The organism is Variovorax boronicumulans (assembly GCF_040544675.1).
Taxonomy (GTDB): domain Bacteria; phylum Pseudomonadota; class Gammaproteobacteria; order Burkholderiales; family Burkholderiaceae_C; genus Variovorax; species Variovorax boronicumulans_D.
Genome location: NZ_JBEPKK010000014.1, coordinates 1 through 113,394 on the forward strand (window position 1 = coordinate 1; position 113,394 = coordinate 113,394).

At 67.7% G+C, this 113,394-nt stretch carries 98 protein-coding genes and 1 pseudogene (1 of these 99 only partly in view); 44 read left to right on the forward strand and 55 right to left on the reverse strand.

Features of this window, described 5'->3' with window-relative positions:
• Positions 1-249: 249 nt before the first annotated feature.
• Both pyk and ABIC90_RS21625 read left to right on the forward strand, forming a co-directional pair.
• On the forward strand, positions 250-1,671 hold the full coding sequence (gene pyk / locus ABIC90_RS21620; protein ID WP_354357707.1) for a pyruvate kinase: 1,422 nt from the start codon (positions 250-252) through the stop codon (positions 1,669-1,671).
• Between the two features lie 103 nt (positions 1,672-1,774).
• Complete coding sequence (locus tag ABIC90_RS21625; RefSeq protein WP_354357709.1) at positions 1,775-2,722, forward strand: LysR family transcriptional regulator; 948 nt, start codon at positions 1,775-1,777, stop codon at positions 2,720-2,722.
• A 62-nt stretch (positions 2,723-2,784) separates the two neighbouring features.
• Here the strand turns inward: ABIC90_RS21625 and ABIC90_RS21630 are convergent, their stop codons facing one another.
• The gene (locus ABIC90_RS21630) at positions 2,785-2,958 is read right to left on the reverse strand and encodes a hypothetical protein (RefSeq protein ID WP_354357711.1); all 174 of its coding nucleotides are present in this window, start codon (positions 2,956-2,958) and stop codon (positions 2,785-2,787) included.
• Between the two features lie 616 nt (positions 2,959-3,574).
• Between ABIC90_RS21630 and oxlT the strand changes: the two genes are divergently transcribed.
• The 6 genes from oxlT (at position 3,575) to ABIC90_RS21660 (ending at position 11,676) form a co-directional block, all read left to right on the forward strand.
• Positions 3,575-4,921, forward strand: a complete 1,347-nt coding sequence (gene oxlT / locus ABIC90_RS21635; RefSeq protein ID WP_354357713.1) for an oxalate/formate MFS antiporter — start codon at positions 3,575-3,577, stop codon at positions 4,919-4,921.
• A 244-nt stretch (positions 4,922-5,165) separates the two neighbouring features.
• On the forward strand, positions 5,166-5,666 hold the full coding sequence (locus tag ABIC90_RS21640; protein WP_436318234.1) for a formate dehydrogenase subunit gamma: 501 nt from the start codon (positions 5,166-5,168) through the stop codon (positions 5,664-5,666).
• Entirely contained in the window at positions 5,663-7,222 is a 1,560-nt protein-coding gene (locus tag ABIC90_RS21645) for a formate dehydrogenase beta subunit (protein WP_354357715.1), read from the forward strand. Before ABIC90_RS21640 ends, ABIC90_RS21645 begins: the two co-directional genes overlap by 4 nt.
• 360 nt (positions 7,223-7,582) lie before the next feature.
• Complete coding sequence (gene fdhF / locus ABIC90_RS21650) at positions 7,583-10,462, forward strand: formate dehydrogenase subunit alpha (protein ID WP_354357717.1); 2,880 nt, start codon at positions 7,583-7,585, stop codon at positions 10,460-10,462.
• 7 nt (positions 10,463-10,469) lie between these two features.
• Positions 10,470-11,327 carry a formate dehydrogenase accessory sulfurtransferase FdhD gene (gene fdhD, locus ABIC90_RS21655; protein ID WP_354357719.1) on the forward strand — a complete coding sequence of 286 codons (858 nt, stop codon included), beginning with the start codon at positions 10,470-10,472 and terminating at the stop codon, positions 11,325-11,327.
• 40 nt (positions 11,328-11,367) lie between these two features.
• Complete coding sequence (locus tag ABIC90_RS21660) at positions 11,368-11,676, forward strand: formate dehydrogenase subunit delta (RefSeq protein WP_354357721.1); 309 nt, start codon at positions 11,368-11,370, stop codon at positions 11,674-11,676.
• On the opposite strand, the gene ABIC90_RS21665 is transcribed toward ABIC90_RS21660, so the two are convergent.
• From ABIC90_RS21665 to ABIC90_RS21695, 7 genes are all read right to left on the reverse strand, one after another.
• Positions 11,673-11,975, reverse strand: coding sequence for a hypothetical protein (locus ABIC90_RS21665; protein ID WP_354357723.1), 303 nt, complete (start codon positions 11,973-11,975; stop codon positions 11,673-11,675). The genes ABIC90_RS21660 and ABIC90_RS21665 overlap by 4 nt on opposite strands.
• 91 nt (positions 11,976-12,066) lie before the next feature.
• Positions 12,067-16,146 carry a translocation/assembly module TamB domain-containing protein gene (locus tag ABIC90_RS21670; protein WP_354357725.1) on the reverse strand — a complete coding sequence of 1,360 codons (4,080 nt, stop codon included), beginning with the start codon at positions 16,144-16,146 and terminating at the stop codon, positions 12,067-12,069.
• A 14-nt stretch (positions 16,147-16,160) separates the two neighbouring features.
• Entirely contained in the window at positions 16,161-18,101 is a 1,941-nt protein-coding gene (locus tag ABIC90_RS21675; protein WP_354357727.1) for an autotransporter assembly complex protein TamA, read from the reverse strand.
• Between the two features lie 87 nt (positions 18,102-18,188).
• Entirely contained in the window at positions 18,189-19,376 is a 1,188-nt protein-coding gene (locus ABIC90_RS21680; protein ID WP_354357729.1) for a vWA domain-containing protein, read from the reverse strand.
• Between the two features lie 29 nt (positions 19,377-19,405).
• The gene (locus ABIC90_RS21685) at positions 19,406-19,993 is read right to left on the reverse strand and encodes a GNAT family N-acetyltransferase (protein ID WP_354357731.1); all 588 of its coding nucleotides are present in this window, start codon (positions 19,991-19,993) and stop codon (positions 19,406-19,408) included.
• A gap of 26 nt (positions 19,994-20,019) precedes the next feature.
• Entirely contained in the window at positions 20,020-20,271 is a 252-nt protein-coding gene (locus ABIC90_RS21690) for a hypothetical protein (RefSeq protein ID WP_354357733.1), read from the reverse strand.
• Positions 20,268-21,122: an AAA family ATPase gene (locus ABIC90_RS21695; protein WP_354357735.1), complete on the reverse strand. Its 855-nt coding sequence runs from the start codon at positions 21,120-21,122 to the stop codon at positions 20,268-20,270. The genes ABIC90_RS21690 and ABIC90_RS21695 overlap by 4 nt, the downstream gene beginning before the upstream one ends.
• A 164-nt stretch (positions 21,123-21,286) precedes the next feature.
• Here ABIC90_RS21695 and ABIC90_RS21700 point away from each other — a divergent pair, with 164 nt between their 5' ends.
• Positions 21,287-21,982 (forward strand): c-type cytochrome, encoded by a 696-nt coding sequence (locus ABIC90_RS21700; RefSeq protein WP_354357737.1) that lies wholly within the window; start codon positions 21,287-21,289, stop codon positions 21,980-21,982.
• 67 nt (positions 21,983-22,049) lie between these two features.
• Here the strand turns inward: ABIC90_RS21700 and pcaG are convergent, their stop codons facing one another.
• Complete coding sequence (gene pcaG / locus ABIC90_RS21705; protein WP_354357739.1) at positions 22,050-22,655, reverse strand: protocatechuate 3,4-dioxygenase subunit alpha; 606 nt, start codon at positions 22,653-22,655, stop codon at positions 22,050-22,052.
• A gap of 12 nt (positions 22,656-22,667) precedes the next feature.
• Positions 22,668-23,393: a protocatechuate 3,4-dioxygenase subunit beta gene (gene pcaH / locus ABIC90_RS21710; protein WP_354357741.1), complete on the reverse strand. Its 726-nt coding sequence runs from the start codon at positions 23,391-23,393 to the stop codon at positions 22,668-22,670.
• Between the two features lie 104 nt (positions 23,394-23,497).
• Between pcaH and ABIC90_RS21715 the strand changes: the two genes are divergently transcribed.
• Positions 23,498-24,493 (forward strand): LysR substrate-binding domain-containing protein, encoded by a 996-nt coding sequence (locus tag ABIC90_RS21715; RefSeq protein WP_354357743.1) that lies wholly within the window; start codon positions 23,498-23,500, stop codon positions 24,491-24,493.
• A 92-nt stretch (positions 24,494-24,585) separates the two neighbouring features.
• Here ABIC90_RS21715 and ABIC90_RS21720 read toward each other — a convergent pair whose 3' ends face one another.
• On the reverse strand, positions 24,586-25,020 hold the full coding sequence (locus tag ABIC90_RS21720) for a DUF1841 family protein (protein WP_013543530.1): 435 nt from the start codon (positions 25,018-25,020) through the stop codon (positions 24,586-24,588).
• Positions 25,021-25,340: 320 nt separating this feature from the next.
• Between ABIC90_RS21720 and ABIC90_RS21730 the strand changes: the two genes are divergently transcribed.
• From ABIC90_RS21730 to ABIC90_RS21760, 7 genes are all read left to right on the forward strand, one after another.
• Positions 25,341-30,239, forward strand: a complete 4,899-nt coding sequence (locus ABIC90_RS21730) for a hypothetical protein (RefSeq protein ID WP_436318235.1) — start codon at positions 25,341-25,343, stop codon at positions 30,237-30,239.
• Between the two features lie 86 nt (positions 30,240-30,325).
• Positions 30,326-30,832, forward strand: a complete 507-nt coding sequence (gene pal, locus ABIC90_RS21735; protein WP_354357749.1) for a peptidoglycan-associated lipoprotein Pal — start codon at positions 30,326-30,328, stop codon at positions 30,830-30,832.
• 110 nt (positions 30,833-30,942) lie between these two features.
• Complete coding sequence (locus tag ABIC90_RS21740; RefSeq protein ID WP_354357751.1) at positions 30,943-34,032, forward strand: glutamate ligase domain-containing protein; 3,090 nt, start codon at positions 30,943-30,945, stop codon at positions 34,030-34,032.
• Positions 34,029-34,307 (forward strand): hypothetical protein, encoded by a 279-nt coding sequence (locus ABIC90_RS21745; protein WP_354357753.1) that lies wholly within the window; start codon positions 34,029-34,031, stop codon positions 34,305-34,307. Before ABIC90_RS21740 ends, ABIC90_RS21745 begins: the two co-directional genes overlap by 4 nt.
• Positions 34,308-34,397: 90 nt before the next feature.
• Entirely contained in the window at positions 34,398-36,212 is a 1,815-nt protein-coding gene (locus ABIC90_RS21750) for a peptidase domain-containing ABC transporter (RefSeq protein ID WP_354357755.1), read from the forward strand.
• A 35-nt stretch (positions 36,213-36,247) separates the two neighbouring features.
• Positions 36,248-37,570 (forward strand): HlyD family type I secretion periplasmic adaptor subunit, encoded by a 1,323-nt coding sequence (locus tag ABIC90_RS21755; protein WP_354357757.1) that lies wholly within the window; start codon positions 36,248-36,250, stop codon positions 37,568-37,570.
• On the forward strand, positions 37,567-39,129 hold the full coding sequence (locus ABIC90_RS21760; RefSeq protein ID WP_354357759.1) for a TolC family protein: 1,563 nt from the start codon (positions 37,567-37,569) through the stop codon (positions 39,127-39,129). The genes ABIC90_RS21755 and ABIC90_RS21760 overlap by 4 nt, the downstream gene beginning before the upstream one ends.
• A 39-nt stretch (positions 39,130-39,168) precedes the next feature.
• Here the strand turns inward: ABIC90_RS21760 and ABIC90_RS21765 are convergent, their stop codons facing one another.
• From ABIC90_RS21765 to ABIC90_RS21845, 17 genes are all read right to left on the reverse strand, one after another.
• Positions 39,169-40,611, reverse strand: a complete 1,443-nt coding sequence (locus ABIC90_RS21765; RefSeq protein WP_354357761.1) for a sigma 54-interacting transcriptional regulator — start codon at positions 40,609-40,611, stop codon at positions 39,169-39,171.
• 47 nt (positions 40,612-40,658) lie between these two features.
• Entirely contained in the window at positions 40,659-42,692 is a 2,034-nt protein-coding gene (locus ABIC90_RS21770; protein ID WP_354357763.1) for a TadG family pilus assembly protein, read from the reverse strand.
• A gap of 15 nt (positions 42,693-42,707) precedes the next feature.
• Entirely contained in the window at positions 42,708-43,226 is a 519-nt protein-coding gene (locus tag ABIC90_RS21775) for a TadE/TadG family type IV pilus assembly protein (protein WP_354357765.1), read from the reverse strand.
• Entirely contained in the window at positions 43,223-43,696 is a 474-nt protein-coding gene (locus ABIC90_RS21780; RefSeq protein WP_354357767.1) for a TadE/TadG family type IV pilus assembly protein, read from the reverse strand. The genes ABIC90_RS21775 and ABIC90_RS21780 overlap by 4 nt, the downstream gene beginning before the upstream one ends.
• A 33-nt stretch (positions 43,697-43,729) precedes the next feature.
• Positions 43,730-44,161 (reverse strand): DUF3613 domain-containing protein, encoded by a 432-nt coding sequence (locus ABIC90_RS21785; protein WP_354357769.1) that lies wholly within the window; start codon positions 44,159-44,161, stop codon positions 43,730-43,732.
• Positions 44,158-45,162 (reverse strand): tetratricopeptide repeat protein, encoded by a 1,005-nt coding sequence (locus ABIC90_RS21790; protein WP_354357771.1) that lies wholly within the window; start codon positions 45,160-45,162, stop codon positions 44,158-44,160. The genes ABIC90_RS21785 and ABIC90_RS21790 overlap by 4 nt, the downstream gene beginning before the upstream one ends.
• Positions 45,159-46,157 carry a type II secretion system F family protein gene (locus ABIC90_RS21795; RefSeq protein ID WP_354357773.1) on the reverse strand — a complete coding sequence of 333 codons (999 nt, stop codon included), beginning with the start codon at positions 46,155-46,157 and terminating at the stop codon, positions 45,159-45,161. Before ABIC90_RS21795 ends, ABIC90_RS21790 begins: the two co-directional genes overlap by 4 nt.
• Complete coding sequence (locus ABIC90_RS21800; RefSeq protein ID WP_354357775.1) at positions 46,154-47,146, reverse strand: type II secretion system F family protein; 993 nt, start codon at positions 47,144-47,146, stop codon at positions 46,154-46,156. The genes ABIC90_RS21795 and ABIC90_RS21800 overlap by 4 nt, the downstream gene beginning before the upstream one ends.
• Positions 47,139-48,455 carry a CpaF family protein gene (locus tag ABIC90_RS21805; protein ID WP_354357777.1) on the reverse strand — a complete coding sequence of 439 codons (1,317 nt, stop codon included), beginning with the start codon at positions 48,453-48,455 and terminating at the stop codon, positions 47,139-47,141. The genes ABIC90_RS21800 and ABIC90_RS21805 overlap by 8 nt, the downstream gene beginning before the upstream one ends.
• Positions 48,456-48,460: 5 nt before the next feature.
• Complete coding sequence (locus ABIC90_RS21810; protein ID WP_354357779.1) at positions 48,461-49,753, reverse strand: AAA family ATPase; 1,293 nt, start codon at positions 49,751-49,753, stop codon at positions 48,461-48,463.
• 32 nt (positions 49,754-49,785) lie between these two features.
• Positions 49,786-51,219: a type II and III secretion system protein family protein gene (locus ABIC90_RS21815; protein WP_354357781.1), complete on the reverse strand. Its 1,434-nt coding sequence runs from the start codon at positions 51,217-51,219 to the stop codon at positions 49,786-49,788.
• A gap of 60 nt (positions 51,220-51,279) precedes the next feature.
• Complete coding sequence (cpaB, locus tag ABIC90_RS21820; protein WP_354357783.1) at positions 51,280-52,275, reverse strand: Flp pilus assembly protein CpaB; 996 nt, start codon at positions 52,273-52,275, stop codon at positions 51,280-51,282.
• Between the two features lie 81 nt (positions 52,276-52,356).
• Complete coding sequence (locus ABIC90_RS21825; RefSeq protein WP_354357785.1) at positions 52,357-52,857, reverse strand: A24 family peptidase; 501 nt, start codon at positions 52,855-52,857, stop codon at positions 52,357-52,359.
• Positions 52,858-52,878: 21 nt separating this feature from the next.
• On the reverse strand, positions 52,879-53,058 hold the full coding sequence (locus tag ABIC90_RS21830) for a Flp family type IVb pilin (RefSeq protein ID WP_354357787.1): 180 nt from the start codon (positions 53,056-53,058) through the stop codon (positions 52,879-52,881).
• Between the two features lie 412 nt (positions 53,059-53,470).
• Positions 53,471-55,003, reverse strand: a complete 1,533-nt coding sequence (locus ABIC90_RS21835; protein WP_436318236.1) for a L,D-transpeptidase family protein — start codon at positions 55,001-55,003, stop codon at positions 53,471-53,473.
• On the reverse strand, positions 55,003-56,127 hold the full coding sequence (locus ABIC90_RS21840; RefSeq protein WP_354357791.1) for a tetratricopeptide repeat protein: 1,125 nt from the start codon (positions 56,125-56,127) through the stop codon (positions 55,003-55,005). The genes ABIC90_RS21835 and ABIC90_RS21840 overlap by 1 nt, the downstream gene beginning before the upstream one ends.
• Positions 56,128-56,301: 174 nt before the next feature.
• A complete protein-coding gene (locus ABIC90_RS21845; protein WP_354357793.1) occupies positions 56,302-57,105 on the reverse strand; it encodes an IclR family transcriptional regulator domain-containing protein in 804 nt (267 codons plus the stop codon).
• A gap of 116 nt (positions 57,106-57,221) precedes the next feature.
• Here ABIC90_RS21845 and ABIC90_RS21850 point away from each other — a divergent pair, with 116 nt between their 5' ends.
• From ABIC90_RS21850 to ABIC90_RS21895, 10 genes are all read left to right on the forward strand, one after another.
• Positions 57,222-57,923: a 3-oxoacid CoA-transferase subunit A gene (locus tag ABIC90_RS21850; RefSeq protein ID WP_354357795.1), complete on the forward strand. Its 702-nt coding sequence runs from the start codon at positions 57,222-57,224 to the stop codon at positions 57,921-57,923.
• Positions 57,920-58,573, forward strand: a complete 654-nt coding sequence (locus tag ABIC90_RS21855) for a 3-oxoacid CoA-transferase subunit B (protein ID WP_354357797.1) — start codon at positions 57,920-57,922, stop codon at positions 58,571-58,573. The genes ABIC90_RS21850 and ABIC90_RS21855 overlap by 4 nt, the downstream gene beginning before the upstream one ends.
• A gap of 30 nt (positions 58,574-58,603) precedes the next feature.
• Complete coding sequence (gene pcaF, locus ABIC90_RS21860; protein ID WP_354357799.1) at positions 58,604-59,809, forward strand: 3-oxoadipyl-CoA thiolase; 1,206 nt, start codon at positions 58,604-58,606, stop codon at positions 59,807-59,809.
• A 115-nt stretch (positions 59,810-59,924) separates the two neighbouring features.
• A complete protein-coding gene (locus tag ABIC90_RS21865) occupies positions 59,925-60,953 on the forward strand; it encodes a Bug family tripartite tricarboxylate transporter substrate binding protein (protein WP_354357801.1) in 1,029 nt (342 codons plus the stop codon).
• A 74-nt stretch (positions 60,954-61,027) separates the two neighbouring features.
• Positions 61,028-61,822, forward strand: a complete 795-nt coding sequence (locus ABIC90_RS21870; protein ID WP_354357803.1) for a TIGR04255 family protein — start codon at positions 61,028-61,030, stop codon at positions 61,820-61,822.
• Positions 61,823-61,834: 12 nt separating this feature from the next.
• The gene (locus ABIC90_RS21875; RefSeq protein ID WP_354357805.1) at positions 61,835-62,473 is read left to right on the forward strand and encodes a hypothetical protein; all 639 of its coding nucleotides are present in this window, start codon (positions 61,835-61,837) and stop codon (positions 62,471-62,473) included.
• A gap of 9 nt (positions 62,474-62,482) precedes the next feature.
• Entirely contained in the window at positions 62,483-63,322 is an 840-nt protein-coding gene (locus ABIC90_RS21880) for a hypothetical protein (protein WP_354357806.1), read from the forward strand.
• A 472-nt stretch (positions 63,323-63,794) separates the two neighbouring features.
• Complete coding sequence (locus tag ABIC90_RS21885; protein ID WP_354357808.1) at positions 63,795-64,571, forward strand: hypothetical protein; 777 nt, start codon at positions 63,795-63,797, stop codon at positions 64,569-64,571.
• Between the two features lie 201 nt (positions 64,572-64,772).
• The gene (locus ABIC90_RS21890; protein ID WP_354357810.1) at positions 64,773-66,032 is read left to right on the forward strand and encodes an SH3 domain-containing protein; all 1,260 of its coding nucleotides are present in this window, start codon (positions 64,773-64,775) and stop codon (positions 66,030-66,032) included.
• Between the two features lie 588 nt (positions 66,033-66,620).
• Complete coding sequence (locus ABIC90_RS21895) at positions 66,621-69,689, forward strand: autotransporter outer membrane beta-barrel domain-containing protein (RefSeq protein ID WP_354357812.1); 3,069 nt, start codon at positions 66,621-66,623, stop codon at positions 69,687-69,689.
• A 47-nt stretch (positions 69,690-69,736) separates the two neighbouring features.
• On the opposite strand, the gene ABIC90_RS21900 is transcribed toward ABIC90_RS21895, so the two are convergent.
• The 3 genes from ABIC90_RS21900 to ABIC90_RS21910 all read right to left on the reverse strand — a co-directional run bounded on the left by ABIC90_RS21900 (position 69,737) and on the right by ABIC90_RS21910 (position 72,718).
• Entirely contained in the window at positions 69,737-71,587 is a 1,851-nt protein-coding gene (locus ABIC90_RS21900) for an ATP-binding response regulator (protein ID WP_354357814.1), read from the reverse strand.
• Positions 71,584-72,192, reverse strand: coding sequence for a response regulator transcription factor (locus ABIC90_RS21905; protein ID WP_354357816.1), 609 nt, complete (start codon positions 72,190-72,192; stop codon positions 71,584-71,586). The genes ABIC90_RS21900 and ABIC90_RS21905 overlap by 4 nt, the downstream gene beginning before the upstream one ends.
• 118 nt (positions 72,193-72,310) lie before the next feature.
• Positions 72,311-72,718, reverse strand: coding sequence for a hypothetical protein (locus tag ABIC90_RS21910; protein ID WP_354357818.1), 408 nt, complete (start codon positions 72,716-72,718; stop codon positions 72,311-72,313).
• A gap of 208 nt (positions 72,719-72,926) precedes the next feature.
• Here ABIC90_RS21910 and ABIC90_RS21915 point away from each other — a divergent pair, with 208 nt between their 5' ends.
• The 3 genes from ABIC90_RS21915 to ABIC90_RS21925 all read left to right on the forward strand — a co-directional run bounded on the left by ABIC90_RS21915 (position 72,927) and on the right by ABIC90_RS21925 (position 76,526).
• Complete coding sequence (locus tag ABIC90_RS21915) at positions 72,927-74,603, forward strand: InlB B-repeat-containing protein (RefSeq protein WP_354357820.1); 1,677 nt, start codon at positions 72,927-72,929, stop codon at positions 74,601-74,603.
• A gap of 116 nt (positions 74,604-74,719) precedes the next feature.
• Positions 74,720-75,769: an RNA methyltransferase gene (locus ABIC90_RS21920; protein ID WP_354357822.1), complete on the forward strand. Its 1,050-nt coding sequence runs from the start codon at positions 74,720-74,722 to the stop codon at positions 75,767-75,769.
• Between the two features lie 28 nt (positions 75,770-75,797).
• Positions 75,798-76,526, forward strand: a complete 729-nt coding sequence (locus ABIC90_RS21925) for a class I SAM-dependent methyltransferase (protein ID WP_354357824.1) — start codon at positions 75,798-75,800, stop codon at positions 76,524-76,526.
• A gap of 28 nt (positions 76,527-76,554) precedes the next feature.
• On the opposite strand, the gene ABIC90_RS21930 is transcribed toward ABIC90_RS21925, so the two are convergent.
• From ABIC90_RS21930 to rtcR, 8 genes are all read right to left on the reverse strand, one after another.
• A complete protein-coding gene (locus ABIC90_RS21930; protein ID WP_354357826.1) occupies positions 76,555-76,824 on the reverse strand; it encodes a hypothetical protein in 270 nt (89 codons plus the stop codon).
• Positions 76,825-77,094: 270 nt separating this feature from the next.
• Complete coding sequence (locus tag ABIC90_RS21935; RefSeq protein ID WP_354357828.1) at positions 77,095-77,340, reverse strand: hypothetical protein; 246 nt, start codon at positions 77,338-77,340, stop codon at positions 77,095-77,097.
• A gap of 97 nt (positions 77,341-77,437) precedes the next feature.
• A complete protein-coding gene (locus ABIC90_RS21940; RefSeq protein ID WP_354357829.1) occupies positions 77,438-78,376 on the reverse strand; it encodes an ornithine cyclodeaminase family protein in 939 nt (312 codons plus the stop codon).
• Positions 78,373-79,236 (reverse strand): alpha/beta hydrolase, encoded by an 864-nt coding sequence (locus ABIC90_RS21945; RefSeq protein ID WP_354357831.1) that lies wholly within the window; start codon positions 79,234-79,236, stop codon positions 78,373-78,375. Before ABIC90_RS21945 ends, ABIC90_RS21940 begins: the two co-directional genes overlap by 4 nt.
• A complete protein-coding gene (locus ABIC90_RS21950) occupies positions 79,233-79,799 on the reverse strand; it encodes an exonuclease (RefSeq protein WP_354357833.1) in 567 nt (188 codons plus the stop codon). Before ABIC90_RS21950 ends, ABIC90_RS21945 begins: the two co-directional genes overlap by 4 nt.
• Before the next feature lie 4 nt (positions 79,800-79,803).
• Positions 79,804-80,133, reverse strand: a complete 330-nt coding sequence (locus ABIC90_RS21955) for a low molecular weight protein tyrosine phosphatase family protein (protein ID WP_354357835.1) — start codon at positions 80,131-80,133, stop codon at positions 79,804-79,806.
• A gap of 2 nt (positions 80,134-80,135) precedes the next feature.
• Positions 80,136-80,663, reverse strand: coding sequence for a 2'-5' RNA ligase family protein (locus ABIC90_RS21960; protein ID WP_354357837.1), 528 nt, complete (start codon positions 80,661-80,663; stop codon positions 80,136-80,138).
• A gap of 16 nt (positions 80,664-80,679) precedes the next feature.
• Positions 80,680-82,284, reverse strand: coding sequence for an RNA repair transcriptional activator RtcR (gene rtcR / locus ABIC90_RS21965; protein ID WP_354357839.1), 1,605 nt, complete (start codon positions 82,282-82,284; stop codon positions 80,680-80,682).
• 702 nt (positions 82,285-82,986) lie between these two features.
• Between rtcR and ABIC90_RS21970 the strand changes: the two genes are divergently transcribed.
• From ABIC90_RS21970 to ABIC90_RS22010, 9 genes and pseudogenes are all read left to right on the forward strand, one after another.
• Positions 82,987-84,138, forward strand: coding sequence for a slipin family protein (locus tag ABIC90_RS21970; protein ID WP_354357841.1), 1,152 nt, complete (start codon positions 82,987-82,989; stop codon positions 84,136-84,138).
• A gap of 83 nt (positions 84,139-84,221) precedes the next feature.
• Positions 84,222-85,238, forward strand: a complete 1,017-nt coding sequence (locus ABIC90_RS21975; protein WP_354357843.1) for an SDH family Clp fold serine proteinase — start codon at positions 84,222-84,224, stop codon at positions 85,236-85,238.
• A 31-nt stretch (positions 85,239-85,269) separates the two neighbouring features.
• A complete protein-coding gene (locus ABIC90_RS21980) occupies positions 85,270-86,496 on the forward strand; it encodes an RtcB family protein (protein WP_354357845.1) in 1,227 nt (408 codons plus the stop codon).
• Positions 86,481-86,786, forward strand: coding sequence for a hypothetical protein (locus ABIC90_RS21985; protein ID WP_354357847.1), 306 nt, complete (start codon positions 86,481-86,483; stop codon positions 86,784-86,786). The genes ABIC90_RS21980 and ABIC90_RS21985 overlap by 16 nt, the downstream gene beginning before the upstream one ends.
• 63 nt (positions 86,787-86,849) lie before the next feature.
• Positions 86,850-87,485, forward strand: a complete 636-nt coding sequence (locus ABIC90_RS21990) for a zinc-ribbon domain containing protein (RefSeq protein ID WP_354357849.1) — start codon at positions 86,850-86,852, stop codon at positions 87,483-87,485.
• Between the two features lie 11 nt (positions 87,486-87,496).
• Positions 87,497-88,450, forward strand: coding sequence for a ribonuclease Z (locus tag ABIC90_RS21995; RefSeq protein ID WP_354357851.1), 954 nt, complete (start codon positions 87,497-87,499; stop codon positions 88,448-88,450).
• Between the two features lie 36 nt (positions 88,451-88,486).
• Entirely contained in the window at positions 88,487-89,359 is an 873-nt protein-coding gene (locus tag ABIC90_RS22000) for a nucleotidyltransferase domain-containing protein (RefSeq protein WP_354357853.1), read from the forward strand.
• A pseudogene (rtcA, locus tag ABIC90_RS22005) lies at positions 89,356-90,238 on the forward strand (RNA 3'-terminal phosphate cyclase). The gene ABIC90_RS22000 and the pseudogene rtcA overlap by 4 nt, the downstream one beginning before the upstream one ends.
• A gap of 124 nt (positions 90,239-90,362) precedes the next feature.
• The gene (locus tag ABIC90_RS22010; RefSeq protein WP_354357855.1) at positions 90,363-91,424 is read left to right on the forward strand and encodes a maleylacetate reductase; all 1,062 of its coding nucleotides are present in this window, start codon (positions 90,363-90,365) and stop codon (positions 91,422-91,424) included.
• A gap of 28 nt (positions 91,425-91,452) precedes the next feature.
• On the opposite strand, the gene ABIC90_RS22015 is transcribed toward ABIC90_RS22010, so the two are convergent.
• Complete coding sequence (locus tag ABIC90_RS22015; protein ID WP_354357857.1) at positions 91,453-91,812, reverse strand: alpha/beta hydrolase; 360 nt, start codon at positions 91,810-91,812, stop codon at positions 91,453-91,455.
• Positions 91,813-91,922: 110 nt separating this feature from the next.
• Positions 91,923-93,587 carry an adenylate/guanylate cyclase domain-containing protein gene (locus ABIC90_RS22020; RefSeq protein WP_354357859.1) on the reverse strand — a complete coding sequence of 555 codons (1,665 nt, stop codon included), beginning with the start codon at positions 93,585-93,587 and terminating at the stop codon, positions 91,923-91,925.
• A gap of 62 nt (positions 93,588-93,649) precedes the next feature.
• On the opposite strand from ABIC90_RS22020, the gene ABIC90_RS22025 reads away from it, so the two are divergent.
• Positions 93,650-94,369, forward strand: a complete 720-nt coding sequence (locus tag ABIC90_RS22025) for a Crp/Fnr family transcriptional regulator (RefSeq protein ID WP_354357861.1) — start codon at positions 93,650-93,652, stop codon at positions 94,367-94,369.
• A gap of 9 nt (positions 94,370-94,378) precedes the next feature.
• Here ABIC90_RS22025 and ABIC90_RS22030 read toward each other — a convergent pair whose 3' ends face one another.
• The 3 genes from ABIC90_RS22030 to ABIC90_RS22040 all read right to left on the reverse strand — a co-directional run bounded on the left by ABIC90_RS22030 (position 94,379) and on the right by ABIC90_RS22040 (position 99,196).
• Entirely contained in the window at positions 94,379-94,852 is a 474-nt protein-coding gene (locus tag ABIC90_RS22030; RefSeq protein WP_354357863.1) for a DoxX family protein, read from the reverse strand.
• 308 nt (positions 94,853-95,160) lie between these two features.
• Positions 95,161-96,090, reverse strand: a complete 930-nt coding sequence (locus ABIC90_RS22035; protein ID WP_354357865.1) for a LysR family transcriptional regulator — start codon at positions 96,088-96,090, stop codon at positions 95,161-95,163.
• A gap of 196 nt (positions 96,091-96,286) precedes the next feature.
• Complete coding sequence (locus tag ABIC90_RS22040) at positions 96,287-99,196, reverse strand: hypothetical protein (RefSeq protein WP_354357867.1); 2,910 nt, start codon at positions 99,194-99,196, stop codon at positions 96,287-96,289.
• A gap of 403 nt (positions 99,197-99,599) precedes the next feature.
• On the opposite strand from ABIC90_RS22040, the gene ABIC90_RS22045 reads away from it, so the two are divergent.
• Both ABIC90_RS22045 and ABIC90_RS22050 read left to right on the forward strand, forming a co-directional pair.
• Positions 99,600-100,439 (forward strand): intradiol ring-cleavage dioxygenase, encoded by an 840-nt coding sequence (locus ABIC90_RS22045; RefSeq protein WP_354357869.1) that lies wholly within the window; start codon positions 99,600-99,602, stop codon positions 100,437-100,439.
• 103 nt (positions 100,440-100,542) lie between these two features.
• Positions 100,543-101,301: a sulfite exporter TauE/SafE family protein gene (locus tag ABIC90_RS22050; RefSeq protein ID WP_354357871.1), complete on the forward strand. Its 759-nt coding sequence runs from the start codon at positions 100,543-100,545 to the stop codon at positions 101,299-101,301.
• 122 nt (positions 101,302-101,423) lie between these two features.
• On the opposite strand, the gene ABIC90_RS22055 is transcribed toward ABIC90_RS22050, so the two are convergent.
• The 4 genes from ABIC90_RS22055 to ABIC90_RS22070 all read right to left on the reverse strand — a co-directional run bounded on the left by ABIC90_RS22055 (position 101,424) and on the right by ABIC90_RS22070 (position 104,313).
• Positions 101,424-101,783 carry a DUF1428 domain-containing protein gene (locus ABIC90_RS22055; RefSeq protein WP_354357873.1) on the reverse strand — a complete coding sequence of 120 codons (360 nt, stop codon included), beginning with the start codon at positions 101,781-101,783 and terminating at the stop codon, positions 101,424-101,426.
• 70 nt (positions 101,784-101,853) lie between these two features.
• Entirely contained in the window at positions 101,854-103,323 is a 1,470-nt protein-coding gene (locus ABIC90_RS22060; protein WP_354357875.1) for a DHA2 family efflux MFS transporter permease subunit, read from the reverse strand.
• A gap of 47 nt (positions 103,324-103,370) precedes the next feature.
• On the reverse strand, positions 103,371-103,790 hold the full coding sequence (locus tag ABIC90_RS22065; protein WP_354357877.1) for a VOC family protein: 420 nt from the start codon (positions 103,788-103,790) through the stop codon (positions 103,371-103,373).
• 85 nt (positions 103,791-103,875) lie between these two features.
• Positions 103,876-104,313, reverse strand: a complete 438-nt coding sequence (locus tag ABIC90_RS22070) for a VOC family protein (protein WP_354357879.1) — start codon at positions 104,311-104,313, stop codon at positions 103,876-103,878.
• 132 nt (positions 104,314-104,445) lie between these two features.
• On the opposite strand from ABIC90_RS22070, the gene ABIC90_RS22075 reads away from it, so the two are divergent.
• Positions 104,446-105,099 carry a TetR/AcrR family transcriptional regulator gene (locus tag ABIC90_RS22075; RefSeq protein ID WP_354357881.1) on the forward strand — a complete coding sequence of 218 codons (654 nt, stop codon included), beginning with the start codon at positions 104,446-104,448 and terminating at the stop codon, positions 105,097-105,099.
• A gap of 108 nt (positions 105,100-105,207) precedes the next feature.
• Here ABIC90_RS22075 and ABIC90_RS22080 read toward each other — a convergent pair whose 3' ends face one another.
• From ABIC90_RS22080 to ABIC90_RS22105, 6 genes are all read right to left on the reverse strand, one after another.
• Entirely contained in the window at positions 105,208-105,699 is a 492-nt protein-coding gene (locus ABIC90_RS22080; RefSeq protein WP_354357883.1) for a MarR family winged helix-turn-helix transcriptional regulator, read from the reverse strand.
• 5 nt (positions 105,700-105,704) lie between these two features.
• Positions 105,705-107,498: an acyl-CoA dehydrogenase family protein gene (locus ABIC90_RS22085; RefSeq protein ID WP_354357885.1), complete on the reverse strand. Its 1,794-nt coding sequence runs from the start codon at positions 107,496-107,498 to the stop codon at positions 105,705-105,707.
• 8 nt (positions 107,499-107,506) lie between these two features.
• Entirely contained in the window at positions 107,507-108,499 is a 993-nt protein-coding gene (locus ABIC90_RS22090) for a Bug family tripartite tricarboxylate transporter substrate binding protein (protein WP_354357887.1), read from the reverse strand.
• Between the two features lie 138 nt (positions 108,500-108,637).
• Positions 108,638-109,402 (reverse strand): SDR family NAD(P)-dependent oxidoreductase, encoded by a 765-nt coding sequence (locus ABIC90_RS22095; protein WP_354357889.1) that lies wholly within the window; start codon positions 109,400-109,402, stop codon positions 108,638-108,640.
• Positions 109,403-109,433: 31 nt separating this feature from the next.
• Positions 109,434-111,290, reverse strand: a complete 1,857-nt coding sequence (locus tag ABIC90_RS22100) for a feruloyl-CoA synthase (RefSeq protein WP_354357891.1) — start codon at positions 111,288-111,290, stop codon at positions 109,434-109,436.
• Positions 111,291-111,330: 40 nt separating this feature from the next.
• Complete coding sequence (locus ABIC90_RS22105; protein WP_354357893.1) at positions 111,331-112,104, reverse strand: crotonase/enoyl-CoA hydratase family protein; 774 nt, start codon at positions 112,102-112,104, stop codon at positions 111,331-111,333.
• 104 nt (positions 112,105-112,208) lie between these two features.
• On the opposite strand from ABIC90_RS22105, the gene ABIC90_RS22110 reads away from it, so the two are divergent.
• On the forward strand, positions 112,209-113,075 hold the full coding sequence (locus tag ABIC90_RS22110; RefSeq protein WP_280810959.1) for an amidohydrolase family protein: 867 nt from the start codon (positions 112,209-112,211) through the stop codon (positions 113,073-113,075).
• A 21-nt stretch (positions 113,076-113,096) separates the two neighbouring features.
• Here ABIC90_RS22110 and kefC read toward each other — a convergent pair whose 3' ends face one another.
• Positions 113,097-113,394 carry the 3' portion of a glutathione-regulated potassium-efflux system protein KefC gene (gene kefC / locus ABIC90_RS22115; protein ID WP_354357895.1) on the reverse strand. The gene runs 1,553 nt beyond the window's last position, so 298 of the gene's 1,851 nt are visible here — the last part of the coding sequence; its start codon lies beyond the right edge, outside the window; the stop codon is at positions 113,097-113,099.

Consider the following 113,394-nt stretch of genomic DNA (forward strand, 5'->3'; position numbering starts at 1 on the left):
CCCCGCCCTGGATCCTCCTGGGCACTTCCCCGCCTCGCACTCTCCCCGCGCCCCCCCCCCCCCCCCCCCCCCCACACCCCCCACCCCCCACCCCCCCCCCCCCCCCCCCCCCCCCCCGCGGGGGGGGGCCCCCCCCCCCCCCCCCCCCCGGGCCTTTCCATCGCTGAGACCGTATCCACCGCCCCGTGCCCCCACCCCAACCCTCCCCCAGCGGGGGAGGGAGCAACTGCCGGATTCGGAGGCCAACCCATGAGACGCACACGCAGCGCCAAGATCGTCGCCACGCTCGGCCCGGCCTCGCCAGACGAGCAAGCCATTCGCGCGCTGTTCGAGTGCGGCGTGGATGTGTTCCGGCTGAACTTCAGCCACGGTTCGCAGCATGACCATGCGCGCCGGCTGGAGGCGATCCGGCGGCTTGAAAAGGAGTTCGGCCGGCCCATCGGCGTGCTGCTCGACCTGCAGGGCCCGAAGCTTCGGCTGGGCACTTTCGAGGGCGGGCGCGCGCAGCTGGAGGCGGGCCGGCGCTTTCGCCTCGACATGGACACCAAGACCCACGGCGACTACCGCCGCGCGCCGCTGCCGCACCCCGAGATCTTCGCGGCGCTGCAGGCCGGTACCGACCTGCTGCTGGATGACGGCAAGCTGCGCTTGCGCGTGGAGAGCCACGGCGCCGACTTTGCCGAAACCACCGTCGTCGTCGGCGGGCCGATCTCCGACCGCAAGGGTGTGAACGTGCCGAGCGTGCTGCTGCCGATTTCGCCGCTCACGCCCAAGGACCGCGACGACCTGGACTTCGGGCTCTCGATGGGCGTGGACTGGGTCGCGCTCTCGTTCGTGCAAAGGCCCGAAGACATCACCGAGGCGCGCGAAATCATCGGCAAGCGCGCATGGATCATGGCCAAGCTGGAGAAGCCCGCGGCCATCGAGCACCTGGACGGCATCGTCGCGCTTGCCGACGGCGTGATGGTCGCGCGCGGCGACCTGGGCGTGGAGCTGCCGCCCGAGCAGGTGCCCGAGCTGCAGCGCCGCATCGTGCGCGCCTGCCGCCAGCACGGCAAGCCCGTGGTGGTGGCCACGCAGATGCTCGAGTCGATGATCGCCGCGCCGGTGCCCACGCGCGCCGAAGTGTCCGACGTGGCGACCGCCATCTACGACGGCGTGGACGCGGTGATGCTCTCGGCCGAATCGGCCTCGGGCAAATACCCGCTCGAAGCGGTCGGCATGATGGACCGCATCGTCGCCCGCGTGGAGGCCGACCCGTCCTATCGCACCGGCATCGATGCGACGCACGATGCCGCGCTGTCGACCACGGCCGACGCGGTGTGTGCGTCGATGCGGCAGGTGGCTGCGCTGCTCGCGCCGGCCGCGACCGTCACTTACACCTCGTCGGGCTTCACCAGCTTGCGCGCCGCGCGGGAGCGGCCTGCGGTGCCGATCCTGAGCCTCACGCCCGACATCGCCGCCGCGCGCCGCATGGCGATGGTCTGGGGCGTGCACGCGGCGCTGGTGGACGATGTGCACGACGTGGCCGAGATGATCGAGTGCGCCCTTCGCACCGCGCAGGCCGAGGGCTTTGCGAAGGCGGGAGACGATGTGGTCGTGGTCGCGGGGCTGCCGTTCGGGTTGTCGGGGACGACGAACCTGTTGCATGTGGCGCGGATACCGAACTGATGTCGATCAGGTGGAAGCCCCACCGACCGTTCACGCTGAGCCTGTCGAAGCGCCGCGCAAGGCTTCGACAAGCTCAGCCCGAACGGCTTTTTGAACCAACCCCATGAAGCACGCCACCCTGCGCCAGTTGAAGGTCTTCGAAGCCGTCGCGCGGCTCCTGAGTTTTTCGCGCGCGGCCGAGGAGCTTCACCTCACGCAACCCGCCGTCTCCATCCAGATCGCCAAGCTCGAGGAGCATGCCGGCAACGTGCTCTTCGAGCAGTTCGGCAAGAAGATCTTTCTCACGCCCGCGGGCGCCGAGCTGCTGCAGATCAGCCGCGCGATCATCCAGCAGTTCGAGGCCGCCGAGAACGCGATGATGCAGTTCAAGGGCGTCTCGGGCGGCAAATTGAATGTGGGTGTGATCAGCGCGGGCGATTACTTCTTTCCGCGCCTCCTGGTGGAGTTCGCAAGCCGCCATCGCGGCGTGACGCTGAACTTCACCGTGCACAACCGCGAAGGCCTGCTCACCCACATCGCCGACAACCTCACCGACCTCGCGATCATGGTGCGCCCGCCGACCGACCTGGACACCGCGAACCAGGCCTTTGCGCCGCACCCTTATGTGATCGTCGTGGCGCCCACGCATCCGCTCGTCGGTGTGCCGGGCATTCCGCTCAAGCGCCTGATGCGCGAGCCCTTCGTGGTGCGCGAGAAGGCATCCGACACCTGGCACTCGATGGAAGACGGCTTCGGCCGCGAGCTGGAACACATCAACATCGCGATGGAGATCCGCAGCACCGAGACCATCAAGCAGGCCGTCATCGCGGGCATGGGCGTGAGCTTTGTGTCGGCCCACACCATCAGCCAGGAGCTGAAGGCCGGCAGCTTGTGCGTGCTCGATGTGGAGGGCTTTCCGCTGATGCTCAACTGGTACGTGGTGCACCGCCGCACCAAGCGCCTGCCGCCGGTGGCGCAGGCCTTCAAGGACTTTCTGCTGAGCGACGGCGCATCGCTGATCTCGCAGATCGTGCCGTTCAAACCACTTGCAGCGCCGGCATCGCACCCCTGAAAAACAAAAGAGCGCATGAAGCGCTCCTTGTTGCGTGGGCCGGGGCCACCGGCGATTGGCGATCAGCGGGTCAGTGCGCTGCGAATGCTCTTGCGGTGCTGCACGAGCGCCGCGCGCGCTGCCTTGTACATGATGACGATCGGCATGGCGGCGGCCAGCTCTTGCAGTGCGCTGTCGTGGGCGGTGGAAGGGGTTGCGTTGCGGATTGCGGGGGCATCGAGTGCGGTGTTGCTCATGGGTGTGCTCCGAATGGTTTGAATCAAAAAGACTGAGGGGAATACCCGCAATTTTCGGGTTAACCCTAGCTCGATGCAAACACTGATTTCCGGTTTCTTGACCTGGGTCAATTTTTTCTTTTGGTCGATGTGGGTTTTTGCGTGTGTGGAGATGCTGCTGTTCAGGGCGGGTGCACAGATCACCGGGTACTCCCCTCCGCGAATGTCCCCCGGGCTTCGCCCTCCTCCTTGATTTCGCTGCGAGGAGCACCCTGTGCTCTGTGCACTTGGACACGCTGCGAGTGCATCGCTGATCAATGACCGCTCTGAAAACGACCGCGCCGATGGTGTGCTCCCCGCAGCGAAATCAAGGAGGAGGCCCGCAGGGCCGGGGGACATTCGCGGAGGGGAGTACACCGTCGGCGCGGTCGTCACCTCGAACAACAGCAGCGCCAAACCCCAACACCGCAAGCAACCCGCTATTCGTGTGAACTTGACTGCGGTCAAGAGTTTTTGAGTCGTGCCGTCCGACAGTCATCGTCGCGCAAAAACAAGTGATCGATCTCCGGGTCTTCGCTTGGCTGACTGCGTCGTTTCCCCGAGACCGTCTGCTCATCAAAACATTAAGGACAACGCCATGACTCGGCCTACTCACACCATTGCGGGCTCCAGCCCAGCGATGTATCCCCCCACGGATTCCAGCTACGGCACCACCACCCCCGCCGCCGCCACAGTCAAACGATCCGAGGCCTACCGATGGGGCCAGCTGCTCATCGGCATCGTCTGCATGGCGATGATCGCCAACCTCCAGTACGGTTGGACCCTCTTCGTCAATCCCATCGCCGAAAAACACGGTTGGAGCCGCGCCGCGATCCAGGTCGCCTTCACCATCTTCGTGCTCACCGAAACCTGGCTCGTGCCCATCGAAGGCTATCTGGTCGACCGCTTCGGCCCGCGCCCCGTGGTGCTCGTGGGCGGCGTGCTCTGCGGCCTGGGCTGGGTGATGAACTCTTTTGCCGCGTCGCTGCCGATGCTCTACCTGGCAGCGGCGGTCGGCGGCATCGGCGCGGGCGCGGTGTACGGCACCTGCGTGGGCAATGCGCTCAAGTGGTTCCCCGACCGGCGGGGCCTGGCGGCGGGCATGACCGCCGCGGGCTTCGGCGCGGGCTCGGCGCTCACGATCATCCCCATCTCCGTGATGATCAAGAACAGCGGCTACGAGTCGGCCTTTCTGTATTTCGGCATCGGCCAGGGCGTGATCGTCTTCGCCCTGGCCTGGCTGCTCACGCGCGCGCCCGACCATGCGAAGGCCTCGAACAGCCGCAACGTGCAGCAGTCGCAGCGCGACTACGCGCCTTCCGAGGTGTTGCGATCGCCGATCTTCTGGGTGATGTACGCGATGTTCGTCATGGTGGCCGCGGGCGGCCTCATGGCCACCGCGCAGCTCGCGCCCATTGCACAGGACTTCAAGATCATGGACGTGCCGGTCAACATCATGGGCCTGGTGCTGCCCGCGCTGACCTTCGCGCTGGCCATCGACCGTGTGCTCAACGGATTGACGCGGCCGTTCTTCGGCTGGGTGTCGGACAAGATCGGCCGCGAACAGACGATGTTCATCGCCTTCGCGATCGAGTCGGTCGGCATCCTGGCGCTGTACCACTACGGCCAGAACCCCGTGCTCTTCGTGGTGCTGACCGGCATGGTGTTCTTTGCCTGGGGCGAGATCTACAGCCTCTTCCCTTCGACTTGCGCCGACACCTTCGGCTCCAGGTTCGCCGCGTCCAACGCCGGCATGCTCTACACCGCCAAGGGCACGGCGTCGCTGCTGGTGCCGCTGTCCAGCGTGCTCGCCGCATCCACCGGCAGCTGGCACGCGGTGTTCATCGTTGCGAGCGCGGTCAATGCCATCGCGGCGCTGATGGCCTGGTTCGTGTTGCGGCCGATGCGCCGCAAGCACATCGAGCGGAGCCGGCTGGCGCAGTGATTCCGGCGCGCTCCCGCCGCGCGGTGGAGGGCGAAGCGGATGGCCGCCGCGACAGGCCTTCGTTTCCCGGAAATTGACCTGCGTCAAGGCCGCGCGCGCCGTATTCCCCGACAGTGCTTCCAGGGCGCGAGCAGCCCTGTTTCCTAGGGCAATCGGCAGTGTCTGCGAGCGTGTTTCGGTCGTAGGATGAAAAAGCCGGGAGAACAGAACCCACGATGAATGACAACCCGGTAAGGAGCGCCGCATGAACGAAGTGGGATTACACGCCACGATGAGCGAATCCGATGAACTGGCCGCAGTGCGGCAAGTGCTGCTGCAGCGCGCCGAAGAACCGGGTGCGTTGCTCCCGATCCTTCACGACGTGCAGGACGCGCTGGGCTATATCCCGCCGCACACCGTGACCACGATCGCCGAGGGCGTGAACCTCTCGCGCGCCGAGGTGCACGGCGTCATCACCTACTACCACCACTTTCGCTCCGCGCCCGCAGCGCGCCACGTGATCCAGATCTGCCGGGCCGAGGCTTGCCAGGCCATGGGTGCCGATGCACTGCTGGCCCACGCGGAACTGCGCCTGGGCTGCAGCGCGCACGGCCACTCGAAAGACGGCAACTTCACGCTGGAGCCCGCCTTCTGCCTGGGTCTCTGCGCCTCGTCGCCCGCGATGACGATCAACGAAGAACCGCACGCGCGCATGACGCCGCGTTCGTTCGATGCGCTGGTGGCGCACTACGGAGACTGCGCATGAGCATCACGATTTACGTGCCGCGCGATTCGGCCGCACTCGCGGTCGGCGCAGAACGCGTGGCCGAACGCATCGCGCAGGAAGCTGCGGTGCGGGGCATCTCGTTCGGCATGGTGCGCAACGGCTCGCGCGGCCTGTTCTGGCTGGAACCGATGGTCGAGGTGAGCACACCCGCAGGCCGCGTGGCCTACGGCCCGGTGACCATCGACGATGTGGCCGACCTGTTCGATGCCCGCTTCGCCGAAGGCGCGCAGACGCATCCGCTGTCGCTCGGCCTCGTCGAAGAAATTCCCTACCTGAAGAAGCAGGAGCGCCTGACCTTCGCGCGCATGGGCATCACCGACCCGGTGTCCGTCGCCGACTACGAAGCGCACGAAGGCTATGCGGGCCTGCGCCGCGCGCTGGGCCTCAAGCCCGAGGAAGTGGTGCAGCAGGTGCTCGACTCGGGCCTGCGCGGCCGCGGCGGCGCGGCCTTCCCGGCCGGCATCAAGTGGAAGACCGTGATGGCCACGCCGGCCGCGCAGAAGTACATCGTCTGCAATGCCGACGAAGGCGACTCGGGCACCTTCTCCGACCGCATGACGATGGAGGGCGATCCGCTCATGCTGATCGAAGGCATGACCATTGCGGGCATCGCCACCGGCGCGACCAAGGGCTACGTCTACATCCGTTCCGAATATCCGCACGCCATCGCGACGATGAACGAGGCGATCCGCGCGGCCGAAGCCGCGGGCTTCCTGGGCGAGAACATCCTCGGGTCGGGCCAGACCTTCTGGCTCGAAGTGCGCAAGGGCGCCGGCTCGTACGTGTGCGGTGAAGAAACCGCGCTGCTCGAAAGCCTGGAAGGCAAGCGCGGCATCGTGCGCGCCAAGCCGCCGCTGCCGGCCATCACCGGTCTCTTCGGGCAGCCGACGCTGATCAACAACGTGATCACGCTGGCGAGCGTGCCGCTGATCCTCGCGCGCGGCGCCGAGTTCTATCGCGACTTCGGCGTCGGTCGTTCGCGCGGCACGCTGCCGATGCAGCTGGCCGGCAACATCAAGCACGGCGGCCTGGTCGAGAAGGCCTTCGGCGTCACGCTGCGCGAGTTGCTGTACGACTACGGCGGCGGCTCCGCCTCGGGCCGGCCGATCAAGGCGGTGCAGGTCGGCGGGCCGCTGGGCGCCTACCTGCCCGAATCGCAATGGGACCTGCCGCTGGACTACGAGGCCTACGCGGCCGTGGGCGGCACGGTGGGCCACGGCGGGATCGTGGTGCACGACGACACGGCCGATTTGTCGAAGCTCGCGCGCTATGCGATGGAGTTCTGCGCCATCGAGTCGTGCGGCAAGTGCACGCCGTGCCGCATCGGCTCGACCCGCGGCGTGGAGGTGATCGACAAGATCCGCGCGGACAACAAGCGCGTGGAACACGTCATCCTGCTGCGCGACCTGTGCAACACCATGGTCCACGGCTCGCTGTGCGCCATGGGCGGCATGACGCCGTTCCCGGTGCTGTCCGCACTCGACCACTTTCCGGAGGATTTCGGTCTTGTGGTGCCCGATCGCAAGGCTGCCTGAAATGCTTGCCTGCTTTCTGGTTTCACGCAGCTGGGGGCATTCAGGGCGCGATCACGCCGACGGGGTGCATTGCTCCGCGAATGTCCCCCGGCCAGCGGCCTCCTCCTTGATTTCGCTGCGCAAGGCACCCCATCGGCGTGATCGTTGTGCGGAGCGGTTGCGGCTCAGCGAAGCACCCGCAGCGTGCCCAGGTGCACAGAGCACTGGGTGCTCCCCGCAGCGAAATCAAGGAGGAGGGCGAAGCCCGGGGGACATTCGCGGAGGGGAGTACCCGGTGATCTGTGCACGCGCCCTGAACTGCAACGGCAACCGCAACGGAAGCAAGCACACGCCCAGCCGCAACGAGAGAAAGAACGAGACATGTTGAACCATCTGAAAGAACTCGACTACGGCACCCCCAAGCGCGAATCCACGCGCGAAGTGACGCTGGAGATCGACGGCAACGAAGTCACCGTGCCCGCGGGCACCTCGCTGATGCGCGCGGCCGTGGACGCCGGCATCAACGTGCCCAAGCTCTGCGCCACCGACAGCCTGGAGCCTTTCGGCTCGTGCCGCCTGTGCCTCGTCGAGATCGAGGGCCGCAAAGGCTTTCCGGCCTCGTGCACCACGCCGGCCGAAGCCGGCATGAAGGTGCGCACGCAAACGCCCAAGCTGCAGGACCTGCGCAAGGGCGTGATGGAGATCTACATCTCCGACCATCCGCTCGATTGCCTCACCTGCTCGGCCAACGGCAACTGCGAACTTCAGGACATGGCGGGCGTCACCGGCCTGCGCAACGTGCGCTACGGCTTCGACGGCGCCAACCACCTGAAGGACCAGAAGGACGAGTCGAACCCGTACTTCAGCTACGACCCGTCGAAGTGCATCGTCTGCAATCGCTGCGTGCGTGCCTGCGAGGAAACGCAGGGCACCTTCGCGCTGACCATCAGCGGCCGCGGCTTCGAGTCGCGCGTGTCGCCGGGGCAGGACGAAGCCTTCATGGAATCGGAATGCGTGAGCTGCGGCGCCTGCGTCGATGCCTGCCCCACCGCCACGCTGCAAGAAAAATCGGTGATCTGGCTCGGCCAGCCGGAGCACAGCGTCATCACCACCTGCGCCTACTGCGGCGTGGGTTGCGCCTTCAAGGCCGAGATGAAGGGCAACGAGGTCGTGCGCATGACGCCGTGGAAAGACGGCAAGGCCAACGAAGGCCATTCGTGCGTGAAGGGCCGCTTCGCCTGGGGCTATGCCACGCACCAGGACCGCATGCTCAAGCCGATGATCCGAAAGAGCATTACCGACCCGTGGCAGGAGGTGAGCTGGGACACCGCGCTCAACTACGCCGCCGGCGAGTTCAAGCGCCTGCAGGCCAAGTACGGCAAGGACTCCATCGGCGGCATCACCTCCTCGCGTTGCACCAACGAGGAAACCTACCTCGTGCAGAAGCTGGTGCGCGCGGCCTTCGGCAACAACAACGTCGATACCTGCGCCCGCGTGTGCCACTCGCCCACGGGCTACGGCCTGAAGCAGACGCTGGGCGAATCGGCCGGCACGCAGACCTTCAAGTCGGTGGAAAAGGCCGACGTGATCATGGTGATCGGCGCCAACCCGACCGACGGCCACCCGGTGTTCGCCTCGCGCATGAAGAAGCGCCTGCGCCAGGGCGCCCAGCTGATCGTGGTCGACCCGCGCCGCATCGACATCGTGAAGTCGCCGCACGTGAAGGCGGCGCACCACTTGCAGTTGAAGCCCGGCACCAACGTGGCAGTGGTCACGGCGCTCGCGCACGTCATCGTGACCGAAGGGCTCACGGCCGACGCCTTCATCGCCGAGCGTTGCGATACCGCCTCGTTCGCCGCATGGAAGGACTTCGTGGCGCAGCCCGAGCAATCGCCCGAGGCCACCGAAAAAGCCACCGGCGTGCCGGCCGCCGAGATGCGTGCCGCCGCACGCCTGTTCGCGAGCGCCGCCAACGGCGCGATCTTCTACGGCCTGGGCGTGACCGAGCACAGCCAGGGCTCGACCGCCGTGATGGGCATCGCCAATCTCGCGATGGCCACCGGCAACGTCGGCCGCGAAGGCGTGGGTGTGAACCCGCTGCGCGGCCAGAACAACGTGCAGGGCGCCTGCGACATGGGCTCGTTCCCGCACGAGCTGCCGGGCTACCGCCATGTGTCGGACAGCACGACGCGCGCTTCCTTCGAAGCCGCATGGGGCGTGACCATCGATCCGGAGCCGGGCCTGCGCATTCCCAACATGTTCGAGGCGGCCATCGGCGGCGGCTTCAAGGGCCTGTATTGCGAGGGCGAGGACATCGTGCAGTCCGACCCCAACACGCAGCACGTGGCGGCGGCCATGATGGCGATGGAATGCGTGGTGGTGCAGGACATGTTCCTCAACGAAACCGCCAAGTACGCCCACGTGTTCCTGCCGGGCTCGTCGTTCCTCGAGAAGGACGGCACCTTCACCAACGCCGAGCGCCGCATCTCGCGCGTTCGCAAGGTGATGCCGCCGAAGGCGGGCCTGGCCGACTGGGAGATCACGGTGAAGCTCGCGCAGGCGCTGGGCTATCCGATGGACTACAAGAGCCCCGAGGACATCATGGCCGAGATCGCCTCGCTCACGCCGACCTTCAGCGGCGTGAGCTACAAGCGCCTGGCCGAACTCGGCAGCATCCAGTGGCCCTGCAACGACGGTGCGCCCGAGGGCACGCCGACGATGCACATCGACACCTTCGTGCGCGGCAAGGGCCGCTTCATCGTCACGCAGTACGTGGCGACCGACGAGAAGGTCACGCGCAAGTTCCCGCTGCTCTTGACCACCGGGCGCATCCTCTCGCAGTACAACGTGGGCGCGCAGACGCGCCGCACCGACAACAACCAGTGGCACGGCGAAGACCGGCTGGAGATCCATCCGCACGACGCCGAGGAACGCGGCGTGAAGGACGACGACTGGGTGGGCATCCAGAGCCGCGCGGGCGAGACGGTGCTGCGCGCCACGGTGTCCGAGCGCATGCAGCCGGGCGTGGTCTACACCACCTTCCACTTCCCCGAGTCGGGCGCCAACGTCATCACCACCGACAACTCCGACTGGGCCACCAACTGCCCCGAGTACAAGGTGACGGCCGTGCAGGTGATGCCGGTGATGCAGCCCTCGACCTGGCAGCAGGAGTACAGCCGCTTCAACAAGACGCAGATCGACCTGGCGACCGCCGGCGCGCTGCCACAGGAAAAGCGGCACGACACGGTGCCGGCCAAGTAGGCCATCCATGCACATCGCCACCTTGCCGGCCGCCGATGGCGCCGACACCTTCTGCGAAGGCGCGCTGCTGCTGCCGGTGCACGGCGTGCGCGACGGCCAGGCCTACGCGGTGCAGGACTGGGTGGCCGAGGAAGTGCCGGTGTCGCTGGAGTTCAACGGCGTCTCGCATGCGGTGATGCTCGCGACGCCGCTGGACCTGGAAGACCTCGCGCTCGGCTTTGCGCTGGGCGAAGGCATCCTGGACGCGGCGCACGAGCTCTATTCGGTGCAGACGGTGCCGTCCGGGCGCGGCATCACGGTTCGGATGGAGGTAGCGAGCGCTGCCTTTGCGCGGCTCGAGCACCGGCGCCGCACGCTCTCGGGCCGCACCGAAAGCCTGGCGCAGGTGTCGCGCGAACTGCCGGTGCTGGCCGACCCCGCGCCCTTCGATTGCCAGGCCATTGCGCGTGGCATGTTGCAACTGCAATCGCTGCAGACCTTGCAGCAGGCCACCGGCGCGGTGCATGCGGCCGCATGGTGCTCGGCCCAGGGCGAGGCGATGTGGCTGCGCGAGGACGTGGGCCGCCACAACGCGCTCGACAAACTCATCGGTGCGCTTGCGAACAACGAAGTCGATGCATCGACGGGCTTCATCGCCGTCACCGGCCGCGCGAGTTTCGAGATGGTGCACAAGGCCGCGATGGCGGGCGTGCCGCTGTTGGCCACGATGTCGGCGCCGACCTCGTTCGCGGTGGCCACGGCCGAGCGCGCGCGGCTCACGCTGGTGGGCCTTGCGCGCAAGGACGACCTGGCGGCCTACAGCCATCCGGAGCGCGTGGAAGCGGATGGACAGCCGCTCACGACAACGGCTCGCCGCACGCATTGATGCGGGCGACCGGCATTTACCCCTACCTCAAAGGCAGTGCATGCAAGACCACGATCCGACGGCGCAACTGGTGAAGATGGCCAACCAGATCGGCACCTTCTTCCAGGCCCAGTCGCCCGACAACGCGACGCTGGCGACCGATGCGATCGCGGCGCATCTCAAATCGTTCTGGGCGCCGAGCATGCGCGTGCAGCTGATCCGCGCGCTGGAAGGCGGCACCGCAACGCATCTGTTGCCCATCGTCGCGTCGGCGGTGCGCAGCCATCGCGCGAACCTGCTGCCGGGCGGGCCGCGCGAGCCTGCCGACAGGAAGGAGCAGTTTCCGCAGGGCGGGGGAGACGCGGGTTAGGTGGGGCTGGTGCGCCTCATTTGCTGCTGCTCTGTGTATGACTTCAGCAGCGCCTCGTAGCAAAGGCACAGCGGCATCGCGATGAACACCATGCCCGCGACGTAGATCACCAGGCTCAGAACGGGGAAGTTGTCGCTGCCCCAATGCGGGATCGAGGTGGCCAGCGCGGCGAGGGCGATGACCGCGATCACCGCATGCAGCGCGCTGCGCACGAGGGTGATCCGTGGCGATGCCGGCGCGTCATGCGTCTGACGGTCGTGCACGGGGCTGTGGTCGCCCTTGTCTCCATCATTTGTCATCGTCACTCCTCGGTGAAGGCGTTGACGATTGTTAACTCCGGGTTCGGCCCGGTCAAGATCGAAGTCCCTTGGTTTTCAGCGCGCGGCCGGCTCAGTCGTACTTCACCGTGTAGATCAGATCGAGGCCGCTGGTCTGCCCCGCCTGTCCGCGCAGCGTGAGCCGCTGCGTGAGGTCGTAGAAGATGAAGAGGGTGCCGAGGGTGCCGCCCAGGCTGCGCTCGTAGGTGACGTAGAAATCCTTGGACAGCCGCTTGCCCAGCGTGACCGCCGATTCGCGCACGTCGCCGCCGCTGCCCGGGCCCTTGAAGCCGAGTTCGTCCAGGCCGAAGCGGCCGGCCAGGCCGCCACCGCTGCCGCTCTTGCCGATCTTGCCCAGCACCGCGAGCGCGGCCTGCTGCAGCAGCGCCGATTCGCCGCCGCTGGTGGCCGAGGCGCGGCCCAGGATCACCCACGACAGCGTCTCCGCATCGGACAGCGCGGGCTCCGAGTAGAGCTTGACGCGCGGCGACTGCGCGCTGCCGGTGATCTGCACGCCCGCGCGCTGCGAGATGTTGGGCCGCAGCGCGAGGATGTCCAGTTGCGGGTTGTCGAAGGGCCCGTTGAAGCGCGCCACGCCGGTTTCCACGTCCATCTGCTGGCCGTAGGCGCGGTACTGGCCCTTGACGGTCTTCACCTCGCCGGTGATGCGCGGCGGCGCGTTGAGCTTGGTGCTGCGGATCTCGAGCTCGCCTTCGAGCCGGGTGGTGATGCCGCGGCCCTGCACGGCGAAGTCGTCGCCCAGGTCGAAGGTCACGACGATGTCGGGCGGCTTGGCGGTCTGCGGCCTGGCGGCCTGCGCGTCGGTGCGGGCCGATTCGCGCTGCGCCGCTTCGGCGGCCTCGCGGTCCTTGGCGGCCGAGCGCACGACCACGTCGCTGCCCAGGCTGGGCGCGGTTTCGTCGGGCAGGATGATGACGGCGCGGTCGGTCTTGAGCTTGCCGCGCACGCTGAACTGGCCGTTGTCCAGCCGTGCCTGCAGGTCGCCCGAGAGCGTGACCTGGCGGTCGGTGCGCACGAGCACTCGCAGCGCGCGCAGCTCGCCCTGCATGGCCATGCGGATGGCGGGACCCTGCGCACCGGCTGCACCCCAGCTCATCTCGCCGCGTGCCGACAGCGATCCGCCGTCGTTGTTGGCCTCGCTCGCCGCGGTGCTGCGGTTGCCGCTCTGGCCGCCGATGCGGGCCGAACTGCCGGCGCCGCCCTTGAGCGAGAACTCGTTGATCTCGATGCGTTCGCCGGTGAGCGTGGCGCGCAGGCGGCCGTCGCGCAGGTCCAGGCCTTCGACCGGGGCGCGCAGCGCGAGCTTGTCGGCGCCCAGCGTGCCGTTCCAGCGCGGCGCGGCGCGGTTGCCCGAGAGCGCGGCGTTGGCGTCCAGCGTGCCGGCGATGCGCCAGCCCGGCGGCGCGAGCATCGACCACACGCCCAGGTTGGGCAGCGCGGCCCTGATGCTGCCGCCCAGCGGCGCATCGGGCGCCCACTGCCAGCCGCCGGCGCGTTGCGTCACGCGGGTGTTGATGTCGGCGTCGATCTTGCCGGCGCGCTCGCTGTCCCAGACAAGAAAGGCGCGCACCGCATCGCCTTCGGCATCGAGCCGCAGCTCGGCCTGGCGCAGGCCCGCGGGGGTGCTGGGGGCTTGCACGCCGGCGGTGGCGGTGGACGAGGCGGAGTTCATCGTGCGCTCGCTCGCGGTGCCGGTTCCGGTGCTGGTGATGCGGGTGACCAGCGCGGCCTCGCCGGCCTGCACGCGGATGTCGCCGCTCTGGCGCGCGATGCGGGCCTTGGCGCGCAGCGTGTCACCGGCGTCGATGTCCCAGTCGCCGTCGAACATCAGGTCGCCGCTGATGCCCAGGTCGCTCAGCGTCGAACTCGCACCGAAGGCGCCGGCCCAGGCCATCGGCAGGCCCTGCATGCGGCCCTTGGACTGCAGGCGGAACACCTTGTTGGGCGCGGCACCGCTCTGGCTGAAGCGCAGCGGCTGCCAGTCGATGCGCACGGTGCCGGGCACGGGGCCGCGCAGCGTGGCGGCGGCGGCGGAGGCTTCGACCTCGACCGTGCCGGCCTTGCCGCCGGCGCGGATCGTGGCGGTGACTTCGCGGCTCAGCTCCACCAGCCACGGGTTGCCGGGGCGGGCGCTGTCCTGCGCCTGCAGGCGCAGGCTGGCGAGGGCCGCGCGCCATTGGTTGGTGCCCGAGATGCCGCCGCTGGCGCGGGTGTCCAGCGTGAGCTTCTGGGTGCCGGTGGCGGCTTCGCCCTTGAGGGTGAGCGTGGCCTGCGCGAGGCTGCCGGCCAGGTCGGCCTGCAGGTCGCGCAGTTGCACCGCGGTGGCGGTGCCGCCCGGCTGCGCGGCGGGCATCGTGAGGTCGAGGCGGGGCGCGGCGAGCTGGGCCTTGAGCGTGGGCTCGGCGATGCCGCGCTGCGCGGGGGCGTTGGCGTTTTCGATGCGGCGCTGGATGGTGCGCCAACCGCCTTGCCAGCTCGCATCGAGCCGCACCGCACCCTTGGCGCTGGTGCCCGCGAACACGCCCGAGAGGCCCGGCAGGCCCTCGACCCAGCGCTGCAGCGTGTCGGCGTCGTCGATGCGCGCCTTGATGTCGCCGGCGCCCGCGTCGGGTGCGATGCGGCCTTCGAGGGTCGCGCCGCCGCCGGGCAGCACGAGGTTCAGCTTGCCGCTCGCGGCCTGCTCGGCCACGCGCACCTGCAGCTTGCCGTCGACGCTGGCGCGCTGGGCTTCGATGCGCAGCGTGCGCAGGTCGAGCACCTGGTCTTTCCACTGGCCCTGGGCCAGCGCGCGGTCCAGCGCGAAGCCGGGCAGGGCCTTGCTGCTTGCACCGCCTTCGGCCTTGAGCGCGGCGTCGAAGCTGATGGTGTCTTCGCGCTGCTGTGCGGTGAGCTGGCCGCTGACGGGCGCGCCCGCAAGTTCGCTGTGCAGCGCACCGGGCCGCACGCTGCGCACCGTCGCGCGAATCTGCCAGGGCGCGGGCGCGGGGCTCCAGCGGCCTTCGGCGTCGATGCGGCCGCCGCCAGCGCGCACCGTGGCTTCGGGAATGGTCCAGTTCGTGCCGTCGAAGCCCACGCGGCCCTGCACCTGTTCGACCGGCAGCCTGGCCTTGTCCCACGGGCCGGGCACGGCGTTGCGGATGTCGGCCGAGGCCTTCCAGGCGGACGGGCCCGCGTCCGCATCGGGCTCGACGGCGACGCTGCCGGTGAGCTGCGTCTCGGGCGCGCCCGGCCACAGGCTGGCGGCGTCGACGTTGCGAAGGTCTGCCTTGGCGTCGATCACCGGCTGCGGGAGCCAGGGCGCGATCTGCGCCTGCAGCTTGGCTTCCATCGGCGCTTCGGTGTTCTCCTCGGCCGGCTTGAGTTCGGCGGCGACCTGCAGCCGCGCCGCCGTGCCCGCGAGCGTGCCCTTGATCGTGGCCTGCGCCAGCACGTCGATGCTGCGGCCTTCGGCCAGCGGCGCCTTCACGCGGCCGTCCAGCGCGGCGTCGATGGCCATCGGCGCGGGGCCTTGCAGCTTGACGCGCGCGCTGTAGTGGCCGTCGGCAATGTCGACGCCCTTCACCTCCAGCGCATGCTCCGCATTCTTGTAGACGTAGCTGCCGTTGAGATTCAGGGCCTGCAGCGCGGGCGGGCCGGCCCAGCGCAGTTCGTCGATGCGAAAGGGCACGTCGACGTCAACGGGCAGCACCAGCTTTTCGAGCGGCTCGGCGGGCTTGTCGCTGGGCGCTCCGCGCTTCTCGATCAGCACCTGCTTCGCATGCACCTCGCCCAGCTGCACCTTGCGCTGGAAGAGGGGCGCAAACTGCCAGCCGATGGTGGCGTCGTTCACCTCGACGGCGATGCTCTCGCTCTGGTACTTGAGCCAGCCGATGTGCCCGCCGGTGCGCAGCGAACCGCTCACGTCGCGGCTCTCCAGCGTCTGGCCCGCGGGCAGCCGCTGCGCCGCCTGCGCGAGCGCGAAGGCCAGCGAGGTGTTCGAGCCCAGCCACCACCACGCGCCTGCGACCAGCAGCGCCACGACCAGGAAGAAGCCCGCCACCGTCCAGGCCAGCGCGCGCAACGCTCGGCGCGCACGCGAGCGCTTCACGGCCGGCGGCGTGGGGACAGGTGCGTTGGCGGCATCGTTCGACATCGAAAAAGGCAGGGTCAGAAGTTGAAGCCGAGGCGAAAGTGCAGGCGGAATTTTTTCGTGTCCACGCCGTAGGCCAGATCGGCCTGCACCGGCCCGACCGGGCTGCGCCAGCGCGCGCCCACGCCCACGCCCACCTTGGGCTTGAGCTCGCCCGGCTTGTCCGCCACGGCGCCGGCGTCCACGAACACCACGCTTTCCCATTCGGTGAGCTTGTCGTTGTAGACAAAGGGCCGTTGCCACTCGACGCTGGCCACGCCCAGGTAGCGCCCGGCAACGATCTGGCCGTCGGCGCGCACGGTGCCGATCTGCTTGTAGCTGTAGCCGCGCACGGTGGTGTCGCCGCCGGTCAGGAACATCAGCGTGGACGGGATCTGCGCAATGTCCTTGGCCGCGACCGCACCGGCCTCCACGCGCAGTTGCAGGCGGCTGCGGCGCGCGCGGGTTTCGGTGTCTTCCGCAAAGCCCACAGGCACCACGCCGAGCCAGCGCGCATAGGTGCGGGTAAAGGGCAGTTGCTGGCCGGTGAGCGTGTAGCCCGCCGCCACTTCGAGTGCCAGGCCGTAGCCGCGCGTGGGGGCCGCGTTGTTGTCGAAGTAGCGCCCGGTCCAGCCCCAGTTGGCGGTCACGGCGGAGGCCGAGGGCGGCGCATCGATGCCGCGGTTCTGCGTGTAGTCGTACTGCAGGAAATAGCTGCGGTCGATGTGGTCGCCGGCCTTGTTGCGGCCGCCGCGCAGGCGCCCGCTGTCCACGATGTAGCTGCCCGATTCCTCGCGCTTGAGTTCGCCGCCGGCGAACCAGCGCCAGCCGCGGTCGTCGGGGATGGCGTTCCACTCGGTGCCCAGCGACTGGATGTCGTTGTCCACCGACAGCCGCGAGACCGCGCGCCAGCCGAGCAGCGGAATCTGGTTGTGGATGTGGTCTATCGACAGGCGCGGGCCGTTGTCGGTGGTGAAGCCGGCGCCCAGCACCACCTTCTGCAGCGGTGCCTCGCGCAGCTGCGCGATGACGGGCGCGGCCAGCGGGTTGCCGCTGTCGGTGTCCAGCGTGAGGAACACCGAGTCGTAGTAGCCGCTGCTGGCCAGGCGCTGCTGGGCGTCGAGCAGCTTCTGCTGGTCGTAGTCGGTGCCCGAAGGCAGGCGCGCGATGCGGCGTGCGCCGTCGGGGTCGTAGCGCTGCATGCCGCGCAGCACGAGCGGGCCGAACTTGTACGCCGGACCCGACTGGTAGGTGACGCTCAGGCGGGCTTCGCTGCGGTCGGCGTCCACTTCGGCGCGGCTCACTTCGATGTTGCCGGTGGGAAAACGCTTGGCGGTCAGGTTGCGCAGCGCGGTGGTCTTGGCATCGTCCCAGGCCTGCTGGGTGAAGGGCAGGCCGGCGCGCAGGGCCCAGCCGGTGCGTATCGAATCGCGCTGCGACTCGGCGGCGATGTCGTCGGCGATGGGGCCGGCATAGCTGATCTGCACGTTGCTCACCTTGGTGGCTTCGCCGGGCGAGACATTGATGACGATCTCGCGCGGGGCCTTGGTGCTCGCCGGTGTTTCGTTGAGCTCCAGCGTCAGCGTGGGGGTGAAGTAGCCGAGGGTGCCCAGCAGTTCGCGCGCATTGGTTTCGGCGGCCACCATGAGGCGGGAGATTTCGGTGGCACCGAGGTCGTCGAGCTCGCGGTAGCGCTGGATTTCCAGGTGCAGCGCCAGGTAGTCGCGCACCGCAGTGGGCCCGCGCACGTCGACGGTGAAGGCATCGCGCTTGTCGGCTTTTTTCTCGTCCTTGCCGTCCTTGTCCGGCGTGCCGCCGGTGTCGGTGTCGGCATTGCCGCTGCGCACCAGGCCCGCCACGGGCTTGCCTTCGGTCGCTTCTTTTTTAGGCAGCAGGCTGCAGCCTTGCAAAAGCAGGACGCCAGAAAAAAGCAATGCCGGCCACCACGCCGGCGAAGAAACGGAAACCACCCTGAGCATGGGCGAATTCTGACAGCAAGACCCGCGGCTTCCTGAAGCTTCCGGATACAGGTGGCGCCGTCCTACTTGGGCGCGGGCTTGGGCTCCCTACTTGGAGAGCATGCGCATCGCGTCTTCCAGGCCGCGCAGCGTGAGCGGGTACATGCGGTTGGACATCAGCTGCTGCATCACCGCGATGCTCTGGCGGTATTGCCACACGCCCTGGGGCTCGGGGTTGATCCACGCGAACTTGGGGAAGGTGTGCGTCAGGCGCTGAATCCACTCGGCGCCGGCTTCTTCGTTGTTGTATTCGACACTGCCGCCGGGTTGCAATATTTCGTAAGGGCTCATGGTCGCGTCGCCGACGAAGATGAGCTTGTAGTCCTTGTTGTACTTGCGCAGGATGTCCCAGGTGGCGAACTTCTCGGAGAAGCGGCGCTTGTTGTTCTTCCACATGAAGTCGTAGACGCAGTTGTGGAAGTAATAGAACTCCAGGTGCTTGAACTCGGTCTTGACGGCCGAGAACAGTTCTTCGACGCGCTGGATGTGCTCGTCCATCGTGCCGCCCACGTCCATGAGCAGCAGCACCTTGACGTTGTTGTGGCGCTCGGGCCGCATCTTGATGTCCAGGTAGCCGGCATTGGCCGCGGTCGAGTGGATGGTGTGGTCCAGGTCCAGCTCTTCCTCGTGGCCTTCGCGCGCGAACTTGCGAAGGCGCCGCAGCGCCACCTTGATGTTGCGCGTGCCCAGCTCCTGGGTGTCGTCGTAGTCCTTGTAGGCGCGCTGGTCCCAGACCTTCACCGCGCTCTTGTTCTTGCCCGCGCCGCCGATGCGGATGCCCTGCGGGTTGTAGCCGCCGTTGCCGAACGGCGAGGTGCCGCCGGTGCCGATCCACTTGCTGCCGCCCTCGTGGCGCTCCTTCTGCTCCTCGAAGCGCTTCTTGAGCGTTTCCATGAGCTCGTCCCAGCCCATCTTCTCGATCTTGGCTTTTTCCTCGGCGGTGAACTCGCGCTCGAGCGTCTTCTTGAGCCAGTCGAGCGGCACTTCCTTGGTGAAGTCGGTGAGCATCTCCACGCCCTTGAAATAGGCGGCGAAGGCGCGGTCGAACTTGTCGTAGTGCTTCTCGTCCTTCACGAGCGCGGTGCGCGAGAGGTAGTAGAAGTCGTCGATCCCGTAGGCGCCGTCGGAGTTGGGCCCCACCACGTCGGCCTTCAGGGCTTCGAGCAGCGTGAGGTATTCCTTGACGGACACCGGCAGCTTGGCCGAGCGCAGGGTGTAGAAGAAGTCGATGAGCATGGCGTGCTCCTTGTTGGGCCCGGCGGTTGTCAGCCGCGCGGCTTGTCGAGCAGGTAGAGCAGCTGCGCCTTGACTTCAGGCCACTCGCCCGCGCGCAGGCTGTACATGACGGTGTCGCGGATGGTGCCGTCGCGGCGCATCACGTGGCCGCGAATGACGCCGTCTTTCTTGGCGCCCAGCCGCTCGATGGCGCGCTGCGAGGCAAAGTTGAAGTTGTCGGTGCGCCAGCCCACCACGTTGCAGCCCAGCGCATCGAACGCGTGCCCGAGCATCAGCAGCTTGCAGGTGGTGTTGACGTGGGTGCGCTGGCAGCGCGCGGCGTACCAGGTGTAGCCAATTTCCACACGCTTCACGCCCGGCAGGATGTCGTGAAAGCTGGTGCTGCCCAGCACGGTACCGGTTGCGGCTTCGGTCACCGCGAAGGCGAAGCGGTCGGGCATCTTGAGCGCGGTCTCGATGTAGGCGCGGGTGTCCTGCGGCTCGGGCACCGAGGTGACGCGCAGCTTCCAGAGTTCGCCGTCGGCGGCCGCGGCACGCAGGCCCTCTTCGTGGTCCAGCGACAGCGGCACCAGGGCCAGGTCGCGGGCCCTCAACGTGACAGGTTCGACGAACGCCATTTCAAAACACTCCGTGAATATCGATGTCAGCTTCTGGGGTTGCCGTACTTGCGCACGTACCAAGCGCGTGCAATCTGCAGGCCGCCGCCGCCGCCCAGGCCGATCAGCAGGATGCCGAAGATCTCCTTGTTGCCGTAGCCTCCGGGGCCGAAGGCGTCCAGGCCCAGCATCAGCCCGATCCAGCGGCCGAGCAGCGCGCCCAGCACGAACAGAACGGCCTGGGCAATGCCCAGCTTGAGCAGCTGCCGCGTGGGGTGCGGCCGGGGTGATTCGCTCATCGGTTGTTGCGCTGCATGAAGACCAGCTTCTCGAAGAGCGTCACGTCCTGTTCGTTCTTGAGCAGCGCGCCCACCAGCGGCGGCACGGCGACCTTGTCTTCCTTGCTCTGCAGCGCTTCGAGCGGAATGTCTTCGGCCACCAGCAGCTTGAGCCAGTCGAGCAATTCGGAGGTGGAGGGCTTCTTCTTCAGGCCCGGCAGGTTGCGCACGTCATAGAAGGTCTTCATCGCGGCGGTGAGCAGCTCCTGCTTCAAGCCCGGGAAGTGCACGGCCACGATGTGCTTCATCGTCTCGGCATCGGGGAACTTGATGTAGTGGAAGAAGCAGCGGCGAAGGAAGGCGTCGGGCAGCTCCTTCTCGTTGTTGGAGGTGATGAACACCACCGGCCGGTGCTTGGCGCGGATGAGCTCGCGCGTTTCGTAGCAGTAGAACTCCATGCGGTCGATTTCGCGCAGCAGGTCGTTCGGGAATTCGATGTCGGCCTTGTCGATCTCGTCGATGAGCAGCGCCACCGGCTGGTCGGCGGTGAAGGCCTGCCAGAGCACGCCCTTCACGATGTAGTTGTTGATGTCCTTGACGCGCTCCCCGCCCTCCACGCCCGAGAGCTGCGAGTCGCGCAGGCGGCTCACCGCGTCGTATTCGTACAGCCCCTGCTGCGCCTTGGTGGTCGACTTGATATGCCACTGCAGGAGCGGCAGCTCGAGCGCCTCGGCCACTTCCTCGGCCAGCATGGTCTTGCCCGTGCCGGGTTCGCCCTTGACGAGCAGCGGACGCTTGAGCGTGATGGCGGCGTTGACCGCCAGCATCAGGTCCTGAGTGGCGACGTAGTTGTCTGAGCCCTTGAATTTCATGAGTGACGCGAGCGAGGTGGTGAAGAAGGCGGGGTGGAGAAAAGAACACACTCGATTCGCATTGGCGGCCTCTTGGGCGGCCTCCGCGGGGTTCCCGCGGGACCCCTGCATATAATCGAATGTTGATTCGAAAAACTGTATCTCCACGAGATTGTGCGCGCAAAATGAACAAGCTGTTGACCACGATGTTTGCCCTTGCTGTCGCTTGCGTGACGCTCTCGGCACAAGCCCAGCAGGTGACGGGCAAGCCCCTGGACGGAGCCAAGAAGGTTCAGATGTGCGTGGGCTGCCACGGCATCATCGGCTACCAGGCCAGCTTTCCCGAGATCCACAAGGTACCGATGATCGCTGGCCAGAGCGCCACCTACATCGCCGCTGCGCTCACGCAGTACAAGGGCGGCGATCGCAAGCACCCCACCATGCGCGCCATTGCCGATTCGCTCTCCGAGCAGGACATCGCCGACATCTCCGCCTACTACAGCCAGCTGGGCGTGAAGCAGGGCGATGCACCGGCGGCGGCCCCCGCCAAGGCCATGCCCGACAACATCACCGCGCTGGTCGGCCGCAACGGTCCCGACAACAGCTGCACCAAGTGCCACGGCGCCAACTTCAACACCCCGAACGACGGCACCGTGCCCAAGCTGGCTGGCCAGCATGCCGACTACCTCTTCGTGGCGCTCAAGTCGTACCGCATCAAGAACAACAGCCATCTGGGCCGCTCCAACGCGGTGATGGTCGGCCAGGTCGAACCCAAGAAGTTCACCAACGCCGAACTCAAGACGCTGGCCAACTACATCGCCTCGGTGCCCGGCGAACTCAAGACGGTGCCCGAGTCGCGCATTCATCACGCGGCGCAGTAAGCGCTCCGAGCTCCCATAAAAAAACCCGCGCGATGCGGGTTTTTTTATGTCCGGGATTTCCCTGAGGTCAGACGTCGAAGAAGGCCGTCTCGTCCGCGCCCTGCATGCGGATGTCGAAGCGGTAGCTCACCGCGCCGCCTTGCACCACGCGCTCGGCAATCAGCGTGTGGCGGCGTTCGGCGGGCACGCTCTGCAGCACCGCGTCCTTGGCGTTGGCTTCGGCCTCGTCGCTGAAGTACACGCGCGTGAACGCATGCAGCAGCAGGCCGCGCATCAGCACGATCACGTTGATGTGCGGTGCCTCGCCGGGCGATTGCGCGCCGGGCTTGACGGTGTGGAACACGAAGCGGTTCTGCGCATCCGTGCCCACGCGGCCGAAGGCGCGAAAGCCCAGTGCGCGCGCTTCTTCGGGCGTCTGCGGATAGCGGCCCTCGCCGTCGGGCTGGCTGATCTCGACCATGGCATCGCCGATGGCGTTGCCGTCGCCGTCGATCACCCGGCCTTCGAGGCGGATGCGCTCGCCGGCGGCGTTGTCCAGCGCCACCACGGCGTCGAAGGGCTGGTCGAAGTCGTAGCCGTACTGCGTGGCGGTGAGGCCGTAGGCGAAGTAGGGGCCCACGGTTTGCGAGGGGGTCTGGCCGAAGTCGGCGTCCTGTGCGGTCATCAATGGCATGGGGAATTCCTTTCAGCGGTTCTCGAACGGCGTCTCGTCCGCACCGCGCAACACGATGTCGAACTGGTAGCCCAGCGCGTAGCCCTCTTCGGTGATGTCCAGGCTGAAGTCGGCGATCAGCCGGTTGCGGTAGCGCTCGGGCGTGCCGGTGACCATCGGGTCGTACTGCAGCAGCGGGTCGCCGGGGAAATACATCTGCGTGACCAGGCGGCTCGCGAAGCTCTGGCCGAACAGCGACAGGTGGATGTGCTGGGGGCGCCAGGCGTTCGGATGATTGCCCCACGGATAGGCCCCGGGCTTGATGGTCAGGAAGCGATAGCGGCCTTCGCTGTCGGTCAGGCAACGGCCCGCGCCCAGGAAGTTCGGGTCCAGCGGCGCGTCGTGCTGGTCGACCTTGTGCACATAGCGGCCCGAGGCGTTGGCCTGCCACAGCTCGACCAGCGTGTTGGCCACCGGGCGGCGGCGCTCGTCCAGCACCTGGCCGGTGAGGATCATGCGTTCGCCCAGCGGCTCGCCGTTGCGGCGCGCGTTGCGCGTGAGGTCGTGGTCGAGCGCGCCGATGCTGTCGTGGCCGTACACCGGCTGCTGCAGCTCGCCCAGCGAAGCCTTCAGCGGGATCAGCGGCTTCTGCGGGCCGCGCTTGGCGGTGGACTTGTAGCCGGGGTAGATGTAGCTGGGGTGGGCTTCCCAGTCGCGCGGCGTGAGGGTGGGCTGGGGCCCTGGGGTCTTGGTCAACATGTGCGTTGTCTCCTGTCGTGGGACGAATCCGGAACCCGCCACTGTAGAAGCGCCGTTCAATGATGTAAATTGAAGATTGATCCAGTTTTCATAACCATCAGTCATTGAAAAATCCCGCCGACCTTCGCCAGGATTTCTTGCGCAACGTGCAGTTGCGGCACCTGCGCACCTTCGTGGCCGTGGCGCAGGAACGCCATCTGGCGCGCGCTGCGGCGCGCCTGGCATTGAGCCAGCCGGCGGTGTCCAAGACGCTCTCCGAGCTGGAAGCCATCGTGGGCACGCGGCTGGTCGATCGCAGCCAGGCCGGCCGCCGCGGCGTGCAGGGGCTCACCGCGGCCGGCGAGCAACTGCTGGCGCATGCGCTGCGCGTGCTCGAGGCCCTCGAAGCCAGCGCCGAGGCGGTGGCGCCGACGGCCGGCGGACGCATCGAGCGCCTGCGCATCGGCGCGCTGCCCAGCGTGGCGCCCGCGTTGCTGCCGCTGGCGCTCGCGGGCCTTCGCGACCACTGGCCATCCGCTCAGATCACGGTCAAGAGCGCCGCCAACGCGGTGCTGCTCGACGAGCTGCGTGCCGGCGAGCTCGACCTCGCGGTCGGCCGCATGAGCGATCCGCGCCTGATGGGCGGGCTGAGCTTCGAGCTGCTCTACACCGAGCCGCTGGTGTTCGCGGTGCGCGCCGGGCATCCGCTCGCGCTCAAGGCCGCGCCGGTGCAGGCGGTGCTCGGCTACCCGCTGGTCGTGTACGGCGAGGGCACCATCCCGCGCCACAACACCGAAAGCTTCCTGTCGGCGCGCGGCCTTGCGCTGCCGGCCCACACGCTGCAGACGCTCGACGTGGCGGTGGCGTGCGCGCTGGTGGCGGTGTCCGATGCGGTCTGGATCACGCCGCTGGGTGCCGCGCGCGGCGCGCTGGCCGCCGGCCGCCTCGTGCGCCTGCGCATCGACACCGCGGGGACGGAAGAGCCGGTCGGGTTGCTGTTGCGCAGCGATGCCGAGGCTTCGGCGTTGCGCGGCGCCATGGCCGCGCTGCTGCGCGAAGGCGCCAAGCAGCAAGGGGCGTTGCCCCGACGGGCTGCAAAAAAAACCCGTCTTCCTTCGTGAAACACCGCGGAACCGGCTTCGCCGGGCCGCTGGTGTTGCCCCCTGTAGGGGGAAGGAGAAGCGACACGAAGTGCGCGAAGCCTGGGGGCGAGCTAATCCTTCGTCGCGCGGCGCTGCACGCAAGCCACATAGCCGTCGCCATCGGGCGGCCGCCCCGCGCGCTGGCTCTCCCACATCATCTGGCCGAGGCAATCCATCGCCTCGTGATGCGCATGCAGCAGCGAGCCGCGGCGCGCTGCCAGCAACTCCACGGCCTGGCGGATGCCGCGCGGCTGGTCGATGGAGCACTGCTCGCTGATCGACAGATGCATCGACAGATGAAGGAACGGGTTCTCGCGGCCGTTCGATCCGTCGTACACCCGCGCCACCGCCGCATCGGCGTCGGCCAGGTCCTCGTGGTACTCGGGGTGTTCGTCGATCCAGCCGGCGGCGATGGTCTCGAGCGCTTCCATCGGAAGGCCCTGCCGATGCTTGGCGTACACGTCGCAGAAGAAGCGGCGCACGTCTTCCTGGGAGGGGTTGAACATATATAGAGACAGAAAGAGAAGCAGAAGAAAAAACAAGAGAGCGAATGGCTTGAACAGCGTTTCAGGCCACCCGCGACCGGCCCCCGAAGCACCCGGGAACACGCGCGGCGTTCCGGGTACAGGGCGTTACATCGTTACGTAACGAATCGCGAAATGGCCTCCTTACGCGCTGTTTCCATGGCGGTCGCCGCAAGCGGTTTTCAGAAAAATATTCATACAAATCAATGGCTTGGGCCGTTGGCGGAGGGTCATTGGCACGCCGGCAAAAAACCGGCACGCATGTTGCCCCTGTAGATGCATCTTTTGTCACAGAGGCTGCCATGACCGCTCAACAAGCATCGACCCAATCGTCCGACGGATCTGCCGCTAGCGGCATGGCTCCCGTTGTCCTCGCGCAAGCCACCGTCACCCCGCTAGGCGTCCCCGCCAGCATGGGATCGGAGGCGCCCGCTGTCCCCTCGGGGCCTGCAAGCATCGGCACATTGTCCAATGCTACGCCCGGCACTGCCGTGATGCGCGACGGTGTCCGCATTCCGGTGGACGGCAATCAGACGCTGATCGCCGGTGACCGCGTGCTCGTTCCGCAGGACGGCAGCGCCAACGTGCTCTTCCCCGGTTCCGCCAGCAACAAGGCGCCGCTGTCCGGCGTCTTCACCGGCGGCACCGACGCCACCATCGGCTCGACCAAGCTGCCCGGCGGCCTCGAACAAGTGAATGTGGATGTCGCCTCGGGCGACCTGCAAGTGACCCCGCCAGACAGCGATGCAGACGCAGCCGCCCTGGCCGTGACCAAGAAGCTCGCCGCCGGCAGCGGCATCGGCCTGGGCGAATTCGCCCTGGGCGCGCTGGGTGCCGCGGTCCTGGGCGCAGCGCTCAGCGGCGGTGGCGGCGGCGGAAGCAGCGGCTTCCCGTTGTTCGTGGGCGGCGTTGGCGAGACCGATGCGGATGCCGATGCGGACGCTGATGCGGATGCAGACGCCGACGGTGACGCCGATGCTGACGCCGATGCCGATGCCGATGCCGATGCTGACGCCGATGCCGATGCCGATGCTGACGCCGATGCCGATGCCGATGCTGACGCCGATGCCGATGCCGATGCTGACGCCGATGCCGATGCCGATGCCGATGCTGACGCCGATGCCGATGCCGATGCCGATGCCGATGCTGACGCCGATGCTGATGCCGATGCCGATGCCGATGCCGATGCCGACGCCGACGCCGATGCCGATGCCGACGCTGACGCTGACGCCGATGCCGATGCCGATGCCGATGCTGATGCTGATGCCGACGCTGATGCCGACGCTGATGCTGATGCTGATGCTGATGCTGATGCTGATGCTGATGCTGATGCTGATGCCGATGCCGATGCCGATGCCGATGCCGACGCAGATGCAGATGCAGACGCAGACGCAGACGCCGACGCCGATGCAGACGCAGATGCCGATGCAGACGCAGATGCCGATGCAGACGCAGATGCCGATGCCGATGCCGACGCCGACGCCGACGCCGATGCCGATGCCGATGCGGACGCTGATGCCGACGCCGATGCGGACGCTGATGCCGACGCCGACGCCGATGCGGACGCTGATGCAGACGCCGACCAGCTCCTCGACCCCAGCGACAACCTCGTGCACGGCGTCGTCGATGCCCTCGACGACACCCTCGGCCTGGGCGGCGTGCTCGCTCCCGTGGTCCCGCTGGTCGATGGCGTCACCGACATCGTCGACGGCGCGCTGGCTCCGCTGCTCGGTTCCGAATTCACGCCGAACGACCCCAACGCGTTCGACCCGGTCGACGACCTCGTCGGCAACGTGCTCGACCCGGTGGGCGATACGCTCAGCCCCGTCGTGGACGGCCTGCTCGGCGACGGCGTGACCGACGCGCTGCTGGGTTCACTGCTCGGCCAGGTCGACTACGTGACCGACGGCCTGAACAACCTGCTCGCCGGTGAAGGCCCGCTCGGCGGCCTGACCGCCGGCCTCGGCCTGGACGGCTTGCTGGGTGAAGACGGCATCATCGGCGGCCTGCTCGACGGCGTGCTGGGTGAAGACGGCATCGTCGGCGGCCTGCTCGGCGACGACGGACTCGTGGGCGGCCTGCTCGGCGACGACAGCCTGCTGGGCGGCCTCCTGGGTGACGACGGCGCGCTCGGCGGCCTGCTCGGCAACCTGCTGGGTGACGACGGCGCCCTGGGCGGCCTGCTCGGTGAAGACGGTGCCCTCGGTGGCGTGCTCGGCGGCCTGCTCGGCGCCGACGGCCTCCTGGGCGGCCTGATCGGCGAAGGCAGCGCCCTCGGTGGCCTGCTGGGTGAAGACGGCGCCCTGGGCAGCCTGCTCGGCGAAGACGGCGTGCTCGGCGGCCTCCTGGGTGAAGACGGCCTGACCGGCGGCCTGCTCGGCGGCGATGGCCTCCTGGGCGGACTGCTCGGCGAAGACGGCATCGTCGGCGGCCTCTTGGGTGACGACGGCCTGCTGGGCGGCGTCCTCGGCGGCGAAGGCGGCCTCCTGGGTGGCGTGCTGGGTGAAGACGGCCTCGTCGGCGGCTTGCTCGGCGACGACGGTCTGGTGGGTGGCCTGCTCGGTGAAGACGGTCTGGTCGGCGGCCTGCTGGGCGACGACGGCATCGTCGGCGGCCTCCTTGGCGGCGACGGCCTGGTGGGTGGCCTGCTCGGCGACGACGGCCTCCTGGGCGGCGTGCTGGGTGACGACGGCATCGTCGGCGGTCTGCTCGGCAACGACGGCCTGGTCGGCGGCCTCCTGGGCGATGACGGCCTTGTCGGCGGTCTGCTCGGCGGCGACGGCCTGGTCGGTGGCCTGCTGGGCGACGACGGTCTCGTCGGCGGCTTGCTCGGCGACGACGGCCTGGTCGGCGGCCTCCTGGGCGAAGACGGCATCGTCGGCGGCCTGGTCGGTCCGGACGGTCTGGTGGGCGGCCTGCTCTCCGAAGACGGCGTGGTCGGCGGCCTGCTGGGTGAAGACGGCCTCGTGGGCGGTCTGCTCGGTGGCGTGCTCGGCGGCATCGGCGGTGGCGGCACCACGCCGCCCACCGGCGCGGCCCTGCTCGATCCGGTCGACAGCATCGTCGGCGGCCTGACGACCAGCCTGGACAGCGGCCTGCTCGGCGAACTCGGCGTGGGCGACCTGCTCGCCCCGGTGGCCGGCATCGCGGACGACCTGACCGACACGGTCGACGGCCTCCTCGGCCCGGTGCTCGGCACCACCTTCACCCCGAACAACCCCAACGCCCTCGACCCGGTCGACGGCCTGGTGGACCAGGTGACGGACGGCGCGGGCAGCCTGCTCAGCCCGATCGCCGATCAACTGCTCGGCGCCGGCACGACGAACGCGCTGCTCGATGCGGTCGACACGCAAGTGGACTACCTCACCGATGGCGTGGCGAATCTCCTGAACGGCGATCTGCTCGGCGGCGTGCTGGGTGAAGACGGCCTTGTCGGCGGCTTGCTCGGCGGGGATCTGCTGGGTGGCGATCTGCTCGGCGGTGTCCTCGGTGAAGACGGCATCGTTGGCGGCTTGCTGGGTGGTGATCTGCTCGGCGGCGTCCTCGGAGAAGACGGCATCGTCGGCGGCTTGCTGGGTGGTGATCTGCTCGGCGGCGTCCTCGGAGAAGACGGCATCGTCGGCGGCCTGCTTGGCGGTGATCTGCTCGGCGGCGTCCTCGGAGAAGACGGCATCGTCGGCGGCCTGCTTGGCGGTGATCTGCTGGGTGGCGTCCTCGGAGAAGACGGCATCGTCGGCGGCCTGCTTGGCGGTGATCTGCTGGGTGGCGTCCTCGGAGAAGACGGCATCGTCGGTGGCCTGCTGGGTGGTGATCTGCTGGGTGGCGTCCTCGGTGAAGACGGCATCGTCGGCGGCTTGCTCGGTGGCGATCTGCTCGGCGGCGTGCTCGGCGAAGACGGCATCGTCGGCGGCCTGCTCGGTGGCGATCTGCTCGGCGGCGTCCTCGGCGAAGACGGCATCGTTGGCGGCTTGCTCGGTGGCGATCTGCTCGGCGGCGTGCTCGGCGAAGACGGCATCGTTGGCGGCTTGCTCGGCGGCGATTTGCTCGGCGGCGTGCTGGGTGAAGACGGCATCGTTGGCGGCCTGCTCGGTGGTGATCTGCTGGGTGGCGTGCTGGGCGAAGACGGCCTCGTTGGCGGCTTGCTCGGCGGTGATCTGCTCGGCGGCGTGCTGGGTGAAGACGGCATCGTCGGCGGCCTGCTGGGCGGTGATCTGCTCGGCGGCGTGCTGGGCGAAGACGGCATCGTCGGCGGCCTGCTCGGCGGCGACCTGCTCGGCGGTGTCCTGGGTGACAACGGCCTCGTAGGCGGCTTGCTCGGCGGAGATCTCCTTGGCGGCGTCCTCGGTGAAGACGGCATCGTCGGTGGCTTGCTCGGTGGCGATCTGCTCGGCGGCGTGCTGGGCGAAGACGGCATCGTTGGTGGCCTGCTCGGCGGTGATCTGCTCGGCGGCGTCCTCGGTGAAGACGGCATCGTCGGTGGCCTGCTCGGCGGTGATCTGCTCGGTGGCGTCCTCGGTGAAGACGGCATCGTCGGTGGCCTGCTCGGTGGCGATCTGCTCGGCGGCGTCCTCGGTGAAGACGGCATCGTGGGCGGCCTGCTGGGCGGTGATCTGCTCGGCGGCGTGCTGGGCGAAGACGGCATCGTCGGTGGCCTGCTCGGTGGTGATCTGCTCGGCGGTGTCCTCGGCGAAGACGGCATCGTCGGCGGCTTGCTCGGCGGCGATCTGCTGGGTGGCGTCCTCGGCGAAGACGGCATCGTCGGTGGCCTGCTCGGTGGTGATCTGCTCGGCGGTGTCCTCGGCGAAGACGGCATCGTTGGCGGCCTGCTGGGCGACGACGGCCTCGTCGGCAGCCTGCTCGGCCAGGACGGCCTGGTGGGCAGCCTGCTCGGCGGCGTGCTCGGCAGCGACGGTCCGGTCGCCAACATCCTGGAGCCGGTCTCCGGCCTGGCTGGCGGCCTGACGGACACCATCGCCCCGATCGTCGAGACCGTGGCAGGTGCCGCCTCCGGCGCACTGGAACCGGTGACCGACATCCTGGCCGGCGCGGCGACAACGGTGGCTCCGGTGGTCGACACGGTGGTGAACACCGTCGAGAACGCCGTCACCCCGCTGGTGACCGAGATCGTGACCCCGATCACCAGCGTGGTCGAGCACACGCTCACGCCGGTGACCAACATCCTGCATGGCCTGCTGGGTTGAGGAACACAAAAGAACGACAGAGGAGAAGAGGAAACCGCAGCACCAGGGACAGGCCGGCCTCCGGCCTGTCCCGCGAAAGGATCGATATGAAAAAGAACTTCCGGATACTGGCCATCGTGGCACTCGGGGCCAGCCTCGTTGCCTGCGGTACGGGGCCGAAAAGCGGGCGCGACGACGCGACCTACTACTACTCGAACAAGGACGCCACCGCCGTCGCCAGGGTGCAGCCTGCACCCCCGGCACCGGTGCAGAACGGCCCGGCCGGCGTGCCGAAGATCGTCTACTTCGACTACGACAAATACAACATCCGCCCGCAGGACCGCAACATCGTGGAAGCGCATGCGAGCTTCCTGAAGAACCGGCCGGCCAGCCGTGTGGTCATCGAAGGCCACACCGACTCGCGCGGCGGCCGCGAATACAACCTGGCACTGGGGCAACGGCGTGCGGAATCGGTGCAGCGCGCGCTCGCGCAGCTGGGTGTGCCGGCCGAACGCGTGGAAGCCATCAGCTGGGGCATCGAGAAGCCCGCGTCCATGGAAACCACCGAGGAGGGCTACCAGCTCAATCGCCGCGCCGAGTTCAGCTACCGCTGACACGAGGAACCCAGCGATGACGTCCAGGGCAGTTTCCGGTTCGCAGCAAACCCGTCGAAGCGAGAGCAGATGACGGGCGCGACCGGTTTCCCGCCTTCGTCCGGGGCCGAATGATGTCCTTCCCAGACCAGCTCCACGCCTGCCACGAACGCCTTGCGTCGGTGTGCGCGGCGCTGCCCGCGCCGTACCCGGCCTTCACGCTGTTCTTCTCGGTGAGCGACGGTTCCCAGCGTGCGCATGTGGTGCATGCGCGGGCCGCCGAATTCGAGACCGCATGGCGCGAAGGCAGCGAGCTGGTCGAGCGCTGGGTGCAGGCGCACGGCGTGGTCTCGCCCTGGCTGCGCATCGACTGGGTCGAGGGCGCGAGCCCGATGGACTGGGTGCAGTTCAAGACCCAGCTCACGGCCGTCAAGCGCAACTACTTCAGGCTCGGCCTGGCCTTCGACCAGGGCTTCGAGATCGCCTTCACCGAGCAGGAGCTCAACGCCAACGCCATGCTGAGCGGCGACTCGACCATTGCGCACTCGGTGGTGAACCCGCGCAACTTCGAGGTCTACGGCCAGGCGCGTTTCTCGCGAAAGCTCGCGCTGGACATTCCCACCGACCAGCCGGTGTACCTGCTGGCCACCGTGGGCGTGTTCTGCCAGCCCGACGGCGTGGTGCACAAGATCGTCGGCACGGGGCTCGACGCCGGACGCCGGCAGCTGCCGGCGCTCAACCCGCAATCCACGCTGGACCTGGTGCGCAGCGGCTCGGCCTACCTGGCGCGCCAGGTGCAGAGCGACGGCCTCTTCGTGTACGGCTACTTCCCGTGCTTCGACCGCCGCATTCCGACCTACGACGCCATGCGCCATGCGAGCGCGCTCTTCGCGATGCTCGAAGCCTGGGAGCTCACGCGCGACGAAACCCTGCGCGCGGCCATCGACCGCGCGCTCGACCACCTGGTGAACTGGCTGATCCGCGACTACAAGCTCGCCGACGGCAGCGAGGTGGCATTCCTGGTGGACACCGGCGGCGAGATCAAGCTGGGCGGCAACGCGGCCTGCGTGCTCGCGCTGGTGAAGTACTGCGAGCTCATGGATTCGCGCCGCTGGCTGCCGCTCCTGGAGAAGCTCGCGCTGGGCATCGTGTCGCTGCAGGATGCGGCCACCGGCCGCTTCAACCATGTGCTGCATGCCGCCGACCTCACGCTCAAGCAGGCCTCGCGCATCATCTACTACGACGGCGAGGCCGCCTTCGGGCTCATGCGGCTGTACGGCCTCACGCGCGACGCGCGCTGGCTGGCCGCGGTCGAGAAAGCCTTCGACCATTTCATTGCCAGCCAGCACTGGCAGGCGCACGACCACTGGTTGAGCTGCTGCGTCAACGAGCTCACGCACTGGAGCCCGCAGGAGAAGTACTTCCGCTTCGGGCTGCAGAACGTGGCCGGCTACCTGGACTTCGTGCTCGACCGCAAGACCACCTTTCCGACCCTGCTCGAACTCATGCTGGCCGCCCAGCAGATGCTGCAGCGCCTCGAAGGCATGCCCGCCATGCGGCACCTGCTGGACGAGCTGGACACCGAGAAGTTCTACCGCGCGCTCGACTACCGCGCCCACTACCTGCTCAACGGCTTCTTCTGGCCCGAGATGGCGATGTACTTCCGGCGCCCCTCCACCGTGGTCGGCGCCTTCTTCATTCGCCATCACTCGTTCCGCGTGCGCATCGACGACGTGGAGCAGTACGTCTCGGGCTTCGCGGGCTACCACCGCTACCTGCTGGAGCGCCGCGTTCCGCAGGCGGTGAGCAACGTGCTGGGCGCCGCCGGTGCGCGCGACGACGGCGCCGCGTGGACATCGACCGAGATGGCCCGCGTGACCGGCGGCGAATGGGTGGTGCGGCCCGAAGACGGCTGGCGCGCCAGCGGCGTGACGCAGCGCTCCTTCATGCGCAAGGGCCGCGTGGTGTTCGAGAACCAGACGCGGCCGTCGAAGACACCGCTGGCGGCCGTCACGCTCAAGGGCGTGCTGCAACCGGCCGCCGCCGTGCTGTGCACCGACCCCAAGCCGCACCTGGACAAGCGCGTGCCCGTGCTCAAGGTGCCCAACGTGCTGCAGGCCGTGCTGCAGCTGGGCGAGCATGCGCGCACCGAGTTTTCCGGGCGCGTCTGCGCCGTGCTGGGCAGCGGCCCCGCCTCCAGCGCGGTGACCGCCATGCTGGCCGGCGCCCTCACCGTGTGGGGCGAGGTCGCCCAGCCCGAAGGCAACATCAGCCTGCCGTCGGGCATTGCCTGGAACCTCACCTGCATGCCGCGGCACGCCGCCTACTGGGTGCTGGAGATGGGCACCTCGCACATGCCGGCGTCCTCGCAACTGGTGCGGCCTTCGCTGGTGGTGATCACCGGGCTGTCGGCCGCCTCGCAAAAGCACCGCGGCCCGCCCGAAGCGGCGGCGCGCATGGACGCCCGCATCTTCGAAGGCATGGCCGCCGGCGACAGCGTGGTGCTGAACCGCGACATGCCCGAGTTCCCGACCTTCGCCGAAGCGGCGGCGGCGCACCAGCTGCAGGTGGTGACCTACGGCGAGCATGAAGACGCCGACGTGCGCCTGCTCGCCTTCGACCACGGCGAGGTGCAGGCGCAGGTGGCGGGCGAGCCCTTCCAGTTGCGGCTCAATGCGCCGGGGCGCCACATGGGCGCGAGCGCCGTCGGCGCGCTGGGCGCGTTGCAGGCGCTGCGCCTGCCGCTGGCCGCGGCGGTCGAGCCTTTCGCGCACTTCGAGCCGCCGGGCGGACGCGGTGCGCTGCACACCATTCACATCGGCGGCGGAAGCTTCAAGCTGATCGATGAAACCTATGACGCCAACCCGAGTTCGATGCGGGCGGCGCTTGAGTTGCTGTCACAAGCCCCATGCGAGCCTGCACGTCGCGTGGCCATCCTCGGCGACATGCAGGAGTTGGGCCCTGCCGCGCAACGTCATCACCTCGACCTGGAGACCGAGTTGCTGGCGTCGCAACCAGATCGCGTGCTGTTGTGCGGTCCCTTGATGCGGGCGCTGCATGCGCGCATCCGCACCAAGGTGCGATCGCACTGGTTCGTCGATGTATCGGATCTCTCGACCGCGCTGGGCGGTCTGCTGCAACCGGGCGACTGGGTGCTGGCGAAGAGCTCCGCGGGTGTCGGTCTGTCCCGGCTTGCCCGGGTTTTGAAAGCACTGCCATGAGATGGAACGCCTTGATTCACATGCCCTACGAACGCGAGCCGGAGGCGCCGCGACGATGGTGGCTGGGCTGGCTGCAGTTGCTCTTTGCATGGGTGGTCTGCATGCTGTTGTGCGCCAACATCGCATTGGTGCTGGCCGAGGGTTTGCCCGCGGTCAAAGGGGCGCCCACGGTCGATCGGCAGGCCGGCTGCACGGCCGCCGAAAGCACCTGGAAGCGCGACGCAAGGAACGACCGCCAGGCCGATGCGGCAAAGGCGCGAAACCCCCGATGCTGAGGTGCGCGGACCGCGATTTTTTGCTTTGTAATCTTGGGTAACAGTCGATAATGATTCGAGCGTCATTGCTCGACGGATCGGCCCTTTCTCATGATCAAGTTCCTCTTGCCCAGCCAGCTGGTGGCAGATACGCCGGACGTGCCGGGTGCCAGTCCTTTTGCGGGGGCGCTGAACAAGGCGTTCCGCGATGCCTACCCGCTGGTCAAGAGCGCGGCCTGGCGCTCGCTCCCCATCAGCCTGTTCGGGCTGCTGCCTTCCATCTTTTTGTTGCAGGTGTACGACCGCGTGCTCTCGCGCAGCGGCACCTCCACGCTGGCCGCGCTGGTCAGCGGCATCTTCTTTTTCCTGTGCATCGAGTTCTGGCTGCGCACGCGGCGCTCGCGCATGCTGCGCAATGCGGGCGCGATCATCGACCATGGCGTCTCGGGCGCGTTGCTGCAATCTATGCTGGCCCGCCCGCTGCGCGCGCTCGAAGCGCGGCCGGCGTCGGTGTGGCAGCAGTACTTTCGCGACGTGGGCTCGGTGCGCGGCACCGTCACCGGCGGCCTGGCGCAATCCATCTTCGATCTGCCCATGGCGGTGTTCGCGCTGGTGGTGATCGGCATCGTCGCCTTGCCGGTGCTGCCGGTGGTGGCCGCGTTCCTGGCGATCATGTCCTTCCTGGCGTGGTGGTGGGCCGACGAAGTGCGCGCCGGCCGGGTCGAGGAAGTGCAGCGCGGCCGGGGCCTGGACCGCATGACCTCCGAGATCTGCCATGCGCGCGAAACGTTGAAGACGCAGGCCAACGACGGCCCCATCGCCGACATGTGGCGCCAGACCTACAACGCCTGGCTCAGCGAGAGCTTCAGCAAGAACGGCCAGATCGAGACCGCGCGCGACGGCACCACGGTGCTGCTCACCGTCTTCTCGGTCATCGTGGTGTCGGTGGGCGCGGTGTCGGTCATGGAGCAGTGGATGACGGTGGGCGGCCTGGTCGCCTCCAACATGCTGGCGCTCAAGGCGCTGCAGCCGGTGGCCGGGCTGGTGTCCAACTGGCGCGCGCTGGCCACCGCCAAGGAAGCCGCCAAGCGCCTGGAGACCGTGCTGCGCGAGCCGGTCGAAAAGCCGCCCACCGGCATGACGCTGCCCCAGCCGCTGGGCCGCATCACGCTCAAGGACGTGAGCTTCAGCTTCACCGAGAACTCGCAGCAGCCGGTGCTGGAAAACGTCGACCTGGACATCGGCCCCGGCGGCCTGCATGTGATCGTCGGGCGCAACGGCGCGGGCAAGTCGACCATGGTCAAGCTGATCTCGGGGCTCTATGCGCCCACGCGCGGGATCATCAGCATCGGCGAGTACGACCTGTCGCAGTTCGGCCGCGAAGAGCTCTCGCGCTGGATCAGCTACCTCTCGCAAGAGGTCTACTGGTTCGGCGGCACGCTCATCGACACCATGCGCCGCGCGGCGCCGGGCCAGAGCGACGAGCAGATCGTCGCGGCCTGCAAGCTCTCGGGCGCGCACGACTTCATCTCGCGCACGCCCGACGGCTACCGCACCATGGTGGGCGAGGGCGGCACCGGCGTGTCGGTGGGCGAGCGCCGCAAGCTCGCGCTGGCCATGAGCTTCCTGCGCAAGCCCTCGGTGCTGGTGCTCGACGAGCCCAGCAACGACCTCGATTTCCAGAGCGAGCGCACATTGCTCGCCACGCTGCTGGCGGTGGCCAAGGTGCGCACCGTGGTGGTGGTCACGCATTCGCTGCGCATCGTCTCGGCCGCCACGGCGGTCTACCACGTGACGGGGCAGGGCGACGTCGAAGTGGGCACCGCCGCGGTCATGGTGCCCAAGCTCTTCGGCGTGAAGAAGCCGCTGGTGGCGGTGGGCGACGAAGACGGCGCGGCGGCCACGGCCTCGCGCTCCATGGCGTGATGCTGCCTGTGACCCTTGACGAGTGATTGGGGACCGTGAACTTGAAATCAGATTTGCCGCAGATTCTTCAGGACGAAGACCAGCAGCGCGCGGCGCGGACCTCGCCCCAGGGGCGTCGACGCCAGTGGATCATCGGCGGCGCCGTCGCGGTGCTGGCCGTGGTCGGCCTGGGCTTTCCGATGGAAACGGTGGTCGTCGCGCCGGGCCGGGTGATCCCGTCGGACCGCGTCAAGTCCATCCAGCATCTGGAAGGCGGCATCGTCAGCGCCGTGCTGGTGAAGGACGGCGAAAGGGTCAAGCAGGGCCAGTCGCTGGTCGAGATCGACCTGGGCGGCAGCGGCCTCAACCTCGAAGAGCTCTCGGCCCGCTATGCGGCCACGCAGGCCACCCGCGTGCGCCTCCTGGCCGAAAGCCGCGGCCAGCCGCTCAGCCGCCAGTCCTTTGCCGCCGACATCGACGAGAGCGTGTTCGAAGGCGAGCTGGGCGCCTACCAGGCGCGCGCGCTGGAGCAGCGCGGCGTCATGGCCGGTGCCGTCTCGGGACTGGAGCAGGCGCGCAGCAAGCAGCTGGAGCAGCAGGCCAAGGTCAAGGGCCTGGGCGACCGCTTCGCGCTGATGCAGAAGGAGCTTGAAATCTCCGAGCAGCTGCTCTCCGAAAAACTGGTCGGCCAGGTCGAGGTGCTCGAGAAGCGCCGGCAGGCCGAAGGCGTGCGCAGCGAACTCGCGATCGCGCGCCAGGGCGTCATTTCGGCCAACGCCGCCATCACCGAGGCGCAGGCCAAGATGGCCGAGGCCGAAGGCCGCTACCGCCGCCGCGCATCGGACGAGCTGGCCACCGTGGAGCGCCAGTTCGCCAGCCTGAGCGAAGACCTGGCGCGCGCCCGCACCCAGCGTTCGCGCACCGAAGTGAAGGCGCCCTCGGACGGCATCGTCAAGGGCCTGCGCAACTCCAGCCCCGGCTGGGTGGTCAAGCCCGGCGAAGCCATCCTCGAAGTGGTGCCCGACAAGGACGAGATCGTGGTCGAGGCCCGGCTCAACCCCAACGACCGCGGCTTCGTGGAAATCGGGCAGTCCGCGCGCGTGAAGATCACCGCCTACGACTACCTGCGCTACGGCGCCGTCGAAGGCCAGGTGATGCTGGTGGCGGCCGACGCCGACCGCGACGCGGCCATTGCCCAGGGCGCGCCTTACTACCGGCTGCTCATCAGCATGTCGCAGTCGCACGTGGGCCGCGTCGAGAACCGCGTCACCGCCGGCATGGAGGCCGAAGTGGACCTGCGCGTGGGCACCGATCCGTTCATCTGGTACATCCTGCGCCCGGTGCTCAAGTTGCGGCGCGAAGCCTTCCGCGAGCCATGAAGGCCCCCACCTTTGCAGGACGGCGCCGCAGCCCGGGCACCGCGGTGCTTTGCGCGGCGCTGTGCGCCAGCTTTGCGCTGCCGCCCGTCGCCTTTGCGCAGGAAGAACCTGCCGCCCCGTCGCTCTCGCTCGCCCGCCGCCTCACCGCTCCGTCGCTGGGCGCCGCGAGCTACGCGCAGCGCGTGAAGCAATCGCTCATCACTCTCTCTACCGACTACCCCGAAGTGCAGTCGGCCCAGGCGGCCGCCAACACCAGCAGCTTCGGCGTGGACCAGGCGCGCAAGGCCCGCTATCCGCGCTTCAGGGTCGGTACGTCTTCGGGCACCTACAACAGCGGCGCGGACAACGCGAAAAGCCAGAACTACACCGTGCTCACCGCCGAAGCGCGCATGAGCCTGATCGACGGCGGCGCCATTGACGCCTCGGTGCGGGCCGCCGAGGCCGGCAACATGGCCGACGACGAAGCCGTGGTCACCACTTCGCAGAAGGTGGTGCTGGATGCGCTCACCGCCTACCTGCAGGTGCAGCGCTTCGACCTGAAGAAGCAGATCGCGCGCAAGGCCACCGAGGTGGTGGCCGAGCTCTCCAAGGCCGAGGCCCGCCGTGTGGCGCTGGGCGTCTCGGGCGACAACGACCTGAACATGGCCGCGTCCCGCCGCGCGCTGGTGGCGGCCCGCGAATCCGATTTCGAAGCGCAGCGCGACGAGGCGCTCGCCAAGTTCCGCAACTACTTCAAGTTCACGCCCAACACCGAGGCGCTGCCCGTGCTGGCCGCGCCGCTGCAGTGGCGCATCGGCACGCAGGAAGAAGCGCTGCGCCGCGCCGAGGCCCGCAGCACCGAGATCGCCGAAGCCCAGGGCCGCGTCGACCGCGCCCGCGCGCTGGTCGACCAGCAGGAAGCCAGCCTCTACCCCACGCTGGATGCCGTGGTCGTCAAGAGCAAGGACCCGCGCGGCGTGTCGCCGCAAGACCCGACGCGCGCGGCCTTCGAACTCAACTGGAATTTCGGCAACGGCTTCGACCGGCAACTGCGCCTGCGCACCGCGCTGGCCGAAGTCGCCAACCAGGAGGCCAAGCTCGAAGGCGTGAAGAACAACCTGTTCGAACTCACCTCGGCCTCGTGGGCGCGCACCGTCTCGGGCCGCGAGCGTGAGCGGCAACTGATGGAAGCCGTCAGCACCTCGGGCCAGGCCTTTCGCGGCCGGCGCCGCTTGATGGAGTTCGGGCGCGAGACCTTGCCCAAGGTGCTCGATGCGCAGCTGGACTACTACACGCTGCTGTTCGACTATGTCGACGGCGTCTTCGACCTGCGCATTTCGGAACTGCGCCTCGCACGCACCACGGGCGAATTGCGCATCGACCCCGCGGCGCCCAACAACTGGCTGGACAGCCTCTTCGGTCCGCCGAACCGCTCGGTGATCACCGAAGACGGTTTGCTGTCGGCGCTTTGCCTGTCGAGCAACACCGCGTGCCCGAGCGAGCCGATCGTGGAGCGCTCGCCGGCGGCGGCGCTGTCGAACCCGCCGCTGCGGCGCACGCCGCGCCTGTCCAACCCCTGACAACAAGAAGGCCCGCTGAGCGGGCCTTCTTGTTCTTGTTCAGGCGTCTTCGGGAATGCCCGGTTCGCCGTCGAGGATCTGGTATTTGCGCATCTTTTCCCACAGCACCTTGCGGCTGATGCCCAGGTGCTGCGCGGTGTCCTGGCGCTTCCAGTCGTTGATCTCCAGCGCCGCGATGATGCGGTTGCGCTCGCCGCTGTTCCAGCCCTTGCGGTCGCCGTTGCTGTCGAGCGCGACACCACCACCACCGCCGCCGCCACCCCCACCAGAACCGTTGCGGTCCGCCGTCACCGCCGGCGCCGGCGTGCCGCGCGTGAGTGCAATGGCGCGCTGGATCAGGTTCTGGTCCCAGCCGTGCAGTTGCCGTGCGATCACGCCCACGCGTTCGGCCAGGTTGCGCAACTGCCGCACATTGCCCGGAAAGTAGGTCTCGGCCACCGCGTCGCTGAGCCAGTGAGGCGTCTCGCCCAGCGTCTCGAGTTCGTCGCCGAGCACGTTCGCCAGCAGCGCCTTGAAGATCGCGATCTTGTCGACCTCGCCGCGCTCCTCCAGGCTGGGCACATGCAGCTCGATCACCGCGAGCCGGTAGAACAGGTCGGCGCGAAACTCGCCGCTCGCCACCATCTCGCGCAGGTTGCGGTTGGTGGCCGCCACCAGCCGGAAGTCCACCCGCACCGGCGCCGTGGCACCCAGCCGCGTGACCGTGTTGTCTTCGAGCACCCGCAAGAGCTTGACCTGCTGGTAGCGCGGCAGGTCGCCGATTTCGTCCAGGAACAGCGTGCCCCCCGTGGCCTGCTCGAAGTAGCCGCGGTGCGCATGCACGGCGCCGGTGAACGAGCCCTTGGTGTGGCCGAAGAACAGCGATTCGAACAGTCCGTCGGGAATGGCGCCGCAGTTCACCGCCACGAACGCACCCTTGCCGTACGACTGGTGCCCCAGGTGCAACTGCTGCGCGATGCGTTCCTTGCCCACGCCGGTTTCGCCGCGCACCAGCACCGGATGGTTGCAGTCGGCAAATGCGCCCACTTCGGCCAGCAGCGCCTTCATGGCGTCGGAGTGCGCCACCAGCACATCGGGCGCCTGCGGCGCGACATCGCGCGCGCGCAACTGCCGCACCAGCTTGGCGACCATCGTGCGCAACTCGGCGCAGGTGAAGTCGTAGGGCAGCACATGCAGGTACTCGGGCGGATAGGTGCGCGAGTCGCGCTCGCGCGAACCCGCCGCCACCCAGATCACCGGCATGCCCTGCAAAAACTCGGTGGCGTGCGCCAGGCCGCCGCTGTCGATGACCGTGACGCTGATGATCGCCACCGAAGGCCGCAACGCGGCGCCGCGCTCCTGCTGCGGCGGCGGCAACCCGTCGGCCCGCGTGACCTCCACGTCGAAGCTCGCCATGCACCGCGCGATGCGGTCGAGGATGTCGGCTTTGCCTTCCCAGACAAAGAGGTCGAGTTCGTCGAAATTGGCTGCGGGGGAATTCATCTATGTTTGCAGTCTCTGTGCGCCGGGTTTCGTGCGGGCACCTTGTCTCAGTACACCAGCATGGGCAGGGCCTTGCAGTCGAGCGACCTCAGGTTCACGTCGACTTGGCCGAGGTTGATGCCGAGGACGTTTTGCAACAGGGGCGTGAGGACCGACGAGCCGATGGCGTCGAGAAGGGGTTTGAGCAGGCCGGTCAGTACGGACAGCGCGTTGGAGACGGCGCCGCCGGAACTGTTGCTGGTGCTAGATAGCGTGTCCTTAATCATGTTCTTGCACCCTTGCTCGCCGATGCTGAACAAGCCGGTGCATTGATTCAGAAGACCACCAACGAGACCGAGTACTCCATCGAGAATTCCCGTCAGCAGGCCACTCTGGCCCGCATTCTGGCGGATGGTGTTGATTGCGCTGTTGTAGCGCTGTCCCCAACAAAACGTATTGCTGGCCGTGCAAATGCTCGCGGTGTCATCCCACAGTTTCGTGGTCAGGTCGTTGAGTTGCTGCCCCGTAGGCGGCGTTCCTGGGGGCTGTGCACCGAACAGCAAGTTGGTCAACTGCCCCACCAAGTCCGACACCAGCGTCCCCAGTTGCAGGTTGTTGACCGGTGTCGTGCCGGTCTCCCCTGCTGCAAGTGTCAGTGACGCGGGCGGACCGCTCAGGGCTCCGAGGTCCAGGTGGCTGGTCGTCTTCAACAGTCCCAGCACGTTGACCAGTTCCATGTCTTTCAGCGTCGAGGGGTAGTCGCAGACATCGAATTTCGAAAACAGATCCGCCGTCGCAATTTGTCCCACGCACACATTTGCGATGGTGCTGGTCACGTCAAACCTCGCGCGGTCCTTGCCGGTCACTGGGTCCTGAAGCTCAGGCGTGCACATTTCGACCACCGTGCCGACGCCCGTCACGGCATCGACCACGATGGGCAGATCCAGCTTGATCAGCGGTGCGAGCAGCGCACCGAGCAGGCCCGCATCCGTCGTCACGTGAATGAAGGTGCGCACCTGCGCGTTGTAGGCCTTGGCACCGACGCCGCCGATGGCAATCGATGGTGGCTCTATCACCGTGACCTTGGTCGTCACCTTGGCCAGCGACAGCAGGTTGATGTTGAGCCCCGCGTCCACCGCGTGTTTTGATGTGGCCACGCCGATGGAGGTGTAGAGCAGGTCCAGCGCCCCCACGTCCACGTTGAGCGCGCCGCCGCCGCTGCCCCCGGGCGCGATGATCTCCGCGAACAGGCCGCGTGCCCCTCCGGCGACGGAGCCCAACTGCACCATGAGGTTTTCGATTCCGAGCTTGGTCTGGATGGCCTGCAGCAGCGCGATGTTGCTGGCGAGCAGGCTGTTTTGGCCCGCCACTGTCACGATGGCATCCAGCAGATCGCCCAGCGCCACCGATCGCCCGGCCAGCAGCGTGTTGAGTTCGCCGACGCCGATGTCGGCGGCGACCGGAATGCCCAGTTCCGCCAGCAGCCCGCCCGGGGTGATCTTGGCTTGGGCCAATCCGTCGTACGTGACCAGCGAGGTGCCGGCCAGATCGAGCCCGATGCCTTTGAGCAGCCGGCCGAGGGTGGAGTCGCCGCTGACGGTGATCAGCTTGCTGCCCACTGAGAATTCGGCGAGCGGTGCGCTCAGCGCCGCCACGGCGGTGACGCTGATGTTGCGGTTGCCCGCGAAGAATGCGAGCAGCGTCGGTGAAGGCCGCTGGAAGCTCACGCGCACCGCGTTGATGGCGCCGGTCACTGCGGGAAACTGGAAGCTTGTGGTCCGGTCCCAGTAGCCGCACTGGATTTCACCAGCCGCACCCAGCGGCAGCGCGCTGGCGGGCATGTTGCGGCCTTCGCCGCCGGCTGCGCCGTTGGCGTTCAACTGCGCGGCCGCCGTCGCCGCGGGGCAGCCGCCGCGCACCTGTTGCGCGCCGGCGAGGGCGGCAAGGTCGGCGGTCTTCTGGAATTCACGCTTCATGAAGTACATGAAGCCGATCTCGGTGCCGATCAGCGTGATAACGACCAGGCTCAATGCAATGGCGGTGTTGATGATGATCGACCCGCGTTGGCGTCGGTGCATCGTTGTCTGTCGTGTTTGGTTCATGGCACTGGCCCTTCGTCAGGACGAACGAAGCGCGGCGGTCGTCCGGCTTCGAAGTTCGTCGGGCATCCACCGGCTGGCGTCCAGAAACGGCATCGTGGGCAGCAGGCGGTTCGCGCTGTACGGATAGGTCACGGTGACGACGTAGTTGATGTAGGCGCCCGGCGCGCTGGGAGTGCTTTTGTCCACCTGCACGTTCACGTTCGTGACGATCCAGCTGCGCCGGGTCGCGACGCTGGCATTGGCCGACACCGGAACCACCAGCGAATTGGCCAACGCGTCGTACACCGCGTTTTTGACCTCGGGATCGTTCGCCGTCGGCTCGGAATCGAGCAAGCCCACAGCCCGTGCCCCTTCTTCGGACGCGCGTGTCACGGTTTGCTGGATGTAGAGCACGGCACCGAAGGTTGCGAGCGCGTACAGCACGCCGAAAAGCAAGACGAAGACAAGCGCAAACTCGATGGCCGCGACGCCGCGCTGCCGGGCCGGGCTGGGTTGAAGTCCTGCGTGGCTGGCGTGGGCAAGCGCCTTGCTCATGGCGCTCTCCCGTCCAGCAGCATGCTGGCCTTGCCAACGATTTGGTTCGGCATTGCGAAGCTTGGCAGCGGCGGCAGCAGGCGTTGCATATCGCTCGCGGTCACGGTCACCACCACCTGGCAGCGCTCCTCCCACTTGGGGCTGCAGATGGGCGCATCGCAAACGTTGCCTGCCACGCCACAGACCGTGGCGGTCGCGTTGCGTGTCACCACAGCTGGCAGCCAACTGATGCGCTGGGTGGCGGTCGCCTGCGCCAGAGTCGTTCTGGCCGCAAGCGTCGGCTGATACCGCAGCGCCGCACGCGCCCCGTCTTCCGCCGCGTTCTGCACCCCAAGGCGAAATGCGAACAGCAGCCCGTAGCAAATGATTCCGTAGAGCACCGCAAAGAAGATCAGAAACACAAACGCAAACTCGATCGCGTACGCGCCGCGTTGGCGGCGTGCTGCGGGTCGGGTGTCTTGCGTTTTCATGGCGATGCGCGTTCGTGTCTGCTTGGGCGCTGGCTACTTGGCGGCGGTGGCGCCCGAGCCCGACGACGACTTGACCGACGAACTCATCCGCTCCGGAATCGGAAACTCGAAGCTCTTGAGGTACCGCTCGTAGCTGCGGTTGGCGACATTGCCGGCAATGGGGCGCGGCGTGGGCGAGGCGAGTTCGCCGCTGCGCTGCCAGGCGAGCAGGCCCTGCGTGGCGTCGCCCACTTGCAGGGGTTCGTACGCGATCTCTTCTTCTTCGGCCTCGGCCATCTCCGCGGTGTCCGGCGCCATGGTGTCGGGGTTCGGCGCCGCGGCCTGTGCCGGCTGAGCCGGTTGAGCCGCAGCCGCAGGCTGAACCACCTGCTGCGCCAGCACCGCAGGCGCGCCGAACATCAGCGCAGCCCCCATGCCGAATGCGGACCACAGGGCGGCGAGGCGAAGAGCGTGTTCTTTTGTCATGGGGTCACTCGTGCGGTGGTCGGGTTGGGTGAGCTTGCGGCGTCCGCGGTGGACGGGTTCAGCTGGCTGGCGGTGCGCACGCCGCCCATGCCGGCCCAGCGCGATGCCTTCAGCGCCAGGGGCGGGGGCGCGATGTTGTCGTCCCGCGCCAGCGTCGTGCCGCTGCTCAGCGGGCGAACGGCCAAGGGGGCAACGCCGGCCGCGCCCAGCGGGGCTGCGTCGGTTGCCGCCAGCGGCGCGCCGCCGGTGCGCAACTGCTGCGCGGCATCCCGCACGGCGGCGCGGGTGGCCGCTGGCATGCGGTTGGCGTCCATCAGCTTGTTGGCCTGCTCGCTCTGGCCGGTGGCTTCGAAGTAGAGCGCCAGGTTGGCCTGGGCCTGTGTGTTGTCCGGCCGCAGTTGCAGCGCCTGCATCAGCGGCAGTCGGGCTTCGGCGATCTGCCCCGCGCGCAGGCTCGCGTAGCCCAGGTCGCTGAGCAGCAAGGCATCGGTCGGGGTCTGGCGCTGGGCCTGCTTGAGCAGCTGCACCGCTTCGGGGTAGTTGCCGCGCGCACCGGCCACCAGGCCCAGGCCGCGATAGCCGGCGCTTTCCAGCGGCGTGCCCATCAGGCGCTTGTAGGCGGCTTCGCTCAATGCGGCCTGGCCGGTCTGGCGCAGGGCATCGGCGCGCGCGCGCGTGGATTCGGGCGACACGCCCCAACGCTGCTCCAGCGCGTCGATGTGCGCCAGCGATGCGAACCACAGGCCTTCGGTCTGCATCTGCTCGACCAGCCGCAGATAGGTGGCCTTGGTGTCGATGGCGGCGCCGGCGCGCGTGTCGGCCGATGCTTCGGCGGTGGCGCGCTGCTGCGCGTCGGCGCTGGCCGCGTACTGGTCCTTGACGGTGCCGCAGCCGCTCAGTGAAAGGACCACCAGCACCGCCAGCGTCGCAAGTGCGGTGGCGGTGCAGGCCCGCATGCGGTCGGCATGGCGATGCCGCATGGCAATGGCGAGGGTTTTCATTTGGTGACGGCTCCCAGTGAACGGAATATCGCGATGAACCCCGGCCCCGCGGTCACGATGACCAGGGCCGGCAGCAGCGTGGTCACCATCACCCCGGTCATCTTCACGGTGATCTTGCCGATGCGCTCCTTCATCTCCGAGCGCCGGTGCTCGCGCAGCCGGTCGCTGAAGATGCGCAGCGGCTCCTGCACCGCGCCGCCGTGCCGGTCGACCTGCACCAGCAGCGACACCAGGCCGCGCAGGTTTTCGTTCTTGTGCAGGGTGGCCAGGCGCTGCAGCGAATGCTCGCGGGTGCGGCCGCGGCTGTACTGGTTGTTGGCCAGCGTGAGCTCGTGGCCCAGCACCTTCAGCACATGCTGGAAGTCGCTGGCCATGATCTGCAGGCTCTGGTCCAGGCTCAGGCCCACGCCCTGCAGCAGCCGCAACAGGTCGATGAACAGCGGCAGCTCCTGCGCCGCGCGCTCGCGCCGTCCGGCGGCGATGCGGCCCAGCACCCACTTGGGCGCCATGAAGCCGACGACGAAGCTGGCCGCCAGCACGAAGACCACCGTGCGCTGCTGCGGATGCCCTTCGCCCCAGACCACATAGGCCATGAACGGGAGCAGCAGCGCCAGCAGGATGCGCGTGACCAGAAACACCAGCTGCGTGCGCTTGGAGGGCAGGCCGCACTGGTCGATGAGGTTCCTGTCCTCGTCGGCCACCAGCGCGCGGCCCAGCCGCGAATCGAGCCAGTGAAAGGGCAGCTCGACGTCGGCTTGCGCGGGGGTGGCGGCGTCGGGCACGGTTTCGGGACCGGCCCTGTCGTCTGCATCGCTCCTGGCGCTGCCCCTGGCATCCGGCGGCACGGTGCCGGCCTGGCGAATGGCCCGGCCGATGACCTGCCCGCTGCGCGTGCGCCGCAGCTCGGCCGCCAGCAGCGCGCCAGCGCCCACCATCAGGCCCACGGCCAGCAGCACCAGGGCAAAGACGGCCAGCTGATTGGGCGTGAACGTCATGCCAGCCTCGCCAGGCGGTAGAGCAGCGCCGCGCCCGTCAACTGCAGTCCCAGCGCCGAAAAGATGAGGATGCGGCCCGTGCCGTCGGCCCACATGCCCATGAAGTAGCCGGGGTTCGTCATGATGAGGAAGGCGCCCACGCCCACCGGCAGCAGGCCCAGAATCCACGCCGACAGCCGCGTCTCGGCGGACATCGCGACGAGCTCATGCTCGGCCTGTTCGCGGTCGCGCATGAAGTTGGCCACGCGCTCCAGCAGCAGGTCGGCGCGGCCGCCGTAGCGCACGCCCAGGCCCAGGATGGAGGCCAGCAGAAACAGCTCTTCCACGCGCACGTTCGAGGCGGTCTGGTGCAGCGCGCGGTCCAGGTCCACGCCCGCGCGCACCAGCGCGGCCGAGCGTTCCAGGTGCCCGCGCAGCGGTGCTTCGGTGGTCGAAATCGCCAGCTGAAAAGCCGCCTGCGTCGAGTTGCCGATGGTGATCAGCCGCACCATCGCGTCGATGTAGGCGGGCAACTGGCTCACCAGCTTGCGGCGAAACTTCTGCACCTGGAGCCACAGCACGAAGGTGGCCACCAGCAGCAGCAACAGCAGCACGCCAATGGCCGCCAGCCAGCCGCCGATGGCGCCGGCCAGCGCGCAGAGCAGCGCAATGCCGGCCATGCCCAGCACCACGGTGCGCGGCTTCACCACGCCCACCAGCCAGCCGGGCAAGAGCTTGTCGAAGAGGCCGGTGGGCACCGGGGCCTTGGCCGTTGTCTCGGTTTCCAGCCAGGGGTCGGTGGTCAGGCCCGAGGGCAGTTCGCTCGCGGGCATGTCCCGCGTCGGCATGGGCACCGGCATGGCGGGCGCGTTGCTCGCAAGAATCTGCTGGCGCAGATGCCGCTCCGCCGCCTGCCGCACCTGGCGCCTCTTGGCCCACTGCCACAGCAGCAGCCCCGCGGCCGCCGCGAGCAGCGCGATGACAGCCACGATGACCAGGCCTTTAGGCACGCGTGTCTCCTTGCGCCGCGCGCTGCATCGACTGGCGGAAGCGCGTGATCTTCGGCGAATGCGGCGCAATGCCCAGCGACACCCAGCGGTCGCGCTCCTCGCCGTCGGGCGAGACGATGGGCTCGTAGCGGTACAGCTCCTGCATCGCGACGATGTTGTCGTTGACGCCGGTGACCTCGCTCAGCGAAATGATGCGCCGCTGCCCGCCCGAGAGCCTGCCGATCTGCACGATGAAATCGATGGCGTTGGCAATCTGCCGGCGCAGGCTCACTTCGCTGCCCTGGTAGCCGGCGAAGCCCGCGAGCATCTCCAGCCGGTAGAGGCATTCGCGCGGCGAGCTCGCGTGGATGGTGCCCATCGAGCCTTCGTGGCCGGTGTTCATGGCCTGCATCATCTCGATGACTTCGGCGCCGCGCACCTCGCCCACGATGATCCGGTCGGGCCGCATGCGCAGGCTGTTGCGCAGCAGGTCGCGGATGGAAATGACGCCCGTGCCGTCGAAGCCGCCCGGCCGGCTTTCGAGCCGCACCACGTGGCTGGTGCCCAGCGAGAGTTCGGCCGTGTCCTCGATGGTGATCACGCGCTCGCGCGCCGGAATGTAGCTGGCCAGCGCATTGAGCAGCGAGGTCTTGCCAGAGCTGGTGCCGCCGCTCACCAGGATGTTGCAGCGCGCGCGCACCGCGATTTCCAGCAGCTGCGCCATGCCCGCATCGAAGGTGCCCAGCTTCACCAGGTCGGCCGGCGTGAGGGGTTCCTTGCGGAACTTGCGGATCGACACCGAGAGCCCGTCGATGGCCAGCGGCTCGATGATCACGTTGATGCGTCCGCCGTCCGGCAGGCGCGCATCGACCATGGGGTTGGATTCGTCCAGCCGCCGGCCCAGCGGCGCGAGGATGCGGCGCACGATGCGCATCACATGCTCGGCGTCGGCAAAGCGCACCGTCTCGCGCTCCAGCATGCCGTGGCGCGACACATACACGTTCTGGTAGCCGTTGATCAGGATGTCTTCCACCGCCGGGTCGTTCAGCAGGTCTTCCAGCGGACCGAAGCCCGCGAGTTCCTTGGTCAGCGCATCGGAGATGAGCTGCATCTCGCGGTCGTTGATGGGCACGCGGCGAAGGCGCACGAAGCTGTCCACCTCCAGCTCCACGAACTGCTGGATGGAAGCGCGCGACCAGCGGCCGAACTCCGCGCCCAGCTCTTCGATGCGGCTCAACAGGTGATCGTGCGTCCAGCTCTTGATGTCCTGGAACTGCTGGGAGCTGATGAACGCCTGGTCGTCGTCGGCAAATTCAATATCGTTGGACATGGGGCTCAACCTTCACTTGGGCTCTTGCGAAAGCGCGAAAGCAACGCGCTCCAGCGAGGATCTTTGGCCGGCGGCTGGCCCGTTGGAGATGCGAATTCCTGGTGCAGGCCGCGGGCCAGCCCCGCGATCGCCTGCGAATAGGGGTCGTTGCGCGCGGTGCGGACCAGCATCTCGCCACGGCTGGCAGCCGACAGCAGCGGTGCGCTGCGCGCGGGAATGACGTGATGCAACGGCAGCTCCAGGCGCTCGGCGATGTCCTTGGCGGTCAGGTCCACATGGTTGTCGAACCTGTTGACCACCAGCGAGAGGTGCGACATGTCCACCTCGCGGGTGCGCAGCTCCTTGAGCAGGTTGGCGGTGGACACGATGCCGCCGATGCTCTGGTCGCACACCACCCAGGTGCGCTGCGATTCCCGCACCGTCTGCGCCACGAAGTCGACGGTGGAAAAACCGCCCAGGTCGGCAATCTGGAAATCGAAGAAGTCGGTCAGCCGCTTGATGAGCGCCACCGAGTCGGCATGCGAGATCTCGCGCACCTGCGCCAGGCTCGCCGGCAGCGGCAACACCGCCACGCCGCTGCCGTGGTGCGCCAACGCGGTGTGCAGCAGGGTCTGGTCGAGCCGGCGCAGATTGCGCACGCCGTCCACGAAGCTGAAGCCGCTTTGGGTGTCCAGGTAGAGCAGGCCGTCGCGTGCCGGCAGCCCCAGGTCGAGCAGCGCCACGCCCTGGCGCGGCGCGCGCGCGGGGGCGCGCCCCGCCGCCTGTGCCTGCGCATGGGCCTGTGCGATGAGGTCGTTCAGCGTCAGCGCCAGGCTGGTGGCCAGCGTGGTCACGCCCAGGCCCGCGCGGGCACCCAGCAGCGCCAGCGTGCGGCCGCGTGCGCCCACCTGCTGCGCGCCGCGCCGTTCGATCAGCGTGCGCAGCGTGCTCACGGCATCCGTGGGGGCGGCCGACATGTCGATGAAGTCGTCCACGCCCGCGCGCAGCGCGGCGAGCATGGCGGCGGGCTCGGTCGACACGCCGGTGGCCAGCACCGGCAGCGCGGGCCAGTCGCGCTTCAGGCGCTGGTGCAGCGGGCCGGCCACCTCGCTCTGGTCGAGCGAGAAATCGATGAACACCGCCACCGGGCCGAGCAGCGCGATGCGCTCGTCCAGCGACTTGGTGTCCGGCCCGAGCACCACCACCGAACCCAGCCGCGCGAGCGCATCGGTCAGCCAGGTCACATGGCCCGGGTTGGCCGATGCGAACAGATAGGTCTCTGCGCCCACTTCAGGAATGTTGTCGCGAGGAGCGTTCATGGTGCTGGTCGACGGGGCATGGTCCGCCGTGGTCAACGCGAGAAACCGGGAGCGGGCGCCGTGCCGGCCGCATCGCCGAGGAAGTACGAGCGCCACACCGCGCCGTTGCGCTGCTCCGACGAGCCGGGCAGGTAGGGCGCGAGGTCGGTGCCGCGCGCAATGGGCTTGACCAGGTGCGGCGTGACCATGATCACCAGCTCCTTCTCGTTCATCTGGTACTTGTTCTGCTTGAAGAAGGCGCCCAGGATCGGCAGGTCGCCCAGGAGCGGCACCTTGTCGGCGTTGGAGGTGGTGGTGCGGCTTACCAGGCCGCCGATGATGAAGCTCTCGCCGTCGCCCAGCTCCACCGTGGTGTCCGCGCGGCGCGTGCTGATGGCCGGCACGGCAACGCCGTTGATGCTCAGCGAGTTGGTGTAGTCCAGGTCGCTGGCTTCGGGCGCCACCTTGAGCACGATGCGGTCGTTGGACAGCACCGTGGGCGTCAGCGTGAGGCCGATGCCGAAGGGCTTGTATTCGATGCTCGTGGTGCCCAGGCCCTGCGGCACCGGCACCGGCAGTTCGCCGCCCGACAGGAAGCTCGCGCTCTGGCCCGACATGGCCACCAGCGTGGGCTCGGCCAGCACGCGCGCCATGCCGTTGCCTTCGAGAAAACCGACGTTCAGCCCGATGCCCGCCTTGCTGAAGTTGAACAGCAGGCTGAAGGCCTCGGCCAGCGGATTGTTCTGCGTGGCGGCGATGGTGCCGTTCGATGCGAAGGTGGCCGATTGCAGCGACGCAGGCGTGAACACGCCGAAGCTGAAGCCGTTCGAATTGGTGCGGGTGCTGAAGATGTTCAGGCCCGCCTGCTTGAGCACGCTGCGGTTGAACTCCACCACCTTCACTTCGACCTGCACGGTGTTGCTGCGCACGTTGACCACCGAGCGGTCGACCAGCTCGGTCTTGTCGGCGGCGCTGGCCAGCGCGGTGTCGCGCGCCTGCTGGTGCGCCGGCATGCTGTCCATGCTGCCGGCCAGGGTGGAGACGCGGCGGCGCACTTCCAGCGTGTAGGTGGAGGCGGCGCTCTGGCCTTTTTCCCAGACCATGAGCGTGGTGCGGCCGGCGGCCTTGCCGGTCACGATGAGCCGCGCGGCCGGCGAGTTGGGCGTCTTGCGGGTGATGGTGACGGCGGCCACGGCTTCGTCGCCGATCGCCATGCGGTCGATGCCTTTTTCGATCAGCAGCTCCTGCTGCGTGCCGGCGCTGAGGACGAGCGTGCGTGGCAGTTGCTGTTGCTGTTGTTGCTGCAGCGGTTGCAGCGGCTGCTGGGGCGCCTTCATCGGGCGCTCCGCCTGCGCGCCGGCGGCCAGCGGCCACAGGGCTTGCGCCGTCGCGCACAGGGCGACCAGGGACGGCCGCAGGCGCCGCGATGAAACTTCCCCGGGGCTGCGAGTGGCGCTGGTCGACGGCTCGCTGGGCGTGTGGTGCATTTGTTGTTCCTGGATGGCGGGGTGTCGGCGTTGCACTGGCGGGCTCGGGCTGTCTTTTTGTCAGTAGTTCACGGTTTCGCTGCGCTCGCCGCGAATGACCTCGACCTGCAGGCCGGTGCGGGCAGGGCCTCCGGTGGCTGCCGTGCGCGGGGCGCCGCCGGTGGCGCGCACCGCGGCCACGGGCTGAACGGCGGGACCCCTGCCGCCGGTCACCAGGTCGACGGCGGTCAGGCCGGCCTGGGCGCGGTCCAGGCCTTCGAGCGGCGCGCGGCGCGGCTCGCCCGCCCTGGCCGGCGGCTGCAGGGCCGTCGGCAACTGCGCGAAGAGTTCGGGGTCGGGTTCCGACAGATCGGTCGGGTTGCGCAGGGCCAGCAGCAGCCGGCCGCTGGCATCGCCGATGGTCAGACGGTTGACTTCATCGACCGGCACCGCGAGCACCGCGGTGCGTGCGGGCTCGGCGCGCTGGGCCTGCTGCGAGGCCTTGTCCGCCGACTTGGACGCCATGCCGTCGACCGACGCGTTGCCGTAGGCCAGCACCCGCTTGCGCGACAGCAGCAGGCGGGCCTGGCTGCGGTCCACGTCCTTGCCGTCGGACTTGAGCGTGATGAACACGTCCACGTAGTCGCCCGGCTGCAGCTTGTTGCCCACGCCCATCACCTCGTCGGCCTTGACCGCGATGGCGCGCTCGCCCTCGCCGATGCGCAGGGCCAGGCCCGAGACCAGCTGGTTTTCCATGACCGGCGTGCCTTCGGCCAGGTCCAGCACGGGGACGCGGCCGGCGGCCACGGCGACGTCCTGGAAGGCGCCGGCGGGGTTGATGGTCAGCCGTTCCACGCGCAGCGCATCGGCCGGAATCGCCAGGCCCGCGGGCAGCGGCTTGGCCGCCACCACCACCGGATAAACCAGCGCCTGCTGCGCCTTCGCCGACGCGACGGTGGGGCCGGTGGCCGCGGCGGCCGGCGGGGGCGCCTGCCGGCTCAGCATCCAGGCGTAGCCGCCCAGTGCGATGGCCAGGAGCACCAGGATGGCTGCGAGGATTTTGGTGAGATTGATCATGTGCGGCGGGCTGGAAAGGAGGGGCAAGCAATCATGGAAAGTGAGGAATGAAAGGCCTGCGGTGACAGAGGCAGGAAACTGCTAACTCTGTCGCCCCCAGACCATCCAGGCCGCCGTGGCCATGGCCAGATAGGCCGCGTAGGGAATGAAGCGAGCCCGGCGCGGCGTGGCGCTGCTGCCGTTGGCTGCGGAGGTCGGGCCCGACAGGATGAGCGCGAGCCGCGGAGAGAGGGGCCAGCGTTGCAGCAAGTACCACAACGCGCCGTGTGCGCCGGCCAGGAGGCTGGCGACGATCCAGATGGGGGCCAGGGCGCCAAGGCCGACCCAGAGTCCGAGGGCGCCTGCGAATTTCACGTCGCCTGCTCCCATGAGCCCGAAGGCATAGAAAACCAGCAGAAAACCGAAGCCGACGCCTGCGCCGAGGAGCGCCTGGGTCCAGCCGAATCCGAACGGCTGCATCCCGAGGCCGAGTGCGGCGAGAGCCACAGCGGCTCCGGCGAGCACCAGCCAATTCGGGACGCGGCGTTGGCGGAAGTCATAAATGGTGACAAGGAGTAGCCACAGCAGGAATCCCAATGCCACAGCGCGCTCTTTGTGCAGATCTCAGATATCTTCGAGAGCGCCGGTAATTTGGGTAAAGACTGCTGCGAGTCTGCCGCCCAAACCATCGTCTCCTTGCAGAACAGCCACGATCGCAATGGAAATAAGCCCCGCAATAATTCCATATTCAATTGCGGTTGCGCCTTCTTCGTCGCGCAGAAAACGAGTAATTGACTTGAGCATGATTTACCCCTTGAGGTGAGTTGAACAACGACTGGCGAAGTGAATGTTATACAGAGTAACTCCCTGTATCAACACCGGAAACCCGAGGAACTGAGGTCCTTGGTGTGCTATTGCGAATGCGTTAGCAGGATCGCGGCCAGCGTTCCGGGGCCGGATCGGGGGTTTTTCGGTCAGGTCACGTTAACAATCCGGTGACCTATCTTTCCCTCTGTAAACGCGGTTGCACCTCCCATGAAGATGGGAGGGAACGTTACGGTACCGGGAGCGCGCGAACGGGGCGTGTTACGGGAACAAAGCCGTTACGCGTTACGTAGCAAAGGGTGTTGGGGAGCGACTTGTAACGGCCAAAATAGCCGTAACGCGTGGGCAAAAAATCACGAAACGAGGGGGTGACCCCGTCGCCGACAGGGCCTCAACCCAGGATTTCTTCGTGAAAAAGCTTCCACTCGCTGCCTTGGCGCAGCCAGTACTGGCGCCGGGTGCGCCCGCTCTTCTCGCCTTCGAAAACTTCTCCGAAGGTGGCGACCATGGTGTCGTCGCCGTCGCGCCAGTGCAGGTACGACATGTCCTTGAACTGCACGCGCTTGCCTTGCGCGTATTCCACTTCGTCGTGGGGCGCGGTCATTCCGTTCACCGGCTTTTTGCTGTTGCGCTGGAAATCGGGCAAATAGAATTTCTTCAATTGCGCTTCATTTCCGCTGGCCCGTATATCTTTCCAGGCATTGATTGCGCTGGTAAATGTCTGGGCTTCTTTTTCAGCTTGCGGCGGTGAAATCCATTGCAGGCTGCGCGCGGTGACCACCGGCGTGGCGCCGATCTGCACCTTGCGCAGCAACTGCTTCAGGTCGGGGTTGGCCATGACGACGCAGCCGTCGCTGGCCAGCGGCGCCCGCGCAAACTGCTGGGGCGGCGTGCCGTGCAGCCAGATGCCGCTGCCCGTCTTGCCGCGCCGCACGTCGTACGGGTTGGGGTAGTTGATGGGCAGGGCGCCCGCCCCGTAGAAGTCTTTGAGCGACTTCGGGTCCAGGCTGCTGGTGATGTAGTACACGCCCAGCGGCGTGCGCGCATCGCCTTCCACCACCTTGTCGGTGCCCGACTTGCCCACCGAGATGTAGTAGTCGGCCACCAGCTTCAGGCCCTTGTCGGAGTTCTCCAGCAGGTACAGGCGCGAACGCGAGGCGTCCACCGCAATGGCGTAGCGGCTTTTGGTGGAGAGCGAAAGAAACTGCGATGGCACGGTGCCCGGCGGCGGCCGGTCGCGCAGGGCCTGCAGGCGCCGGCGCGATTCCTCGTGCAGTTCGGTCATGGCCGGGTTGCCGCGCAGCCGCGCGATGCCGGCCGAGTCGGGCATGGCGTTGGTGGGCGGCACCTGCGCGGCGAGCAGGTCGCCGTACACCAGTTGCGCGAGCTGGAAGTTCGGGTAGTCGCGCACCAGCTCGCGAGCCTTGGCCAGCGCGGGGCGGGCCTGTCCGCGGCCGAAGAGTTCGTAGACGGCAATCAGCCGCGCTTCGGCGCCGTTGGCCTCCTGGAGGGCGGCGGACTTGCGCGAAGGCTTGGAGGCGGCTGATGTCTTTGCTGCTGCTGCTGCTGCTGCTGCGGTCGCGATTCGGGCGGTGCTCGCCGGCTGCGCCTTGCGGCCCTTGGCCTGAAGCTGCTGCGACTTGCTGCCCTTGCCGTCCTTGAGGTCCCGGCGAGCGGCGCTCCCCTTGGCTTCCTTGGCGGACGACCTGCTGCTGGCGTTGGCGGCCTTGGCCCCCTTGGCCGTCTTGCCCGTGCCCTTGGCGCCGGCCGACTTGCTGCTGTTGTTGTTGCTGTTGCCCGAAGCGAAGGCCGCGCCCGGTGCCGCCAGCACCAGCGCCGATGCGGTCACCAGTGCTGCAAGCAAGTGACCGCTCCGGCGGAACGGAGGATTCTGGAGCCGGCCGGGCCGGACGATGTCTGTCACTAGCCGCCGACGCTTTCCTTGCGAATGTGCCACTGGTTGCCCGAGCGCTGCAGCTCCAGCGTCTTGCGGCTCGAAATGTTGAGGCTGTCCGCGCGGTAGATCTGGCGGAACCGGGCCGTGGCGTTCTGGCCGTCGACCTTGATCACCAGGTTCTCGATGTTCACGCTGATGCTGGACTTGCCCACGATGCGCGCGCGGCGGTCTTCTTCCCAGGACTTGCGGCTCTGGCCGCCGCCCGGTGTGAAGTCGGGGCCGTAGGCGGCCAGGTAGCGGTCCATGTCCTGCCCGGCCCAGGCCGCGGCCCAGCCGCGCACGGCGGATTCGATCTCGGCGGTGGAGGCCGACGTCGCCGCGGCGGGCGCTGCGGCTTCCGCCGATTTGGCCGGCGCGGCTTCAGCCGGCTTGGCCGGTGCCGCGGGAGCGGGTGCCGGCGCGGCGGCCACCTTGGGTGCCGGCGCAGGCGCGGGAGTTGGAGCAGGCGCGGGTACAGGTGCAGGCGCTGGCGCCGCCTTGGCCACAGGCGCCGGCCGCTCCGGCGCGGCGGACGCCACCAGCGCCGTCGGCTTGGCGCCCGGTGCCGTCGGCGTGAAGAGCGTGCGGATCACCGCCAGCTTGGGCTGCACCGCGGTGTTGTTCTGGTCCAGCTGCAGTGCCTTGCTGTAGGCCTGGCTGGCCAGCCGCGCATACACGTCGCCCAGGTTTTCCTGGGCGGTGGCGTAGCTGGGGTTGGTGCGAATGGCGCTTTCGAGCGCGCCGCGCGCCTTGTCGAACTGGTTCTGGCTGGCGTAGATCACGGCCAGGTTGTTGTACGGCTCGGGCAGCTCGGGTGTGTCTTGCGTGAGCTGCGTGAACGCGGCGATGGCCTCGGCGCGCTTGCCGGTGTCCAGCTGGATCACGCCCTTCAAGAAGCGCATCTGCGGATCGCGCGGCTTGTCCTTGAGGAAGGCGTCGGCCCGCGTCAGGGCCTCGTCCAGCTTGCCGGCCTGCATCAGGCGGTCGACCTCGTCGTGCTCGGGGGCTGCCAGTGCGGGCAGAGCCGCGCCGCAGGCCGCAACGGCCAGGACGAGGGCGCGCACGGCAGGAGAAAAACTGAAGCGGGCGCGAGGCAGGGGGCTCTTGGGCATTGCGGACAAGACCTCGTAGGGGTGAGAAAACACAGCTGGCAGCGGGGCAGGGATGGCGGCAGGCATTGTAAGTGGGCCGATTAACCTTCGGACACAGTGATGACGGCTTTCGTCGCGCCCGCAACGGCGCCTGAACGGCGGCCCTGAAACATCGAGCGCCCGCCGCTTCTGCCCTTAAAGCAAGCGCGACACCTGCCTGGCCGCATCGATCAGCGCCGGCAGCATCGTCTCCTGCATCACCTTGGCGCTGGTGCGATTGGCCTGCCCGCTGATATTGAGCGCCGCCACCATGCGCCCCTGCCGGTTGACGATGGGCGCTGCCACCGAGATGAGCCCCTCTTCGAGCTCCTGGTTCACCAGGCACCACTGCTGCTTGCGCGCCTGCGCCACCTTGGCCATGAGCGCGTCGATGTCGGTCACCGTGTGCTTGGTGAGCGGCTCGATGCTCGAGGCTTCGAGCCGGGCGCGCACCTCGTCGTCTTCCAGGTCGGCCAGCAGCAGCCGGCCGAGCGAGGTGCAATAAGCCGGCAGCCGCGAGCCCACGCCCAGGCTGATGTGCATGATCTTCTTGGTCGGCACGCGCAGCACATAGACGATGTCGGTTGCATCCAGCACCGCCGCGGAGCACGACTCCTGCACCTGCTGCACCAGCGCTTCCATCACCGGCTCGGCGCGGTTCCAGATGGGCATGGACGACAGGTACGCAAAGCCCAGGTCGAGGATGCGCGGCGTGAGCGTGAAGAGCTTGCCGTCGGTCACCACATAGCCCAGCGCCTGCAGTGTGAGCAGGATGCGCCGCGCCCCCGCCCGCGTGAGGCCGCTGCCCGCGGCCACTTCGCTCAGCGTCTGGCGCGGGGCGCTCTCGCTGAACGAACGGATCACCTGCAGGCCGCGCGCGAAGGACTGCACGTAGGTGTCGCCGGGGGCGGGTGTCTCAGGTGGGGTGGGTTTCGCGGGCCGGGTGGTCTGGGTTGCCATGGTGAGCGATCCTCTCTAAAATTCATTATACGAACATATGTTCTTTAGACGAACATTTTGTCTCGTTGTATTCAGCGTCGTTGGAACCCTTCTTCCTCACCCCGGAGACAAGCTTCATGATCAACAAGATCGCGCGCTCGGTCGCGGATGCCCTGGCAGGCATTCAAGACGGCGCCACGGTTCTCATCGGCGGCTTCGGCACCGCCGGCATTCCCGGCGAACTCATCGACGGCCTCGTCGAGCAGGGCGCCAAGGACCTCACCGTCGTCAACAACAACGCAGGCAACGGCGAGACCGGTCTGGCCGCGCTGCTCAAGGCCGGCCGCGTGCGCAAGATCATCTGCAGCTTTCCGCGCCAGGCCGACAGCCAGGTGTTCGACGGCCTCTACCGCAGCGGCAAGCTGGAGCTCGAACTCGTGCCCCAGGGCAACCTGGCCGAGCGCATTCGCGCCGCGGGCGCGGGCATCGGCGCCTTCTTCTGCCCCACCGGCTACGGCACCCAGCTGGCCGGCGACCGCGAAACCCGCGAGATCGACGGCAAGCAGTACGTGCTGGAGTACCCCATTCACGGCGACGTGGCGCTCATCAAGGCCGAGCGCGGCGACCGCTGGGGCAACCTGGTCTACCGCAAGGCTGCGCGCAACTTCGGCCCGGTGATGGCCATGGCCTCGAAGAAAACCATCGCCACCGTGCACGACATCGCAGAGCTCGGCACCCTGGACCCCGAGACCATCGTGACCCCGGGCATCTTCGTGCACCAGGTGGTGCGCATCGAACGCGTGGCCACCCAGGCCGGCGGTTTCAAGAAGGCAGCATGACCATGAGCACCACTTACCAACGCCGCACCAAGGACCAGCTCGCCGCCCGCGTGGCGCAGGACATCTTCGACGGCGCCGTCGTCAACCTGGGCATCGGCCAGCCCACGCTGGTGGCCAACCACCTGCCCAAGGGCCGCGAAGTCATCCTGCAGAGTGAGAACGGCATCCTCGGCATGGGCCCCGCGCCCGAGGCCGGCGAAGAAGACTACGACCTCATCAACGCCGGCAAGCAGCCCGTGACGCTGCTGGCGGGCGGCTCGTTCTTTCACCACGCCGACAGCTTCGCGATGATGCGCGGCGGCCACCTCGACATCTGCGTGCTCGGCGCGTTCCAGGTGTCGGCCACCGGCGACCTGGCCAACTGGCACACCGGCGAGAAAGACGCCATTCCCGCCGTCGGCGGCGCGATGGACCTGGCCATCGGCGCCAAGCAGACCTGGGTGATGATGGATCTGCTCACCAAGCAGGGCGCGAGCAAGCTGGTCAAAGAGTGCAGCTATCCGCTCACCGGCATCGGCTGCGTCAAGCGCGTGTACGCCGATCTCGCCACGCTCGAATGCACGCCGCAAGGCCTGAAGCTCGTCGACCTGGTCGAGGGCCTCAGCCGCGAAGAACTCGAGAAGCTGGTCGGCCTGCCGATCGCTGCGTAAAACCACCCAAGCAATCAAGAGACAAAGCACATGACCAACCAAGCCTTCATCTGCGACGCCGTTCGCACCCCCTTCGGCCGCTACGGCGGTTCACTCAGCAGCGTGCGCACCGACGACCTGGGCGCAGTGCCGCTCAAGGCGCTGATGGAACGCAACAAGAACGTCGACTGGCAGGCCGTGGGCGACGTGCTCTACGGCTGCGCCAACCAGGCCGGCGAAGACAACCGCAACGTCGCGCGCATGTCGTCGCTGCTCGCGGGCCTGCCGCTGGAACTGGGCGGCGCCACCATCAACCGCCTGTGCGGTTCGGGCCTCGATGCCGTGGGCACCGCAGCCCGCGCCATCCGCGCCGGTGAAGCCGGCTTGATGATTGCCGGCGGCGTGGAGAGCATGAGCCGCGCCCCCTTCGTCATGCCCAAGGCCGAGAGCGCCTTCAGCCGCAACAACGCGGTGTACGACACCACCATCGGCTGGCGCTTCGTCAACAAGCTCATGAAGGCGCAGTACGGCGTCGACTCGATGCCCGAGACGGCCGAGAACGTGGCCACCGACTACAAGATCGGCCGCGAAGCGCAAGACCTGATGGCGCTCAACTCGCAGCTGCGCGCCGTGGCCTCGCAGAAGTCCGGCTTCTTCGACGCCGAGATCGTGCCCGTGACCGTGCCGCAGAAAAAAGGCGACGCGATCATCGTCAACAAGGACGAGCATCCGCGCGAGACCAGCATCGAGTCGCTCGCCAAGCTCAAGGGCGTGGTGCGCCCCGACGGCACCGTGACCGCGGGCAATGCCAGCGGCGTGAACGACGGCGCCTGCGCGCTGCTGCTGGCCGACGAAGCCAGCGCCGCCAAGCATGGCCTGACGCCGCGCGCCCGCATCGTCGGCATGGCGACCGCCGGCGTGGCGCCGCGCGTCATGGGCATCGGCCCCGCGCCCGCCACGCAGAAGGTGCTGGCGCTCACGGGCCTGACCATCGACCAGATCGACGTCATCGAACTCAACGAAGCCTTTGCGGCGCAAGGCCTCGCTGTGCTGCGCCTCTTGGGCCTGCAGGACGACGACGCGCGCGTGAACATCAACGGCGGCGCCATCGCGCTCGGCCATCCGCTCGGCGCCAGCGGCGCACGCCTGGCCACCACCGCCGTCAACCAGCTGCACAAGGGCGGCGGCCGCTATGCGCTGTGCACCATGTGCATCGGCGTAGGGCAGGGCATTGCCGTGATCCTCGAACGCGTCTGACCGCGACACCGCACAGCTCAGCACAACAACCAATCAGAAGCAGAACCCAAGCCATCGGAAGCCGCGCACACAGCGGCCCGATGGCATTTTTTCAACCAAGAGGATCAGAAGAGAAATGAAGAGCACGAAAAAGACGACGACCACCACCAAGGCCGCGCGCCGCAGCATCGCACTGGCAGCACTCGCCGCGGTTTCGCTGGCCACCGCCGGCCTGCTGCCCGCCACCGCATCCGCGCAGGCAGCCTTTCCCACCAAGCCCGTGCGCATCATCACGCCGTTTCCGGTGGGTGGCGGCCCCGACGGCGTGGCCCGCCTGGTGGCCGACAAGCTCTCGCGTGCGTGGGGCCAGCCGGTGGTGGTCGAGAACCGCCCGGGCGGCAACGGCTTCATTGCCATCGACGCCTTCAAGCGCGGCGCGAAAGACGGCCACGACATCATCGTGCTCGACAACGTGCACCTGGCCGCGTACCCCGCGCTCTTCAAGAAGCTGCCCTACGACAGCGCCAAGGACTTCGACACGCTGCTGCCGCTGTTCAAGACGTATTTCTTCTTCACCGTTGCCACCAACAGCAAATACAAGACCGTGGGCGACCTGATTGCCGACGCCAAGGCCAACCCCGGCAAGCTCGACTACGGCTCGTGGTCCATCGGCAACCCGGTGCACCTGGGCTCCGAACTTTTCGAGTCGGCCACCGGCACGCAGATGGAGCACATCGTCTACAAGGAGACGACGCAGCTCTACACCTCGGTAGCCACCGGCGAACTCGCCTTTGCCCTGGGCAGCAGCGCCACCGCCGGCCCGCTGCAACGCGCGAACAAGCTGCGCTTCCTGGCCGTGGCCGCGCCTCAGCGCAACGCCGGCTTCCCCGACGTGCCCACCGTGGCCGAATCGGGCGGACCCAAGGGCTTCGAGGTGATCGGCTGGAACGCGATCGCCGTGCCCAAGGGCCTGCCCGCGTCGGTGACGGAAAAGATCAAGCGCGACATCGAGAAGGGGCTTGCGGAACCCGATGTGCTGGAGAAGTTCAAGAGCTTTGGCTACGAGCCCTTCCCCACGACGCGGCCGCAGTTCGATCAGTTTGTGGCGAGTGAGACGCAGCGGTTTGGGGATGTGATCAAGAAGGCGAATGTGTCGTTGGATTGATCGAGCCCGTCAGGGCTGTCAACCGTGGTGTAAAGTGTCAACCCGCCTGTCAAGTTATGGTCGAGGAGAAACACATGGGTAAAAAGCTGACCAACGCCCCGGTCTACTACACGGTTGCCCAGGTCCGATTCAACCCGGTCCTGGACTTGGATGGCTACATCGCGGCCATCCAGTCCAAGATGCGTGAGGCGCATTTCCCCGATTACAAGAAGGAAGTCTTTCAGCAGCTGGTGTTGCCCTTCGGTGGGGGAGAACAAGGGCAGATGGCCGCGCCCACGGTGACGCCGCAGGCGCGCTATCAATTCGGCGACATTGCCGGGCGCACTCTGTTCCTGCTGGAGACGAATGCGCTTTCGCTCCAGACCACGAACTACGAAACCTTCGAAACCTTCTCGGAGATCCTCCTGAAGGGGCTGAGCATGCTGCACGACGCCCTGCGCCTCGACTTTGTCGAGCGCATCGGCCTGCGGTACCTGGACGCGGTTCAGCCGTCGAAGGACGGCGAAACGCTGCGGGAATTCCTCGTGCCTGAAGTGCTGGGGCTTGCGCTGCGAGGAGAGGGGCAACTTCAGCACTCGGTCAGCGAGACTGTCGTGTCGATGGCCGCCGGGCAGCTTGTGTCGCGTGTTCTCATCCGCCATGGGCATGTTGGCCTTCCCCTGGAACTGGGCGGCTTTGCCCCCGCCATCGACCCTCGCTTTACCCAACGCGAGAGCCTGCATGCCATCGTCGACACAGACGCGTCCATCGGCCAGCGGGAGGCGTTCGACCTGTCCAAGGTGGAGGCACGCCTGACCGCGCTCCATGACGAAATCGTCAAGTCCTTCAACGCCACGGTGACCGACCATGCCCGGGCCTCCTGGGCCTAAGGGGGAAGCACCATGAACGCAGCAACGACCTACGGCGGCTGGGTTACCGACCGGCCGGCCGCAACCGGCGTCTCTTCCACCCTCGTTCGCTGGGTGGGGTGGATGACCGCTACCGCAGGTGCCGCATTGACCGGCATCGGCACCGGCGGCGAGCTTTCGCTGGAGCACCTGCAACGCAGTGCACAGCAGGCGCAGCACAGGGTGTCCGGGTTCGAGATTGCGCCGGTCGATCCAACGCGCACGCCTGCCGAAGACCTGTCGCGCATCCGCGAGGTGCTGAAGCCCGCCATCTCCGATCTTGCGACGACGTTCGGTGTGTCGCGGCAGTCTGTCTACAACTGGCTCAATGGCGAACCCGTTGCCAACGAGAACGCCGCGAAACTGCAGGACCTCGCCCTGGCCGCTGACGTGCTGGCGCACGGAGGCGCAAGCATCAATTCAACCTTGCTCAAGCGCAAGTTCGCCAACGGCCGCACTTTGATGCAGGTTGCGCAGGCGGGTGAGTCCGCCAGGGAGGCCGCCCTGATGCTGCTCCAGATTCAAAGGCGCGAGGCGGCGCAACGCGAACGCATGAATGCGCGGTTCGCGCATCGGGCGAAGACGCCGGCCAGCGCCGACTTCGACCTTCCCGCAGCCAACGACCTTACCTGAAGGTAAGACGTGGCGGAGTGGAATCGCGACACCCCATGGCGTCAGGGGCATCTGCTGGGCGAAGACGCGATCGAAGCCTTGGGGCTTCGACACGCTGCGGCGCCCGAGCAGACGCTCTTCATCGTCGCCACCCACGACTGCGACCTCGCCCAAGCCCCTGAAGGGGAGCCTGTCATCGAGGTGGTCGCCGGTCGTCCGGTCGCGGACAAAGACGGCAACTGCACCCACGCCAAAAATGCCCGCAAGCTCAATGTCGAATTTGGGGGCGCTGCGGTTTTCTGGGCCGAGTTCGAGGCGACCACCAAGGTCGGCATCGACAAGCTCGCATTGAACGAATTTGCGCCTCGCCCCGAAGCGCAGCTGACGCCGGAGAACCTCGCCGTCTTTCAGATGTGGCTGGCCAGCCGTTATCGCCGCTCGGCATTCCCCGATGAATTCGAGCGTCGACTGTCCGCGAAGGACTTCAAGCTGAACGAGAAAATTGCCAAGGCTGTGAAACCCCATGGGGAACTGATTGTTGGCGTCTTCTTCGATGTGGACGAAGGTGCCGAACTCACGCGCGAAGGCGCTGACGACACCTATACCCTCGACATCACCATCCTGCATTCGGCCGACCCCGACTTCGAAGCGGCAGAGAAGGCGGCGGAAGCGGCAGCCAAGGCCATCGAGAAGGCATTCAGGGACAAGCTGTTCGACCCGACCAAGAAGTGGCAGCACATCGAACTGCGCTCCTGCGAGCTGGTGTCGGAGTCGGTCCTGACCTACCAGCAGTTCAAGCAATTGAAGCGCTGGCGGCTGGAGCACATCAGCTTGGGAGCGGAGCCGCCGCAGGCTGTGCTGGCCGAATAAGGCTGCTGCCCAAGCGCGGCCCTGGACTCGCCGACGTGCCGAACGTGGCCGAATTGGGCGGACCGAAGGGCTTCGAGGTAATCGGCTGAAACGCGATTGCCGTGCCCAAGGACCAGCCCGCGTCGGTGACGGAAAGATCAAGCGCGACATCGAAAAGGGGCTGGCGGAACCCGATTTGCTGGAGAATTTCGAGAGCTTTGGGTACGAGCCCTTCCGGACGACGCGGCCGCAGTTTGATCAGTTTGTGGCGCGTGAGACGCAGTGGTTTGGGGTTGTGATCAAGAAGGCGAATGTTCGTTGGATTGATTGATTGGGTTGCGGGGTAGCCCGCGTCGATTGCCATGTGGCCCCACTTAAGTGCTGAGGCCGATTTTCTTGAGAAATCAGTTTCAAGAAATGAGCCTCAACGCACTTGGGTAGCGTTTGCGGTCGATGTTTCAGGCGCAACATCTGGTGGCTTCCGGATGAATCCTTGGAGAAGAAGTTGAGGAAAAAACTAAATATCGACACCGTGGGAAAACTAGTTGGACCCGTGGGGTTGCCGTTGGCGGTGCTCTATACATACTGCATGTTCGTTCACCCCTGGCTAGCGCGGCAAGGCAGTTGGGAATACGTCCAGAACGTCTGGGACCGGTGGCAGACTTTCAACGCAGCGGCACTCGCCTTCGCTGCCAGCGTGATTGTTTTGCAGGTTGCCCGCTACAAGGATGAGAAACAGCGGGGGCGCGATTTCAGAGCGACCAAGGCTTTTCTGCCTGCGGCCTTGAGCGAGCTGAGCGCCTACTTTAAGGGCAGCGCACAAACGCTTCACGAAGCGTGGTCCTTGCAAGGTCAATCCCAACATATCAAAGCACCCGCGGCGCCCATCCTTTACAAGGACGCTTTCAACGAGTGCATCAGACACGCCACGCCGCAGATCGGCGACTATTTCGCCAACGTGCTCGCAGATCTTCAGGTTCACGAAGCGCGCATTGGAGAACTCCACCAGGGAAACTACAGCAAGGACACTCTGCTCTACTATCTGCGCAGCTTGGGCCATCTTCAGGTTCGACTGAACAAGCAATTCGACTTCGCAAGAGGCGAGAAAGAATTCGACAACACGTCGCTTGAATGGGGTGATTTCAAAAACGCATATTCAACGTTTGGAATTGGATCGGCCAGCATTGGGAACTTCCATGACGACTTAGGAAATTCACTAGAGAGTGTGACGAAGAAGTTGATCAAAAAGCTGAATCATCAGGCCCAATGAGTTTGTCTGTCTAGGCACCCAAGCACTCGTAAACTCAGACCAAGAGCAGCAATAGTGATATGAAGATTCAATGCATTGAGCGCGACGTTCGCCAGATGTTGGAGTTAAGGGGTTACCTGATCCCTTGCTTGCAACGCCCCTACTCGTGGGACGCTTGCGAATTCGACCCGGTCATTAGATAGGCCGCGGCTGGAGATTTTGGTGAGCCTGAACCTTGATCAATTCGAAGCGGCCTCAGTTGGTAGCACCTTTGCGCGCGAAGTGGCCAGAATGGAGCAGGAGCGGGCTTCCTTGCGCGAAGCTTTTGCCCATAGTGTCGATGCCACCCAGCAGTTCAAAGAGCTTGCACGGGCAGGTTCTGTCTACTCGCAGATCGCCAAGGAACTCACCGAGTCTCGTTCAACTGCGGCCCTGACTGGACAGCGGTACAAGGACCTCTTGGCGGGTACATCACCCGCATCCAAGGCCGTCAAGGCCTGGCAAGAGTCCCAGCGCGATCAGCAAGAGCACATCCGGAAGATGCTCGAACCTCTGGCCGATATCCGCAAAAGCTTCATGCGCGATGAAGCCACCGGGCGGCTCATCAAGGAAGCCGCCTTGGGCACCACGATTCGCGATCAGTTCAAGGACGTGTTCTCTGGCCTTTCAGGTGTTGGGTCGGTGGCCAAGATGTGGGCCCAGCAGATGGAAGAAGCGCGCATTCAGACCCGCAGCGCCTTTGAGGGCGTGCGGCTTGGCAGTGCCATAGGCCCATACTTCAAAGACTTCGAGCAGATCAACAAGCAGTGGAGGGTGCCCTCTGAGCTGTTGGACGTTGTGGCCTCTCTCAAAGTGCTTCGAGGTCAGATCGGCAAGGTGGCCTTGCCCACCATCGATTGGAGCTCTGCTGCGGCTTTGGCAAAGCTCATGGGAGAAGAGGGCCTAGAAGAGCAACTGGCCCATCTTGGCATTAAGCCTGATGGCTCCCTGCAGGAGCAACGCGACGCGCCAGAAAAGGGACTGTTAAGCCGCAAGCAGTCTGATGCGGTGGCCCTAGTGGGCTTGCTGCTGGCAATCATTGGCATTTGGATGACGATCCAAATTTTCTTCTATCAAGAGAACGCCGGAAAAGCACAGCAGGCCACGCACGAGGAGCAAGCGGCCAAGCAACTGCGCCAACTAGAAAGCCTCAATCGCCTTGTTGAGAAGGCCCTCGAGCAAGCTGCCAAAGCGCAGGAAGAGCGCTTTGTCGTGCGCGAGCGCACAGCCACCATTCGCTCAAAACCTGAGCATGGATCGGCTGTAGAGGGGAAGCTCATGCCTAATGAAGTGGCGCGAGCCGTCGACCGCAAAGGCCGCTGGGTAGAGGTCGAGTATTACCACTGGCTGCACGAGGAGTACCGTACGGGGTGGGTCTTGAAACGCTACTTGGAGCGGGTGCCCTCCAACTATTCCAAGCCCAAGCCCAAGCCCAAGCTGTAAGCCCGATCGAGCCGTGGGACACCGCGATTGCACGAGGTTCATAACCACCAGCCACACCGTGTGATGAGCACTGCCGTCGCAACGCTCTTGGATTGGACTTGCCACGTCGTATTCAGGCGTCATCCACCCGCCGTCGCGTGAACGTGACCTTGAGTTCTTTGAAGTAAGCCATCTGCGGCTCCTCCCTTCTCGCGGAGCCCGAGTATTTATAGCTTGCAGGATGGTGATGTTCGCAACTTGCAGCCGACGCGCGCTGCTGCGTCGATATCGCTAAGCGCTCGCGTCCGCCTCCTCCCCGTTTTCGGGCAGCCTCCCCGCCCACCGAAGCATCTGTTACTTCCTGACATCCGCCAGGGGTACCCCATTTGCCCTTCGCAGCGCCCGACGCACAGGGCCCGCTTACACCCCTTACCCGGCCCATCCAGAGTACCCCCGCTGGGGTATAGGCGTAACCGCAACGCGTACTTACATTTTTAACTCGCGATCCGAAATCAACGTTGTGCGCAAAAGCAGTCAGTCAATGGCTGCTCTTGGGCGCGGGGCGCTCCGCCCGGTCAGGGACAGAAAAAACAAGTTGAGAAAAAAGCCATGAACAGAATCTTCCGAACCCTTTGGAATTCCACCGTCGGCACCTGGGTGGCCGCGCCGGAGATCTCGCGCGGCCGGTCGCGCTCGTCGTCCAGCAGCAGTAGCAACACCGCAGGCACCGTGCGCGCCGTGGCATCCGTCGCCGCAACCGCCGCCCTGCTGGTCGGCGCGGTGCCGCTGGTGCTCGCGGCCGGCGGCGCGGGCGGGGTGCCTGTGGGGCAGGCCACGATATTGAACGGCGGCGCTGGCGGCAGCGACGGCGCCGGGGGCGGCGGCGGGTTCAACGACAGCATGCTCAACGCATCGGGCGGCGCGGGCGGGGCGTCGACGGCGGGCGGCGTCACGGCGGGGGCCAGCGCCAACATCGGCAGCTTCGGCGGTGCCACGGCGGGCGCGGGTGGCGCGGCGGGGGCGGCGAGCGTGCCTGCGGGGCCGGGTGCGTTTCAGGGCGACGCCGGCAGCGCGGGCCAGGCGCAGACGGGCGGGCCGGGCGTGGGCGACGGTTATGGCGGTGGTGGCGGCGGCGGCTTTCAGGGCGCGTCGGTGGCCAACAACATCACCAGTTCATCCGACAACAACACGGGCGGCGCCGGTGGCGCGGGCGGCGACGGCTACTGGGCGGCGGGCGGCGGCGGCGCGGGCGGCTATGGCGCGATCCTCAACGGGCCGCTGGGCAGCTACACGGCCTCGGGCACTTCCACGGGCGGCGCGGGCGGGCAGGGCGGCAACGCTTTCTCGCAAGGCGGCGGCGGTGGCAGCGGGGGCGGCGGGTTTTATCTGAACGCGACGAACCCGGGGCTCGGCGTGACCAACACAGGCACGCTCGCGGGCGGGGCAGGCGGTGCGGGCGGGTCGGAGCTGCCGGGCGCGCGCCTGAACGACGCGGGCGGCGGCGGCGGGGCAGGGGGCATCGGCGCCACGCTGGCGGGCGCGGCGGTGTCGTTCGGCAACACGGGCTCCATCGTCGGCGGAGCCGGGGGCGCGGGCGGCGCGGCGGGCGGTGGCGTGGGCGGCACGGGCGCGCCGGGCAGCGGCGGCGACGGCGGGGCCGGGCTGGCATCCACTGGCGCGGGCACGGTCGTGACCAACACGGGCACCATCGCCGGCGGGGCGGGCGGTGTGGGCGGGGCCAACAGCAACGGCGGCGCTGTCGGCGCCAACGGGGTGGGCGGCGCGGGCGTCACGGGCGCCAACCTGGCGCTGGCCAACGGCGGAAGCATTTCTGGCGGGCTGGGCGGCGACGGTGTCACCCGGGCCGCGGCGGTGGCGTTCACGGGTGGGGCCAACAGCCTCACGGTGAATGCCGGTGCGTCGATGACGGGCGCCATCGACATCGGCACGGGCGCCACCGCGAGCGTGATCGCGGGCGCCGACGGCCTGGTCGTCAACAACGCGCTGCTGCTGGGCGGCACGGGCACCATCGACACCAACGGGCGCGACCTGGCCTGGACGGGCGCCATCTCGGGCGCCAGCGATCTGGTGAAGTCGGGCGCGGGCGTGCTCACGCTGAGCGGCGCCGACACGCATGCAGGCGCAACCACCGTGGCGGCGGGCACGCTGCGCGCGGGCGCTGCCAATGTGCTGAGCGCCGCGAGCGCCTTCAACGTGGCTTCGGGCGCGGTGCTGGACCTGGCGGGCAACAGCCAGGCGGTGGCGTCGGTGGCCAACAGCGGCACGGTGTCGCTGGTGGGCGCGGCGCCGGGCACCACGCTCACCGTCCACGGCCCGTGGGTGGGCAACGGCGGCACGCTGCGCCTGGGCACCGCGCTGGGCGGCAGCGCGAGCGCGAGCGACCGGCTCATCCTGAGCGGCCCCACGGCCGTCGCCAGCGGCAGCACCAGCGTGCAGATCGTCAACCTGGGCGGCCTGGGCGCGCTGACCACCGGCAACGGCATCGAGGTGATCAGCGCCATCAACGGCGCGACCACCACCGCGCAGACCACCCGCAGCGCCTTCACCCTGGCCGGCAGCCATGTGGACGCGGGTGCCTACGAGTACCGGCTGTATGCGGCCGACGCAAGCGGCGCCGGCGAAAACTGGTATCTGCGCTCGACCGCTGCCGCGGCCGGCGGCGGCGGCACGGGCGGCGGCCTGGTGCCCACCTACCGCGCCGAAGTGCCGCTGTACGCCGCGCTGCCCGAGCAGTTGCGCCAGTCGGGCCTGGCGATGCTGGGCAACATGCACCAGCGCACGGGCGACGACTTTGGCGCAAGCGCCAACACGGCCATGCCCGCGCAGGGCTACCGCCAGGCCTGGGGCCGCATCATCAGCACCGACCGCACCATCTCGCAGGGCGGCACGGTGAGCCCGACCAGCAAGGGGCGGCTCACGGGTTTTCAGGCGGGCACCGACCTCTGGGCGGACCCCAACTTCCGCGTGGGCGTGTACGTGGGCCAGCTCGACGGTGACATACGCGTGAACGGATTCGCCAGCGGCCTGGCGAACAGCGCGGTGGGCACCAACGATCTGAAGAGCCAGTACCTGGGCGTGTATTCGACCTGGAAGAACAACAGCGGCCTGTACATCGACGGCGTGCTGCAGGCCGGCCGCCAGCGCTACACGGCGTCGCCTGCGCTCGGTGTTTCCAGCGGCGGCAAGGGCAGCAGCCTGCTGGCGTCGGTAGAGGTGGGCCAGTCGTTCCCCATTGCCGAGCGCTGGACCATCGAGCCTCAACTGCAGCTGGTGCATCAGCGGGTGAGCCTGGACGACACCGGCATCGCCGGCGCACGCGTGCAGCAGGACAGCCACAACGGCCTGCTGGTGCGCGCCGGCGTGCGCGTCAAGGGCCAGATCGACACCGGCGCCGGCCTGCTGCAGCCCTATGTGCGGGCCAATGTGTACCGCGGCAGCAAAGGCACCGACGTGACCCGCTTCATCGGCCCCGCCGGCCTGACCGACATCGCCACTCGCACCGGCGGCACCAGCACCGAACTGGCGGCCGGCGCCACGCTGCAGGTGGCCGACAACGTGAGCGTGTACGGCGAGCTGGGCAAGCTGTGGGGCAGCAGCGGGGACGCGCGCGTGAAGAGCGGGGTGAATGCGAGCGTGGGGGTGAAGCTGCGGTGGTGACGTGGTGGTGATGTTGTTGTACGCCGCGAAGAGCGGCGCGCAGCACGCTACCGCCCCAGCGCCTGCACATGCCCCAGAAACGCCCGAAGGTGCGAGGGCCGCACCGGCTTCACGATGACCGGCAGGCCGGCCGCGCGCGCCGCGTCCAGGTAGTCGCCGCCCACGTCGCCGGTGACGATGAGCGCGGGCAGTTCGGCATCGTCCAGTGCCGAGCGCAAATCTTCGATGGCCTGGATGCCGCTCACCTGCGGCCCCAGCCGCAAGTCCACCACCAGCGTCTGCGGCCTGAAGCCGGTTTGCAGCACGCCCAGCGCGCCCTGCACGTCGCTCGCGGAGCGCACGTCCATGCCCCATGAACTGAGCAGCCCGCACAGCGCCTGCAGCGAGCGCTGGTCGTCATCGACCACCAGGATGCGCATCGCCAATGCGGGTGGCGTTGAAGAGGTGGATGCGCGCCCCGCATCGTCCGCGCGCTCGCTCGCGTTCGCGTCTGCGCTCGCATCGGCCAGCGGAAGCTGAAGTTCGAACACGCTGCCCTGACCGAGCACCGAGCGGGCCGCCACGCGCAGGTCGAGCAGCTCGCTCAAGCGCTTGACGGTGGCCAGCCCCAGGCCGTAGCCCAGGCGCCGGTCGCGCGCGGGGTTGTCGACCTGAAAGAACTCATCGAACACCTGCGACAAGTGTTCGGCCGCAATGCCGACGCCGGTGTCTTCGATGCACAGCAGCAGCCGGCCGTCGGCGATGCGGCTGGCAATGCGCACATGGCCCTCGCGCGTGTAGCGGATGGCGTTGGCCAGCAGGTTGGTGACCACCCGTGCGAGCAAGGCCCGGTCGCTGCGCACGGCCACATGGCCGGCGGCGATCTCGAAGCGCAGCCCCTTCGCGACGGCCACCGCCTGGTGCGGGCGGCAGCAGTCGGCCAGCAGCTCGTCGATGGCAAAGACCGACCACTGCGGGCTGAGCGATCCGGCGTCGGCGCGGGTGATGTCGAGCAGGTCGTCCACCACGTCGGTCATGCCGTCGGCGCAGGCCACCAGCTGCTCCGACATTTCCTTGACGTGGCGTTCGGTGCTCACGTTGTGCACGGTTTGCGCCAGCAGCGACATCGCATTGAGCGGCTGGCGCAGGTCGTGGTTGGCCGACGCGAAAAAACGCATGCGCGCGGCCACCGCTTCTTCGGCGGTGCGGCGGGCGGCGTTGGTGCGTTCGTTCTCGGCGCTCAACGCAATCACCAGTTCGGCATTGCGGCGGCGCTGCGCCTGGATTTCGTGCAGGGCGGACGAGAGCTCCCTGGAACTGAGCAGGGTGTAGATGCCGATGAGCGACACGATCAGCGCCAGCGCCAGGTGGTAGCTGCCGCCGAACCACACGTCGCGCAGCACCAGCGGCGCGAGGATGAGCGCCACGTAGACGATGGGCGCACGGCCCATGGTCGACAGGCGTATCGCCCCGCCCAGCGACACCGTGACCATGGTGATGTGAAGAATGGCCTCGGCCTGCGCGGGCCCGTCGCTGCGCAGCAGCACGCACAGCACGCCCAGCGAAAAGGCCATCAGCTGGTTGGTGGCCATGATGGGCAGCACCATCGCCGGCAGGTTGGCGCGCAGGGCCGGCCGCAACGCCCATGCGAGCCAGATGCCCATGCGGACGGCAACGATGAGGCAGTAGACGACGAACCATGCGCGCACCCGCGCGCCGTCCGCGCCGTCCGCATATTCGAGGTAGCACAGAAGGCCCGCCATGGCCGCCAGGATCCAGGCCCACGGCGTGGAGCGAATCATCTGCTCCAGCTGCTGGAACTGCAGCTCCGAAAAGGCCAGGCGCGAAGCGACCAAGCCGCTGAACCCGGTGGGGCGGCCGTGGCTTCGTTCGTGCGGCACTGGCGCAGGCGAGCTCATCGCAGATCCAGCATCAGCCCCGCGCGCCGCGCCTGCACCAGCAGGTGGGTGCGGTTGCGCGCATCCATCGCATCGAGCAGCGCCGTGATGTGCAGCTTGACGGTGCGCTCGGCAATGTTCAGTTCGGCGGCGATCTGCTTGTTCTGCCGGCCCTGGGCCACCAGCAGCAGCACTTCGAGCTGCCGCGGGGTGAGGCCCGAGGCCGGCAGGCTGGCGCGCGGCTGCAGCACGTCGAACGATTCGCCGCCGGCGGCCACTTCGTCGAGCGCGGCGGCAATGCGCGCCACCGGCTGCGACTTGCCGATGAAGCCGGCCGCCCCCGCGGCACGCGCGCGCGCGGCCAGGGCCGGTTCTTCGTCGCCGGAAATCAAGAGGCGCGACACCAAAGGGTGGCGGGCGCCGAACAGGCGCAGCCCCTCCAGGCCGTCTTCGCCGCCCAGGCGGTAGTCGATGAGCACGATGTCGGGCGGGCTCTGCGAGGCGCGCTCCACGCCCTGCCCGAGCGACAGGGCGGTCTCGACCTGGAAGTCGGGCCGGGCGTGCGTGAGCGCATGCGCAAAGCCGACACCGAACAGCGGGTGATCGTCGACAAGCAGGAGTTTCATGGGGCCGTGATCCTCGGCGCGGGCCCACGCGGGCGCGCCTTCTTCTCCTCGTTGGGCGCCATTGTCCACACGGGGCGGCGCGGCGCCAGCGGGTCGCGGCGGGGCCTGGCCCGGCGCTTCAGCAGCGGCCGGCGGCGCGCAGCAATGCGTTGCAGGCCTGGGTGGGCGCGGGTGCCGGGGCGGTGCCTGCGGCCGGCCGTGCGTTGCCGCCTCGGCGTGCGGAGGCGGGGGCGTCGGTCTGGCGCATCTCCTGGCACACGGCATCGCTCACCACGCGGCCCACCATCGAAACGGCGCCTTCCACATAGCAGTTGTAGGTGCGGCCGCCGTCGGTCTTGGCGATGAAGGTGGTCTGCACGCCGCTGTCGGCGCGGTTCGAGATGGTGAAGGCACTGGGCGGCAAGCCCAGCGCGCGCGAGGTGTTGGTGACGATGGCGTCGTCGGTCACCGCGGTGGAGGCGCACCCGCCGGCAAGCGCGGCGGCCATCAGCAATGCGGGCAGAAGAAGGCGTGGTGAATGTGTCATGCAACGGTGTGGAGTGGAGGGGCGCGAACGAGCCCGCGCCAGGACACCGAGCCTAGCCAGACCCCGCGCGCTGCGATACAGCACCTTCGGGCAGGTGCCCGATGGTGCTATGGCCCGCGCCCGGGCTCGTTCCTACGATCCGACGCTCTTGTCTTGAACAGCACAGAAGGCGCCGGGTCCCGGCGCCAGCGAACGAGGAATGGCAGATATGACCCCAAAGAACATCTTCAGGCGATGGACGGCGTGCGCATCGACCCTGGGCTTGGCAGCCTTGTTGTCGGCCTGCGGCGGTGGCAGCGGCGGCGGCTCCGGCGGCGCGATTTTTCCGCCCATCAACATCCCTCCGCCGGCGGGCACTGCGTTGCGGCTTGACGTGAGCATCACCGGCGCGGGCCGCGTGGCGTCGCAGCCCGCGGGCATCGACTGCGCGGACAGCTGCGGGGCCGATTTCGCGGCCGGCACGCAGGTCACGCTCACGGCCACGCCGACGGCGGGGCAGGTGCTGGGCAGTTGGGGCGGCGCGTGCAGCAGCAACGCATCCACCTGCAGCGTGCGCATGGACGCCGCGCGCACCGTGACGGCTGCGTTCGTCGCCGCGCCGCCCGTGGTGGGTTGGGGCGATGCGGTCACGCTGTCGGCCGGCGGTGCGAGCCAGCCGAAGGTGGTGGTCGATGCGCAAGGGCGCGCGCTGCTGGTGTGGCGCCAGCTCGAGGCCGGCCAGTTGATCGACAGGCTGTGGGGCAGCCTCTACCGCCCGGGCGACGGCTGGAGCGCGCCGCAGCGCCTGGAAGCCAACAGCGGCAGCGTGCGCGACATTCGCGTGGCCATCGACAAGAACAGCGGCCGTGCCGTGGTGGCGTGGACGCAACTGAGCTCGCCGGGCGCCTACGACATGTGGGCGCTGCAGGTCGACCCGGCCACCGGCTGGGGTGCACCGGCGCTGCTGGAAGCAGGCGCCGGCACGGTCGGCTTCGCGAGCACGGGCATCGACGCCAACGGCAACGCGGTGGCGGTGTGGTCGCAGATCGGCCCGGCCTCGCGCTTCAGCATCTATGCCAACCGCTACACGCCCTCGGGCGGCTGGGGCACGGCGGAACTGATCGAGACCGACGAGGTCTCGGGTGCGGTGAACGGCGATCCGGCCGTGGTGGTGGCGGGCTCGGGCGAAGCGCTGGCGGTGTGGAAGCGCTCCACCGGCATCAGCTCATCGCTGTGGACCAACCGCGCCAACGCGAGCGGCACCTGGGGCGCGGCGGCAGAGCTGGTGCCCGACGCCGGCACCTCGCAATCGATAGGTGCGCACGACCTGGCAATCGACGCCGGCGGCAATGCGCTGCTGGCCTGGGGCCAGGTCGACCTGCCCGGCGGCGGCAGCCAGTGGGAAAGCGCCGTGTGGTTCAAGCGCTTCTCGGGCGGCGCATGGCAGGGCGGCACGGCACGTGTGGGCGCGCCGTTCCTGTCGGCGCAGGCCTTCCTGAGCACGCCGGTGCTGCGCGTGAACGCGGCCGGCGCGGCGGTGGTGAGCTGGGGGCGGCAGGACAACGCGCTCATGGCCGCCACGGCGGCACCGGGCGCGGCCTTCGGCGCGGACACGGTGGTGCGTGCGGCGGCTTCGCAAGAGCTCACCAGCCTGCCCGGCCTGGGCGTGGACGACGCCAGCAACGCGATTGCCGCGTGGACGCAGGCCCCCGGCGACCTCTACACCTCCCGCCACACGCTGGCCGAAGGCTGGGGCACACCAGCCTTGCAAGAGAGCAGCGACGAAGCGGCGAACACGCCCGACGTCGGCATGAACGAGCTGGGGAATGCGGTGCTGGCTTGGCAGCAGTTCGACCCGGCGGTGGGAACGCGCATCTATACGCGGCACTACGGGTCGGGCAGGTAGCAACCGCCGACGCAGGCCCGGGCTTGAGCGTCCCTGGGCCTGTCCGTGGTGGGCCACGCGGCGACCGCCGTGCACAATCGGTCGCCCCACAGCCCACCACTTCGCCCAGGCGGCGCATGCGAATCCAAGAACTCAAACAACGCCTGCGCGACGCGGGCGCAGGCCCCAGCCACGAGCAGCGCATCCTGCGGCTGTGGTCCCATGCGCTCCCGCGCGACAGCGGCAGGCGCCTGCCGCACAGCTTTTTCCCGTCGTCGTTGATGGAGGCCCTGCCGGCCATCGAAGCCGAACTGGCGGGGCTTGCGCGCATCCACACCGTGCATGCCGGCGCCGACGGCTCCGAGCGGCTGCTCGTCGCCCTGGCGGACGGCCAGACGGTAGAGAGCGTGCTGCTGCCGCGCGACGGGCTGTGCGTGTCGTCGCAGGTCGGATGTGCCGTAGGGTGCCAGTTCTGCATGACGGGGCGCGATGGGCTGCTGCGCCAGGTGGGCAGCGCCGAAATCATTGCGCAGGTCGCGCTCGCGCGCACGCGCCGCAAGGTGCGCAAGGTGGTGTTCATGGGCATGGGCGAGCCGGCCCACAACCTGGACAACGTGATGGAGGCCATCGAGCTGCTGGGCACGGTGGGCAACATCGGCCACAAGAACATCGTGTTTTCCACCGTGGGCGATCCGCGTGCGTTCGAGCGGCTGCACCGCGAACGCGTGAAGCCTGCGCTGGCGCTGTCGTTGCACACCACCAAGGCTGGCCTGCGCAAGACGCTGCTGCCGCGCGCGCCGAACATGACGCCCGAAGAACTGGTCGGCGAAGGCGAGCGCTATGCGCGCGCCACCGGCTACCCGATTCAATACCAGTGGGCGCTGCTCGAAGGCGTGAACGACGGGCCGGATGAGATCGAAGGCATCGTCGGCTTGCTGTCGGGCAAGTACGGCGTGCTGAACCTGATTCCGTTCAACGCGGTGGACGGCGTGGCCTTCAGCCGCCCGTCGTGGGAGCGCTGCGAGGAGATGGCGCGCACGCTGCACAAGCGCGGCATCCTGACGAAGCTGCGCGATTCGGCCGGGCAGGATGTGGACGGTGGGTGCGGGCAGTTGAGGGCGCGGGCGGCGGGGGTGCCGGTGGTGGTGCGAAGGGCCGCCGCTCGCAGTGCCAGCGGCGCGAGCTGATCGGCGCCGCCATTCAGAAGGACTTTTCATGGCCCAGAACATCTACGACACCCCCGCCTTCTTCGAGGGCTACCAGCAACTGCCGCGCTCGGTGCTCGGCCTGGACGGCGCGCCCGAGTGGCCCGCCTTGCGTGCGCTCGTGCCGCGGCTGCAGGGCTTGCGGGTGGTCGACCTGGGCTGCGGCCTCGGCTGGTTCTGCCGATGGGCGCGCGCGCAGGGCGCGTCATCGGTGCTGGGGCTCGACGTGTCGCAGCGCATGCTGGAGAAGGCCGCAACGCTGGGCGTGGACAGCGGCATCGTCTACGAGCGCGCCGACCTGGAGGCGCTGGCGCTCTCGCCGCAGTCCATCGACTTTGCCTACAGCTCACTTGCCTTTCACTACATCGAAGATCTGGCCGCGCTGCTGGGCACGGTGCACCGTGCACTGATGCCGGGCGGGCGGCTGGTGTTTTCCATCGAGCACCCGATCTTCATGGCGCCACGCACGCCGGGCTGGCACGTGGACGCCCAAGGGCGCAAGTCATGGCCGCTGGACAGCTATCAGATGGAAGGGCCGCGCATCACGAACTGGCTGGCCGAAGGTGTGGTGAAGCAGCATCGCACGCTGGGCACCTTGCTCAACACGCTGGTGCAGACGGGTTTCAGCATTGCGCACGTTCAGGAGTGGGGGCCTACCGATGAACAGGTGGCCGCGGTGCCGTCGCTGGCTGAAGAGCGCGAGCGGCCGATGATGCTGCTGGTGAGCGCCAACCGGTAGGCGGCGGCGCCCGCGCTTGCTCAGCGAATCAGGCGTAGGCCTTGGAAGAAAGCTTCTGCAGCATCGTGTTCTGCCGCGCCTCTTCGGAATCGCGCAGGCTCTTGGCGGCGCGGGCGGCCACATAGGCCACGTACAGTGTCTCGATGGCCTTGGCCCAGTCGTGGGCTTTTTGCGAAATGCCCTCGGGTTTCACGGCGGCACCGGTGACGGCATGGGTCGATAGATCGTCGTCCGGACGCGCCGGCACGTCGAACCCCACCTTGCTGAGGATGCTGGCTTTCTGAAGGATGGTGAGCATGCGGGTTGCCTCTCTGTGTTCACACGCACTGGCAGGTTAGCGGGGGCCGGCAAGAAGCGGTATCCGTCGTATGACGTATGCACTTCTCGCCGCCCGGGTTCGGGGTCGATACAGGACTATCAAGTTTCATGCCATGCCTCGCGTCCCGGATCGATCAGCAGGTCGGGATGCGTTGCGCCTTCATCGATTGGGACTAACCCTGAAGCGGCGCGGACGGGCGATGGGGTCGGGCGCAGGTCCGCGTGGCGGCCAAAAGTTTTATTTAGCGTGTCAGGCGTACGCCCGGAAGCCATACGGCTGCAGCAGCACGCCCGACTGCTGCGCCTCTTCGGCGTCCCGCAGGCTCTTGGCGGCGCGGGCGCTGGCGTAGTCGACATACAGCGCGTCTACCACCCGGCTCCAGTTGGCCGCGTCCACGGCCGCCGTGTCGCCTTGCAGGTGAACCTGCGGCGCCTGGGAGGGCAGGTCGTAACCCGCCTTGCGGAGGATGTCGGCTTTGTGCGCGGTGCTGAGCATGGGTGGCCTTTGTGGATACGCAGAGAAGATAGCGCTGCACAAGCGGCGTGCCATCGCCGGCATGGCGTGTCCGTGTGTAGGCGAAAACCGCTCGGCGCTATGCCGTGTGCTGCTGCCACACCAGGGTGGCGGCTGTCAGGTCTTCGATCGCGCTGCCCACGGCCTTGAAGACGGTGCGCTCGGCATCGCTTGCGCGGCCCGGGCGTTCGCCGCGGCAGAGTTCGGCGAGCGTGCCCTGCACCTGGTCCGCGGCCAGGGTGCCGGCCGCCATCGCATCGAGCAGGTCGCCCGATTTCTGCAAGGCTTCGCCGGTGTCGATGAAGGTGCGCGCACCCGCAAAGCACTGCGCATCGGCCTCGCGCATGGCGGGCGTGAAGCTGCCGATCAGGTCCAGGTGCGAGCCCGGCGCGAGCCATTCGCCGCGCACCAGTGGTGCGGTGGCCAGCGTGGCGCAGCTCACGATGTCGGCGCGGCGCACGGCCGCCTCCAGGTCGGTGGCGGCCTGCGCATTCCAGCCTTCGGCGCGCAGCTGCGCGGCCAGCGCTTCGGCGCCTTCGGGCCGGTGGTTCCACACCGTGATTTCGTCGATGGGCCGCACGCTCGCGTGCGCGGCCGGCAGCATGCGCGCGATGCGGCCGGTGCCCAGCACCAGCAGCCGCCGCGCATCGCCGCGTGCAAGAAACGAAGCGCCCAGTGCCGACGCCGCGGCCGTGCGGCGCGCGGTGATCTCGTTGCCGTCCATCATCGCCAGCGGCACACCGGTGTGCGCGTCGTACAGCACGTAGGTTGCATGCAGGCCGGGCAGTCCGCGCGCGCTGTTGCCGGGAAAGATGTTGATGGTCTTGATGCCCAGAAAGCCCGCGTCGCTCCACGCCGGCATGATGAGCACGGTGCCCTTCTCGGCACCTGCCGTTTCGATGTTGTGAACGTGGCGCGGCGGCACCTGCGCCCCGGCCGCGAAGGCCGCGCGCAAGGCGGGCACCAGCCGCTCGAACTGCAGGGGCGCGCGGGTGGCGGCTTCGTCGAAGTGCTTCATGGTGTGGGTGTGCGCTGCCGCATCGAGGCGTCGAAGAAATCGGTCAGTGCCTGCTGGTAGGTGGTGCCGAAGCGCGCCGCCGCCATCGGCTCCAGGTGGCCGGCGCCCCGCACTTCGATGAGCCGCTTGGGCTCGCGCGCAACGGACAGCAGCCGCTGCGAATGGGCCAGCGGAATCACCGCGTCGGCCGTGCCGTGGATCAGCAGAAGCGGTATGGGCGCCATGGCCGCCACGTACTTCGAGGCCGCGTAGTCGTCGCCCACCAGGAGGCCCGCGCCGGTGAGCTTGTCGTGGGCAATGGACGAGTACGAATAGAAGGTCGACTCGATGGCCGCCGCCTTCACGCCGGCCCGGTTGCCCGAACCGACCACCGCGATCGCGTTGGTGCCGCCCAGGCTCTGACCGAACACGAAGAGCCGTTCGGCATCGACATCGCCGCGCGAGCGCACATGGTTCAAGGCCGCGTTCGAGTCCTCGAACACACCCTTGGGCTCGGGCTTGCCTTCGGATTCGCCGTAGCCGCGGTAGTCGAAGACGAACACGTTGTAGTCCTGCCTGGGCAGCCACGCAACGAAGCGCCAGTGCGTCGACATGTTCTGCGCGTTGCCGTGAAAGTGAACCACCGTGCCCTTGGCCTCTTTCGGGTTCTGCCGGCCCACGGCGGGAATGAACCAGCCTGTCAGAAGCGTGCCGTCGGTGCTTTGAAACTGCACGCTCTCGTAGCGCAGGCCCAGTGCATCGGGCGTTTCGTAGCGCACGCGGTCGGGGTAATAGAACATCGACTGCACGCAACCCGCCAGAAAGAGCGGCAGGGCGCACAGCGCCAGCTTCCACCATCGTCGGCGGGCGGGGGCCGTCATGGCTGGCCTGCGGCGCGGCGGTTGTCCGCGAGCATGTTGCAAAAGAGCGCGCCTTGCTCGATGGCATCGTCCAGCGCGATGTGCGTGTGGGGCAGCGGGTCGAACCAGCGCTTGGGCATCGCGCGCTTGGTGCTGTCGCGGTAGTCGAGCTTGAGCACCGCCATGGCGAACGACTTCACGTCGAGCGCCGAGTGGCTGAACGGGCTTTCGCCCGCAAAGCGCATCAGGTACCAGTAGACGAACAGAAAGTCGAAGCCCGCCGGATACGCCACGAACACCGGCCGCGCGGGCAGGCCCTTGAGCCAGGCCACGTAGTTCTTCATGGCGTGCGCTGGCTCTTGCAGATCGGTGCGGCAGGCGGCCCAGGCTTGGGGCTGGGTCTTCCACCAGGCGGCGGTCTTGGGATCGGGCTCGGCGCCGGGCAGGGTGTGGAGATTGGCGCTGAAGGTGGAGAGCAGTTGCTTGTCGGCCGTATAGGCGGCCGAGCCGAAGCTGAGCATCGAATGCGGGCCGGGGATGGGGCCGTCGGATTCGACGTCGGTGCTGATGTAGAGCTCGGTCATGGTTTCAATCGATGTCGAGGATGGACGCGACCGAGCGCTGGAGTTCTTCGACCAGTTCGGGGTCCATGTATTTGTACTCGTCGGGAATGTCGAGCACATGGATGGGCTTGCCTTCCAGCATCCGCGTGAACTCGGCCACCAGCCGCGACTTGTGTTTTTCTTCCATCACGAGGATCACGTCGGCCCATTCGATGTCGTCGACGGAAACCCTGTGCCGCGCATTCGGGCTTGTGCCGGCAGAGCGTGCCGCGATCTGCGGGTGCCGGCGCCAGAGTTGCTCGGCGGTGGGGCTGCGCCACTGGTTGCGGCTGCAGATGAAGAGGACGTTGCGCATGTTCAGATGCTGGCTGGCGGCAGCCGAAAGGTGTGGAGGTCTTGCCAGCGGCCGGACGAGTTTTCGATAAGCGCGACTTCGACACAAGTCGCACGCACCGCGCCCGAAGCGAGCAGCCTGGCCTGCAGCTCGATGGCTGCTTGCTCCGCATGGCGCGCGTCGCCATGCGCCACCGACAGATGCGGAACGATGCTCGTGTGCTCGCCGCCATAGGGCGGGAAACCGGGAAAGGCTTCCACCAGTGCCAGCGTCATTTCGACGAATGGCGCGGCCGGCTCGGGTGCGAGGTATGCGGTTTCGGGAAAGCGGCCCACCTTGGGCAAAGAGAACGAGAACGACGGCGTGCGTTCCAGCACCCGGCGCGCGCGATCGACCACTTCCTGCGTGACGAGCGCTGGGTCCATGAATGGAACCAGCAACGTGATGTGCGCGGGGACGCCGAGCGCGACAGTCGCGTCGTACCGGCGGCGCAAATCGCCGGCGAGCGGCTCGGCGGCGGGGACCTTCACGACGAATGCGGAGATGGGCATCGGCCCGGAGGATAGCTCAGCCCTCGGCGATGCGGCCCCACTCGATGCCGTGCTTCGCGAGGTACTTGCGCAGGCGGTCCGCATCGTTCACCACGCTGCGTTGCGCGCGCGATGCCTGAAAGAGCTGGCGCCCCGCATCGGACAGGGTGCGCGCTTGCCTGCACACCCGCACCACCGCTTCGAGTTGCAGCCGGTCGAAGAGGTCCAGCGCCGCCGCGCGCTCTTCGCCCAGCAACGCATCCAGGTCCACATCGCCGCCGACCGCAGCCGCCGGCCCGCCGCGCTTCCACAGCCACCGCAGCCGCGCGATCTCAGCCTCGACCAGCGCCACCGGAATACGCCCGCCATCGGCCAGCGTGGTCAGCCGCGTCACGCTGGCCGAGAGGTCGCGGAAGTTGCCGCACCACAGCGCCTCGCTGCTCTGCGCGAACCGCAGGTAGGCGGCGCGCGCCTCGGCGTTGAAGCGCACCACGCGGTGGTTCTCGGCCGCGTGAATGGCCAGCAGGTGATCGACGTTCGGCTCGATGTCTTCGGGCCGCTGCGCGAGGCCGGGGAGGTCGTAGGTCCAGAGGTTGATGCGCGCGAACAGGTCCTCGCGAAAGCGCCCCTCGGCCACGTCGCTGCGCAGGTCGCGGTTGGTGCCGGCGATCAGCTGGAAGTCGCTCTCCACTTCCTTGTCGGCGCCCACGGGGAAGAAGCGCTTTTCCTCGATGGCCTTGAGCAGCATGGCCTGCTCGTCGGGGCCGAGCTCGCCGATCTCGTCGAGGAACAGCGCGCCTTGATGGGCCGTGCGCAGCAGGCCGGGGCGGTCGCTTGCGGCGCCGGTGAACGATCCCTTCTTGTGGCCGAACAGCGTGGACGCCGCGCCGTCGCCGCGCAGCGTGGCGCAGTTCACCTCCACGAAGGGCCCGGTCATCTGATGCCGCGCCTGCTTGAGCTCGAACATGCGCCGCGCGAGAAACGACTTGCCCGCACCCGTCGGCCCCACCAGCAGGATGGGCGCGCGCGAGCGCACGGCCACGCGCTCGATCTCGTCGATGAGCGTGTTGAATCGCGCATTGCGCGTGGCGATGCCGCTCTTGAGGAACGCGACCGCATCGCGCTGCTCCGCGCCGAAGCGCTGCGCGATCACGTCGTAGCGCGAGAGGTCAAGGTCGATCAGCGTGCACTTGCCGGCCTCGCCCTCGCGCTGCCGCTTGGGCGGCGAGGTCTGCGCCAGCACGCCGGGCACCACGCGCGATTCGGACAGCAGGAACATGCAGATCTGCGCGACGTGCGTGCCGGTGGTGATGTGCGTCCAGTACTGCTCGCGCTCGGTGTCGAAGGTGTAGGCGCGCGCCCAGTCGTACAGGCGCGTGTAGACCTCGCCGAAATCCCACGGGTCTTCGAGTTCGAGCGGGACAAGGTTGACGGTGGTTTCGGGCGACACGGTGGCGATGTCGGCCTTCACCACCTCGGCCAGCGCTTTGTGGCGCAGCGTGTAGAGCAGCTCCATGCGCGAGACGACCATGTCCTCGTGCTGGGCGAGCGAGACGGTGGGGCGCCACTTGTTCCAGCGGCCTGCGCCCTGGCCGGCGTCGAGCTGGGTGCCGAGGAAGCCGATGACGACGATGGGTTTCATGGATATAAAACTAGCTGCATTTCTAAAGAAACTCAGAAATACTAGCAGCCTCAGGTTTGGCTGGCGAGGGGCGACGAAAGAAATTTCCCATGCACATCAACAACTTGCATCGCTAAGCGGGCCACGCCAGCGCGATTTCGATGAAGCTGGCACGCCGGCTGCAATAGATGACTCGTCCGGATGCAGTTCATCCGCTCTCAGGTCCCGCATGAATGCGGGCCGGTGCCGCAGACCAGATCCTGTCTTGGGTCCGCGGTATGCCGCTGTTGAACTGGCTGGTGACTGAACTTGATTCAGTTCTGCTCATGGTTGAGCACCGTGCTAACCACATGGCGTTGCGGGTTCGATTCCCGCAAAAAACCCGGCGGTGCTTGCACCGCCATATGACGGGGCGAAAGCCCCCCGCCCCGGCACACCGGAGCGTGCGGTGCAGGGCAAAAGAGGCCCTGCGGGCACGCAACACCGTGCCAAGCGCAGGCGGCTTGCGCACCGCATGTGCGGCAAGGAACTGCGTGCAGTCATCGGACGGCGAGGGAGGTGACGGCGTTGCACACGCGACGCCGGGAGGCACCCACCACACCGCGCGACCGCTGCACGACAGCCTGGCCCACCGCAGTGCCCGCCGCCTGCCCTTTCGAGGGCCTGGATTGAACGATTGACCGAACGAAACGAACAACAGAGCTGAAAAAAGAGGAGAAAAAGATGCTGGGCTTCAACCGATACACCATCAAGAAGAACGAACGCGCGCTGCTGCTGCGCAACGGCGACTTCGAGCAACTGCTCGGCCCGGGAAAGCATCGCGTGTTCGCGGGCTTCGATACCCTGAAGCTGGAGCGCTTCTCGCTGACCGAGCCGGCTTTCGAGCACGAGCTGACCGACTACTTCCTGGCGCGCGAGCCCGAACTGGTGGAGCGCGAATTCGTGCAGGTGTCCCTCGGCGAAAACCAGGTCGGCCTGCGCCATGAGGACGGCGTGCTGGTGCAGATCCTGCCGCCCGCCACGCGCAAGCTCTACTGGCGTGGACTGCGCGAGCAGCGCATCGAAGTGATCGACCTGGCCGCCGATGCGCGCCTGCCGGCCGACCTGCTGGCCAAGCTGCAGAGCGTGGCCCTGCGTCCGCGTGCGGTGCAGGGGCTCGAAGGCGTGCTGCTGGTGCAGGTGCCCGAGTTCCATGCCGGCGTGCTGACGCTCGAGGGGCAGATGCAGGCGATGCTGCCGCCGGGGAACCACGGCTTCTGGCGCTTCAACCGTCAGGTGGCGGTGACCTGCGTGGACCTGCGCTCGCAGATCGCCGAAGTGAGCGGCCAGGAAATACTGACCCGCGACAAGGTGGGGCTGCGGCTGAACCTGTCGGCGGTGTGGCGCTTCCTCGATGTGCGGCAGGCGATGGCCCAGATGCCCAAGCCGGCCGAACATGTGTACCGCGAGCTGCAGTTCGGCCTGCGCGCGGCAGTGGGTGAGCAAACGCTCGATGCGCTGCTGGAGAACAAGGCGGCCATCGACCAGACGGTGCTGGCGCAGGTGCGCGAACGGCTGGAGGGTTCGGGCATCTCGCTGGAGAGCGTAGGCGTGAAGGACATCATCTTGCCCGGCGAGATGAAGACCATCCTCGCGCAAGTGGTGGAGGCCGAGAAGTCGGCCCAGGCCAACGTGATCCGCCGCCGCGAGGAAACCGCGGCCACGCGCTCGCTGTTGAACACCGCCAAGGTGATGGAGGGCAACCCCGTCGCGTTGCGAATGAAGGAACTCGAAACGCTGGAACGCGTGGCGGAACGGATCGACAAGATCTCGGTGATCGGCGGTCTGGACCAGGTGCTCAACGGGCTTGTGACGCTGCGGCCGAACGGTTCCTGAGCGATAGAGAAGAGAGACACGGGCACGCAGGCGTAGAAGAGGGCGCCCCGCCGTGTCCACCATCAAGAAACCGGGAGAAAAACATGGAAGAGAAGATTGAAAAGAAAAGCGTGAAGATCAAGCAGCCACCCGTGCTGTTCAACAAGACGCAGGGCGTCATTGCGCAGCTGGCGAAGCTGCTCGGCGGGCCCGTGGTGACCTATTGGAACAACCCGCGCGGTTCGGTCTGCCATTCGGACGTGGTCGCGCTCTACGAGGTGCTCAAGAACGTCGGGCAGCACGAGACGATCTACCTGTTCCTGAAGTCCGACGGGGGAAGCGGCCAGGTGTCGCTTCGACTGATCAATCTGCTGCGTCAGCATTGCCGCGAGCTGGTGGCGCTGGTGCCGCTGGAGTGCGCTTCGGCCGCAACCATGGTCGCGCTGGGTGCGGACCGCATCATGATGGGGCCTACGGCATACCTGACGGCTGTCGATACCTCGCTCAATCACGCCCTGTCGCCGCTCGACCGCGACAACGACCGCGTGAGCGTGAGCCTCGACGAGCTTCAGCGCGTGATCCGCCTGTGGCGCGAGCAGCAAGGCGAGGTCGCCGACAACGCCTACAAGTCGCTGTTCCAGTACGTGCACCCGCTGGTGGTGGGCGCGCTCGATCGCGCGGAATCGCTGTCGATCATGCTTTGCAAGGAACTGCTGAGCTATCACATCGCGGAGAGCGAGGTGACGGAGCGCGTCGCCGCGACGCTCAACTCGAAGTATCCGTCGCACAACTATCCGATCCTGATGGACGAGGCGGTGAAGATCGGGCTGAAGGCCGAGCGCCTTCCCGACGAGATCAATCGACTCCTGCTGCAATTGAATGGCCAGTACAGCGAGATGGGCCAGAAGGCGACGACGGACTTCGACGAATCCCGCGCTCACGGCAACGAGATCGTGAACATCTGGGAGAGCGCCGACATCCAGGTGTACTTCCAGCAGGAGCGCGATTGGTTCTACCGTGCCGAGGAACGTCGCTGGATCACCATGAACGACAACAGCAGCTGGCGCCGCATCGACCGCCACAACGGGAAGATCCGCAAGGGCGTGCTGCACGTGGCGTGAATCGCCGAAGAAAGAACATGAGGTCAATGAAATGAAAGAGAAGAACTACAAACTGCACGAAGTCGCCAACGGCGTCCCCGTGAAGATGTGGACGAACGGCGTGCCCGTGGAAGACGAGGCGCAAAAGCAGCTCGAGAACGCCGCCCGCCTGCCCATCGTGTTCAAGCACATCGCGGCCATGCCCGATGTGCACTACGGCATCGGTGCGACCGTGGGTTCGGTGATCCCGACCTTCAAGGCCATCATTCCCGCCGCCGTCGGCGTGGACATCGGCTGCGGAATGATGGCCTGCAAGACCACGCTGAACGCGCGCGACCTGCCCGACAACCTGGGCCCGCTGCGTTCGGCGATCGAGAAGGCCGTGCCACACGGAAGCAACCCGAAGCGCATGGGCCGCGACAAGGGCTCGTGGGAAACGCCGCCCGACGAAACCGATGCGGCCTGGGCCAAGCTGGTGGATGAGTTCGATGCAATCTGCGAGGACTACCCGCGCATCAAGAACACCAACAACCACAAGCACCTGGGAACGCTGGGCACCGGCAACCACTTCATCGAGGTCTGCCTCGATGAGGCAGGCGCCGTGTGGTTCATGCTGCACTCGGGTTCGCGCGGGGTGGGCAACGCCATCGGCACGCACTTCATCGAACTCGCGAAGAAGGACGCCGAACTGCACCAGCGCAACCTGCCCGACCAGGACCTGGCGTACTTCGAGGAAGGCGCCCAGTACTTCGGCGACTACGTGCGCGCGGTGGGCTGGGCCCAGAAGTTCGCGCGTGCAAACCGCGAAGTGATGATGCAGCGCGTGGTCGCGGCCGCGCGCAAAGTCATCGCCAAGCCTTTCGAGGCGCATGTGGAAGCGGTGAACTGCCACCACAACTACGTGAGCCGCGAAACGCACTTCGGGCACGACGTGTTCGTCACGCGCAAGGGCGCGGTGAGCGCGAAGGCCGGCGAACTCGGGATCATCCCCGGCAGCATGGGTGCCAAGAGCTACATCGTGCGCGGCAAGGGCAACCCCGAGAGCTTCATGAGCTGCAGCCACGGCGCCGGTCGAAAGATGAGCCGTACCAAGGCCAAGAAGCTCTACACCGTCGCCGACCAGATCGCGGCGACGGAAGGGGTCGAATGCCGCAAGGACGCCGACGTGATCGACGAGATTCCGATGGCCTACAAGGACATCGATGCGGTGATGGCGGCGCAGCAGGACCTGGTGGAGGTGGTTTACACGCTCAAGCAGGTGGTGTGCGTGAAGGGTTGACCATGGGGGTTGATTACCGCGTCAAGGTCGCATTGCCGTCGCGCGATGTCGCGCAAGGCATCTGCAGGAAGGCGGGCATTGGCGGCCATCTGAACGTCGAGGGCGATCGTGCGGATTTCTATCCGGCGCCGCCATCGACGCCTTCGGAATGGGCGCAGGCCTCGGTCAGCATCGACGCCGATGGCTTTGTGGTCTGCCTGCTTGCGAACAGCAGCTTTGCCCGGCAGGTGCTCGGCAGCATCGTTCAACTCGCTGCGAGCGAAGGTGTCGTGACAGTGGAAGAGCTATAGAAGGAGAGGCCGGAAGACCCGGCCCCGCCTTCGTAGCGACGTACTGCGAAGGTTCAAAGAAAAATGAAAAGCAACAAGCAACGCCGCGCCGAAATCAAGGCGCATCGCCTGGCACGCGCAGCGCGCGTCGAAGCGCAACTGCGCGTGCCCGAACGGCAACGCAAGGTGTGCCTGCGCATGAGCGGCATCGAGCAGGCCGACCTGGAGATTCTGGGCCGCCACAACAACACCTACGGGCTGCTGCCCGAGTTCTACGTCGCGCGTCCTTTCACCTGCCGCGATTGCGGTGCGGAACAAGTGTGGACGGCCAGGCAGCAGAAGTGGTGGTACGAGGTGGTGCACGGCCCTATCGACAGCCGCGCCGTGCGTTGCCTCGCATGCCGCCGCGCGCGCCGCGAGCGGTTGCGGCACGCGGGCCCCGGCGCGAGCCTTCTGCGAGAGCAGAGCGATCGACTTCGCGCGCTGGGCGCGACGAAGCCAGATGCGCAAAGCGCAGCCGAAGTCGAGGCGGCACTGCAAAGCAAGTGGTGGAGTCTGCGTGTCGTGGCGATACAGACCATCGCCCGCTGGGGCGGCGAGGCGAACCTTGCCAAGCTCGATGCGCTCGTGGCAGCTGGCCGGGAGGCCGGTCGTCGATACTTTTGTTGGGAACGCGTCGCCGCCGACGCCGCAAGAAGTGCGCTGATACGCAGGGAGTGATTGAAGTGATGATGAAACTGACTTTTCTGGGAACCTCTTCAGGCACCCCCACGCGCCACCGCAACGTCTCCGGCCTCGCGGTGCAAACCGTGCTCGGCGCCGACTGGTTCCTCGTCGACTGCGGCGAAGGCACGCAGCATCGCCTGCTGCAGACGCCGTTGTCCCTTCACGACATGGCCGCCGTCTGCATCACGCATGTGCATGGCGACCATTGCTACGGCCTGCCGGGTCTGCTCGCGAGCGCGGGCATGGGCAAGCGCACGAAGCCGCTGAAGCTGATCGCGCCGCTGCCGGTATGGCAATGGTTCCAGGCCACGCGTGAGCTGACCGACCTGCACCTACCGTATGAGGTCGAGCATGTGGACGTCGATGCGCAGCCGCTGGTGTACGAGGCGCCGGGCCTTCGCATCGAGCGCCATGCGCTGCGGCACCGCGTGCCCAGTCATGCCTACCGCGTGCAGGTGCAAACCCACCGCACGCGCTTGAAGGTCGAGGCGCTCAAGGCCACCGGCCTGCCGCCCGGTCCGTTGTGGCGGGCGCTGCAGACGGGCGAGGACGTGCGCTTCAACGGCGACGTGCTGCGCAGTGCGGACTTTGCCGACATGCAGACCGACACCGCGGTCGCTGTGCTGGGCGGCGACAACGCCGAGCCCGCGCTGCTGCGCGATGCCTGCGAAGGCGCGCAGTTGCTGGTGCACGAAGCCACCTACACGCAGGAAGTGCTCGACAAGGTCGGCCCCGGGCCGATGCACAGTTCGGCGCGCCTGCTGGCCGAGTTTGCGCAGTCCGCTGCGGTACCTAACCTGATCCTCACGCACTTCAGCGCGCGGCATCAGAACGAAGAGGGCCTGGCCGCGTTGATGGCCGAAACCCAGGCGCGCTACGGCGGCCATGCGTTCCTCGCCAACGACCTGGACGTCTACGAGCTCGACAGCACCGGCCAGGTGACCGTCACCCGTGCCTGAAGACCAGGCGAAACAACAAAGAACAAGAGATCCCTCATGAGCACCGAAGAACAGGAATTCCTCCGCTCCGCCCACCCGATCGCCCCCGCCATGCGCGAGGAAATCATGGCCAACCTGCGCGCGATCGAGCAGCGCCACGACGTCACCGTGCTCTTCGCCTGCGAATCCGGCAGCCGCGGCTGGGGCTTTGCCTCGCCCGACAGCGACTACGACGTGCGCTTCATCTACGTGAACCGTCTGCCGTGGTACCTCACGGTGCAGCCGCGCCGCGACGTGATCGAGGTGCCGATCAGCGGCGACCTGGACATCAACGGCTGGGACCTGCGCAAGGCGCTGGGCCTGATGCGCGAGTCGAACCCGACGCTGCTCGAATGGCTGCGCTCGCCCATCGTGTACCGCGACGACGCCGTGGCGATGCCGCGTTTTTGTGCGCTCTCGGAGGCGGTCTTCTCCAACGCGCGCGCCTGGCATCACTACGCGTCGATGGCGAAGAAGAACTTTCGTGAGCACCTGCAGGCCGACGCGGTGCGCTACAAGAAATACCTCTACGTGTTGCGCCCGCTGCTGGCCGCGCGCTGGATCCGCACGCAGCCCGGCGTGCCGCCGATGCGCTTTGCCGAACTGGCGCAGCGCACGCTCGACGCCGTGCGCGATGCCGCGCTCATCGCCGAGATCAACGCGCTGCTCGAAGTGAAGATGCGCGCCGGCGAAGCGGCGACCAGCCCGCGCTGGGTGGGCATCCACGCGTTCATCGAGTCCGAGCTGGCGGTCAATGCGGCCGAGCCGGTGACGCCGCTGCCGTCGGCCGAGGGCGCGGGGCTGGATGCGTTTCTTTGCGAGACGGTGCTGCGCTTCGATGCGGCTGCATCTGCAACATCGGCCGTTCTGCAAGAAGGAGGCCGCGCATGATCGAACTCGACGGCTCGCAAGGCGAGGGCGGCGGACAGATCCTGCGCACCAGCCTTGCGCTGTCGGTGGTCACGGGCCAGCCCCTGGCCATCGAGAAGATCCGCGCGGGCCGCGCCAAGCCGGGCCTGATGCGCCAGCATCTGGCCTGCGTGAACGCCGCGGCCCAGATCAGCGGCGCGCAGGTGGACGGTGCCGAGCTCGGTTCGCAGTCGCTGCGCTTCCTGCCTGGCCCGGTGCGCGCGGGCGAGTACCGCTTTGCGATTGCCAGCGCGGGCAGCTGCATGCTGGTGTTGCAGACCGTGCTGCCGCCGCTGCTGCTGGCCGGCGCACCGAGCACCATGCACCTGAGCGGCGGTACGCACAACCCGATGGCGCCGCCGTTCCACTTTCTGGAGCGCGCCTTCGCACCGCTGGTGCGGCGCCTGGGTGCCGACCTGCAGCTCACGCTGCGCCGCTGCGGCTTCTATCCGGCGGGCGGTGGCGAAGTCGAGGCGACCATCGTGCCCGCCACCGGCGCGCTGCAAGCCTTCGACCTGATGGCGCGCGGTGCGGCGCAATCGGGTTACGCGGAATGCCTGGCGCCGGGCCTGCCGCGCCATGTGTCGACGCGCGAGCGCGGAGCAGGTGGCGCATGGCCTGGTGAAGGAGCTGCGCGCGTTCCAGAAGAGCGAGGCGGCTGTCGGTCCGCACCTGGCCGATCAGCTCGCGCTGCTGCTGGCGCTGGCCGCGTGGCAGAGCGGCAAGCCGGCGGCGTTCACCTGCAGCGAGGTGACCGAGCACACGCGCACCAACTGCGCGGTGATCGAGCGCTTTCTGCCGGTGCGCTTCACCCTTGCGGAGAGCCGCGCGGCATCGACGGTGCGGGTTTCGCCGGCCTGACGGCGTCGATGCGATGGCGGCGGGCGGCGCCATCGCGTGGAAAACTCCTTTTCGCCCGCGGGGTTGAACGCCTTGCAGGCCGGGTCGACACTCGCGCACCCGACCTCCAAGGAAAGCCCGCGCGATGACCGTTCCCTCCTTTGTCTACAACAGCGCGCCCCAGCGCGTGGTCTTCGGCGCGGGGTCGCTGCAGCATCTGGCGCGCGAGATCGACGCGCTGGGCGTGCACCGGGCGCTGGTGCTCTGCACGCCCGAGCAGCGCCCGCAGGCTGAGCGCATCGCCGACATGCTGGGCGCGCACGCGACCGGCGTGTTCGACCGAGCCGTGATGCATGTGCCCATCGAAACAGCGCGCGAAGCAAGGGAAGTGGCAACGCGCCTGGGCGCCGACTGCGCCGTGGCCATCGGCGGCGGATCGACCACAGGTTTGGGCAAGGCCATCGCGCTGGATTCAGGCCTGCCGATCCTCGCGATACCGACGACCTACGCAGGCTCCGAAATGACACCGATCTACGGCATCACCGAGGCCGGCATGAAGAAGACCGGAAAAGACTGGCGCGTGCTGCCGCGCACCGTGATCTACGACCCCGAGCTCTCGCTGAGCCTGCCCGTAGGCATGAGCGTGACCAGCGGCATCAATGCCATCGCGCATGCGGCCGAAGGCCTGTACGCGACGGACGCGAACCCGATCATGGATTGGATGGCGCAAGAAGGCATCGCCGCGCTGGGCCGCGCACTGCCGGCGATCCGCGCTTCGGCGCGGGATGCAACCGCGCGCAGCGATGCGCTCTACGGCGCCTGGCTCTGCGGCACCGTGCTCGGCAATGTCGGCATGGCGCTGCACCACAAGCTGTGCCACACGCTGGGCGGCAGCTTCAATCTGCCGCATGCCGAAACGCACACCATCGTGTTGCCGCATGCGCTGGCCTACAACGCCGCGGCGGCGCCCGAAGCCATGGCGCGCATCGCCAAGGCGCTCGGAGCAAACAATGCGGCACAGGCCGTGTTCGACCTGGCGCGCGACAACGGCGCACCGGTCGCGCTGCGCGACATCGGCATGAAGGAATCGGACCTGGACCTGGCCTGCGCGCACGCGCTGACAAACCAGTACCCCAATCCGCGCCCGCTGGCGCGCGATGCGGTTCGTGCCTTGCTGCAGAACGCGTGGGAAGGCGTGCGGCCCTGAGCGGGCAGGGCCGCACGGCGCGGTCTTCTTACAGACCGGCCTGGCGGGTGAACGACACCGTCGGCTTGTTGTAGGCCGAGGGCACCTGGTCGCGGTAGAACGCGCGCTTGTCCAGGCTTTGCAGCGGGTCGTGCGCGGTGGCGACGGCCTCTTCGCGCACGGCGCTGCGGTCGCGGATGGAATTGACGGTGGCCACGCCTTCGGCGGCGGCGTCCGAATAGGTGTTGTTGCCGCTGCGTGCGGCGGCCACGGCTTCGGCCTGCACGTCGGCGCGGGCCGCGGCCGAGGTGATGGCGTGCACGCCTTCGTAGGTTTCGGCGTGCGCGGCGGCGGTGCCCAGCATGGCAAGGGCGGCGGCGGAAACGGCGAGGAGTTGCTTGGTGTTCATGAAAAGAGTCCCTTCGGATGACGGTGTGGACGGCGGACATTCGTCGTTGCCACTGGATGCAGTGTCGAAGCGCAGCGTGTTTTGCGCTGTGCGTTTGCGCACCGCTTTCGTCAACTCGGCCGGAAGGGCTCGGGCTGCGAGTACAGCACCTGAAGCGGCTCGGAGCGGCCTCGCACGGCGAGCGCTTCGGCGGGGCCCATCGCATCCGCAACGCCGGCCTGCTCGGCCGCGAACAGCGAGACGACCAGGCGCGATGCGGCCGTCTTCGAATGGTCCTGCAGGCGGCTCGCGGTGTTCACCACTTCGCCGATCGCGGTGAAGGTGGTGGTCTCCAGGTAGCCCACTTCACCGACTGCCGCGCGCCCGGCATGCAGGCCCATGCCGAACGCCAGGCGCTGCCCGAACTGCGCCTCGAAGCCTTCGCTCCATGCGTCCATGCGCTGGCCGATGAGTTCGGTCGCGTGCAGCGCCTGCCGGCATGCGGTGGGCAGATCGCATTCGAGCCCGAAGATCGCCATCACGCTGTCGCCGATGAACTGGTTGGGCACTCCGCCGCTCTCGCGCACGGCCGCGCCCACGGTGGCGAAATAGCGGTCGAGCACATAGGCCAGGTCGAAGGGCCACTGCCGCTCCGACAAGCCCGACCAGCGCCGCAGGTCGACAAAGAGGATCGCCACGTCGCGCTCGCGCCCGAAGCTGCCGACCGGCGCGGGCCGGCCCGCGTTGGGCAGCAGCGCGAACAGCGGCGTGACCTCGATGTCGCCGAGCGGGCGCAACTGGCAGGCCAGGCGCACGTCGGCCGGTGCGCGCACGCGCTCCAGCGTGCGTTGCTCGTCGCGGCCCGGCGCGACCATGTGTTCGGCAGGGCCGGCCACGCGCACGCGGCAGGTGGAGCAGCGCGCGCGGCCGCCGCAGATCGACACATGCGCGATGCCGTGCGAGCGGCTGGCTTCCAGCACGCTCCAGCCGCGCGGCACCTGCACCGTGCGGTCGGGGTAGCGCAGCGCGACGGACGGCTGGCGCGAGAGGCGCGCAAACCAGTGGCGCCCCCAGCGTGCCGCGAGCAGCGCGAGCAGCGCCAGCACATAGAGCCACTTGAGGCTCTGTTCGGCGTCGTTGAGCGCCTGCCCTTGCGCGGGCGTGGGCACTGGCACCGTCGGCACGCCGGTCCACTGGAACTCGCGCCCGATCGAGATGAAACCCATCGCCGCCGTGAACGGCAGCAACACTGCAATGGCCAGCAGCAGGGAAGAGAAGCGCCGGTACACCGGCTGCGCCCGCAGCGCGAAGTGCAGGCCGAGGCAGCCGTGGGTCCAGGCCGCGAGCATCAGGCCGAACTGCGCGGCCGCGCCCGGCAGGTTCCACAGCCCCCAGACTACGCGCACGTACGAGCCCTCGATGCCGTAGGCCTCGTAGGCGCCGCGTATGGCGGTCAGGTGGGTGGCGATGAGCAGCGGCAGCGCAAAGCCCAGCAGCACGCGCAGGGCCTCCAGCGGCGGCATGCGCAGCGTGCGCCGCTCCCACAGCGCGACCACGGCCAGCGCGAGGTGGGTGAGGGCGGCGCCGTAGAGCAGGGCCGTGCCGGGCAGCGTGTGCCAGAACTTCTGCGCCGTGCGCAACACGCCTTCGGCCAGCGCAAACGAATAGATGCCCAGCGAGTGGTTGAGCAGGTGAACCGTCACGTAGCCCATCAGCACCAGCCCGCTCACCCAGCGGAGATTGCGCCGTGTGGGCGGTCTCAGGGGAAAAGGCTGGGGAGGGGAACGTCTGTCCATGAACGGGTTCGAAGCGGCACCCGAGCATAATGCGCGCGCCTCAGGCGCCCCAATCGACCGGCATGGCCACCACAGACCCCACCCCCCGCTCCAGCCTCGCGCTGCGCCAGATCGCGCTGCTCGAAGGCCTCTCCGACCAGCGCCTGGACCTGCTGGCGCAGCAATGCCTGTGGCACAGCGTGGAGGCCGGCAAGCCGCTGCTGCTGCGCGCCGAGCAGCAGGGCGAGGTTTTCCTGCTGGTCTCGGGCCGGGTGCGGGTGACGACCTATTCGGCCAATGGCCGGCAGGTGACTTTTCGCGATTCGGAAGCCGGTGAGCACTTCGGCGACATCGCCGCCATCGACGGCGGCCCGCGTTCCGCCGACGTGGTGACGCTGGCGCCCAGCGTGGTCGCCAGCCTGGAGCGCCCGGCCTTCATGGCCCTGCTGCGCGACGAGCCGCTGGTGGCCGAGCGGGTGATGCAGCGACTGGCCTCGCTGGTGCGGCAGCTTTCGGAGCGGGTGATCGACCTGAGCACGCTGGGCGTGCAGAACCGGCTGCATGCCGAGCTGCTGCGCCTGGCGCGCGCCGCCGGCATCGAGGCCAATGAGTGCCGCCTGGAGCCTGCGCCCCGGCACGCGGCGCTGGCCAGCCAGATCAGCACCAACCGCGAGCAGGTGACCCGCGAGCTCAACGTGCTGGTGCGCAGCGGCGTGCTGCGCAAAGATGGCAAGGCGCTGCTGGTGGCCGACGCCGCGCGCCTCGAGCTGATGGTCTCGCAGGTGCGCGGTGACGCGGGCTGAGCCGGCAGATCAGTTCCAGCGGCCGTTGCTGCCGCCAATGCTGAAGCGCCCCGCGCCCAGCAGCACCACGGTCAGCGCGCCGAACAGGTACAGGCCCTGCAGTTCCAGTGCCCAGCCGCCTTGCTTGGTCATCGAGAACAGATCGGCCATGTGCACCAGGCCAATGGCCACGAGCATGTTGATGACGATCACGCCGGCGGCGGCGCGCGTCCACACGCCGGCGATCAGCAGCAGCGGCGCCACGATTTCGCCCACGAAGACCAGATAGGCCAGGCTGCCCGGCATGCCCGCCTTGGCCAGCATGCCGCCGATGAAGCCGACGCCGGCCGAGAGCTTGAAGATGCCGTGCAGCAGCACGAGCACGCCGATCGCCACGCGCAGCAGCAGCTTGCCTGCGTCGTCCAGCGCGGCGGGGGAGGGAGTGGCGAGCGACGGCGACGATGATGCAATCGGCGCGCGCGAAGTGCTGGTGGCGGTGTTCATGGCAGATCCTTGCGAACTGGAAAGAGGAAGGGTCCGCCACGGAATGCGGCGGTTGCGGTTCCAGTGTGCGGATCTGCCGGAATGCGGGATGTGCGTTTACGCACGTCTTTGAGCGAAAGGCGCCAACTGCATCAGCCGCTCGGGCCGTGGACCACACCCGTTCGGGCTGAGCTTGTCGAAGCCTTGCGCGGAGCACAGCCGTTCAAGCTGAGCTTGTCGAAGACTCGCGCGGACCACGGCCGTTCGGGCTGAGCTTGTCGAAGCCTTGCGCGGCGCTTCGACAAGCTCAGCGTGAACGGGTGGTCGGTTCAATGGGCGCCGAAGTGACTTGTCCACTTGCGCTCGTAGTCCATCTTTGCGAAATGCGCAGCCATGAAATCGATGAAGCTGCGCACCTTGGCCGACAGGTGCTTGCGGCTGGGGTACGCCAGGTTGATCGTCAGGTGCGGCAGGTCCCAGTCGTCCAGCGTGGGCACCAGTCGCCCGGCCACGATGTCTTCATAGACGATGTAGGTCGGCTGCACCAGGATGCCCATGCCGTCGAGCGCGGCGGCGCGCAGCACCTGGCCGTCGTTCGATTCGAGCAGGCCGCGGACCGACACGGTGTGCGTCTCGCCCTTGCGGGTGAAGCGCAGCTCGTTGGGGTTGTGGGCGTGGGTGTAGATGAGCAGCTTGTGCGCTTGCAGCTCGTCCAGCGTCTTCGGAAAACCGTGCTGTGCAAAGTAGCGGGGCGAAGCTGCCAAAAGGCGCCGCGTTTCGCCCAGGCGGCGGATCGTGACGTTCGAATCGGGCTCGAACTCGCGCGTGCGGATCGCCACGTCGATGTTGTTGTCGATCAGGTCTAAGTAGCGGTTGGCTGCCTCCACGTGCACCGTCACGCCCGGGTAGCACTGCGTGTACTCGCGCAGCAGCGGCGCGATGTGGTGGATGGAGAACGAGAGCGATGCCGTGATGCGCAGCGTGCCGGTCGGGTTGAGCGCGGTGGCATTCACCGTCGACTCGGCATCGGACAGGTCGGCCAGGATGCTGCGCGCACGGCCGCAGAACTCGCGGCCGGTGTCGGTGAGATACAGGCGCCGCGTGTTGCGCTCCACCAGCCGCGCGCCGAGCCGGGCTTCGAGCGCGCTCAGGTGACGGCTCGCGGCGGCGTTCGAGAGGCCCAGCGCCTCGGCCGCGCGGCTCAGGCTGCCGGCATCGGCAATCTGCACGAGCAGGGCGATTTCGGTCCAGCGGTCCATGGCGGGTGTCTCCGGGGCGGGGTGGCGGGTGCCGGCGGGTTGCGGGGGCGCTGATTCTATGGGCCGCCCCGCGTGCAGGGCTTGCGCGGGATGAAGCCCGATCCGCGACCGCGAACGTGAGCGCGAGCCCGAACAAAAAAAGAGGGGCCGTCGCCGGCCCCTCCCATTTTTCTTCGATGTCGCTTGCGCGGCCCGATCAGCCCAGCAGGCCGTGCAGGATGTTCGTCACCGGCGACACCGCGCCGCCGGTGCCTTGCTCGAGCAGGCTGGTGATGGGGGCCACGATTTCGTTCACCAGCGGGGTCACCGCATGTGCGACCGGTTCCACCACATCGGTCACGGGTGCGAGCGCCGAGCCTGCACCGGCCAGGATGTCGGTCACGGGCGCCGCCGCTTGCGTCACGCTGGACGCGATCGGCTCGATGGCTTCGACGACCGACGACACGGGCTCCAGGATGTTCGCGACCGGGCTGTCGCCGCCCAGCAAGCCGCCGAGCAGGTTGCCGACAAGGCCGTCCTGCCCGAGAACGCTGCCGAGCAGGCCGCCGTCGCCACCCAGCAGACCGCCTTCGCCGCCAAGCAGGCCGCCGACGATGCCGTCTTCGCCGAGCACGCCGCCGAGGAGACCGCCCTCTCCGCCGAGCAGGCCGCCGACGATGCCGTTCTCGCCGATCACACCGCCCAGGAGACCGCCTTCGCTGCCGAGCAGGCCGCCGACGATGCCGTCTTCGCCGAGCACACCGCCCAGGAGACCACCCTCGCCGCCGAGCAAGCCGCCGACGATGCCGTTCTCGCCGATCACACCGCCCAGGAGACCGCCTTCGCCGCCGAGCAGGCCGCCGACGATGCCGCCTTCGCCGAGCACGCCGCCCAGGAGACCACCTTCGCCGCCGAGCAGGCCGCCGACGATGCCGTTTTCGCCGATCACACCGCCCAGGAGACCACCTTCGCCGCCGAGCAGGCCGCCCAGGAGGCCACCTTCGCCACCCAGCACGCCGCCAAGCAGACCGCCGTCACCGCCGAGCAGGCCAGCCAGGGGGCCGTCGCTCAGCAGGTTGCCGACCGTGCCGTCGGGTCCGAGCAGGCTGTCCACCAGGCCGCCTTCGCCGAGCGCTGCGCCGGAGAGTCCTTCGCTGCCAAGCAAGCCGGCGAGCGCGCCGTCCCCGCCGAGCAATCCGCCAACGAGTCCATCATCGCCAAGCAGGCCGCCGACCAGACCGTCGTCACCCAGGACGCCGCCGAGCAGGCCGCCGTCGCCACCGAGCACGCCGCCCAGCAGGCCGTCGTCACCCAGGACGCCGCCAAGTAGGCCGCCTTCACCGCCGATCACACCACCCAGCAAGCCATCGTCACCCAGGACGCCGCCGAGCAGGCCGCCTTCACCGCCGAGCACACCGCCCAGCAGGCCATCGTCGCCCAGCACGCCGCCGAGAAGACCGCCTTCGCCGCCGAGCAAGCCGCCCAGCAGGCCATCGTCGCCCAGCACGCCGCCGAGAAGACCGCCTTCACCGCCGAGCAAGCCGCCCAGCAGGCCTTCGTCACCCAGCACGCCGCCGAGGAGACCACCTTCGCCGCCGAGCAAACCGCCCAGCAGACCTTCGTCACCGAGCACGCCCCCGAGGAGGCCGCCTTCACCGCCGAGCAAGCCACCCAGCAGGCCCTCGTCACCCAGCACGCCGCCAAGGAGACCACCTTCACCGCCGAGCAAACCGCCCAGCAAGCCGTCGTCACCCAGCAACTGCCCGACCAGGCCTTCGTCGCCGAGCAGGCCGCCCAGCAAGCCGTCCTCGCCCAACACGCCATCGAGCACCTGGCCGACCACACCGTCGGTGCCGATCAGGTCGTCCACCAGGCCGTCGACGCCCAGGCCGGTGGTGACGCCGCCGAGCAGGCCTTCGCTGCCGAGCACGTTTTCGAGGATGTTGCCGACCGCGTCGGTCAGGTAGTCGACCTGGCCGATCAGCGAACCGACCAGCGCATCCGTCAGTCCGTCGCCCAGCAGGCCGTCCACGACCGGGTTCAGGACGCCGCCCAGGTTGACGGCGATGTTCTCGACCGTGCTGTCCAACGGATCGAAGGCGTTCGGATCGTTGGATGTGAACTCGTTGCCCGCGATCGGCGACAGCACGTCGTCCACCAGGTCCGTGAGGCCATCGACCGCCGGCAGCACCGACGCCAGCGTGCCGGAGGAAGCCGCAAGACCGCGGGCATCGGCGGCGCCGTTCGAGCCGCCCAGCCCGAGGGCGTTGTCGATGGCGTCGATCAGATGGCCGGTGAGGCCGTCGGCCGGATCGAGCAGTTGGTCGCCATCGGCGTCTGCATCGGCATCGGCATCGGCGTCCGCATCAGCGTCTGCATCAGCGTCCGCATCGGCATCGGCATCGGCATCGGCATCGGCATCGGCATCGGCATCTGCGTCGGCGTCGGCGTCGGCGTCGGCGTCGGCGTCCGCATCTCCATCGGCATCCGCATCGGCGTCCGCGTCTGCATCCGCGTCGGCATCGCCCCCGTCTCCCACCAGCAGCGGAAAGCCGCTGCTGCCGCCGTCGCCGCCACCGCTGAGCGCGGCGCCCAGGCCGATCGCGCCCAGCGCGCCGAGCGCGAATTCACCCAGGCCGATGCCGCTGCCGGCGGCGGTCTTCTTGGTGACCGCGAGTGCGGCAGCATCCGCGTCGCTGTCGGGCGGCGTCACATCCAGGTTGCCGGAGGCGACGTCCACATTGACTTGTTCGAGGCCGCCTGCGAGCTTGGTCGAGCTGATGGTGGCGTCGGTGCCGCCCGCGAAGACGCCGGCCAGCGGCGCCTTGTTGGCTGCCGAGCCGGGGAAGAGCACGTTGGCGCTGCCGTCCTGCGGAACGATCACGCGGTCGCCCGCCATCAGCGACTGGCTGCCGTCCACTGGAATCCGCACGCCGTCGCGCACGACGACCGTGCCGGGCGTGGCGTTGGACAGCGTGCCCAGGCCCGCGGGCGCGGAAGGCGCCATCGTCGGGGCCGCACCCATGGGGGCGATCGGCGTGACGCTGGCCTGGGCCAGAACCACGGGGGCCGCGCCGTTGTCGGCGGCAGCCGTGCCCGAAGCGCTGGGGGATTGGGTGTTGATCATTGCGGCCTCCTCGAGGAATAGGTGGCCTGGAAGCGCAACATGCGTGCCGCCTTTGCGCCGATGCTTGGTTGCATGGCTTCGCGCGTTCTAACTTGTTGATTAAAAAGGGGTTTTTCGCAATTTCCGGTTTGGGGCCGGCAGGCCGGAGTGCGCTGCTTTCGCGATTCGTTACGTAACGCGGAACGTTTTTTTGCCGGAACGTCGGCTGCGTTTTGGGGGTAGGTGGATATGGCTGGCGGTGTGCCTGTATGCGTGCGCGTGGCTGCAATGCTCCAGCCCAGCCAGCAACCGTTCCGCTGAGCGGAAAAATCATTTGCACCCCGGCGCTTTCGGGTGCCTGCCCTCCGGCCTACAGTCCAAGCACCCCAAAGAACGACGACGGCAAGCCAAGGAGACAGCCACGATGCGCAACCTCAACCAGGACAACATCACCCAGGCCGTGCTCGCGCGCCTGGCCGACACGCCCGATGCGCGCCTGCACGAGATCATGACCAGCCTTGTGCAGCACCTGCATGCCTTCGCGCGCGAGGTGAAGCTCACCGAAGCCGAGTGGTTGCAGGGCATCCAGTACCTGACCGCCACCGGCCAGAAATGCGACGACAAGCGCCAGGAGTTCATCTTGCTGTCGGACGTGCTGGGCCTGTCGATGCTCACCATCGCGATGAACAACGACAAGCCCGCGGGCTGCACCGAGGCCACCGTGTTCGGTCCCTTCTATTTCGAGGGCGCGCCTGAGTACGCGCACGGCGACGACGTGGCCAACGGCGCCACGGGCGCGCCCTGCGACGTGTATGCCACTGTGCGCGGGCTGGACGGCGAACCGGTGGCCGGTGCCGTGGTCGATGTGTGGCAAGCCGACGAGGGCGGCCATTACGACGTGCAGCACGATGGCCTCGACCATTCCGAGAACCGCGGGCGCCTGCGCACCGCGGCCGACGGCTCGCTGCATTTCAGGAGCGTGTTGGCCGAGGCCTACCCGATCCCGGTCGACGGCCCCGTGGGCGATCTGCTGCGCGCCACCAGGCGCCATCCGTGGCGGCCTGCGCACCTGCATTTCAAGATCGAGGCGCCGGGCTATGAAAACCTCATCACCCACGTCTTCCGCGAGGGCGACAAATGGCTGGACTCCGACGCGGTGTTCGCGGTGCGCCAATCGCTGGTGGCGCCGTGGACGCAGCAGGACAACGGGCGGTGGCGGCTGGATTTCGATTTCGTGCTGAACCCGTTGAAGCAACCCGCCTGAACCCGGCAGGCGGGTGCGGCAAGCAAAGACGCGTCGGGAGCCTTCCTGCTACCCTCGACAAGCCCGCCGCCACGGTGGGCTTTTTTCTGCGCCCTCACACCCCATGGCCTTTCCCCTGATCACCGATCCGCACTTCTATGCGGTCGCCATTCCCGCCGTGCTGCTGCTCGGCATCAGCAAGAGCGGCTTCGGCGCCGGCTTCGGTTCGCTTGCGGTGCCGCTGATGGCGCTGGCGGTCACGGTGCCGCAGGCCGCGGCGATCCTCATGCCGCTGTTGCTGCTGATGGACGTGCTGGGCATCGCCGCGTTCCGGCGCGACTTCGATCGCACGCTGCTCAAGTTTCTGATCCCGTTCGGACTGATCGGCACGCTGGTGGGCACGCTGCTGTTTCGCGTGTTGTCGGCGCACACGGTGGCGGGCGTGGTCGGGGTGTTCACGCTGCTGTTCCTGGCGCAGCGGCTGGTGTTTCCGCCCAAGCCCGACGATCCATTGCCTTCGCGCGCGGTGGGCGCGGTGCTCACGGTGGTGTCGGGGTTCACCAGCTTCATCGCGCATGCCGGCGGGCCGCCGATCAATGCCTATGTGATTCCGCTCAAGCTCAAACCGGTGGTGTTCACGGCCACGATGGCCTACTTCTTCTTCGTGGTGAACCTGAGCAAATGGATTCCCTACGCGTGGCTGGGCCTCATCGACCTTCGCACGCTGGCCACTTCGGTGGTGCTGATGCCGCTTGCGCCGCTGGGCGTGTGGGTGGGCATCCGCATTGCCAGGCGCATCGATGCGACCTGGTTCTATCGCTTCGTGTACCTGGGCATGCTGCTGACTGGCCTGAAATTGGTCTACGACGGATTCATAGGCTGAGGCCGGCAGCAGGCCCGCCCCCTTCGTGAAACACCGAGGAACCGGCTCCGCCGGGCCTCAGGTGTTGCCCCCGGTAGGGGGGGGGAGAAGCGACACGAAGTGCGCGCAGCCTGGGGGCGAGCTCAAAACTCTACGATGGACTTGAAGCCGCCGAAGATCATGCGCTTCGCATCGAAGGGCATGGTCTTGGGGTCCATGGCCGCGATGCGCGGATCGGCCATGACCTTCTTGTTCACCGTGTCGCGGTGCTTGCGCGACTTGTAGACGATCCACGAGAAGGCCACGGTCTCGTCGGCCTTGAGCTTCACGCTCTGTGGAAACGAAGTGAGCTTGCCGGGCTTCACGTCGTCGGCGATGCACTCCACGTATTCGAGCGCGCCGTACTCCATCCAGACCTTGCCGGCCTTGCGCGCGATCTTGCGATACGCCTCGACGTTGTTCGTGGGAATGGCAACGATGAAGCCGTCTACATAGCGGGCCATGGGAGATCTCCTGAATGAAAGATGGAAACGTTGAAGGAAAAACAGCGGCGGCTGCATGGCGTCGTGCTCATCACGACGCCGATTCGCTCGCCGTCCTGCGGGGTGCCGCTTCTTCGTTGTTCTGCATTTGCGCCGGCGGTGCGGTGCGAAGCAGCAAGACCCCGATCAAACCCGCCAGCGCCGCGAACACGGCACCGACAAGAAACGCCAGGTTGTAGCCACCGGTGAGCGCGAGCGGCATCTGCGCGCCGGCCGCCTGCATGGCGCCGGTGCGTGCCGCCGCCGCGCTGGCCAGCACGGCCAGGCCGAGCGCGCCGCCCATCATGAAGGCGGTGTTGACCACGCCCGAGGCCAGGCCCGAATCGGCCGGATCGACCTCGCTCATGGCCGCCAGCAGCACCGGGTTGAACGCCATGCCCGCGCCCAGGCCGAGCAGCATCATCCCCGGCAGCACATCGACGACGAAGCTGCCGTTGACCGGCGCGCGCGCGAACAACGCCAGCCCGATGGCCGCGAGCCAGAGCCCCACCGCCAGCGGCCTGCGGATGCCGAAGCGCATCACCAGCCGGGCCGAGAGGCCGAGCGAGAACACCGCCATGATCACGTTGGCCGGCAGGAACGCCAGGCCGATCTGCATCGGCGTGTACTCGAGCACCAGCTGCATGTAGAGCGCCGAGATGAAGAACCACGCGAACATCGCCGCCGCCCACAGCACGCCCACCACATTGGCGACCGACACGCTGCGCAGGCGAAAGAGGCCCAGCGGCATCAGCGGATGCTGCACGCGCGCTTCGATGGCGATGAACGCCGCCAGCAGCACCACGGCGGCGCCCAGCAGGCCCAGCGTTTGCGCCGAGCCCCAGCCGGCCTCGTTGCCGTTGACCACGCCGTACACCGCGAGCATGAGCGACAGCGTGACCGTGACCGCGCCGGCCACGTCGAGCTTCTCGCCATGCGCCTGTCCGCGCGCATTCGGAAGCAGCGCCACGCAAAGCGCGTACACCGCCACGCCGATCGGCAGGTTGACCAGGAAGATCCAGTGCCAGCTCAGCGCGCCCGTGAGCAGGCCGCCCAGCAGCACGCCGATGCTGCCGCCGCCCGCGCACACGAAGCCGTACACGCCCATCGCCTTGGCGCGGTCGGCCGGTTCGGTGAACAGATTCATGATCAGCGAAAGCGACACGGCCGACACCACCGCGCCGCCCAGCCCCTGCACCGCGCGCGCGGCGATCAGCAGCACTTGCGAGTTGGCGATGCCGCAGGCCAGCGAGGCGAGGGTGAACAGCACCAGGCCGATCAGGAAGAGCTTGCGATGGCCGTACAGATCGCCGAGCCGGCCGCCCAGCAGCAGGAAGCCGCCGAAGGTCAGCATGTAGGCATTGACCACCCACACGAGCGAGGTCTCGGTGAAGCCGAGGTCGGCGCGGATCGAGGGCAATGCCACGTTCACGATCGTGGTGTCGAGCACGATCATCAGTACGCCGAGGCAGAGCACCATCAAGGCGAGCCAGCGCTTTCGGTTGTCGAGTGTTTCGGTCATGGGCGGTGGTTCATTCAGATCGCCGGGGAGGCGCTTGCTTTCTTTCTTCAAACGAGCGGTTTGCCGCCGTTGATGAGCCAGGGGGTGCCGAAGCGGTCGGTCACCATGCCGAAGCCTTCGACCCAGAAGGTCTTCTCATAGGGCATGGAGACGGTGCCGCCTTCCGCGAACGCATCGAACACGCGGCGCCCTTCGGCGACGGTGTCGAGCGTGAGTGCAACGCCGAAGCCCTTCATGCCTTCGTAGGGTTGGCCGGGCATGGTGTCGGAGGCCATGAGCATGCCGTCGCCGTAGGCGAGCGACGCATGCATGATCCGCTTCTTGACCTCGGCCGGCATCTGCTCGGTGTCGGGCGCTTCGCCGATGGTCATCATCATCTGGATGGTGCCGCCAAGCGTCTTTTCGTAGAAGCGCATGGCTTCCTGTGCATTGCCGTCGAAGGTGAGGTAGGCGTGGATGGGGGACATGAGATTTCCTTTGAGGTGGTTACTTTTCGGTGGCCGTCTTGAGGTTGGCAAGGCCTGCTTCGAAGTCCTTGCGGGCGGCAACGGGTTATTTGGCGGCGTCCACCACCAGCATCCAAGCCACGCCGAAGCGGTCGGCCAGCATGCCGAAGCTGCTGGTGAAGAAGGTGGGCGTGAGCGGCTGCATGACCTGGCCGCCATCGGCCAGTGCATCGAACCACTTGCGGGCGTCGGCGTCTGTAGGCGCGGTGATCGACAGCATGATTCCCTTGAACTCCGCCTTGCCGGAGCACTGGCCGTCGGAGAGCATGAGTTCGGTGTCGCCGACGCGCAGCACCGAATGCATCACCTTGTCGGGGCCGGGCGTGGCGCCGGGGCAACTGGCGTCGGTGTTGCCTTCGAACGCGTCGGCGGGCGCATCGCTGTAGCGCATGAGCTGGACGATTTCGGCGCCGAGCGCCTTCTTGTAGAAAGCGATCGCTTCGTCGCAACGGCCTTCGAAGGACAGGTAAGACTGGACTTTCATGGCGTTTCCTTTTTTGCTGCCAAGGTTTCAAAGAGGGCGCAGCGGCTTCTGCGCGAATACGATGGAACTACTTTGTGTACACCGTCCACAAAGAATAGCAGGGATAATGGACAGTGTCCACATGGAATTGAAATGAAGCTCAACAACGTCCCCGAGGGCCTGCCGCCCGCCCGCAGCACTTACCGCCATGGCGATCTGCGCCGCGCGCTGCTGGATGCGGGCATCGAGCTGGCGCGCGACGGCGGCCCGGACGCGGTGGTGCTGCGCGAGGCCACGCGGCGCGCGGGCGTGGTGCCCAACGCGGCTTACCGGCATTTCGGCAGCCGGCAGGAGCTGCTGCTGGCGGTGCGCGAGGCGGCGCTCTCGGCCGCGGCCAAGGCGATGGAATCGGAACTGGCGGTGCTTCATTTCGACCAGCCGCCCGCCGAATTTGCAAGGGCGCAGGTGCGCGCCATCGGCACGGCCTACCTGCGGTTCGCGCAGGCCGAGCCCGGGCTGTTTCGCACGGCGTTCGTGATGACCGAGGAGGGCCAGGGCGAAGTGGGCCCCGCGTCCGCGGGAGCGAGCGGCATGGGTCCGTTCCAGCTGCTGGGCGCGGCCCTCGACCGGCTGGTGGACGCCGGCGTGCTCGATGCGGCGCGGCGCCCGAACGCCGAGTACCTGGCATGGTCGGCGGTGCACGGGCTCGCGCTGCTCATCATCCAGGGGCCGCTGCGGGCGCTCGATGCGGAGGCCACCCATGTGCTGGGGCAGCGGCTGTGCGACATGGTGGAGCGGGGGCTCTAGCGGCGGCCCGCTCTTTCATGCCGAGTCGAACTCAAAAAACCGTTCACGCTGAGCCTGTCGAAGCGCTGCGCGAGGCTTCGACAGGTCCGGGCCGAACGGTTCTTCAGATCAGAGATAGATCTTCTGCAGCAGCTTGATCAGCGTCTCGCGCTCGCGCGTGCTCAGCTTGGCGCTGGCATCGGCCTCCAGCTGCACCACGGCCTGTTCGGCCTCGCGGACCAGGGTTTCGCCTTCGGGCGTGAGGTGCAGCCCCAGGGCGCGGCCGTCGTGCGGATGCGGCCGGCGCTCGATCAGGCCGCGGCTGTCCAGCGTGGCGACCAGGCTCACCAGGTTGGGCGGCAGGATGTCCAGCGTGTTGCACAGCTGCCGCGAGGTGGCGCCCGGGTTGTGCGCCAGCAGCGAGAGCACCGAAAAGTCGATCTGCTTGAGCCCGTAGGCGGCCATCCGCTCCGCGAAGAAGCCGCTGACGATCAGCCAGGCGCGGCGGGCGTTGTAGCCGACCAGCGCTTCGAGCACGCGGGCATCGAGCCGGTCAGGCCGGCCTGCGGCCGGTGCGGCGATTTCGGTTTTTGCGGGAGTTTTTTTGGGGGAGGCGGGCATGGCCGCTAGCGTAACCGGCCCTCGGCGGCCCCAAGCGCCTGGTTGGCGACACCGTTCCCTGATGAAGCCGTGTGCGCCAGGGCAACGCCCTCGCAGGCGCGCTTGACGATGCCCAGCCGCATCTCGAACTCGGGCAGCACCCAGCGCCGGAAGGCGGCCGCCGAACGCACCCGCCCGGCGTGGCCTGCAAACGCGACGTCGTCGGCCGCCTCGATGCGCGCCCAGGCCCAGGCCATCATCGTGAGCATCACCACCCGCAGGTAGTCGTCGGCCACTTCGTGCGGCAACACCGGGTTCGCATGGGCGGCCATCGCGATGGTGGTGCCCAGGTAGCGCAGCTGCGCGAGCCGGCGCTGCACGTCGGCATCGGCTTCTCGGGAGGCATCGAGCGTGTCGCGCAGTTCGAGCAGCACCGCCGACATGGCGGCGCCGCCATCGGGCAGCACCTTGCGCACCAACAGGTCGATGGCCTGGATCTCGTTGGTGCCCTCGTAGATCATGGTCACGCGCGCATCGCGCACGACCTGTTCGATGCCCCATTCGCGCACGTAGCCGTGGCCGCCGAACACCTGCAGGCATTCGCTCGCGCCATAAAACGCCTGCTGCGTGCAGGCCGCCTTGAGCACCGGCGTGACCAGCGAGCACCAGCGCTGCGCGCGCTCGCGTGCCTTGGGGTCGGCGTCGTACGCGGCCACGTCGAGCATCAGCGCGCTGCGGTAGGCGAGGGTGCGCGCACCCTCGATCCAGGCGCGCTGCGTGTCGAGGATGCGGCGGATGGCGGGATGCTCGGCGATCAGGTCGGCCGGCTCGTTGCCGCGGCTCGCGGGCACGGCGCCGGGCGCGCGCATCTGGCGGCGCTCGGCCGCATAGGCGTCGGCCTTCTGCCAGGCGGCGTCGAGCAGGCCGATGCCCTGCAACGCCACGTGCAGGCGCGCCGAATTCATCATCACGAACATCGCAGCCAGGCCTCGGCCCGCTTCGCCGACCAGCCAGCCGGTGGCCTCGTCGAAGCGCATCGAGCACGTGGGGCTGCCGTGCAGGCCCATCTTTTCCTCGATGCGTTCGCAGTGCACTGCGTTGCGCGCGCCACCCTGCAGCAGCTTGGGCACGAGCACCAGCGACAGCCCCTTGGGTCCGGCCGGCGCATCGGGCAGGCGGCACAGCACCAGGTGCACGATGTTCGGCGTCAGGTCGTGCTCGCCGCCCGAGATGAAGATCTTGCTGCCGCTCACGCGCAGGCTGCCGTCGGCCTGCGGCACGGCGCGCGTGCGCACCTGGCCCAGGTCGCTGCCTGCGTGCGCTTCGGTCAGGCACATGGTGGCGAGCCATTCGCCGGTTGCGATCTTCTTCAGATAGCGACTCTTGAGTTCGTCGCTGCCGTGGTGCTTGAGGCAGGCATAGGCGCCGTGCAGCAGCCCCGGCGCCATGGTGAGTCCGTGGTTCGCGGCGCTGAGCCATTCGTAGAGCACGGCTTCGAGCACCGAGGGCAGGCCCTGGCCGCCGTCTTCCGTCGCGGCCGAGAGCGCGGGCCAGCCGCCATCCACGAAGGCCTGGTAGGCCGGAGCAAACCCTGGCGGAGAGACGACCTCGCCGTTGTCGAAACGGCAGCCGACCTCGTCGCCCTGCCGGTTGATCGGCGCCACCACTTCGCCGACGAAGCGTGCGGCTTCTTCGAGCACCTGCGACTGCAGCGCCTCGTCGACCTCGGCGAAGGGCGCGAGCCCCTGCAGTCGCGCGGGCGCGCCGAGCACCGCGTTCAGGAGAAAACGAACGTCTTCGGGGCGGGGCTTGTAATCCATCGGCCGCTTCAGGATTCGGCGGTGAAGCCGATCTTCTTGACCAGCGGACCCCAGCGCTCGTACTCGGACTGCAGCGACTTCTTCATCTCCTCGGGCGTCGAGCCATGGGCGATGAGTCCGACCGACAGCAGGCCGTCGGCCACGGCCTTGTCCTTGAGCGCGGCTTGGATCGCGGTGCTCGCGGCGGTGATGACGGGCGCGGGCGTTTTCGCCGGTGCGAAGAAGCCGAACCATTCGTCGGCCACGATCTCCGGAAAACCCTGCTCGGTGAACGTGGGCACGTCGGGCAGGTAGGCCGGGCGCTGCGCGCCCGAGGTGGCGAGCACGCGCAGCTTGCCGGCCTTGGCGAATGGCAGGCAGTCGCCGGCAGGCGTCATGCACGAGGCGATCTGGCCGCCCACCACGTCGTTGATGCCGGGCAGCGAACCGCGGTAGGGCACGTGGCGCAGGTCGGCGCCGGTGCTCAGGCCGAGCAGCGCGCCCAGGAAGTGCGGCGTGGAGCCCGCGCCCGGCGAGGCGTAGCTGGCCTGGCCGGGATTGGCCTTGGCCCAGGCGATGTAGTCCTTGAGCGTCTTCACGCTGGCCGGAACCATGGGGCCGACGGCCAGGCCGTGCGTCATCACGGCGCCGATGGAGATCGGGGCGAAATCCGCAATGGTGTAGGCCAGCTTGGTGTAGATGTGCGGATAGGTCGACAGCGCCGAGGCCTGCGCAAGACACAGCACCGAGCCGTCGGCCGGCGAGGTCTTGAGCGTGTCCAGCGCGATGCGCCCGCCCGCGCCGGGCTTGTTCTCGACCACCGGGTTCGTCTGCGTGAAGGGCGTGTTGCCCACCTTGTCGGCCACGCGGCGCGCCACGCTGTCCCCCGCGCTGCCGGCCGGGAAGCCGTAGTAGATCTTTACCTGTTGCTGCACCAGCTGCGCGAGCGCGGCGAGGGGGTGCAAGGCGCCGATGGCGGCTGTGCCGCCGAGCATGTTCACGAACTGACGTCGGGTGGTCATGGTCTTGTCTCCTGTCTTAGAAAAATGGTGGGCAATGCGGCCGCCGCCGGGCCGCCCCAAGGCGAGCCGCGCCTCCCCCGTGGGGGGTGGCGAATGACACGCCGCGACGCGGCGTGCAAAGCCGGGGGGCCGTCATGTCTAGCGCGGCGCCATGCGCAGGGCGCCGTCCAGGCGAATGACTTCGCCGTTGAGGTGGCCGTTGGTCACGATGTGGCAGGCCAGCTCGGCGAATTCCGAAGGCTTGCCCAGACGCGGCGGAAACGGGATCGAGGCGGCCAGCGAGTGCTGCACGGCTTCGGGCAGCTCCAGCAGCAGCGGTGTGGCGAAGAGGCCCGGCGCGACGGTGCACACGCGGATGGCGTGCTGGGCGAGGTCGCGCGCCATCGGCAGCGTCATGCCGACGAGGCCGCCCTTGGAGGCGCTGTAGGCCTGCTGGCCTACCTGGCCGTCGAAGGCGGCGACCGAGGCGGTGAAGAGCATCACGCCCTTCTCGCCGTTGTCCAGGGCGTCGAGCTTGGCGCAGCGCGCGGCGAAAAGGCGCGCCATGTTGTAGCCGCCGATCAGGTTGATGTTGACCACGCGCACGAAGTCTTCGAGCGGCGCGGGGTTGCCGTCCTTGCCCACGATGCGCTTGGCGCTGCCGATGCCGGCCACGTTCATCAGGATGCGTGCGGGGCCGTGGGCCGCGGCGGACTTGTCGAGCGCGGCATTCACGCTGTCGGTGTCGGTGATGTCGCAGGTGCACGCGACGCCGCCAATTTCGGCGGCTACCTTTTCGGCAAGTTCGGCGTTGCGGTCCAGCACGGCGACCTTGGCGCCCAGGCGCGCGAGTTCGCGCGCGGTGGCCTCGCCCAGGCCCGATGCACCGCCGGTGACGAGTGCGGCTTGTCCTTCGATCTTCATGTGTGTTGTCTCCTGGAATGTGTGGCGTGGACTAACGGGGCACGAGGGTGAAGGGGAGGGTGCCGTCGTGCATCGCCTCGGCGAGCGCCGCGCGGTGCTTGAGCACGGCGCGCTGGTTGACCGAGCCCTTGTCGGTCACCTCGCCCTTGTCGATGGAAGGCGGCTCGGCCATCAGGTGCAGGCGCGCGATGCGGTTGGCGCTGCCGGTGCCCATGGCGGCCAGCTCGTTGGCCACCTGCTGGAAGTGCGCCTGCACCGGCGCGCTTTCGAGCACCTGCTGCATCGTGGCGTCTGCGCCCAGGCCCGAAAGCTGCCGCACCTTCTGCGTAGGGAAGATCAGCGCGCCGACTTCCTTCAGGTTGATGCCGGTGAGCACCGCGTCCTGCACATACGGCGCGCCGGCCGCGATGATCTTCGCGCGCAGCGGGCCCACGCTCACAAAGGTGCCGGTGGCGAGCTTGAAGTCTTCCGCGATGCGGCCGTCGAAGCGCAGGCCACGGTGGATGTTGTCTTCGTCGATCCACTTCACGGCGTCGCCGGTCGAGAAGAAGCCTTCTTCGTCGAAGGCTTCGGCCGTGGCGTCGGGCGCGCGCCAGTAGCCGGGCGTGATGTTGGGGCCGCGATAGCGCACCTCGGTCTTGCCGTCGACATCGATCAGCTTGATCTCGATGCCCGCGGCGGGCAGGCCGATGTCGCCCGACTTCACTTCGGGGCCGGTGACGTAGAGCGCGAACGGGCCCGACTCGGTCATGCCCAGTCCCGTGCCCATCACGATGCGCTCGCCGACCTCGGCCTCCTGCGTCTTGTGCAGGCTGTCCCACACGGGCTGCGAGAGCGCGGCGCCAGAGTAGAAGAACATCTTCACGCGCGACAGCAGGTTGCGGCGCAGCACCGCATCGGTTTCCATCGCCTGCGCGATGGCCTCGAAGCCGGTGGGCACGTTGAAGTAGATGGTGGGCGCGATCTCGCGCAGGTTGCGCAGCGTCTCGGCCATGCCGGCGGGCGTGGGCTTGCCGTCGTCGATGTAGAGCGTGCCGCCGTTGTCCAGCACGATGCCCACGTTGTGGTTGCCGCCGAAGGTGTGGTTCCAGGGCAGCCAGTCGACCAGCACCGGCGGCTCGTCGCCGAGTGCGGGAATGGACTGGCGCAGCTGCTGCTGGTTGGCGCACCACATGCGGTGCGTGTTGATCACCGCCTTGGGCATCTTGGTGGAGCCCGAGGTGAAGAGGAACTTGGTGATGGTGTCGGGGCCGGTGGCTTGCATGGCCGCGTCGATGGCCGGTGTCGCGGGCGTGGAGGCGAGCACGTCGAAGCGGGTGGCGGCACGGCCCTGGAGCGCGCCCTCTGCGAGCACGACCTCGGTGCCGGCCGGCACCACCGCCTCGATGGCGCGGCCGTAGCGCTCGGCGTCGGCGGCGAAAACCAGGCCGGGCGTGAGGGTGTCCAGCACGTGGCGCAGCTTTTCGAAGTCCTGGCTCACGATCGAATAGGGCGGCGACACCGGGCAGTAAGGCACGCCGGCGTAGAGGCAGCCCAGGGCGAGCAGCGCGTGTTCGATGCCGTTCTCGCTGAGGATGGCCACGGGGCGGTCTGCGTCGAGGCCCCGCTCGAGCAGCGCCTGTCCGATACCGCGTGCCTCCTCAAGTGCTTGCGCATATGACACGCGCAGCCAGTCGCCGGTGCTGCCGTCGGCCAGCCGTTCGCGGCGGGCGATGAAGGTGCGCTCGGGCGCATGTTCGGCCCAGTGCGCGAGGCGGTCGGTCATGCGGTCGCGGTAGGCGCCCAGCTGCGTCTCGGCCTGCAGGTACTGCGTGCCCGGCGCGCCGTCGCGCAGCACGGCGCGGGTCACGCCGAAGGCGAGCGGGCGGTAGCGGATTGCGGCGGTCATTTGGAAGTCTCCCCCATGCCTTCGGGCGGCCGTGCGGCGCTCATCCCTTGCTCACCTTCGCGCCGCGGCCTTCGAGGAAATCGCGCACGCGCGCCTTCGCCTCGGGCGCGGCCTGCACGATGCCTGACATCAGCGCCTCGGTGAAGAAGCCGTGGTCGGCCGACTGCTCGGCGATGCGCGGCAGCGCGTGCATCAGCGCGTAGTTGGTGAGCGGCGCGTTGGTGGCGATGCGCTTGGCAAGCTCCAGGGCCTTGTCGAAGGCCGTGCCCTCGTCGACCAGGTACTGCGCGAAGTTGGCGCGTTCGCCGTCTTCGGCGTTGTAGACGCGGCCGGTCATCATCATGTCGGTCATGCGGGCCACGCCGATCAGCTTGGGGATGCGCACCGAGCCGCCGCCGCCCACGAAGATGCCGCGCGAGCCTTCGGGCAGCGCATAGAAGGTGGAGCGGTCGGCCACACGGATGTGGCAGGCGCTGGCCAGTTCGAGGCCGCCGCCGACCACCGCGCCGTGCAGCGCCGCGACCACCGGCACCGGGCCGTGCTGGATCAGGTCGAGCGCGGCATGCCACAGGCGCGAGTGCTGCATGCCCTGGCCGGCGTCGCGCTCTTTCAGCTCACTGAGGTCCAGGCCCGCGCAGAAGTGCGGGCCTTCGCCGTCGAGCACCGCGGCGCGCACGGTGGAGGGGAGCTTCTCGAAAGTGTCGCGCAGCGCGAGGATCAGGCCGTCCGACAGCGCATTGCGTTTGGCGCCGCGCGCGAGGCGAACGATGGCGACGTCGTCGCGAATGTCGATGTGGAGGTCGGGATTGGTCATGATTGCGTTCGTGTGTGAGTTGGATTATGGTTATGATAAATAATCAATTCAAGGCATTTGAGAGCCCGGAATCCTAGGGACTTACCCGTACTGGAGACAACGACATGGACCACAAGAACCTGATCGCCATCGACATCCACACCCACGCCGAAGTGAGCTGCTGGAACCCGTTCGACAACTACGGCGAGGAATACGACCGCGCCGCTGACAAGTACTTCGGCTCCAGCGGCCGGCCCACCATTGCCGAGAGCGTGGCGTACTACCGCGAGCGAAAGATCGGCCTGGTGATGTTCATGGTCGATGCCGAATCGAACATGGGCCGCCGCCGCATCCCGAACGAGGAAATCGCGGAACACGCGAAGAACAACAGCGACATGATGATTGCCTTCGGCAGCGTCGATCCGCACAAGGGAAAGATGGGCGCGCGCGAGGCACGCCGGCTCATCGAGGAGCACGGCGTGAAGGGCTTCAAGTTTCACCCGACGGTGCAGGGCTACCACCCCTACGACAGGATGGCCTGGCCGATCTACGAGGTGATCGCCGAATACGGCCTGCCGGCCATCTTCCACACCGGCCACAGCGGCATCGGCTCGGGCATGCGCTGCGGCGGGGGCCTCAGGCTGGAGTACAGCAACCCGATGCACCTGGACGACGTGGCCATCGACTTCCCCGACATGCAGATCGTGATGGCCCACCCCAGCTTCCCGTGGCAGGACGAGGCGCTGAGCGTGGCCACGCACAAGCCCAACGTGTGGATCGACCTCTCGGGCTGGAGCCCCAAGTACTTTCCGAAGCAGTTGGTGCAGTACGCCAACACGCTGCTGAAAGACCGCATCCTGTTCGGCAGCGACTACCCGCTGATCACGCCCGACCGCTGGATGAAGGACTTCGAGGCGGCCGGGTTCAAGCCCGAGGTGATGCCGGGCATCCTGAAGGGCAACGCGGTGCGCTTGCTGAAGCTGGAAGGCTGACGAAGAGAAGAAGGCGGCGGGCTACGAGTCCGCTTCTTCCTTCTCGTCGATCCGGTCCCAATCGCGCCCCGAACGGCGCTGCCGCTCTTCGCGCTCGCGCGCCATCTGTTCCTCGAACTGCTGGCGGCCCGCCTTGTTCGCTGCGATCAGCTTGGCGCGGTCCTTGTAGTGCGGATAGATCTCGTCGCTGAGCGCGATGTTCCGGCGGCGGAATCTCATGGCCGATTCGCGCGCCTCGTGTGCCGGCCAGCCCAGCGCTTCGAGCGTGGCGCGGGCGCTGCGCAGCGACGACTCGAACACCTCGCGCTCCACATCGGTC

What these genes read in the sequence shown, in the direction of transcription:
- ABIC90_RS21630 (WP_354357711.1), bottom strand. Translation starts at nt 2,958, where the DNA reads ATGAGCAACACCGCACTCGATGCCCCCGCAATCCGCAACGCAACCCCT.
- ABIC90_RS21955 (WP_354357835.1), bottom strand. Translation starts at nt 80,133, where the DNA reads ATGCGCAACGTCCTCTTCATCTGCAGCCGCAACCAGTGGCGCAGCCCC.
- ABIC90_RS21775 (WP_354357765.1), bottom strand. Translation starts at nt 43,226, where the DNA reads ATGAGCAAGGCGCTTGCCCACGCCAGCCACGCAGGACTTCAACCCAGC.
- ABIC90_RS21720 (WP_013543530.1), bottom strand. Translation starts at nt 25,020, where the DNA reads ATGTTCAACCCCTCCCAGGAAGACGTGCGCCGCTTCTTCTGCGACGTG.
- ABIC90_RS22000 (WP_354357853.1), top strand. Translation starts at nt 88,487, where the DNA reads ATGAGCACCGAAGAACAGGAATTCCTCCGCTCCGCCCACCCGATCGCC.
- ABIC90_RS22080 (WP_354357883.1), bottom strand. Translation starts at nt 105,699, where the DNA reads ATGCCCGCCTCCCCCAAAAAAACTCCCGCAAAAACCGAAATCGCCGCA.
- pyk (WP_354357707.1), top strand. Translation starts at nt 250, where the DNA reads ATGAGACGCACACGCAGCGCCAAGATCGTCGCCACGCTCGGCCCGGCC.
- ABIC90_RS21905 (WP_354357816.1), bottom strand. Translation starts at nt 72,192, where the DNA reads ATGAAACTCCTGCTTGTCGACGATCACCCGCTGTTCGGTGTCGGCTTT.
- ABIC90_RS21915 (WP_354357820.1), top strand. Translation starts at nt 72,927, where the DNA reads ATGACCCCAAAGAACATCTTCAGGCGATGGACGGCGTGCGCATCGACC.
- ABIC90_RS21670 (WP_354357725.1), bottom strand. Translation starts at nt 16,146, where the DNA reads ATGTCGAACGATGCCGCCAACGCACCTGTCCCCACGCCGCCGGCCGTG.
- ABIC90_RS21790 (WP_354357771.1), bottom strand. Translation starts at nt 45,162, where the DNA reads ATGAAAACCCTCGCCATTGCCATGCGGCATCGCCATGCCGACCGCATG.
- ABIC90_RS22025 (WP_354357861.1), top strand. Translation starts at nt 93,650, where the DNA reads ATGGCCACCACAGACCCCACCCCCCGCTCCAGCCTCGCGCTGCGCCAG.
- pal (WP_354357749.1), top strand. Translation starts at nt 30,326, where the DNA reads ATGAAAAAGAACTTCCGGATACTGGCCATCGTGGCACTCGGGGCCAGC.
- ABIC90_RS22110 (WP_280810959.1), top strand. Translation starts at nt 112,209, where the DNA reads ATGGACCACAAGAACCTGATCGCCATCGACATCCACACCCACGCCGAA.
- ABIC90_RS21745 (WP_354357753.1), top strand. Translation starts at nt 34,029, where the DNA reads ATGAGATGGAACGCCTTGATTCACATGCCCTACGAACGCGAGCCGGAG.
- ABIC90_RS21865 (WP_354357801.1), top strand. Translation starts at nt 59,925, where the DNA reads ATGAAGAGCACGAAAAAGACGACGACCACCACCAAGGCCGCGCGCCGC.
- ABIC90_RS22035 (WP_354357865.1), bottom strand. Translation starts at nt 96,090, where the DNA reads ATGGACCGCTGGACCGAAATCGCCCTGCTCGTGCAGATTGCCGATGCC.
- ABIC90_RS22020 (WP_354357859.1), bottom strand. Translation starts at nt 93,587, where the DNA reads ATGGACAGACGTTCCCCTCCCCAGCCTTTTCCCCTGAGACCGCCCACA.
- ABIC90_RS22060 (WP_354357875.1), bottom strand. Translation starts at nt 103,323, where the DNA reads ATGACCGAAACACTCGACAACCGAAAGCGCTGGCTCGCCTTGATGGTG.
- rtcR (WP_354357839.1), bottom strand. Translation starts at nt 82,284, where the DNA reads ATGAAACCCATCGTCGTCATCGGCTTCCTCGGCACCCAGCTCGACGCC.
- pcaF (WP_354357799.1), top strand. Translation starts at nt 58,604, where the DNA reads ATGACCAACCAAGCCTTCATCTGCGACGCCGTTCGCACCCCCTTCGGC.
- ABIC90_RS21690 (WP_354357733.1), bottom strand. Translation starts at nt 20,271, where the DNA reads ATGAGCGAATCACCCCGGCCGCACCCCACGCGGCAGCTGCTCAAGCTG.
- ABIC90_RS21765 (WP_354357761.1), bottom strand. Translation starts at nt 40,611, where the DNA reads ATGAATTCCCCCGCAGCCAATTTCGACGAACTCGACCTCTTTGTCTGG.
- pcaG (WP_354357739.1), bottom strand. Translation starts at nt 22,655, where the DNA reads ATGCCATTGATGACCGCACAGGACGCCGACTTCGGCCAGACCCCCTCG.
- ABIC90_RS21665 (WP_354357723.1), bottom strand. Translation starts at nt 11,975, where the DNA reads ATGACAAATGATGGAGACAAGGGCGACCACAGCCCCGTGCACGACCGT.
- ABIC90_RS21945 (WP_354357831.1), bottom strand. Translation starts at nt 79,236, where the DNA reads ATGACGGCCCCCGCCCGCCGACGATGGTGGAAGCTGGCGCTGTGCGCC.
- oxlT (WP_354357713.1), top strand. Translation starts at nt 3,575, where the DNA reads ATGACTCGGCCTACTCACACCATTGCGGGCTCCAGCCCAGCGATGTAT.
- ABIC90_RS21830 (WP_354357787.1), bottom strand. Translation starts at nt 53,058, where the DNA reads ATGCTCAAGTCAATTACTCGTTTTCTGCGCGACGAAGAAGGCGCAACC.
- ABIC90_RS21960 (WP_354357837.1), bottom strand. Translation starts at nt 80,663, where the DNA reads ATGCCCATCTCCGCATTCGTCGTGAAGGTCCCCGCCGCCGAGCCGCTC.
- ABIC90_RS21700 (WP_354357737.1), top strand. Translation starts at nt 21,287, where the DNA reads ATGAACAAGCTGTTGACCACGATGTTTGCCCTTGCTGTCGCTTGCGTG.
- ABIC90_RS21805 (WP_354357777.1), bottom strand. Translation starts at nt 48,455, where the DNA reads ATGTCCAACGATATTGAATTTGCCGACGACGACCAGGCGTTCATCAGC.
- ABIC90_RS22030 (WP_354357863.1), bottom strand. Translation starts at nt 94,852, where the DNA reads ATGAACACCGCCACCAGCACTTCGCGCGCGCCGATTGCATCATCGTCG.
- ABIC90_RS21950 (WP_354357833.1), bottom strand. Translation starts at nt 79,799, where the DNA reads ATGACCGAGCTCTACATCAGCACCGACGTCGAATCCGACGGCCCCATC.
- ABIC90_RS21680 (WP_354357729.1), bottom strand. Translation starts at nt 19,376, where the DNA reads ATGCTCATCGACTTCTTCTACACCCTGCGCTCGGCCAAGCTGCCGGTG.
- ABIC90_RS21815 (WP_354357781.1), bottom strand. Translation starts at nt 51,219, where the DNA reads ATGCACCACACGCCCAGCGAGCCGTCGACCAGCGCCACTCGCAGCCCC.
- ABIC90_RS21990 (WP_354357849.1), top strand. Translation starts at nt 86,850, where the DNA reads ATGAAAAGCAACAAGCAACGCCGCGCCGAAATCAAGGCGCATCGCCTG.
- ABIC90_RS21895 (WP_354357812.1), top strand. Translation starts at nt 66,621, where the DNA reads ATGAACAGAATCTTCCGAACCCTTTGGAATTCCACCGTCGGCACCTGG.
- ABIC90_RS21910 (WP_354357818.1), bottom strand. Translation starts at nt 72,718, where the DNA reads ATGACACATTCACCACGCCTTCTTCTGCCCGCATTGCTGATGGCCGCC.
- ABIC90_RS21810 (WP_354357779.1), bottom strand. Translation starts at nt 49,753, where the DNA reads ATGAACGCTCCTCGCGACAACATTCCTGAAGTGGGCGCAGAGACCTAT.
- ABIC90_RS22010 (WP_354357855.1), top strand. Translation starts at nt 90,363, where the DNA reads ATGACCGTTCCCTCCTTTGTCTACAACAGCGCGCCCCAGCGCGTGGTC.
- ABIC90_RS21740 (WP_354357751.1), top strand. Translation starts at nt 30,943, where the DNA reads ATGATGTCCTTCCCAGACCAGCTCCACGCCTGCCACGAACGCCTTGCG.
- ABIC90_RS21640 (WP_436318234.1), top strand. Translation starts at nt 5,166, where the DNA reads ATGAACGAAGTGGGATTACACGCCACGATGAGCGAATCCGATGAACTG.
- ABIC90_RS21970 (WP_354357841.1), top strand. Translation starts at nt 82,987, where the DNA reads ATGCTGGGCTTCAACCGATACACCATCAAGAAGAACGAACGCGCGCTG.
- ABIC90_RS21685 (WP_354357731.1), bottom strand. Translation starts at nt 19,993, where the DNA reads ATGGCGTTCGTCGAACCTGTCACGTTGAGGGCCCGCGACCTGGCCCTG.
- ABIC90_RS21675 (WP_354357727.1), bottom strand. Translation starts at nt 18,101, where the DNA reads ATGCTCAGGGTGGTTTCCGTTTCTTCGCCGGCGTGGTGGCCGGCATTG.
- pcaH (WP_354357741.1), bottom strand. Translation starts at nt 23,393, where the DNA reads ATGTTGACCAAGACCCCAGGGCCCCAGCCCACCCTCACGCCGCGCGAC.
- ABIC90_RS21785 (WP_354357769.1), bottom strand. Translation starts at nt 44,161, where the DNA reads ATGACAAAAGAACACGCTCTTCGCCTCGCCGCCCTGTGGTCCGCATTC.
- ABIC90_RS22015 (WP_354357857.1), bottom strand. Translation starts at nt 91,812, where the DNA reads ATGAACACCAAGCAACTCCTCGCCGTTTCCGCCGCCGCCCTTGCCATG.
- ABIC90_RS21920 (WP_354357822.1), top strand. Translation starts at nt 74,720, where the DNA reads ATGCGAATCCAAGAACTCAAACAACGCCTGCGCGACGCGGGCGCAGGC.
- ABIC90_RS21870 (WP_354357803.1), top strand. Translation starts at nt 61,028, where the DNA reads ATGGGTAAAAAGCTGACCAACGCCCCGGTCTACTACACGGTTGCCCAG.
- ABIC90_RS21855 (WP_354357797.1), top strand. Translation starts at nt 57,920, where the DNA reads ATGACCATGAGCACCACTTACCAACGCCGCACCAAGGACCAGCTCGCC.
- ABIC90_RS21935 (WP_354357828.1), bottom strand. Translation starts at nt 77,340, where the DNA reads ATGCTCAGCACCGCGCACAAAGCCGACATCCTCCGCAAGGCGGGTTAC.
- ABIC90_RS21925 (WP_354357824.1), top strand. Translation starts at nt 75,798, where the DNA reads ATGGCCCAGAACATCTACGACACCCCCGCCTTCTTCGAGGGCTACCAG.
- ABIC90_RS21695 (WP_354357735.1), bottom strand. Translation starts at nt 21,122, where the DNA reads ATGAAATTCAAGGGCTCAGACAACTACGTCGCCACTCAGGACCTGATG.
- ABIC90_RS21930 (WP_354357826.1), bottom strand. Translation starts at nt 76,824, where the DNA reads ATGCTCACCATCCTTCAGAAAGCCAGCATCCTCAGCAAGGTGGGGTTC.
- fdhD (WP_354357719.1), top strand. Translation starts at nt 10,470, where the DNA reads ATGCACATCGCCACCTTGCCGGCCGCCGATGGCGCCGACACCTTCTGC.
- fdhF (WP_354357717.1), top strand. Translation starts at nt 7,583, where the DNA reads ATGTTGAACCATCTGAAAGAACTCGACTACGGCACCCCCAAGCGCGAA.
- ABIC90_RS22100 (WP_354357891.1), bottom strand. Translation starts at nt 111,290, where the DNA reads ATGACCGCCGCAATCCGCTACCGCCCGCTCGCCTTCGGCGTGACCCGC.
- ABIC90_RS22075 (WP_354357881.1), top strand. Translation starts at nt 104,446, where the DNA reads ATGAAGCTCAACAACGTCCCCGAGGGCCTGCCGCCCGCCCGCAGCACT.
- ABIC90_RS22090 (WP_354357887.1), bottom strand. Translation starts at nt 108,499, where the DNA reads ATGACCACCCGACGTCAGTTCGTGAACATGCTCGGCGGCACAGCCGCC.
- ABIC90_RS22065 (WP_354357877.1), bottom strand. Translation starts at nt 103,790, where the DNA reads ATGTCCCCCATCCACGCCTACCTCACCTTCGACGGCAATGCACAGGAA.
- ABIC90_RS21780 (WP_354357767.1), bottom strand. Translation starts at nt 43,696, where the DNA reads ATGAAAACGCAAGACACCCGACCCGCAGCACGCCGCCAACGCGGCGCG.
- ABIC90_RS22095 (WP_354357889.1), bottom strand. Translation starts at nt 109,402, where the DNA reads ATGAAGATCGAAGGACAAGCCGCACTCGTCACCGGCGGTGCATCGGGC.
- ABIC90_RS21770 (WP_354357763.1), bottom strand. Translation starts at nt 42,692, where the DNA reads ATGAACCAAACACGACAGACAACGATGCACCGACGCCAACGCGGGTCG.
- ABIC90_RS21645 (WP_354357715.1), top strand. Translation starts at nt 5,663, where the DNA reads ATGAGCATCACGATTTACGTGCCGCGCGATTCGGCCGCACTCGCGGTC.
- ABIC90_RS22085 (WP_354357885.1), bottom strand. Translation starts at nt 107,498, where the DNA reads ATGGATTACAAGCCCCGCCCCGAAGACGTTCGTTTTCTCCTGAACGCG.
- ABIC90_RS21850 (WP_354357795.1), top strand. Translation starts at nt 57,222, where the DNA reads ATGATCAACAAGATCGCGCGCTCGGTCGCGGATGCCCTGGCAGGCATT.
- ABIC90_RS21900 (WP_354357814.1), bottom strand. Translation starts at nt 71,587, where the DNA reads ATGAGCTCGCCTGCGCCAGTGCCGCACGAACGAAGCCACGGCCGCCCC.
- ABIC90_RS22040 (WP_354357867.1), bottom strand. Translation starts at nt 99,196, where the DNA reads ATGATCAACACCCAATCCCCCAGCGCTTCGGGCACGGCTGCCGCCGAC.
- cpaB (WP_354357783.1), bottom strand. Translation starts at nt 52,275, where the DNA reads ATGATCAATCTCACCAAAATCCTCGCAGCCATCCTGGTGCTCCTGGCC.
- ABIC90_RS21625 (WP_354357709.1), top strand. Translation starts at nt 1,775, where the DNA reads ATGAAGCACGCCACCCTGCGCCAGTTGAAGGTCTTCGAAGCCGTCGCG.
- ABIC90_RS21660 (WP_354357721.1), top strand. Translation starts at nt 11,368, where the DNA reads ATGCAAGACCACGATCCGACGGCGCAACTGGTGAAGATGGCCAACCAG.
- ABIC90_RS21730 (WP_436318235.1), top strand. Translation starts at nt 25,341, where the DNA reads ATGACCGCTCAACAAGCATCGACCCAATCGTCCGACGGATCTGCCGCT.
- ABIC90_RS21760 (WP_354357759.1), top strand. Translation starts at nt 37,567, where the DNA reads ATGAAGGCCCCCACCTTTGCAGGACGGCGCCGCAGCCCGGGCACCGCG.
- ABIC90_RS21750 (WP_354357755.1), top strand. Translation starts at nt 34,398, where the DNA reads ATGATCAAGTTCCTCTTGCCCAGCCAGCTGGTGGCAGATACGCCGGAC.
- ABIC90_RS22045 (WP_354357869.1), top strand. Translation starts at nt 99,600, where the DNA reads ATGCGCAACCTCAACCAGGACAACATCACCCAGGCCGTGCTCGCGCGC.
- ABIC90_RS21795 (WP_354357773.1), bottom strand. Translation starts at nt 46,157, where the DNA reads ATGACGTTCACGCCCAATCAGCTGGCCGTCTTTGCCCTGGTGCTGCTG.
- ABIC90_RS22050 (WP_354357871.1), top strand. Translation starts at nt 100,543, where the DNA reads ATGGCCTTTCCCCTGATCACCGATCCGCACTTCTATGCGGTCGCCATT.
- ABIC90_RS21995 (WP_354357851.1), top strand. Translation starts at nt 87,497, where the DNA reads ATGAAACTGACTTTTCTGGGAACCTCTTCAGGCACCCCCACGCGCCAC.
- ABIC90_RS22055 (WP_354357873.1), bottom strand. Translation starts at nt 101,783, where the DNA reads ATGGCCCGCTATGTAGACGGCTTCATCGTTGCCATTCCCACGAACAAC.
- ABIC90_RS21940 (WP_354357829.1), bottom strand. Translation starts at nt 78,376, where the DNA reads ATGAAGCACTTCGACGAAGCCGCCACCCGCGCGCCCCTGCAGTTCGAG.
- ABIC90_RS22105 (WP_354357893.1), bottom strand. Translation starts at nt 112,104, where the DNA reads ATGACCAATCCCGACCTCCACATCGACATTCGCGACGACGTCGCCATC.
- ABIC90_RS21980 (WP_354357845.1), top strand. Translation starts at nt 85,270, where the DNA reads ATGAAAGAGAAGAACTACAAACTGCACGAAGTCGCCAACGGCGTCCCC.
- ABIC90_RS21840 (WP_354357791.1), bottom strand. Translation starts at nt 56,127, where the DNA reads ATGCCCAAGAGCCCCCTGCCTCGCGCCCGCTTCAGTTTTTCTCCTGCC.
- ABIC90_RS21875 (WP_354357805.1), top strand. Translation starts at nt 61,835, where the DNA reads ATGAACGCAGCAACGACCTACGGCGGCTGGGTTACCGACCGGCCGGCC.
- ABIC90_RS21845 (WP_354357793.1), bottom strand. Translation starts at nt 57,105, where the DNA reads ATGGCAACCCAGACCACCCGGCCCGCGAAACCCACCCCACCTGAGACA.
- ABIC90_RS22070 (WP_354357879.1), bottom strand. Translation starts at nt 104,313, where the DNA reads ATGAAAGTCCAGTCTTACCTGTCCTTCGAAGGCCGTTGCGACGAAGCG.
- ABIC90_RS21975 (WP_354357843.1), top strand. Translation starts at nt 84,222, where the DNA reads ATGGAAGAGAAGATTGAAAAGAAAAGCGTGAAGATCAAGCAGCCACCC.